Annotated in this window: 98 protein-coding genes, 1 tRNA gene and 4 pseudogenes (1 of these 103 only partly in view); 62 read left to right on the plus strand and 41 right to left on the minus strand. The window is 53.3% G+C overall.

What is annotated here, in order from left to right; all coding sequences use genetic code 11:
- Nucleotides 1-1,707: 1,707 nt before the first annotated feature.
- Both ltrA and TLL_RS05875 read left to right on the plus strand, forming a co-directional pair.
- Nucleotides 1,708-3,402: a group II intron reverse transcriptase/maturase gene (ltrA, locus tag TLL_RS05870; protein WP_011057003.1), complete on the plus strand. Its 1,695-nt coding sequence runs from the start codon at nucleotides 1,708-1,710 to the stop codon at nucleotides 3,400-3,402.
- Nucleotides 3,403-3,521: 119 nt separating this feature from the next.
- A complete protein-coding gene (locus TLL_RS05875) occupies nucleotides 3,522-3,659 on the plus strand; it encodes a hypothetical protein (RefSeq protein ID WP_164920825.1) in 138 nt (45 codons plus the stop codon).
- A gap of 90 nt (nucleotides 3,660-3,749) precedes the next feature.
- Here the strand turns inward: TLL_RS05875 and TLL_RS05880 are convergent, their stop codons facing one another.
- Nucleotides 3,750-4,922, minus strand: coding sequence for an RNA-guided endonuclease InsQ/TnpB family protein (locus tag TLL_RS05880; protein ID WP_164920826.1), 1,173 nt, complete (start codon nucleotides 4,920-4,922; stop codon nucleotides 3,750-3,752).
- Nucleotides 4,923-5,145: 223 nt separating this feature from the next.
- Here TLL_RS05880 and TLL_RS05885 point away from each other — a divergent pair, with 223 nt between their 5' ends.
- Entirely contained in the window at nucleotides 5,146-5,529 is a 384-nt protein-coding gene (locus TLL_RS05885; protein ID WP_011057005.1) for a hypothetical protein, read from the plus strand.
- Nucleotides 5,530-5,538: 9 nt separating this feature from the next.
- Here the strand turns inward: TLL_RS05885 and TLL_RS05890 are convergent, their stop codons facing one another.
- Entirely contained in the window at nucleotides 5,539-6,231 is a 693-nt protein-coding gene (locus TLL_RS05890; RefSeq protein WP_011057006.1) for a hypothetical protein, read from the minus strand.
- Between the two features lie 580 nt (nucleotides 6,232-6,811).
- Here TLL_RS05890 and coaD point away from each other — a divergent pair.
- Together coaD and TLL_RS05900 are read left to right on the plus strand one after the other, a co-directional pair.
- Nucleotides 6,812-7,318 carry a pantetheine-phosphate adenylyltransferase gene (gene coaD, locus TLL_RS05895; protein ID WP_011057007.1) on the plus strand — a complete coding sequence of 169 codons (507 nt, stop codon included), beginning with the start codon at nucleotides 6,812-6,814 and terminating at the stop codon, nucleotides 7,316-7,318.
- Nucleotides 7,273-7,911, plus strand: coding sequence for an ATP synthase F0 subunit B (locus tag TLL_RS05900; RefSeq protein ID WP_011057008.1), 639 nt, complete (start codon nucleotides 7,273-7,275; stop codon nucleotides 7,909-7,911). Before coaD ends, TLL_RS05900 begins: the two co-directional genes overlap by 46 nt.
- Before the next feature lie 93 nt (nucleotides 7,912-8,004).
- On the opposite strand, the gene TLL_RS05905 is transcribed toward TLL_RS05900, so the two are convergent.
- On the minus strand, nucleotides 8,005-8,964 hold the full coding sequence (locus TLL_RS05905) for an alpha-E domain-containing protein (RefSeq protein WP_164920827.1): 960 nt from the start codon (nucleotides 8,962-8,964) through the stop codon (nucleotides 8,005-8,007).
- A 57-nt stretch (nucleotides 8,965-9,021) separates the two neighbouring features.
- Between TLL_RS05905 and TLL_RS05910 the strand changes: the two genes are divergently transcribed.
- The 4 genes from TLL_RS05910 to murQ all read left to right on the plus strand — a co-directional run bounded on the left by TLL_RS05910 (nucleotide 9,022) and on the right by murQ (nucleotide 12,358).
- A complete protein-coding gene (locus tag TLL_RS05910) occupies nucleotides 9,022-9,354 on the plus strand; it encodes a DUF565 domain-containing protein (protein WP_011057010.1) in 333 nt (110 codons plus the stop codon).
- 421 nt (nucleotides 9,355-9,775) lie between these two features.
- Complete coding sequence (gene pdhA, locus TLL_RS05915) at nucleotides 9,776-10,804, plus strand: pyruvate dehydrogenase (acetyl-transferring) E1 component subunit alpha (protein WP_011057011.1); 1,029 nt, start codon at nucleotides 9,776-9,778, stop codon at nucleotides 10,802-10,804.
- Nucleotides 10,805-10,862: 58 nt separating this feature from the next.
- Nucleotides 10,863-11,435 carry a hypothetical protein gene (locus TLL_RS05920; protein ID WP_011057012.1) on the plus strand — a complete coding sequence of 191 codons (573 nt, stop codon included), beginning with the start codon at nucleotides 10,863-10,865 and terminating at the stop codon, nucleotides 11,433-11,435.
- Nucleotides 11,432-12,358 (plus strand): N-acetylmuramic acid 6-phosphate etherase, encoded by a 927-nt coding sequence (murQ, locus tag TLL_RS05925; protein ID WP_011057013.1) that lies wholly within the window; start codon nucleotides 11,432-11,434, stop codon nucleotides 12,356-12,358. Before TLL_RS05920 ends, murQ begins: the two co-directional genes overlap by 4 nt.
- Here the strand turns inward: murQ and TLL_RS05930 are convergent.
- On the minus strand, nucleotides 12,355-12,651 hold the full coding sequence (locus tag TLL_RS05930) for a hypothetical protein (protein WP_011057014.1): 297 nt from the start codon (nucleotides 12,649-12,651) through the stop codon (nucleotides 12,355-12,357). The genes murQ and TLL_RS05930 overlap by 4 nt on opposite strands.
- 67 nt (nucleotides 12,652-12,718) lie before the next feature.
- On the opposite strand from TLL_RS05930, the gene TLL_RS05935 reads away from it, so the two are divergent.
- The 3 genes from TLL_RS05935 to TLL_RS05945 all read left to right on the plus strand — a co-directional run bounded on the left by TLL_RS05935 (nucleotide 12,719) and on the right by TLL_RS05945 (nucleotide 14,607).
- Complete coding sequence (locus TLL_RS05935) at nucleotides 12,719-12,829, plus strand: YSIRK-type signal peptide-containing protein (protein ID WP_164920828.1); 111 nt, start codon at nucleotides 12,719-12,721, stop codon at nucleotides 12,827-12,829.
- 356 nt (nucleotides 12,830-13,185) lie between these two features.
- The gene (locus TLL_RS05940) at nucleotides 13,186-13,626 is read left to right on the plus strand and encodes a hypothetical protein (protein ID WP_231833842.1); all 441 of its coding nucleotides are present in this window, start codon (nucleotides 13,186-13,188) and stop codon (nucleotides 13,624-13,626) included.
- A 12-nt stretch (nucleotides 13,627-13,638) separates the two neighbouring features.
- Entirely contained in the window at nucleotides 13,639-14,607 is a 969-nt protein-coding gene (locus TLL_RS05945; protein WP_011057016.1) for an o-succinylbenzoate synthase, read from the plus strand.
- Between the two features lie 23 nt (nucleotides 14,608-14,630).
- Here the strand turns inward: TLL_RS05945 and tnpA are convergent, their stop codons facing one another.
- On the minus strand, nucleotides 14,631-15,023 hold the full coding sequence (gene tnpA, locus TLL_RS05950; protein WP_011057017.1) for an IS200/IS605-like element ISTel2 family transposase: 393 nt from the start codon (nucleotides 15,021-15,023) through the stop codon (nucleotides 14,631-14,633).
- Nucleotides 15,024-15,074: 51 nt separating this feature from the next.
- Here tnpA and TLL_RS05955 point away from each other — a divergent pair, with 51 nt between their 5' ends.
- From TLL_RS05955 to TLL_RS05975, 5 genes are all read left to right on the plus strand, one after another.
- The gene (locus TLL_RS05955) at nucleotides 15,075-16,253 is read left to right on the plus strand and encodes an RNA-guided endonuclease InsQ/TnpB family protein (RefSeq protein WP_011057018.1); all 1,179 of its coding nucleotides are present in this window, start codon (nucleotides 15,075-15,077) and stop codon (nucleotides 16,251-16,253) included.
- 67 nt (nucleotides 16,254-16,320) lie between these two features.
- Complete coding sequence (locus TLL_RS05960; RefSeq protein ID WP_011057019.1) at nucleotides 16,321-17,634, plus strand: nicotinate phosphoribosyltransferase; 1,314 nt, start codon at nucleotides 16,321-16,323, stop codon at nucleotides 17,632-17,634.
- Complete coding sequence (locus TLL_RS05965) at nucleotides 17,631-18,191, plus strand: nicotinate-nucleotide adenylyltransferase (RefSeq protein ID WP_011057020.1); 561 nt, start codon at nucleotides 17,631-17,633, stop codon at nucleotides 18,189-18,191. Before TLL_RS05960 ends, TLL_RS05965 begins: the two co-directional genes overlap by 4 nt.
- On the plus strand, nucleotides 18,188-18,889 hold the full coding sequence (locus TLL_RS05970; RefSeq protein WP_011057021.1) for an NUDIX hydrolase: 702 nt from the start codon (nucleotides 18,188-18,190) through the stop codon (nucleotides 18,887-18,889). Before TLL_RS05965 ends, TLL_RS05970 begins: the two co-directional genes overlap by 4 nt.
- 25 nt (nucleotides 18,890-18,914) lie before the next feature.
- Nucleotides 18,915-20,633 (plus strand): NAD+ synthase, encoded by a 1,719-nt coding sequence (locus tag TLL_RS05975; RefSeq protein ID WP_011057022.1) that lies wholly within the window; start codon nucleotides 18,915-18,917, stop codon nucleotides 20,631-20,633.
- A 328-nt stretch (nucleotides 20,634-20,961) separates the two neighbouring features.
- On the opposite strand, the gene TLL_RS05980 is transcribed toward TLL_RS05975, so the two are convergent.
- The 3 genes from TLL_RS05980 to mrdA all read right to left on the minus strand — a co-directional run bounded on the left by TLL_RS05980 (nucleotide 20,962) and on the right by mrdA (nucleotide 25,881).
- Nucleotides 20,962-23,070, minus strand: a complete 2,109-nt coding sequence (locus TLL_RS05980) for a M3 family metallopeptidase (protein WP_011057023.1) — start codon at nucleotides 23,068-23,070, stop codon at nucleotides 20,962-20,964.
- 10 nt (nucleotides 23,071-23,080) lie between these two features.
- Entirely contained in the window at nucleotides 23,081-24,040 is a 960-nt protein-coding gene (locus tag TLL_RS05985) for a M23 family metallopeptidase (protein WP_231833843.1), read from the minus strand.
- Between the two features lie 62 nt (nucleotides 24,041-24,102).
- On the minus strand, nucleotides 24,103-25,881 hold the full coding sequence (mrdA, locus tag TLL_RS05990) for a penicillin-binding protein 2 (RefSeq protein ID WP_011057025.1): 1,779 nt from the start codon (nucleotides 25,879-25,881) through the stop codon (nucleotides 24,103-24,105).
- 128 nt (nucleotides 25,882-26,009) lie between these two features.
- Between mrdA and TLL_RS05995 the strand changes: the two genes are divergently transcribed.
- A complete protein-coding gene (locus TLL_RS05995) occupies nucleotides 26,010-26,669 on the plus strand; it encodes a hypothetical protein (RefSeq protein ID WP_011057026.1) in 660 nt (219 codons plus the stop codon).
- A gap of 15 nt (nucleotides 26,670-26,684) precedes the next feature.
- Nucleotides 26,685-27,527, plus strand: coding sequence for an imidazole glycerol phosphate synthase subunit HisF (gene hisF, locus TLL_RS06000; RefSeq protein ID WP_231833864.1), 843 nt, complete (start codon nucleotides 26,685-26,687; stop codon nucleotides 27,525-27,527).
- Here hisF and TLL_RS06005 read toward each other — a convergent pair.
- The 8 genes from TLL_RS06005 to TLL_RS06040 form a co-directional block, all read right to left on the minus strand.
- Nucleotides 27,502-29,940 carry a phosphoketolase family protein gene (locus TLL_RS06005; protein ID WP_011057028.1) on the minus strand — a complete coding sequence of 813 codons (2,439 nt, stop codon included), beginning with the start codon at nucleotides 29,938-29,940 and terminating at the stop codon, nucleotides 27,502-27,504. The two genes, hisF and TLL_RS06005, sit on opposite strands and share 26 nt — an antisense overlap.
- 487 nt (nucleotides 29,941-30,427) lie before the next feature.
- Nucleotides 30,428-31,237, minus strand: coding sequence for a TatD family hydrolase (locus tag TLL_RS06010; RefSeq protein ID WP_011057029.1), 810 nt, complete (start codon nucleotides 31,235-31,237; stop codon nucleotides 30,428-30,430).
- Nucleotides 31,238-31,242: 5 nt separating this feature from the next.
- Nucleotides 31,243-31,539: a 30S ribosomal protein S20 gene (gene rpsT, locus TLL_RS06015; RefSeq protein ID WP_011057030.1), complete on the minus strand. Its 297-nt coding sequence runs from the start codon at nucleotides 31,537-31,539 to the stop codon at nucleotides 31,243-31,245.
- Nucleotides 31,540-31,581: 42 nt separating this feature from the next.
- On the minus strand, nucleotides 31,582-32,343 hold the full coding sequence (larB, locus tag TLL_RS06020; protein WP_011057031.1) for a nickel pincer cofactor biosynthesis protein LarB: 762 nt from the start codon (nucleotides 32,341-32,343) through the stop codon (nucleotides 31,582-31,584).
- A complete protein-coding gene (locus tag TLL_RS06025; protein WP_011057032.1) occupies nucleotides 32,344-33,804 on the minus strand; it encodes a site-2 protease family protein in 1,461 nt (486 codons plus the stop codon). It lies immediately after the preceding gene.
- 25 nt (nucleotides 33,805-33,829) lie between these two features.
- Complete coding sequence (gene htpG / locus TLL_RS06030) at nucleotides 33,830-35,758, minus strand: molecular chaperone HtpG (RefSeq protein ID WP_011057033.1); 1,929 nt, start codon at nucleotides 35,756-35,758, stop codon at nucleotides 33,830-33,832.
- A gap of 37 nt (nucleotides 35,759-35,795) precedes the next feature.
- Complete coding sequence (gene hemW, locus TLL_RS06035; protein WP_011057034.1) at nucleotides 35,796-36,995, minus strand: radical SAM family heme chaperone HemW; 1,200 nt, start codon at nucleotides 36,993-36,995, stop codon at nucleotides 35,796-35,798.
- Between the two features lie 359 nt (nucleotides 36,996-37,354).
- Nucleotides 37,355-40,222: a UPF0182 family protein gene (locus tag TLL_RS06040; RefSeq protein ID WP_011057035.1), complete on the minus strand. Its 2,868-nt coding sequence runs from the start codon at nucleotides 40,220-40,222 to the stop codon at nucleotides 37,355-37,357.
- An 84-nt stretch (nucleotides 40,223-40,306) separates the two neighbouring features.
- Between TLL_RS06040 and TLL_RS06045 the strand changes: the two genes are divergently transcribed.
- The gene (locus TLL_RS06045) at nucleotides 40,307-40,846 is read left to right on the plus strand and encodes a peroxiredoxin (RefSeq protein WP_011057036.1); all 540 of its coding nucleotides are present in this window, start codon (nucleotides 40,307-40,309) and stop codon (nucleotides 40,844-40,846) included.
- A gap of 2 nt (nucleotides 40,847-40,848) precedes the next feature.
- Here the strand turns inward: TLL_RS06045 and TLL_RS06050 are convergent, their stop codons facing one another.
- Nucleotides 40,849-41,694 (minus strand): tetratricopeptide repeat protein, encoded by an 846-nt coding sequence (locus TLL_RS06050; protein ID WP_011057037.1) that lies wholly within the window; start codon nucleotides 41,692-41,694, stop codon nucleotides 40,849-40,851.
- 120 nt (nucleotides 41,695-41,814) lie between these two features.
- Here TLL_RS06050 and TLL_RS06055 point away from each other — a divergent pair, with 120 nt between their 5' ends.
- The 3 genes from TLL_RS06055 (at nucleotide 41,815) to TLL_RS06065 (ending at nucleotide 43,590) form a co-directional block, all read left to right on the plus strand.
- Nucleotides 41,815-42,042, plus strand: coding sequence for a hypothetical protein (locus TLL_RS06055; protein WP_011057038.1), 228 nt, complete (start codon nucleotides 41,815-41,817; stop codon nucleotides 42,040-42,042).
- A gap of 12 nt (nucleotides 42,043-42,054) precedes the next feature.
- Nucleotides 42,055-43,080, plus strand: coding sequence for an ABC transporter permease (locus tag TLL_RS06060; protein ID WP_011057039.1), 1,026 nt, complete (start codon nucleotides 42,055-42,057; stop codon nucleotides 43,078-43,080).
- Nucleotides 43,081-43,152: 72 nt separating this feature from the next.
- On the plus strand, nucleotides 43,153-43,590 hold the full coding sequence (locus tag TLL_RS06065) for a peroxiredoxin (RefSeq protein ID WP_011057040.1): 438 nt from the start codon (nucleotides 43,153-43,155) through the stop codon (nucleotides 43,588-43,590).
- Between the two features lie 101 nt (nucleotides 43,591-43,691).
- On the opposite strand, the gene TLL_RS06070 is transcribed toward TLL_RS06065, so the two are convergent.
- The 8 genes from TLL_RS06070 to TLL_RS06105 all read right to left on the minus strand — a co-directional run bounded on the left by TLL_RS06070 (nucleotide 43,692) and on the right by TLL_RS06105 (nucleotide 53,568).
- A tRNA-Ser gene (locus TLL_RS06070) sits at nucleotides 43,692-43,778 on the minus strand.
- Between the two features lie 79 nt (nucleotides 43,779-43,857).
- Complete coding sequence (locus TLL_RS06075; RefSeq protein ID WP_011057041.1) at nucleotides 43,858-46,218, minus strand: GumC family protein; 2,361 nt, start codon at nucleotides 46,216-46,218, stop codon at nucleotides 43,858-43,860.
- Between the two features lie 19 nt (nucleotides 46,219-46,237).
- On the minus strand, nucleotides 46,238-47,254 hold the full coding sequence (locus TLL_RS06080) for an NAD-dependent epimerase (protein WP_011057042.1): 1,017 nt from the start codon (nucleotides 47,252-47,254) through the stop codon (nucleotides 46,238-46,240).
- 27 nt (nucleotides 47,255-47,281) lie between these two features.
- Nucleotides 47,282-48,565, minus strand: coding sequence for a nucleotide sugar dehydrogenase (locus TLL_RS06085; RefSeq protein WP_011057043.1), 1,284 nt, complete (start codon nucleotides 48,563-48,565; stop codon nucleotides 47,282-47,284).
- A gap of 1 nt (nucleotide 48,566) precedes the next feature.
- Nucleotides 48,567-49,730: a glycosyltransferase family 4 protein gene (locus tag TLL_RS06090; protein WP_164920829.1), complete on the minus strand. Its 1,164-nt coding sequence runs from the start codon at nucleotides 49,728-49,730 to the stop codon at nucleotides 48,567-48,569.
- A 19-nt stretch (nucleotides 49,731-49,749) separates the two neighbouring features.
- Nucleotides 49,750-50,811: an EpsG family protein gene (locus tag TLL_RS06095; RefSeq protein WP_011057045.1), complete on the minus strand. Its 1,062-nt coding sequence runs from the start codon at nucleotides 50,809-50,811 to the stop codon at nucleotides 49,750-49,752.
- 334 nt (nucleotides 50,812-51,145) lie between these two features.
- On the minus strand, nucleotides 51,146-51,394 hold the full coding sequence (locus TLL_RS06100; protein ID WP_011057046.1) for a FeoA family protein: 249 nt from the start codon (nucleotides 51,392-51,394) through the stop codon (nucleotides 51,146-51,148).
- On the minus strand, nucleotides 51,391-53,568 hold the full coding sequence (locus tag TLL_RS06105) for a CHASE2 domain-containing serine/threonine-protein kinase (RefSeq protein WP_231833845.1): 2,178 nt from the start codon (nucleotides 53,566-53,568) through the stop codon (nucleotides 51,391-51,393). The genes TLL_RS06100 and TLL_RS06105 overlap by 4 nt, the downstream gene beginning before the upstream one ends.
- A gap of 420 nt (nucleotides 53,569-53,988) precedes the next feature.
- On the opposite strand from TLL_RS06105, the gene TLL_RS06110 reads away from it, so the two are divergent.
- The 7 genes from TLL_RS06110 to TLL_RS06140 all read left to right on the plus strand — a co-directional run bounded on the left by TLL_RS06110 (nucleotide 53,989) and on the right by TLL_RS06140 (nucleotide 59,507).
- On the plus strand, nucleotides 53,989-55,029 hold the full coding sequence (locus TLL_RS06110) for a LysR family transcriptional regulator (protein WP_011057048.1): 1,041 nt from the start codon (nucleotides 53,989-53,991) through the stop codon (nucleotides 55,027-55,029).
- A gap of 105 nt (nucleotides 55,030-55,134) precedes the next feature.
- Nucleotides 55,135-55,404: a 30S ribosomal protein S15 gene (gene rpsO, locus TLL_RS06115; protein ID WP_011057049.1), complete on the plus strand. Its 270-nt coding sequence runs from the start codon at nucleotides 55,135-55,137 to the stop codon at nucleotides 55,402-55,404.
- Between the two features lie 5 nt (nucleotides 55,405-55,409).
- Nucleotides 55,410-55,874: a PAM68 family protein gene (locus tag TLL_RS06120; RefSeq protein WP_126986363.1), complete on the plus strand. Its 465-nt coding sequence runs from the start codon at nucleotides 55,410-55,412 to the stop codon at nucleotides 55,872-55,874.
- A gap of 226 nt (nucleotides 55,875-56,100) precedes the next feature.
- Nucleotides 56,101-56,664: a methanogen output domain 1-containing protein gene (locus tag TLL_RS06125; RefSeq protein WP_011057051.1), complete on the plus strand. Its 564-nt coding sequence runs from the start codon at nucleotides 56,101-56,103 to the stop codon at nucleotides 56,662-56,664.
- Between the two features lie 50 nt (nucleotides 56,665-56,714).
- Entirely contained in the window at nucleotides 56,715-57,746 is a 1,032-nt protein-coding gene (locus TLL_RS06130; protein ID WP_164920830.1) for a GGDEF domain-containing protein, read from the plus strand.
- A 132-nt stretch (nucleotides 57,747-57,878) separates the two neighbouring features.
- The gene (gene petH, locus TLL_RS06135) at nucleotides 57,879-59,039 is read left to right on the plus strand and encodes a ferredoxin--NADP reductase (protein ID WP_011057053.1); all 1,161 of its coding nucleotides are present in this window, start codon (nucleotides 57,879-57,881) and stop codon (nucleotides 59,037-59,039) included.
- Between the two features lie 183 nt (nucleotides 59,040-59,222).
- Nucleotides 59,223-59,507, plus strand: a complete 285-nt coding sequence (locus TLL_RS06140) for a hypothetical protein (protein ID WP_011057054.1) — start codon at nucleotides 59,223-59,225, stop codon at nucleotides 59,505-59,507.
- Here the strand turns inward: TLL_RS06140 and TLL_RS06145 are convergent.
- A complete protein-coding gene (locus tag TLL_RS06145) occupies nucleotides 59,504-60,880 on the minus strand; it encodes an isochorismate synthase (RefSeq protein ID WP_011057055.1) in 1,377 nt (458 codons plus the stop codon). The two genes, TLL_RS06140 and TLL_RS06145, sit on opposite strands and share 4 nt — an antisense overlap.
- Before the next feature lie 128 nt (nucleotides 60,881-61,008).
- Between TLL_RS06145 and msrB the strand changes: the two genes are divergently transcribed.
- From msrB to TLL_RS06180, 7 genes are all read left to right on the plus strand, one after another.
- Nucleotides 61,009-61,416 (plus strand): peptide-methionine (R)-S-oxide reductase MsrB, encoded by a 408-nt coding sequence (gene msrB / locus TLL_RS06150; RefSeq protein ID WP_011057056.1) that lies wholly within the window; start codon nucleotides 61,009-61,011, stop codon nucleotides 61,414-61,416.
- Entirely contained in the window at nucleotides 61,413-63,593 is a 2,181-nt protein-coding gene (locus TLL_RS06155) for a GAF domain-containing protein (protein WP_011057057.1), read from the plus strand. The genes msrB and TLL_RS06155 overlap by 4 nt, the downstream gene beginning before the upstream one ends.
- Nucleotides 63,594-63,943: 350 nt before the next feature.
- A complete protein-coding gene (locus TLL_RS06160) occupies nucleotides 63,944-64,516 on the plus strand; it encodes a cell division protein SepF (RefSeq protein WP_011057058.1) in 573 nt (190 codons plus the stop codon).
- A gap of 1 nt (nucleotide 64,517) precedes the next feature.
- On the plus strand, nucleotides 64,518-65,312 hold the full coding sequence (gene proC, locus TLL_RS06165; RefSeq protein ID WP_231833846.1) for a pyrroline-5-carboxylate reductase: 795 nt from the start codon (nucleotides 64,518-64,520) through the stop codon (nucleotides 65,310-65,312).
- A 6-nt stretch (nucleotides 65,313-65,318) separates the two neighbouring features.
- Nucleotides 65,319-65,753, plus strand: a complete 435-nt coding sequence (locus TLL_RS06170) for a hypothetical protein (protein ID WP_164920831.1) — start codon at nucleotides 65,319-65,321, stop codon at nucleotides 65,751-65,753.
- 2 nt (nucleotides 65,754-65,755) lie between these two features.
- Complete coding sequence (dapA, locus tag TLL_RS06175; protein WP_011057061.1) at nucleotides 65,756-66,646, plus strand: 4-hydroxy-tetrahydrodipicolinate synthase; 891 nt, start codon at nucleotides 65,756-65,758, stop codon at nucleotides 66,644-66,646.
- A 65-nt stretch (nucleotides 66,647-66,711) separates the two neighbouring features.
- A complete protein-coding gene (locus TLL_RS06180) occupies nucleotides 66,712-68,457 on the plus strand; it encodes a ribonuclease J (RefSeq protein ID WP_011057062.1) in 1,746 nt (581 codons plus the stop codon).
- A 410-nt stretch (nucleotides 68,458-68,867) separates the two neighbouring features.
- Here the strand turns inward: TLL_RS06180 and TLL_RS06185 are convergent, their stop codons facing one another.
- Entirely contained in the window at nucleotides 68,868-70,172 is a 1,305-nt protein-coding gene (locus tag TLL_RS06185; RefSeq protein ID WP_164920832.1) for a 2-succinylbenzoate--CoA ligase, read from the minus strand.
- Between the two features lie 50 nt (nucleotides 70,173-70,222).
- Between TLL_RS06185 and rsfS the strand changes: the two genes are divergently transcribed.
- From rsfS to TLL_RS06200, 3 genes and pseudogenes are all read left to right on the plus strand, one after another.
- Entirely contained in the window at nucleotides 70,223-70,642 is a 420-nt protein-coding gene (gene rsfS / locus TLL_RS06190) for a ribosome silencing factor (protein WP_011057064.1), read from the plus strand.
- Nucleotides 70,643-70,668: 26 nt separating this feature from the next.
- Nucleotides 70,669-70,938, plus strand: a pseudogene (locus tag TLL_RS13515) (hypothetical protein); the annotation flags it as partial.
- Nucleotides 70,939-71,695: 757 nt separating this feature from the next.
- Nucleotides 71,696-74,521: a cation-translocating P-type ATPase gene (locus TLL_RS06200; RefSeq protein ID WP_011057066.1), complete on the plus strand. Its 2,826-nt coding sequence runs from the start codon at nucleotides 71,696-71,698 to the stop codon at nucleotides 74,519-74,521.
- Nucleotides 74,522-74,565: 44 nt separating this feature from the next.
- On the opposite strand, the pseudogene TLL_RS06205 reads toward TLL_RS06200, so the two are convergent.
- Nucleotides 74,566-75,030 (minus strand): annotated as a pseudogene (locus TLL_RS06205) (pyridoxal-phosphate dependent enzyme); the annotation flags it as partial.
- Nucleotides 75,031-75,492: 462 nt separating this feature from the next.
- On the opposite strand from TLL_RS06205, the gene TLL_RS06210 reads away from it, so the two are divergent.
- The gene (locus TLL_RS06210) at nucleotides 75,493-75,930 is read left to right on the plus strand and encodes a hypothetical protein (protein ID WP_164920834.1); all 438 of its coding nucleotides are present in this window, start codon (nucleotides 75,493-75,495) and stop codon (nucleotides 75,928-75,930) included.
- Here the strand turns inward: TLL_RS06210 and thrC are convergent.
- A complete protein-coding gene (thrC, locus tag TLL_RS06215) occupies nucleotides 75,927-77,015 on the minus strand; it encodes a threonine synthase (protein ID WP_164920835.1) in 1,089 nt (362 codons plus the stop codon). The two genes, TLL_RS06210 and thrC, sit on opposite strands and share 4 nt — an antisense overlap.
- Before the next feature lie 123 nt (nucleotides 77,016-77,138).
- Between thrC and TLL_RS06220 the strand changes: the two genes are divergently transcribed.
- Nucleotides 77,139-77,753 carry a histidine phosphatase family protein gene (locus tag TLL_RS06220; RefSeq protein ID WP_011057070.1) on the plus strand — a complete coding sequence of 205 codons (615 nt, stop codon included), beginning with the start codon at nucleotides 77,139-77,141 and terminating at the stop codon, nucleotides 77,751-77,753.
- 87 nt (nucleotides 77,754-77,840) lie between these two features.
- Here TLL_RS06220 and TLL_RS12915 read toward each other — a convergent pair whose 3' ends face one another.
- The 4 genes from TLL_RS12915 to TLL_RS06240 form a co-directional block, all read right to left on the minus strand.
- Nucleotides 77,841-78,017, minus strand: coding sequence for a hypothetical protein (locus TLL_RS12915; RefSeq protein ID WP_011057071.1), 177 nt, complete (start codon nucleotides 78,015-78,017; stop codon nucleotides 77,841-77,843).
- Between the two features lie 177 nt (nucleotides 78,018-78,194).
- Nucleotides 78,195-78,548: a CRISPR-associated endonuclease Cas2 gene (gene cas2, locus TLL_RS12920; RefSeq protein WP_269441376.1), complete on the minus strand. Its 354-nt coding sequence runs from the start codon at nucleotides 78,546-78,548 to the stop codon at nucleotides 78,195-78,197.
- Nucleotides 78,549-78,647: 99 nt separating this feature from the next.
- Nucleotides 78,648-79,259 carry a hypothetical protein gene (locus TLL_RS06235; RefSeq protein WP_011057072.1) on the minus strand — a complete coding sequence of 204 codons (612 nt, stop codon included), beginning with the start codon at nucleotides 79,257-79,259 and terminating at the stop codon, nucleotides 78,648-78,650.
- A gap of 11 nt (nucleotides 79,260-79,270) precedes the next feature.
- The gene (locus TLL_RS06240) at nucleotides 79,271-81,025 is read right to left on the minus strand and encodes an RDD family protein (protein ID WP_164920836.1); all 1,755 of its coding nucleotides are present in this window, start codon (nucleotides 81,023-81,025) and stop codon (nucleotides 79,271-79,273) included.
- 217 nt (nucleotides 81,026-81,242) lie between these two features.
- On the opposite strand from TLL_RS06240, the gene TLL_RS06245 reads away from it, so the two are divergent.
- From TLL_RS06245 to TLL_RS06260, 4 genes are all read left to right on the plus strand, one after another.
- Nucleotides 81,243-82,295: an adenosine deaminase gene (locus tag TLL_RS06245; protein ID WP_164920837.1), complete on the plus strand. Its 1,053-nt coding sequence runs from the start codon at nucleotides 81,243-81,245 to the stop codon at nucleotides 82,293-82,295.
- A gap of 9 nt (nucleotides 82,296-82,304) precedes the next feature.
- The gene (gene leuD, locus TLL_RS06250; protein WP_011057076.1) at nucleotides 82,305-82,895 is read left to right on the plus strand and encodes a 3-isopropylmalate dehydratase small subunit; all 591 of its coding nucleotides are present in this window, start codon (nucleotides 82,305-82,307) and stop codon (nucleotides 82,893-82,895) included.
- A gap of 376 nt (nucleotides 82,896-83,271) precedes the next feature.
- The gene (locus TLL_RS06255) at nucleotides 83,272-84,012 is read left to right on the plus strand and encodes an FHA domain-containing protein (RefSeq protein WP_011057077.1); all 741 of its coding nucleotides are present in this window, start codon (nucleotides 83,272-83,274) and stop codon (nucleotides 84,010-84,012) included.
- Nucleotides 84,013-84,225: 213 nt separating this feature from the next.
- On the plus strand, nucleotides 84,226-84,552 hold the full coding sequence (locus TLL_RS06260) for a 2Fe-2S iron-sulfur cluster-binding protein (protein WP_011057078.1): 327 nt from the start codon (nucleotides 84,226-84,228) through the stop codon (nucleotides 84,550-84,552).
- Between the two features lie 100 nt (nucleotides 84,553-84,652).
- Here the strand turns inward: TLL_RS06260 and glmS are convergent, their stop codons facing one another.
- Together glmS and TLL_RS06270 are read right to left on the minus strand one after the other, a co-directional pair.
- Nucleotides 84,653-86,533 carry a glutamine--fructose-6-phosphate transaminase (isomerizing) gene (gene glmS, locus TLL_RS06265; protein WP_164921151.1) on the minus strand — a complete coding sequence of 627 codons (1,881 nt, stop codon included), beginning with the start codon at nucleotides 86,531-86,533 and terminating at the stop codon, nucleotides 84,653-84,655.
- Between the two features lie 52 nt (nucleotides 86,534-86,585).
- Complete coding sequence (locus TLL_RS06270; protein WP_164920838.1) at nucleotides 86,586-86,891, minus strand: hypothetical protein; 306 nt, start codon at nucleotides 86,889-86,891, stop codon at nucleotides 86,586-86,588.
- A 353-nt stretch (nucleotides 86,892-87,244) separates the two neighbouring features.
- Here TLL_RS06270 and TLL_RS06275 point away from each other — a divergent pair, with 353 nt between their 5' ends.
- On the plus strand, nucleotides 87,245-88,738 hold the full coding sequence (locus TLL_RS06275; RefSeq protein ID WP_011057081.1) for a UDP-N-acetylmuramoyl-L-alanyl-D-glutamate--2,6-diaminopimelate ligase: 1,494 nt from the start codon (nucleotides 87,245-87,247) through the stop codon (nucleotides 88,736-88,738).
- Between the two features lie 20 nt (nucleotides 88,739-88,758).
- Entirely contained in the window at nucleotides 88,759-90,252 is a 1,494-nt protein-coding gene (locus TLL_RS06280) for a helicase C-terminal domain-containing protein (RefSeq protein ID WP_164920839.1), read from the plus strand.
- Here TLL_RS06280 and larE read toward each other — a convergent pair.
- Nucleotides 90,206-91,036: an ATP-dependent sacrificial sulfur transferase LarE gene (gene larE, locus TLL_RS06285; protein WP_164920840.1), complete on the minus strand. Its 831-nt coding sequence runs from the start codon at nucleotides 91,034-91,036 to the stop codon at nucleotides 90,206-90,208. The two genes, TLL_RS06280 and larE, sit on opposite strands and share 47 nt — an antisense overlap.
- Nucleotides 91,037-91,185: 149 nt before the next feature.
- Here larE and psb30 point away from each other — a divergent pair, with 149 nt between their 5' ends.
- Nucleotides 91,186-91,326: a photosystem II reaction center protein Ycf12/Psb30 gene (psb30, locus tag TLL_RS06290; protein WP_011057084.1), complete on the plus strand. Its 141-nt coding sequence runs from the start codon at nucleotides 91,186-91,188 to the stop codon at nucleotides 91,324-91,326.
- A 19-nt stretch (nucleotides 91,327-91,345) separates the two neighbouring features.
- Here the strand turns inward: psb30 and recJ are convergent, their stop codons facing one another.
- Both recJ and TLL_RS13520 read right to left on the minus strand, forming a co-directional pair.
- On the minus strand, nucleotides 91,346-93,616 hold the full coding sequence (gene recJ, locus TLL_RS06295; protein ID WP_164921152.1) for a single-stranded-DNA-specific exonuclease RecJ: 2,271 nt from the start codon (nucleotides 93,614-93,616) through the stop codon (nucleotides 91,346-91,348).
- 53 nt (nucleotides 93,617-93,669) lie between these two features.
- Nucleotides 93,670-94,436 (minus strand): IS5-like element ISTel4 family transposase gene (locus TLL_RS13520; protein ID WP_164920657.1). Its coding sequence is split into 2 segments (ribosomal slippage): nucleotides 93,670-94,061 and nucleotides 94,061-94,436, totalling 768 coding nucleotides; the frame shifts between segments, so codons are not numbered across the junction.
- Nucleotides 94,437-94,621: 185 nt separating this feature from the next.
- On the opposite strand from TLL_RS13520, the gene TLL_RS06305 reads away from it, so the two are divergent.
- Nucleotides 94,622-96,205 carry an iron uptake porin gene (locus TLL_RS06305; protein ID WP_011057086.1) on the plus strand — a complete coding sequence of 528 codons (1,584 nt, stop codon included), beginning with the start codon at nucleotides 94,622-94,624 and terminating at the stop codon, nucleotides 96,203-96,205.
- Here the strand turns inward: TLL_RS06305 and TLL_RS13525 are convergent.
- A pseudogene (locus TLL_RS13525) lies at nucleotides 96,202-97,047 on the minus strand (CobW family GTP-binding protein). The gene TLL_RS06305 and the pseudogene TLL_RS13525 sit on opposite strands and share 4 nt — an antisense overlap.
- A 109-nt stretch (nucleotides 97,048-97,156) precedes the next feature.
- Here TLL_RS13525 and TLL_RS06315 point away from each other — a divergent pair.
- Both TLL_RS06315 and TLL_RS06320 read left to right on the plus strand, forming a co-directional pair.
- A complete protein-coding gene (locus TLL_RS06315; protein WP_011057089.1) occupies nucleotides 97,157-97,897 on the plus strand; it encodes a DUF561 domain-containing protein in 741 nt (246 codons plus the stop codon).
- Between the two features lie 91 nt (nucleotides 97,898-97,988).
- Nucleotides 97,989-98,879, plus strand: coding sequence for an RsmB/NOP family class I SAM-dependent RNA methyltransferase (locus TLL_RS06320; RefSeq protein WP_164920841.1), 891 nt, complete (start codon nucleotides 97,989-97,991; stop codon nucleotides 98,877-98,879).
- Here TLL_RS06320 and TLL_RS06325 read toward each other — a convergent pair.
- Nucleotides 98,783-99,910, minus strand: a complete 1,128-nt coding sequence (locus TLL_RS06325) for a hypothetical protein (protein ID WP_011057091.1) — start codon at nucleotides 99,908-99,910, stop codon at nucleotides 98,783-98,785. The two genes, TLL_RS06320 and TLL_RS06325, sit on opposite strands and share 97 nt — an antisense overlap.
- Nucleotides 99,911-99,948: 38 nt before the next feature.
- On the opposite strand from TLL_RS06325, the gene glgP reads away from it, so the two are divergent.
- From glgP to TLL_RS06370, 9 genes are all read left to right on the plus strand, one after another.
- On the plus strand, nucleotides 99,949-100,902 hold the full coding sequence (gene glgP / locus TLL_RS06330) for an alpha-glucan family phosphorylase (RefSeq protein ID WP_011057092.1): 954 nt from the start codon (nucleotides 99,949-99,951) through the stop codon (nucleotides 100,900-100,902).
- A gap of 95 nt (nucleotides 100,903-100,997) precedes the next feature.
- A complete protein-coding gene (locus TLL_RS06335; protein ID WP_011057093.1) occupies nucleotides 100,998-103,463 on the plus strand; it encodes an ATP-binding cassette domain-containing protein in 2,466 nt (821 codons plus the stop codon).
- Between the two features lie 231 nt (nucleotides 103,464-103,694).
- Nucleotides 103,695-104,615 carry a fatty acid desaturase family protein gene (locus tag TLL_RS06340; RefSeq protein WP_011057094.1) on the plus strand — a complete coding sequence of 307 codons (921 nt, stop codon included), beginning with the start codon at nucleotides 103,695-103,697 and terminating at the stop codon, nucleotides 104,613-104,615.
- Between the two features lie 502 nt (nucleotides 104,616-105,117).
- On the plus strand, nucleotides 105,118-107,304 hold the full coding sequence (locus tag TLL_RS06345) for an amylo-alpha-1,6-glucosidase (RefSeq protein WP_011057096.1): 2,187 nt from the start codon (nucleotides 105,118-105,120) through the stop codon (nucleotides 107,302-107,304).
- A gap of 78 nt (nucleotides 107,305-107,382) precedes the next feature.
- Nucleotides 107,383-110,100: a bifunctional acetate--CoA ligase family protein/GNAT family N-acetyltransferase gene (locus TLL_RS06350; protein WP_011057097.1), complete on the plus strand. Its 2,718-nt coding sequence runs from the start codon at nucleotides 107,383-107,385 to the stop codon at nucleotides 110,098-110,100.
- A gap of 72 nt (nucleotides 110,101-110,172) precedes the next feature.
- Nucleotides 110,173-111,309, plus strand: coding sequence for a 5-(carboxyamino)imidazole ribonucleotide synthase (locus TLL_RS06355; protein WP_011057098.1), 1,137 nt, complete (start codon nucleotides 110,173-110,175; stop codon nucleotides 111,307-111,309).
- A 12-nt stretch (nucleotides 111,310-111,321) separates the two neighbouring features.
- Nucleotides 111,322-112,857: a hypothetical protein gene (locus TLL_RS06360; RefSeq protein ID WP_011057099.1), complete on the plus strand. Its 1,536-nt coding sequence runs from the start codon at nucleotides 111,322-111,324 to the stop codon at nucleotides 112,855-112,857.
- Nucleotides 112,858-112,859: 2 nt separating this feature from the next.
- Nucleotides 112,860-113,153, plus strand: a complete 294-nt coding sequence (locus TLL_RS06365; RefSeq protein ID WP_164920842.1) for a DUF2103 domain-containing protein — start codon at nucleotides 112,860-112,862, stop codon at nucleotides 113,151-113,153.
- A 3-nt stretch (nucleotides 113,154-113,156) separates the two neighbouring features.
- Complete coding sequence (locus tag TLL_RS06370) at nucleotides 113,157-114,155, plus strand: ABC transporter permease (protein WP_011057101.1); 999 nt, start codon at nucleotides 113,157-113,159, stop codon at nucleotides 114,153-114,155.
- Between the two features lie 397 nt (nucleotides 114,156-114,552).
- Here TLL_RS06370 and TLL_RS06375 read toward each other — a convergent pair.
- A pseudogene (locus TLL_RS06375) lies at nucleotides 114,553-114,810 on the minus strand (hypothetical protein); the annotation flags it as partial.
- A gap of 73 nt (nucleotides 114,811-114,883) precedes the next feature.
- Here TLL_RS06375 and TLL_RS06380 point away from each other — a divergent pair.
- Nucleotides 114,884-115,343, plus strand: partial view of a response regulator transcription factor gene (locus TLL_RS06380; protein ID WP_011057103.1) — the 5' portion only. 221 nt of this gene lie beyond the right edge of the window; the window shows 460 of its 681 coding nt (coding positions 1-460); its start codon is at nucleotides 114,884-114,886; the stop codon falls past the right edge of the window.

Below are 115,343 nucleotides of genomic sequence, written 5' to 3' on the forward strand. Positions count from 1 at the left end.
TGGGCATGGCTATAGGGGAATCTCGCTGCCCTTGTGCCATCTTCCTTCTTGGAACAGGTGAATCTGGGGCACACTCTGAAAAATCATTGACGTGAGCCGGCACTGCAGCTGCTCCTAGAGCAGCAACAACGTCTTTGCCTAGGGCGGGCGATCGCCCTGCCACCGGGGATTCTGCTACTGGATGCCTGGATACTGCTGCCACCCGCCCCATGGAGGCGTGTCTGTGTCACCGCAAACAAACCTACACTTTAGATCATGCCGTGCGACGCGAAAGCTAGCCAGATGATTGTCCCACTAGCCCAACAAGCTAGAACGGGACCGGTTGTTCCCCCAACCGTAGCCTAGGGAGGCATGCGCGACTGGTAACGGTCAGGTATGAAGCCCTCCCGACAACGGAGCCCGAACCGAAAGGTTGAAGCCGAATCCGTGAGGAGGAAGCAACTTTGCCAGCGTCAGGCGATAGGGAGCTAGGCTTGAGGGTATGGTGAACGCAAGTGAAGTGACGCCAGAAGCCTCGTTACTATAAACAGGCCAAAGACGCCGATAGGCCTGAGCCAAAATGGCAAACGGACTGGTTTCACTGCTGTCATCTCAGTGGACGGGGACAATAGTTCCGTCGGGGTAAAGTCACCACCTAACCCCTCGCGTCATCTGGTTGGAACGCGGTAAGCCCGTATCTTCGCCTTGAACATTCAAGGCAGGCAAACCGTAAGGAATGCTGATGAGGGTGCGGGTATGGGATGCAGGAGAAAGCGAATGCTGGTCTGTAACGGACCGGATAGGGGTTGAGGAAACAATCCAACATCACCCCGCCCGAAAGGGAGCAGACTTCCTGCTGGTCTCCCTTTGCGAGATAACCTGTAGAACCTCTTGAATGGAGACAAGGCAGTGCGACGCGAAAGCTAGCCAGATGATTGTCCCACTAGCCCAACAAGCTAGAACGGGACCGGTTGTTCCCCCAACCGTAGCCTAAGGAGGCATGCGTGACTGGTAACGGTCAGGTATGAAGCCCTCCCGACAATGAAGCCCGAACCGGAAGGTTGGAGCCGAATCCGTGAGGAGGAAGCAACTTCACCAGCGTCAGGTGATAGGGAGCTAGGCTTGAGGGTATGGTGAACGCAAGTGAAGTGACGCTAGAAGCCTCGTTACTCCAAGCAGGCCAAAGATGCTGATAGGCCTGAGCCAAAATGGCAAAGCGGATTGGATTCACTGCTTGCTTTTCAGTGAACGGGGACAGCAACTCCGCCGGGGTATAGTCACCACCTAACCCCTCGTGTCATCTGGTTGGAACGCGGTAAGCCCGTATCTTCGCCTTGAACATTCAAGGCAGGCAAACCGTAAGGAATGCTGATGGGGGTGCGGGTAGAGGAGGTGGGAAAAAGCGAATGCTAGCCTGTAATGGGCTAGATAGGGATTGAGAATGCTGGCAGGACATTCAACATCATCCCACTCGAAAGAGGGCAGACTTCCCGCCGGTCCCCCCTTACGAGAAAGTCTATAGAACCTTCCTAATGGTGACAATGCAAATGGCGGTGATCTTGAGTCACTGGTGCGGTCACCAACCTGCTCAAAAGGTAGAGAGGCTGTAGATGAGTATCGTAAAGGTTGCATGCACAACCGGTTCCTCTTAAATGAGGGGTCCTGGGGGGCTCGAGCCGGATGCGGGGAAACTTGCACGTCCGGTTCCTAGGGGGCTAGGGGGCAGCGATGCCCCCCTGCTACCCGACAATGACGGTGGACCAAACCACTGGTGCGGTCACCAACCAAACGGAAACAAGCTGGCACAGCATAAACTGGACCAAAGCCAACCGTGAGGTAAAGAGGCTGCAAGTGCGTATCGCAAAGGCTGTGAAGGAAGGACGCTGGGGCAAAGTGAAAGCTTTGCAATGGCTCCTGACCCACTCGTTCTACGGCAAAGCCCTCGCCGTGAAACGGGTAACTGACAACTCAGGCAGTAGAACACCTGGTGTGGACGGGATAACCTGGTCCACACAAGAGCAGAAAACCCAAGCCATAAAGTCCCTCAGGAGAAGAGGCTATAAACCCCAACCCCTGAGGCGGGTATACATCCCGAAAGCAAACGGCAAACAGCGCCCGCTAGGAATCCCGACAATGAAGGACAGGGCAATGCAGGCACTATATGCACTAGCCCTAGAACCAGTCGCGGAAACCACAGCAGACCGGAACTCCTATGGGTTCCGCCGAGGGCGATGTACGGCAGATGCGGCAGGACAATGCTTCCTTGCTCTGGCAAGAGCCAAGTCGGCTGAACACGTCCTTGACGCTGACATATCCGGATGCTTTGATAACATCAGCCATGAGTGGCTACTAGCCAACACTCCACTGGACAAAGGGATCTTACGGAAATGGCTTAAATCTGGGTTCGTCTGGAAACAGCAACTCTTCCCCACCCATGCTGGGACACCTCAGGGAGGGGTAATCTCCCCAGTTCTTGCCAATATAACCCTAGATGGGATGGAAGAACTGTTGGCCAAACACCTCAGAGGTCAAAAAGTCAACCTCATCCGATATGCTGACGATTTTGTCGTGACGGGAAAAGATGAGGAAACCCTGGAGAAAGCCAGAAACCTAATCCAGGAGTTCCTAAAAGAACGGGGCTTGACCCTGTCCCCCGAGAAGACAAAAATCGTCCATATTGAGGAAGGCTTCGACTTTCTCGGATGGAACATTCGCAAGTACAACGGGGTTCTTCTCATCAAACCCGCGAAGAAGAACGTGAAAGCGTTCCTCAAGAAAATCCGAGACACTCTAAGGGAACTTAGGACAGCAACCCAGGAAATCGTGATAGACACACTCAACCCAATCATTAGAGGTTGGGCCAACTATCACAAAGGACAAGTCTCTAAGGAAACCTTCAACCGAGTGGACTTCGCCACCTGGCACAAATTGTGGCGATGGGCAAGGCGCCGGCACCCAAACAAACCTGCCCAATGGGTGAAGGACAAATACTTCATCAAAAACGGAAGCAGAGACTGGGTGTTCGGTATGGTGATGAAAGACAAGAACGGGGAACTGAGGACCAAACGCCTAATCAAAACCTCTGACACCCGAATCCAACGCCACGTCAAAATCAAGGCAGACGCCAATCCGTTTCTCCCAGAGTGGGCAGAATACTTTGAGAAACGCAAGAAACTCAAAAAAGCCCCTGCTCAATATCGGCGCATCCGCCGAGAACTATGGAAGAAACAGGGTGGTATCTGTCCAGTATGCGGGGGTGAAATTGAGCAAGACATGCTCACTGACATCCACCACATATTGCCCAAACACAAGGGTGGTTCTGACGACCTGGATAATCTTGTCTTAATCCACGCCAACTGCCACAAACAGGTGCACAGCCGAGATGGTCAGCACAGCCGGTCCCTCTTGAAAGAGGGGCTTTGAGAGGCCTGAGCCGGATGCTGGGAAACTAGCACGTCCGGTTCTTAGGGGGCTAGGGGGCAGTAATGCCCCCCGCTACCCGACTACACTTTTAGATCCTGTTAGATAGATCATGTGAGATCATGGCAACCCATCACCTGCGACAGGCAGCGCCAATTGCTGACTGGACGGCCTTTTTAGCCCTGCAAACCAATAGTCAGGGACAGACAGTGGGGAACGGATTGAGTACGCGCCCACCTGCTTACTTTTTCAAAGGCTAGCCCATCCCTTAAGCCGCAATTCTTTCAGTGGTCGGTTCTAGATGTTCCCATTGACATCCTCCCCCCGCTAAAGCAGGGAGATTCCCAAAATCACTTTTGGGACTTTCTGCTTCTTCGCAGTTGCCCTCCAGACGTATGTCTATCAGGTCTTACACCCGCTCCACAGACTGTAACCGTGTGTCCCACGGCCAAAATATTCCCAGCGGCATTTATATCCCGGTCATGGTGCGCCCCACACTTAGGACAGTCCCATTCTCGGACACTCAATGGCAACCACTCAACAATGTGACCACACTGTCCACAGCGTTTAGAACTGGGAAACCATCGGTCAATCTTCACCAGTGTCCGACCATACCACTGGGCTTTGTATTCCAATTGCCGTACCAGTTCGCCCCATCCAGCATCACTGATGGATCGGGCAAGCTGACGGTTCTTGACCATGTTTTTCACAGCCAACGACTCGATTACGATCGTTTGGTTTTCACGTATCAATCGAGTCGTCAACTGGTGCAAATGGTCTTTTCTGGCATCAGAGATTTTCTGGTGAATCTTGGCAACTTTCAACCGCGCCTTATCCCAATTGCGAGAGCCTTTTTGTTTGCGACTCAAAGACCGCTGCGCCTTACGGAGTCGTTTGTAGTAGCGGTTAAAGTGCTTGGGGTTGGCAATCTTTTCCCCTGTACTCAGGGTAATGAGGCTGCTAATCCCTACGTCCAAACCAACCGACGGGTCGACGGGCTGCAGTGTCAACTCTCTGGGGTCATCAAACCTCAGACTGATGTACCACTGTCCAGCAGGGTTAAGCCTGATGGTCACCGTGGATGGTTCAACACCATCTGGAAGCCGTCTCGACCAGGGAATATTCAGCGGTTCGTTGCACTTTGCCAAGAATACTTTTCCGTCTTTCCACCTAAAAGCAGACTTGGTGAATTCTGCGCTACCGCCATTGCGTTTCTTTTTGAAGTTGGGATATTTTGCCCGACCTGCAAAGAAGTTACTGAAAGCAGATTGCAGATGTCTCAATGCCTGCTGCAAGGGAACACAGCTAACCTCATTCAAAAACTGAAGGTCATCTTGCTTCTTCCACTGAGTAAGCAAGGCAGAGGTTTGAATGTAGTCAAGTCTCTCTTTTCGTTCATACCAGGCTTCTGTTCTCGCTGCCAGTGCTCGATTATAAACCAACCGAACACAGCCCAATGTTCTCCGAAGCAGGGATTCCTGCTCGGTCGTTGGGTAGAAGCGGTAACTGAAAGCCTTTTCCACGCCTGACATTATAGCGATTATTCTGTGAGTAACACAACTATACTTGGCAGTCACAGACTATCGCTCCTATCCCTCCCCTCCCTAAAGGAAGGGGTCTCTCGGAGGTAAAGATGAAATCTACTTCATTAAGAGCGATCGCCAGAATTACTTAGAACCGATTCTCTTTTTCAGTGCTGCGGCTAGCTCCAGTAGTGACGAGATTCGCACGGCCCTCAAAGCATTTGTGGCCAATACCCCTAGCCGCTTCCCCTTAACACTGGTTGAAAGTCCACGCTCAGCCACTGCTCCTGTGCATCTCGATAGTCCTGTGATGACCCAATTGCGTCGCTCGCTCCTGTTTATTGCCGATGGCACAGCAGTGGAGAATGGCCAGTTGCACACCATGATTGCGCTGGAATTAGGCTACGCCCTTGCCAGCAAACGCCGCAATCAAATCCTTGTTATTCAGCAGGAGCACCCAAGCCAGCGGGCACCTCTACCGATTGAAGTTCCCAGTCGTCAGCGTTTTGTCTATGACACTCCCCAAACCCTAAATGCAAACTTAGCAACTGTGCTGCAAAGGCTTTTAGAACCCTTTGAACTCTTTCGAGGGGAATCCCTCAGATAATTGCTGCTATCAATCAACCAGATCGTAGAGCAAGTAGGAAGGAATCCCCGCTTCTAAAAGAAGGCGAGGCAGAATGGGCAGCACCCGACAGCAATGCCGAATGAAATTATGGATCCACTGTTGCAGGGTTTCTGCCTCATGGTTAGTGAGCAGTTGCTCACAGGGTCTAAAGTCGCGGTTGTGGAACTGCGCCACTTGAATTTTTGCCAGCCAGCTTTCACGGGGACGGGTCAACAACCAATAGTTGGTGACAATCATCTTCCCTAGGTAGCGCACGGCCACCTCTGTAATGCGTCGAAAGAGTTCGTAGTATTCGGGGAGTGTGGTGGCTTCTTGGTTTGCGGGAGGAGCAGCAGGTTTGTTGTCTGGGTTAGCTAGCTCGCTAAAGAAGGATAACAGCTCTGTAATTGTATTGGGGGACACTGGCAAGTCAAGACCAATGAGATCAAAAATTCTTCCCTCGATGTGTTGTAGCTGAAGGGTTTGATGGGGTTCATTGGCTTTTATTTTTTGATGCAAATTAATCAGAAATTCTAATTGATTAAGCTGTGGATATGTTAGGTGCTGGAAGTTGATGTAACGGTCTAGATCCTCCTCATTGATCTTGTGTGGAGAGCGATCGCAACCCAAACAGGACTGGATCGCAGGATGCTCCGCTAGCAAGCGTCGCACATAGTGACGAGTCAGTGGAGAAATGTTCATGTTCTAGCTCCTTATAAGTAAAGAGAACACAGGGAAAATAAGAACTCCCTTTCAATAAAGTAGCCAAGTAAGAGTGAGACAATTGTTAGAATTATTAGAATAAATAATCATTAAATAAGCTATTCTTTTAGTTAGATTTACTTCCTTGCGCTTAAAGTGAGGTTAAAGATAGTTCTAGTTTTTTACATCAAATATCTTCCCTTATAAACCCTGAGTTCGAAGATCGTCAAGTATTCATCGATACAAACAGGCTGCTTGTTGCGATCCTGTAACAGGATCACGACATGATCGGCTTGTATTCTATAAATTCACTAACATTTATTTGCATTTAGGCTGGTTCTTAGTATCTAAGACTACATTAACTTTTGCTATAGCATAGAATAACAAACTTTTCTTCACATTCAAGGGAAAGTTCTTAATACTCGTTTGTCCTTTGAGCAACTGCTTCACTCCTCCCTAGAGACAAGGAGCTTCCCGGCTCTCTGCCCATGTTGGGGTGTAACATGCACCGCCTCTAGAAATCAGGGATGATTGTTTGGCATCTTCCCCCTATGCTGTTAGAGGTTGGGTTGGACTGTTTATGCTGGCTGTTTATCCTGGAAGTTTTGATCCCATTACCTTGGGACACTTGGACATTATTGAGCGGGGAGCACGCCTATTTAGCGAAGTCATTGTGGCGATCGCCCACAACCCTCAGAAAAAAGCTCTCTTTAGTGTTGGCCAACGCATTAAGCAAGTGCAGGCGGCCACCAGCCACTTAAAAAATGTGCGAGTGGATACGTTTGATGGTCTGACCGTTGAGTACGCGCGATCGCAGCGGGCAAGGGTTCTTCTGCGGGGGTTGCGGGTGTTGTCAGACTTTGAATACGAGCTTCAGATGTCCCACACCAATAAAAGCCTCTGGCCAGAGATTGAGACAGTGTTCCTCACCACGTCCAATGAGTATAGTTTCTTAAGTAGTAGCTTAGTAAAAGAAATTGCCCGATTTGGCGGTAATGTTCGTCATCTTGTACCAGCCAATGTTGCCAAGGATTTAGAAGCATGCTTTACTCAAACACCGATCCCATCTCAACGACCGCTGGAGTAAACGAGGCCCTTGATGCCCCTTCCGCTGTGCTGCAACTCTTGCAACAACTACAAAAGCTGGAAGAACTCCTGATTCTTGAAGGAACAAAGATTCCGCTGACGGGACGCAAACTCATTGATGAAGAGCAGATCCTTAACCAGCTTACCCAGATTGAAGAGGCGATCCCCGAATCAGTGGAGGCCGCGCAACAGATTCTCAAGCAGCGCGATGAGATTATCAAAAAAGCCCAGTACCGCGCCCAAGAAATTCTTCGTGCTGCAGAGCAACGTGCTGCCCAAATCACTGATGAACTGCGGATTCGCCAGCAGGCAGAACTAGAAGCTCAGAAAATTCGCCAGCAGGTGCAACAAGAGGTGGAGCTTATGCGCCAACGGGCGATCGCGGAAATCAATCTGCTACGGCAAAACACGGAAAAAGAACTAGCCCACCTACGTCAAGTGACTCACCGTGAATGTCAGGAGCGGCAACAGGAAGCGGATGCCTATGCCGATCGCACCCTTGCGGAAATGGAACGGCAACTCAAGGAAATGCTAGCGGTGATTCAAAACGGGCGTCAATACCTCAAGCAGCACCCAGCCCACCGTCAACCTTAGGAAAGTCTCCCACTGCTGTTTGTCAGTGCTTCGATCCGGGGGGCGATCGCCCAGGAGCTCCTACGGCCACCTCGCCCCAACGGAATTGTCACACTAGCGGGTTTTCACAGGCTCTAAGGTAAAGAACGTTTGAAAAATTTGCGTATCCACCTCATTCATTTGCTGCTGCAAGTAATCGAGGAACTCGTGCATGCCTTGACTAATAATTTCATCAATCGTCAAATAGTCCAGTTGCGATCGCAGGCGTCCCAGTTGGCGTTCCACAGGCTGGTGCCAACTCCCCAAGGGAGTCCCTGTAATCCTGTAGAGGGATTTTTCCACCTGCAACAGACAAAAGCGAATTGCGCGCGGAAACTCGCCATCAAGAATCAAAAACTCTGCTACCCCTGCGGGAGTAATCCGATGGGAACCCCGTTTACGGTACATCTCATAGGCACTAGCAGATTTCAGGAGCGCAATCCAGCCCAACTCATCAATGGGCGTACCCACATCTTCCACCGAGGGCAACAGCAGATAGTATTTCACATCGAGAATCCGCGAGGTTTTATCGGCTCGCTCCAGTAACCGTCCCATTTGGCCAAAGTGCCACGCTTCATTGTGGCTCATGGTGCTGTCCATCACGCCAGCAAAAAGATGACTGGCCTGTTTCACTTGTTCCAAAAAGCTGGCAATCTCTAAGCCCTCAGGGGCTTTGGCCGCCTCGCGCACCATTGTGTAGAAGGCATTCACCTGCTGCCACATTTCTGAGGAAATCACCTCGCGAATGGATGTGGCATTCTCCCGTGCCGCCCGCAGACACGAGATGATGGAGTTGGGATAGGTGGTGTCAAAGATGAGGAACTGAATCACATTTTCAGCCGTAGCAGTGCCGTAGTGCTCCTGAAAAAAGGATAAATCCCCCGTTGTTAACACGAGGGGATCCCATTGACTAGAAAGACTCGTGGGCAGATCCAGCAGCATATTCAAGTTGACATCAACAAAACGAGCAATATTCTCTGCCCGCTCAATGTAGCGATTTAACCAATAGACCGCATCGGCAACACGACTTAACATATACTGGCAAGCATTCACTCTCTGCCCACTCTAGCAACCTTTTCCGGTCTTGAGTATATGCAGCGAACCCGTCTTAATACCCTGCTTGATCGTCTAGGCGCTGGCATTCAGGAGCAGTTAAAAAATCCATGGCGACGGCTAGCAACCCTGAGTATTGCCTTTCTCTTTGGGGTGTTCTTGGGCTTGGCAATTTCTTCTAGTGCGGGTCAACTGGGCTATTTAGATATTATCGCCTCAAGCATGGTGGCGATCGCTGCCGAAGTGATTAGTGCGCTATTTTATAGCGATCGCTGGAAACTGCGGCAAACCCTCTTTGGCGAAATGCTCAATGCTCTGAAGTTTGGTCTGCTCTATGGCTTGTTCCTCGTTGCCTTCCTTCTAGGCAGTTAGTTGCTGATACAATTGGGCACACCTGAAGGAGCATCGCTGCAATTTTGACCGCGATTCCCGACAAGGAACCGCCAGAAGACCTGGAAGCGCTCCTTGCAGCCGCAGCACCGGCAGACTGGCCAGTTGCATCCTAGAAACCCCAGGGCACGGTTTGGACGAGTGGCTGCTGCCCGTCTCTCACCTCTCTTTAGAGCCGCAGCAACCAGGAGCCTTGGCCATTTCTCTGGCACTGCGATCTACGGGACTTTTGAGCCAACCAGCAAGGGGCAGGAATACCCATTGACTTCCATGAAGAGAGGCTGGGATTCCCTTGGCACTCCCATATTTAAGAAAAAGGCTGTAATTTGAGTACAATAGTGGGATGCCAACGGCAGCTTGCCCTGTTGGTACGGCGTTTACCCCAAGTTAATCATTGCCTGCTATGGTTCAAGAGCGTAGTCTGCCCTCTTTGTCCATTCCCCAAACGGCCATTACCCGTGAGCAAGGGTTAATGCTCTATGAGGATATGGTCCTGGGGCGCACCTTTGAAGATAAGTGTGCCGAAATGTATTATCGGGGGCGGATGTTTGGCTTTGTGCACCTCTACAACGGTCAAGAGGCTGTCTCTACGGGCGTGATCAAGGCGATGCGTCCCGATGACTACGTCTGCAGTACCTATCGCGATCACGTCCATGCCCTGAGTGCCGGTATACCTGCCCGTGAGGTGATGGCTGAACTCTTTGGCAAGGCGACAGGCTGCAGCAAAGGCCGGGGCGGCTCAATGCACCTGTTTTCCGCCAAGCATAATTTCTTGGGGGGCTTTGCCTTTGTGGCTGAGGGGATTCCTGTGGCTACGGGGGCGGCCTTTCAGACACTGTATCGCCGTCAAGTGATGGGGGATGCCAAAGCCGATCAGGTCACCGCTTGCTTCTTTGGCGATGGTGCCAGCAATAATGGCCAGTTCTTTGAGTGCTTGAATATGGCCGCCCTCTGGAAGTTGCCTATTCTGTTTGTTGTAGAAAATAACAAGTGGGCGATCGGCATGGCCCATGAGCGTGCCAGTTCCGAAACAGAAATCTACAAGAAGGCCAAGGTCTTTGGCATGGTGGGTGAAGAAGTGGATGGTATGGATGTGCTGGCGGTGCGTACAGTGGCTGAGGCGGCAATCGCCCGTGCCCGTGCCGGTGAAGGCCCAACCCTCATTGAAGCTTTGACATATCGTTTCCGGGGTCACTCCCTTGCAGATCCCGATGAACTGCGCTCCAAGGAAGAGAAAGAATTTTGGCTAAAGCGGGATCCCATCAAGAAGCTGGGTGCCTACCTCGTGGAGCAAGAACTCGCCACTGGCGAAGACCTGCGTGCCATTGAGCAAAAAGTACAGGCGATTGTGGAGGATGCTGTGACCTTTGCCGAGCAAAGTCCGGAGCCTAAGCCTGAAGAACTCTATGACTATATCTTTGCGGATGAGTAATGGCGGCTCAATTCGGTTGACCACATTACAATAGAAAAAACTCTCCTAGAGCATTGGCATGCTGTTGACGCCTCACCTTCTATTTGCTTGGCTCGATGGTCTTTGGGATGGGATATTTTCCACCCAAGGGATTATGATCCTGCTGCTGATGGGCTACGCAGGGGCAATGTGGCTCTTTTTGTCCAGTGCTCCCAAGGTTTACACCGTCATGGTCTCGGATCTAGAGCACGCACGGCAGTTCTATGAGCAGGAGTTGGGTTTAGCCATTGCCGATGTGCCCCTGCACTACTACTACAACTATGAGCAAACCCTGGGTGTGGCCTCGATGGATCCCCTCTATGTCCCCTCGGCCCTGAGCTACAGCAGTCCCAAGCGCCCCAGTCCCAGTGATGGTTTGTGGTACCAACTCAAGAAAAATACCCAACTCCATGTCATTAGTGGTGCTAGCAAGGGGGAACGCAATCGCCAGCGCCATGTCTGCTTTGACCGTGAGTGCCTCGAACTCCTATTGTTGCGAATTCAGCGGCGGCAACTGCGCTACAAAATGCGGAGCGATCGCCCCCTGAATTTCCTTGTTAAGGACTACGACGGCACTGTGATTGAAATGGCAGAAATTTCGGCGCGGCCATGACCAATCTCCAAGAGCTCCCTAGTCGTGGCCATCTCTTGACAGAGCAGATCAATCCCGCCAGTCAAAACCTCGATCAGCTCACCCCCTTGGAACTGGTTGATCTTTTTAATCAGGAAGATGCCCATACCCTGCGGGCGATCGCCCAAGCCCGCGAGGCTTTAGCCCAAACCATTAGTGCCACAGCAGCCCGCCTCCGCCAAGGGGGACGGCTTTTTTACATTGGTGCCGGCACTAGTGGTCGTTTGGGGGTTTTGGATGCTGCGGAATGTCCACCCACGTTTTGTACACCGCCCCATTTGGTTCAGGGTATTCTCGCTGGCGGTGACGCAGCCCTGGTGCGCAGTTCCGAAGGGCTAGAGGATCGCTACGAAGACGGCGCAGCGGTGGTGGGCGATCGCCAGATCACGGCCCAAGATGTGGTCATTGGCATTAGTGCTGGCGGCACGACTCCCTATGTCCATGGGGCACTGGATGCTGCCCAAGGGGTGGGGGCCCTGACTGTGTTTATGGCCTGCGTTCCCGTGGAGCAAGTGCAGCGCAGTGCTGACATTGATATTCGCCTGTTAGTGGGGCCTGAACTTCTTGCTGGATCCACCCGCTTGAAGGCGGGTACCGCAACAAAAATGGCACTGAATATTATTTCCACAGGGGTGATGGTGCAGTTGGGCAAAGTCTATGGCAACCGTATGGTGGATGTGGCCGTCAGCAATCGTAAACTCCTGGATCGTGCCCTGCGGATTCTCACGGATGTCACAGGAATGGATCGCGCAGCGGCCGCGGCGCTTCTCGAGCGCAGTGGCTACCAAGTGAAGCGTGCCCTGCTCATGCACTGGACAGGCCTGGATGCCCCTGCTGCTCAAGCCCTACTGGATCAACAGAATGGCCAACTGCACGCGGCCAGAAGTGCTGCCCTTGACCCCTAGAGGTCCACTTTGAAGCGGAAACCACGGCCACTGCGGGGTTCCTCAAACTGCCTGTAGACTCTTGGTTCTGGGCGGGCAGGCACAGGGGAAATCTCCAGGCGGTTTTCAATCTCCGCCATACTACTTACAGGCTGGTCAGCATTGGGACTTGCCCCAGGATTGGGGGCGGATTGCAGTGCTGATCGCAACTCGGGACTCACTTGAATCGGGCCAATGGCAGCAGAATCTGCAAAGGCAGGTAAAGCAGTCAGTGTGCTGGCAAAAATCGCCAAGGTGAGGGTGGAAAGACGCATAGGGAGAGACCTCAAAGGGGGTAAAACTAGGTATTTATAACCCCTAACTGCGTTGGGAGTATTCTCTATGGGCTCTATTTTAGCTGTTAGGTGGGCAGCCCTGCGCTTTACCGTTGGCGCAGCCTCGGTGAGTGTTGGGATGCAAGCCCTGCTTGCTGCCTGGGGTACCGCTCGCTAGAGGTGCGCAGCAGTAACCAATCTCTGCTGCTGGGGCTGTTTGAGTTTTCGATGTATTTTCCTAGGGTTAATACCGTGACACCTGCCGATGATGCAGTGAAATCCAACTCATGCCAAAGCACATTTTTCCCCCAAACCTGATTCATGAATGCGGTAGCCAATATCCAACAGAGGGCGGTGGGGGATCCCCCCTTAACGCTCAGAAAAGGCCCGATGGAGTAGCAGAGGCCATGGAGAAGCCTGCGCGCTACCCGTCAGCATCAGTATTGAAAGTGTGTCACAAAAATTTCTGCTGATCTCTACCCCTACCCATAGGGTAACGATACAATCAGGACAGCCATTGGGGATGTGAGACACGTGAATCATACATTTTTAGTTGATGGGGGACGGTGGCTGCTCAAGGGCACGTGGCTAGAGGCCAATCAAGAACCCATTCCAGTGACGGGCAGGATTCTTGTCTCCTACGGCCAAGATGACTGGTTTTCAATGGCGGCCAAGATCACATTTGCCGATCAAGTGAAGCCAGAATTACTGTTGCAGTCGCGGGGAAAGGTGGAACTGGATGAGCAGGTGTTTACCTATGTGCTCCAACACAGCCTCTTGGGTCGGCTAGAAGGGGAGGGCTGGATTACCCCCCATGCGATCGTGCAGCAGTTTATTTTGCTGGGGGATGTCAACCGCTGTACCGGTTTTGAGCACTACTGGCAGTTGGATGCCAATCACTACACCCTGCTTAGCGGCATTCACAACAACCATAGGCTCAAACATTTGCTTGAGGCCACCCTTGAGCGGGTTTAGTGGGGGTGAGGGGTGCGCTGGCAATGGCGTATCTATGAGGAACCTCTTCAGGAACCCTTGACAACGGCACAGGGGGTCTGGCGATCGCGCTCAGGGATTTATCTGCGTCTCGAAGATGAACAGGGTCAAGTGGGCTACGGTGAAATTGCCCCCCTCCCCGGCTGGGGCAGCGAAACCCTCAATGCTGATATTGCCCTGTGTCAGCAACTCCCTGGCCACCTGACCCCAGAGATCATGGCCACAATTCCAGAGGCGTTACCTGCTGCCCAGTTTGGTTTTGCCACCGCCTGGCAGAGTGTGGGGCGATTGCCCTATAGGGTGCGTCCTTGGCCAATCTGCGCACTTTTAGGGAGTGGTCAGGCTGCCCTTGAGCAGTGGCAGCAGTCTTGGCAACGGGGACAAACGACCTTCAAGTGGAAAGTGGGTGTGATGTCTCCAGAGGAGGAACAGGCAATCCTCAAGGCGCTACTGGCTGCGCTGCCCCCAGGGGCCAAATTACGCCTTGATGCCAATGGCAGCTGGGATAGGGCAACGGCAAACCGCTGGTTCGCTTGGCTCGATCGCCATGGGAACGGCAAAATTGAGTATGTGGAGCAACCGCTACCCCCTGACCAATGGCAGGCTCTATTGAGCCTTGCCCAAACGGTGACAACAGCGATCGCCCTCGATGAAAGTGTGGTCAGTGCTGCGGAAGTGCAGCGTTGGGTCGATCGCGGCTGGCCAGGATTCTTTGTGATTAAGACGGCTCTCTTTGGTGATCCAGACAGCCTGAGTCTCTTGTTGCGGCGGGGTTTAGAACCGCAGCGGCTCGTCTTTTCCTCTGCCCTCGAAGGGGCGATCGCCCGCACGGCGATTTTTCATCTTTTGGAAACATGGCAACCCTGTCATGCCCTCGGCTTTGGCGTTGACCGCTGGCGATCGGCACCCCTACTGACTACCCTTACCGCCTACGAACGCCTCTGGGAACGCCTTGACCAATGAAATGGGATACAAGCCCCGTCCTTTTAGGACTTTTGATTTCTCATGTATTCCTTAAGCACCTCTAACGGCGCTCCTCCAACAGATGCCGCAAAATAACTAGGGCTCCAAAGTGATTCTTCATGTGGTTTTGGTAGTGCAGCTTTTCCATATCGACGACTAGATACACCTTTAAGCGCATTTACAATCTGGGAAAGAGAAAGTTTGGGAGGATACTCGATTAGCGCATGGACATGGTCTTCTTCGCCGTTAAATTCAAGAATCTGAAAATCCATCTTCTTGGCGACTTCTCGAAACGATTTCTCGATTAGCTCTAATCCCTCAGCGCTAAGGACTGGCCGGCAATACTTAGTCACGCATACCAAATGAATCTTTAGGTCCGTAACACTGTGCCTTCGTTTACGAAGATGACTTGACATTGCCTGTAGACCAACCTATAATCTATCCACAGACCAATTATAGCACAACCAATGAAAGCTATATATAGGTATCGTTTCTATCCCACAGACCAACAAAGACAACGCCTAGCTCAGTTGTTTGGGTGTGTCCGTGTGGTATGGAACGATGCACTGGAAATCTGCAAGAAATCTGATAAATTGCCAAAAACTAGTGAATTGCAAAAGCTAGTAATTACCCAAGCAAAGAAAACACCAGAGCGGCAATGGTTGTCTGATGTTTCTAATGTCCCGTTACAGCAGTCTGTTGCCGATTTAGGAGTTGCCTATAAAAACTTCTTCGATTCAATTAAAGGTCGGCGAAAAGGCAAAAAGGTCAACCCTCCTAGATTTAAAAAGAAGACAGAAAGACAATCCGCCAGATTTACTACCTGTGGATTTTCAATTAAAGGCGAAGAAGTTTATCTGGCGAAGATTGGTAACATCAGACCAATTTGGTCAAGAAAGCTTCCTTCTAAACCAAGCTCAGTTACGGTGATTAAAGATGCTGCAAATCGATATTTTCTCAGTTTTGTGGTCGAGATCGATCCAGTTGATCAACCTGCAACTAACCCTTCTATCGGCATTGATTTGGGAATTAAAGCGTTTGCTACTTTAAGTACAGGCGAAAAGATTGATGGCCCTGATTATTCGAAGCTAGACAAAAAGATCAGGCGAAAACAACGCAAACTTGCCCGTCAAGTTAAAGGAAGCAAACGACGCGAGAAAACAAGACTGCAAATCGCTAAGCTTCATAGTCGGATTTCAGATATTCGCAGGGATTTCTTGCATAAATTGTCTACCCGCGTGGTTATCGAGAGCCAAGTGATCACGCTGGAAGACTTGAATGTCTCTGGAATGGTGAAGAACCGCAAACTCGCTAGAGCAATTAGCTTGCAAGGTTGGCGAGAATTCAGGGTTTTAGTTGAGGCTAAGTGCAAAAAACTAAACCGTGAGTTTATTGTTATCGACCGATGGGAGCCAACCAGTCGGACTTGCTCAACATGCGGTTTTAAATGGGGCAAAGTCGATCTATCTGTCCGCTCTGTTGTATGCATAAACTGCGGCGCAGAGCACGATAGAGACGAAAATGCCGCAAGAAACATAGAGAAAGTCGGGATAGGGCATTGCCACGACTATAAATGGACGCAGAGGGAGAGTAAGACTCCTTCGGTAGCATCACCCAGTGAAGCGTCAAGAATCATCGCACTTTAGGCCGGTGAGTATGTCAAAATTATGGTGAAACTCACTATAAGTAAAACAGCCTTTACATGCCAGAGCCATGAGCGGTTTGACCTTGGCTGCCACCGATTACAGCTTGCTGACGGATCTCTACGAACTGACGATGGTGTCCACCTACGCCGGCGAAGATTTGGCTTGGACACCGGCCAGTTTTGAACTCAGTGTGCGGCGTCTGCCCCGAGGCTATACGTATCTGGTGGCAATGGGGTTGGCTCAGGTGCTGGAGTATTTGCAACAGCTACGGTTGACACCTCAGCAAATTGATTACCTCAGAGGTCTGGCGGTTTTTGAACGGGCACCGGCAGCATTTTGGGAGCTATTGAGCCAGGGTGAGTTCCGCGGCGATGTCTGGGCGGTTCCGGAAGGAACAGTGGTCTTTGCCCAGGAACCCCTGCTGCGCATTGATGCCCCCCTTTGGCAAGGCCAGTGGATAGAAACTTGTCTGCTCAATATCGTCAACTACCAAACCCTTGTGGCCACCCGTGCTTCCCGGCTGCGACAGTTGGTGGGGGAAGAGGTGGATCTCCTGGAATTTGGCACGCGGCGCGCCTTCAGTCCCCAAGCCTCCCTGTGGGCAGCCCGCTCCGCCCTAGCGGCAGGATTTACAGCCACTTCCAATGTCCTCGCTGCACAGCAGTTGGGGGTGGTTCCCGTAGGCACCATGGCCCATTCCCTAGTCATGGCGATCGCGACCCTCAAGGGAACCGAACAGGACGCCTTTACGGTTTTCTTGCGCTCCTATCCCGAAGGGGCACTCTTGGTGGATACCTATGACAGCCTTGCCGCCATTGCCACCCTCGCCGATCGCCAAGCCGCTGGGGAGATTTTGGTCAAGGCAGTGCGCATTGATTCAGGGGATCTCTTGAGCCTCTCCCAGAAAATCCGTCAACTGTTGCCCCAAGCAAAAATCATTGCCAGTGGCGATCTCGATGAGGGGGAAATTCGCCGCCTGCAGGCAGCGGGTGCCGCAATTGATGCCTATGGCATCGGTACGAAGCTGGTTACGGGAGAACCGGTCAACGGTGTCTATAAACTGGTGGAGATCAATGGTCAGGGGGTGATGAAGATCGCCAGTGGCAAAATGACCCTACCCGGACGCAAGCAAATTTACCGCCGCCCCAGTGGGGATTGCCTTGCCCTTGCCAGCGAGGAACAGGTTTGGGGCAAACCGCTCCTTGAACTGGTTATGAAGGAAGGGTGCCCCCTTTATCCGCCGGAGTCATTGACAACCATTCGCGATCGCCACCGCGCCAGCCTTGCGGAATTGCCAGAGACTCTCTTGGATGTGACCCAGCCCGTGGTTTATTCCCCTGCCCTTGACGCCTTGATCCAACAGTTACGACAGCACCCATGACCATTGCCCTCTTTGGTACCAGTGCCGATCCACCAACCGCCGCCCACGGAGACATTCTCCAGTGGCTGAGCGATCGCTACGATCGCGTTTTCGTGTGGGCAGCCGATAACCCCTTCAAAGGGCAGCAAACCCCCTTGCCCTATCGCCAAGCAATGGTCAATCTATTGGTGCGCAGCCTCAACCGCCCCAATGTCGAGCATCACCCCGAACTCAGCCACCCCTACACCCTTTATTCCGTTGAACAGGTGAAGCAGCGGTGGCCAGGGGAACTCTTCACCCTTGTGGTGGGCAGTGATGTCCTTAGGAAGCTACCCCAGTGGTATCAGGCGGAAAAACTCCTTGGCCAGGTGCAGCTATTGGTCCTGCAGCGTCCTGGCGTTGTCATTGACCCTCAGGATTGGCAAGTGGTGCAGCGGCTGTGTCCCCACGTAGAACTGGCAAACTACCGCGGGCCAGCGGTTTCCTCGACAACCTATCGGCAACAGCGGGATGCCCAACAACTCCCGCCAGCGATCGCCCAGTATATTCAGGAGCAAGGACTTTACTCGCAGCCATGACGGTCTCCCCTTTGCCCCTGGCAGAATTTGTCGTTCGTGTGGACAACGTCATTTTCTCCGTGGATACGGATCAAAATCGCCTCCTGGTGCTACTGGTGCAGCGACAACAGCCTCCCTTTATCGGTTATTGGAGCCTTCCCGGCACCCTCGTGCGGCAGGGGGAATCCCTTGAAGCCGCTGCTTACCGCACCCTAGCGGAAAAAATTCGCGTCAGTAACCTGTATTTGGAGCAACTGTACACCTTTGGCGAATCGGACCGGAATCCCACCTATGGCAAACGCTATCTGTCTGTGAGTTACTTTGCCTTGGTGCGCTTTGCTGATGCCGAACTCATTGTTCCTGGGGAGTTGCCAGTGCAGTGGTTTGCCCTGAGTGCCTGTCCTGATCTGGCCTTTGATCACAGCAAAATTTTGGCCTATGGTCACCGCCGCCTCTGCAATAAGCTGGAGTATAGCCCTGTGGCCTTTGATGTGCTGCCGGAGTATTTCACCCTCAACGATCTCTATCAGTTCTACAGTACCGTCCTAGGGGCTAACTTTTCCGACTATTCTAACTTCCGCTCCCGGCTTCTGAAATTGGGCATCTTGCAAGATACGCACCAGAAAGTCATCCGCGGGGCGGGGCGACCGGCAACCCTCTACCGCTTCGATCGCGAGGCCTTTGCGGCCCTGAAGGATAAGCCCCTTGTTTTTGTTTAACTTTTGAGGAATTGAGGAATTGTCTATGGCTGTGCATCTGTGGATTGCCCAACTGAACTCCACCGTCGGTAGTCTCAGAACCAATGCTGAAGCGATCGCCAGCGCAGTCCAGGAGATCTGCAGCCAGCACCCTGTGGATTTGGTCATTACCCCTGAGCTGGCCCTCTGTGGCTATCCCCCCAAGGATTTGCTACTCAACCGCCATTTTGTTGAGGCGATGCAGCAGGAACTGCACCACCTGGCCAGTGCCTTGCCCCCAGCGGTGGCTGTACTGGTGGGAACAGTTTTGCCCAACCCTGATGCTGACGTCAAAGGTCAAAAGCCACTCTACAATGGCGCTGCTCTCCTGCGCGAAGGTGAGGTGCAACAGGTCTTTGCCAAGCAGTTGTTGCCCACCTACGACGTCTTTGATGAGTGCCGTTACTTTGCCCCTGGCAGTACGGAGAATCTCTTGACACTGACGACGGCCACCGATCAGCTCAAAATTGGCGTCACGATTTGTGAAGACCTGTGGAACAATGAGCAGTTTTGGGGGCAGCGGTACTACGAGCGCAATCCCGTTGCTGAATTGGTGGCTGAGGGAGCGGATCTGATTGTGAATCTCTCGGCCTCCCCCTACTGTGTCGGCAAACCCAAGTTGCGGCAGGCGCTGATTGAGCACACAGCGCGGCAATATCACTGTCCCTTGATCTATGCCAATCAGGTGGGGGGCAATGATGATTTGGTTTTTGATGGCACCAGTTTAGCGGTGAATCGGCAGGGGGAAGTGGTGAGCCGTGCCAAGGGGTTTCGTGAGGATTACCTAGCCGTGCGCTGGCAAGACGGAGATTTGCAACCCACCGCCATGATTGCTCCCTTGGCCAAAGGTGAAGCGGCGGAAATTTGGCAAGCCTTGGTTTTGGGGGTGCGGGATTATGCCCGTAAATGTGGCTTTCGGCAGGTGGTGATTGGTCTCAGTGGCGGTATTGATTCAGCCTTGGTGGCGGCGATCGCAACCGCTGCGGTTGGCAAAGAACAGGTGCTGGGGGTGCTGATGCCCTCCCCCTACAGTTCCGAGCACTCGATTACCGATGCCAAGGACTTGGCAGCAAACTTGGGCATTGCCACACAGGTTTTACCCATTGCTCCCCTAATGCAGACCTACAGCGAGGTGCTGGCTCCCCTTTTTGCTGGCACTCCCAGTGGCGTCGCCGAGGAAAATATCCAAGCCCGCATTCGCGGTACCCTGCTGATGGCGATCGCCAACAAGTTTGGCCACTTGCTCCTTTCCACCGGCAATAAATCAGAACTAGCGGTGGGCTACTGCACCCTCTATGGCGACATGAATGGCGGGCTTGCAGCCATTGCCGATGTCCCCAAAACTCGTGTTTATGAGCTGTGCCATTGGCTCAATGGCCAGGCAGCGCAGGGTCGTCCTATTCCCGATCTGCCAATCGCTGGCCCTGTGGTGATTCCTCCCCACATTCTCAGCAAAGCCCCCAGTGCTGAGCTTAAACCCGGGCAACGGGATCAAGATAGCCTACCACCCTACGACATTCTTGATGGCATTTTGGCACGGATGATCGATCGCCACCAGTCGGATCAAGAAATTGCCGCTGCAGGATATGACCTCGACCTTGTGCAGCACGTGCGGCGCATGGTTCAACGGGCAGAATTCAAGCGCCAGCAGGCAGCGCCAGGCTTAAAAATTACCGATCGCGCCTTCGGTTCCGGTTGGCGGATGCCGATCGCAGCCCAGTGGTAGACTGGGGATAGTACTCCCAGCAGCGGGACACATCATGGTGGTGGCTCTGATGGGCATCGCTGTTGCAGTGGGCATTTTCGTCTTTGTCCTTTTGTAGATAAAATAAGGCTCTCATGCGGGTTAACCCTTGGCCGAGAATGTAGGTCAACCAGATTTTTGATGAGGAGAACATTGCCAAGACCTTGACCCCCCTGCCACTGAAGGAGCGAGGAAGGTGGCAGCTTTATTCTCACTTGGCCATTCAACATCGAGCTCAAATTTGATGTAGAAGGTGGTGTGATCCACAGCCTACATGTTTTAGAATAAGGTACAGCATTTTTTGTCTAATTTAATTTTTTGATACTAAACCGCGGTGGCGGAGTAGGGCCTCGGTGCTTGGTTCGCGGCCTCGGAAGGCTTTGAAAATTTCCATAGGGGCTTGGCTGCCGCCAAGGGCAAGCACGGTTTCGCGGTAGCGTCGTCCCATTTCAGCGATCGCTTGCTCATTGTCTAGGCCGACGTCCTCAAAGGCAGCAAAAGCGTCAGCACTGAGAACTTCTGCCCAAAGATAGCTGTAGTAACCCGCAGCATACCCCCCAGCAAAAATGTGGCTAAAGCTACAGAGAAACGCATCCTCTGGCAGGGGAGGCAAAATAGTTGTTGTCTGGGCAACGCGATCGCGCACCTGTTGCGGGGTTTCCCCCTCCCCTGGTCGATAGCGATGGTGCAGCTCCAAATCCAACAAACTAAAGTGCAACTGTCTTAATAGGGCACTGCCGGCGCGGTAGGTACGGGCGGCAACCAGTTTTTCGTAGTAGTGTTCTGGCAGGGGTTCCCCGGTTTCATAGTGGCGTGCCATGCCAAAAAGGGTTGGGCGATGGTAGCACCAATTCTCCATAAATTGACTGGGGAGTTCGACGGCATCCCACTCCACATTGTTAATGCCGGCGGCACCCGCTTCGTCCACCCGTGTCAGCAGGTGGTGCAAACCATGTCCAAATTCGTGGAAGAGGGTTTCCACTTCACTAAAGGTCATCAGGCTGGGCTTGCCATCCACAGGGGGCGTTTGATTGCAGATTAAGTAGGCAACGGGTAAACGGGTACGCCATTCCCCCTGAAGGCGATATTTAGCGCGACCAAGGCAGTCATCCATCCAGGCGCCGCCGCGTTTCTCGCCAGGACGGCTATAGGGATCAAGGTAAAAGTGGGCGATCGTTACGTTGTTTTCGTCTAGAATCGCAAAAAAGCGCACATCGGGATGCCAAACGGGGACTTGGCCATCGGCTGGCACAACCGTCACCCCAAAGAGCCGCTTCACTAAGCCAAATAGACCCTCAAGCACTTGAGGTAAAGGAAAGTAGGGGCGTAGTTCCTCATCCTTGAAGTCAAAGAGGGCTTCCCGTTGACGTTCTGCCCAATAGGGAATATCCCAGTGCTGCAGATCATTGGCTTCGGGTGCCCCTTGGGCAGCAGCAAAGGCTTTGAGTTCTTCCAGTTCCCGCGCCGCAGCACTATAGCTGACTTGACGCAGTTCCTCAAGGAGTTTTTCCACACTGGCGACACTGTCCGCCATTTTGCTGGCAAGGCTGAGTTCAGCATAGGTGTTGAATCCTAAAAGCTGGGCCTCTTCAACCCGCAGGGCAAGGATGCGCTCAAGAATTGGCTGATTATCCCACTCACCCCTGCTGGCACGGGAGATGTAGGCACGATAGAGCTGTTCCCGTAGGTCCCGCCGCTGGCTGTGCTGCATAAAGGGGCCAAAGCTGGGGAAGTCGAGGGTGATGTGCCATGGCCCTGTTTCTGGAGTTGCGGTCTCAATGCCATCTTGGCGAGCGGTTTGGGCAGCCAGCGCCAGTAGGCTGGGGGGCAGTCCAGCCACTTCATCAGGTTGGGTGAGCTTGAGGCGAAAGGCCTTGGTGGCATCTAAAAGGTTGTTGGAGAATTGGGTGGAAAGCTCCGCCAATTCCAGTTGAATGGCATTGAAGCGCTCCTTGGCGGCACCCGTGAGGCCAACCCCACTGTGTTCAGCATTGCGAATGGCTGCTTCAACAATGCGTTTGCGCGCCGGGGGATAGCTGTGAAATTCTGGACTGGCCGCCAGTGCCTTAAAGCCTTCATAGAGGGGGCGCGATTGCCCCAGACGGGTGTAGAACTCCACCACTTGGGGTTGAACCGCTTCGTAGGCTTGACGGAGCTCAGGACTGTTTTTGACCCCTGTAAGATGGCTCACAATACCCCAGGTCCAATCCAAGCGATCGCTGAGGCGTTCTAGGGGCTCCACTAACCCTTCCCATGTGGGGGTAAAGGATTGCTCAAGGGCTTCTAATTCTTGGGTGAGTTCCTGCAACAGTTGGCGCACCGCTGGCTCAACATGGCTCACCTGAATCTGATCAAAGGGGGGAAAACCATCGCCCCGCAATAGGGGATTATCGGTGTGAGGGGAAGTCGCAACAACCATCGTGTCCTACCTAAGTGCGATTTGACTGCTGACGGGCTCGGGCGATCGCCTGCTTTAATTGGGCTAAGGCCAATTCTAACCGCACTTCGGGAGCCACGGGAATCAACCCTTGGGCGGTCATTTCCTGAATTTCAAAGTGAAGGTGCGGTCCTGTGGAGTAGCCTGTACTTCCCACAAGGCCAATGACTTCCCCCTGGTTCACCCATTGACCCGGATTGACAAAAATCTGTGAGAGATGGGCATAGAGGGTTTGGTGCTCCTCTGGTGGGTGTTGCAAAATGACGGTGAGGCCATAGCCCCCTAGCCAGTTGGACTCAACCACGCGGCCATCAAAAACTGCTAGCACTGGTGTCCCTTGGGGAGCGCCCAAATCTGTTCCCGAATGGAAGCGGCGATCGCCAAAAATGGGATGGATGCGCCAGCCGAAGGTTGAGGTAATGGGCACCGGGAACGGCAAGGGAAAGAGCATTTGGCGGCGGTTGACGGTCAGCCAACGCAAGGGATTCGCTCCTGGAAAGGGCTGACGGACATAGGCGGGTGCAGTCGTTTGGGCAGATGGCAAAACATTTTTTGGCTGGGCGGCAACCACAGGGCGACGGAAGGCTGGAGCAGAGGGTTGGCGGGGGGCAGTGGGGGTGGGGAGGTGTGGAGTACCTTGGGCTTGGCAAATGTTGTTGGGAATGCTCTCCCTAACGATCGCTTGACAGCCTGTGGAGCGTTCTTGGATGACAACGGGAATAGAGCGGGCGGGCCTCAGGTGTTCGAGGGGTTCACTACCAGGGGGTGGATCCACGGGTTCTGTGGAGAATACAAGAGGCGCACTATCCACTGGTTGAACAGGATTCACAGGGATCGGTGCAGCCACTTCTGGCTCGACTGGAACAGTTTCGGCAAGACTCTGGCGAGTTCCCCAACTCACTGTCAATAGACTCAGTGTCAGCCCAAGGGTAATGACGCGCTGCTCGATCATGACTTCCCCCATCACACGCATTCCTTCAAATTCTAGGCGCAAGCTTGGGGAATGACAATCTTCTAGCGATCGCGAATTTTCATGTAGGTTTGAATCACTTTGAGCACCATCGGCCCAGCCACAGACCCCCCACCCCCACCGGAGTTTTCAGCAAAGGCGACAACGACAATTTCAGGGTTGTCTGCAGGGGCGTAGGCACCAAACCAGGTGTGGTGAGGACGGGGGGGATCTTCACCCGTGCCACTTTTGCCAGCGATCGCCACCTCAGAAATATTCAGAGCCGCTCCTGTACCATTGGTCACCACCTGTCGTAAGCCTTGGCGGAGCACCTGTATGGTAGAGGGCTTTAAATTCAACGACTGTCGCCAGCGATCAGAATTTTCAGAAGCAATTAGGTGCGGACGCACTTTATAGCCCCCATTCGCAGGCACGGCAAACATGACCGCCGCTTGAACCGGACTCACTTGCAATGCCCCTTGGCCAATGGCTGTGATTAATGTGTCGCCGTCGTACCACCCTTCGCCAAAGGTTTTCCGCTTCCACTGGGGATCTGGGACAAAGCCTGCTGTTTCCCCCGGTAAGTCAATGCCCGTTTTTGTGCCCATGCCAAAGCGCCGTGCCCACTCAATCAGCGTTTCAGGACCAATGGCACGTGCGACTTGACCAAAAAAGGTGTTACTGCTCCAAGCTAAGGCGCCCGCAAAGCCCAAAGGCCCGAAGCCTGCCCGATTCCAATCGTGGAAGGCAAAGCCCCCTGTATACAGAGCAGGATAGGTCATGAGAATCGTATCAGGGCTGAACTTCCCAGACTCTAGGGCCGCCACCGTTGTTACAATCTTGAAGGTACTCGCGGGGGGGAATCCTTGGAGGGCACGGTTGACAAAGGGAAATTGCCGCCGCTGTAGCTCATCCCATTGACCTTGGGTCATACGGCGAGCAAACCAATTGGGGTCAAAGGCAGGGTAACTGGCCAGGGCAAGAATCGAACCATCGCGAGGATCCATCGCCACGATCGCCCCCGGTCGACTGCCCAGGGCTGCTTCTGCCGCTTTTTGCACGTCTAAATCCACCGAAAGGGTAATGTCATTCCCCGGTCGCGCCACCTTTTGCCCAAGAATGCGAATGACTCTGCCTTGGCCATCCACCTCCACCTGCTGACCGCCCCAAGTTCCCCGCAGTACTTTTTCATAGGTGGCTTCCACGCCCATTTTGCCTATCACATCCCCAAGGCGATAGCCCTGATCTCGCCGCGCTGCCAGTTCCTCTTCATTCAGTTCGCCAATGTAGCCAATGATGTGGGCGGCAGTTTCGCCGTGGGGATAAAAGCGCAGGGCTTCACGGTCAATTTCAACCCCCGTCAGGAAATTGCGGTGTTCTTCGAGGGCAACAATTTGCCCTTGGTTAATCCCTTGGGCAATGCGAATCAACGAAGGGGAATTCACCCCCGCTTGTTTGACCCGCGCTTCGATCTCACTGGCGGGGATATTGAGCACCCGCGAGAGAATTCTCACCGTCTGGGGCCATTCAGGCTTTTTAGCAGCCAGGGGCCAGAGAAAGACGGAGTAGGAGAACTGATTTCCCGCCAAGATCCGCCCTTTGCGATCCAGAATCTTCCCCCGCTCTGGCGGTTTGGGAATCAAGCGAATGCGGTTTTCATCGGCCATCTGGCGGTTGCGATCGCCCTCAACAATTTGTAGGTAAGCCAGGCGAGTGCCAATGCCCCCCAGCAAAAATACCGTCATAATTGAGAGCAACACCAAGGCCCGACCCTGTTTGCCAACCCTGCGATCGTAGGCTGGGTAGGTGAGGGAGCGAGGGGGGGGCGTTTTTAGCATTGCCATAGGCAGGAGAAGTTGATCTCTGGGTCTATTCAATTGCCACTCTATCAGATGGGCGAAGACCAGCGATGGAGAATTCCGATAACCTATAACCTAGAAGAAGCCTCTGTGTTGCAGGATATTGCGGCTCCATGAAGCGATCGCGCCCCCGCCCCCAGGTCCAAGCCCCCAGTCAAAATCTGGACTCGTTCCTCGATGTCCTCACCAATACTGTAGGGGTAATGATCTTTGTTTGCCTCTTTGCGAGCTTGACGGCGGCAGTGTCTCCCGCCCTTGTGCGCACCCCCATTGCCCGCGAAACCCGCAAACAGGTGTATTTCTTTGAGTGCCGCGAAAATCGTGCCCTGCCCCTTGAGGTGGATCAAGCCAGTGAGGCCATCGACCGCCATCTGCGACGGGTGACAGACAATCCCTTTGCGCATCCTCGCCAAATTCAAGAACAACTAGAGTCCTTTCGCTACCGTACCCGCCACTACGATGTACGCTTGAGTCTGGTTCCCCAAGGAGAGAAACCCATTTTGCAAACCCACTTTGAACTCCGCGATCGCCTTGGTGGCGAGTTCTTTAATACCCTAGAAAAACCCACCTCCCAGTTTCGCCGCACCCTTGATCACCTGTCGCCAGCACAGCATTCCTTGGTCTTTTTTGTGCGTCCCGATAGCTTTGATTGTTTTCGAGCCGCCCGTGCCATTGCTTGGCGCAGTGGTTTTGATGTGGGTTGGGAACCGATGGGGGAGGGGCGTCCGATTGTCTTTGTCAGTGGCGGTGGTCGTCGGGTCACTGTGCAGTAGCCACAAGGAGGGATGATGCTTGCAAAACGAATTTTGCCCTGTCTGGATGTGAAGGCGGGTCGAGTTGTGAAGGGGGTGAACTTTGTCAACCTACGGGATGCCGGAGATCCCGTAGAGCTGGCTCAGGCCTACAATGCAGCGGGTGCCGATGAGCTTGTATTTTTGGATATTACGGCCACCCATGAAGAGCGCAACATCCTCATTGATGTGGTCTATCGCACCGCGGATCAGGTGTTTATTCCCCTCACGGTGGGGGGTGGCATTCAGTCCCTGACGATGATCAAGGATCTATTGCGGGCCGGGGCAGATAAAGTCAGCCTGAATTCGGCAGCCGTGCGGCAACCCGATCTCGTCAATCAGGCCAGCGATCGCTTTGGTGCCCAATGTATTGTTGTTGCCATTGATGCTCGACGCGAACCCGATTGTGCTCCTGACCAACCCCGTTGGCAAGTCTATGTGCGCGGCGGCCGGGAAGCCACCGGTCTCGATGCCGTGGCCTGGGCAGTGGAAATGGCTAAACGGGGTGCGGGCGAACTGCTGGTGACCAGTATGGATGCCGATGGAACCCAGGCAGGCTACGACCTTGAATTGACGCGGGCGATCGCCGAGCGAGTGGAGATTCCTGTGATTGCCTCTGGGGGAGCAGGCACCTGTGAGCATATTCGCGCTGCCCTTGTGGAAGGGAAAGCAGAGGCGGCACTTTTAGCCTCGCTGCTGCACTACGGCCAACTGACGATCGCCCAGATCAAGGGCTATCTACATCAGCACCAAGTGCCCGTGCGCCAAGCAGAACCCCTCCCTCAACCCGCCAGGGAGGGGCTAGGGGATTCAGCTAGAAGGGCCATGTCCAGTGGCTAAACTCCGGCTTGTCTACACCGTACTCGTAGGCATAGTTGCGGGCTGCAATTTGCATGTTGCGGAATTTTTCCTTGGCATGGGCACCCGCCACCTGAAGTTCAGGGAGGCGATCGATGGCATCAATGGCCAGACTAAAGCGATCAATCTCATTATTGATGGCCAATTCTAAGGGGGTGTTGATGTTGCCCTTTTCCTTGTAGCCCCGCACGTGCAAATTACGGTGATTGTGGCGGCGGTAGGCAAGGCGGTGAATTAACCACGGGTAGCCATGGAAGTTAAAGATAATCGGGCGATCGAGGGTAAATAGGCTATCAAAGTCGCGATCGCTGAGGCCATGGGGGTGTTCGGTTTCCGGTTGCAGCTTAAAGAGATCCACCACGTTAATGTAGCGAATCTTGAGCTCTGGAAATTCCTGCCGCAGGAGGGCGATCGCCGCCAACGCCTCTTGGGTGGGAATATCCCCAGCACTGGCCATGACCAGATCCGGTTCGTAGCCTTGATCATTGCTGGCCCAATCCCAAATACCTACGCCCTTTGTGCAGTGGATAATGGCCTGATCCATCGTCAGGTACTGTAAGTGCAACTGCTTATCAGAAACAATCACATTCACATAATTTTTGCTCCGCAGGCAGTGATCCGCCACCGACAGCAGCGAATTCACATCGGGAGGTAGATAAATGCGCGTCACCTTGGCACTCTTGTTGCAGACAATATCCAGAAATCCGGGATCCTGGTGAGTGAAGCCATTGTGATCCTGCCGCCACACCGTTGAGGTAATCAGCAGGTTCAAAGAGGAAACATCTGCCCGCCACGACAGTTCATTGCAAATGCTCAACCACTTGGCATGCTGGTTGAACATCGAATCAATCACATGGACAAACGCCTCATAGGTGGAGAAAAAGCCATGGCGACCTGTGAGCAGATAGCCCTCCAGCATCCCCTCCAGCGTGTGCTCGCTGAGCATTTCAATGACGCGCCCCTCCGGGGACAGCTCACCGCCATCGGCATCCTCATCAAAGGACTCGGCAATCCAAAACTTCTTGCTGGCCTCATAAACCGCATTGAGCTTGTTTGAGGTGGTTTCATCGGGACCAAAGATGCGAAAATTCCTGGGGTTGTTGCGCATGACATCCCGCAGAAAGACCCCCAAGGGACGGGTATTTTCCACCTCGATTTGTCCCGGTTTGTCAAATGTAATGCCGTACTCCCGGAAATTCGGCATTTTCAAATCTTTGCGCAGTAGGCCGCCATTGGCGTGGGGATTCATGCCCATGCGGTAGTTGCCTGTGGGTGCTAGGGCCTTGAGGTCAGGGCGGAAGGTGCCATTGTGATCAAAGAGCTCCTCAGGCCGGTAGCTGCGCAGCCAATTTTCCAGCAGCTGGAGATTTTCGGGGTTGGTGTGAACATCCGCCAAGGGAACTTGGTGTGCTCGCCAGGAGCCTTCCACTTTGTGGCCATTCACTTCCGCTGGGCCCGTCCAGCCTTTGGGGGTACGCAGCACAATCATCGGCCAACGGGGTAAGGTGGTGAGGCCCTCTTCACGGGCTGTCCGCTGAATTTCTTTGATTCTGGTGACACAGTAGTCCAAGGTTGCCGCCATTGCTTGGTGCATGGAGGGGCGATCGGACCCTTCCACAAAGCAGGGGTCATAGCCCAACCCTCGGAAGTAGTTCTCCAAATCCTGATGGGGAATGCGAGCCAGAATTGTCGGGTTGTTAATCTTGTAGCCGTTCAAGTTGAGAATCGGCAAGACTGCCCCATCCCGCGCTGGGTTCAAGAACTTGTTGATGTGCCACGAGGTAGCCAGAGGTGCTGTTTCTGCTTCGCCATCGCCGACAACCGCTGCCACAATCAAATCCGGGTTATCGAAGGCGGCGCCACAGGCATGGGAGAGGACATAGCCCAGTTCTCCCCCTTCGTGAATTGAGCCGGGGGTTTCGGGGGTACAGTGGCTGCCAATGCCACCGGGGAAGGAAAACTGCTTAAAGAATTTTTTTAAGCCTGCTGCATCTTCACTGATGTTGGGGTAAATCTCGCTGTAGCTACCCTCAAGGTAAACCGGTGCTAATACTCCTGGGGCACCATGGCCGGGCCCCGCTAAAAAAATAACTTCCTGTTGATATTTTTTGATAATGCGGTTGAGGTGCAAATAGCAAAAGGCCAAGCCGGGACTCGATCCCCAGTGACCCAGAAGGCGCTTTTTAATGTGTTCGGGCTTCAGGGGTTCTTTGAGCAGGGGGTTATCAAGTAAATAGATCATGCCCACTGCCAAATAATTACAGGCACGGAAGAAGGCATCCATGGCCTCAACTTCGCTATCGCTCAGGGGCTGTCCTTGAATCGTGGCGCGAGCAGGACCAAAAGCATGAATATCGTCGGTGAGTGCGGTGGGACGGGGAGGAGAGCTTACCATACAAAAATCCTCATCAAGTCAGCAGCGGTCTTTGGAACATTCACTTCAACCCTATGGATCAAGGTTCAGCCGCATTCAGGAGAGGCCGCGGGTCCCCGAAAGCATTTAGTAAACTGTCACCTCTACCCTATGGACCTATCTTAGGTGGTCAAAAGGGGAGGGTCGGTAAATGGGCTAAATTTTTTAATGATCAATTGAGCGATCGCCCTTTCTGGGTTCGCTGCAACAGTATGGAAGCCCTGAGTAGCCCGCTAACCCTATTAAATTAAAAAAGAGGATATTTAAGACCTTGAGCCTGGGGGTATTCAACAGCGCGCTCATGAACGACGCGGTGTATAAGTTTAAACGCTACGAAGACCCCAGCCGGGTTAACGCTGCCCTCAACCGCCATGGAGAGGAAAAAGAGATAGGTCTCTACGATACGGTGTTACGCCGCTCCGAAGTGTAACCCTGTGGGCAAATCAATCTTCAGCCCAGGAAACAAGAGCTAAGAAAAGGGAGCAGTAGACTGTTCCGTAGGCAGCGGTAGCCGAAAGAGGTGACAGGCATTGAGGGTTGTCTGCTGTTCTAGTTCCCCAAGGTCACACTGCCGCAAACGGGCAACCGCTTCAGCCACAAAGCGCACATAGCTCGGTTCGTTGCGTTTTTCACCCCGCTTGGGCACAGGAGCCAGAAAAGGACAATCGGTTTCAATGAGCAGGCGATCGCTGGGAACCATCTGTGCTGAAGCGTGAATTTGTTTGGCGTTCTTAAACGTGACGGTGCCGCTAAAGCTAATGTAAAAGCCCAATTCCAGGAACCATGCCGTTTCTTCGGGGGTGCCACCCCAGCAGTGCATGACCCCTCGAACCGGACCGCGATCGCGCACAAATTGCTGCAATAAATCCCTAGCCGCCGCCGCTGCTTCGCGACAGTGGAGGATCACTGGTAAGTCCAAGGCCTGGGCGACCTCCAACTGTGCCCAAAAGGCGGCTTCCTGTTGCTCGCGGTTGGTGGCTTTGTAAAAGTCTAAACCCGTTTCACCAATGGCCACCACCTTGGGTTCACTGGTGGCAAGGCTGGCAATTTTCTCCTTGAGTTGGGGCTGCCACTGCTGGGTATCCAAAGGATGGAGACCCACTGCCATAAACAGTTCCGGAAACTGGGCACTCAGCCGCTGAATCACTGGAAATTCCCTTGGCTCAACGCAGGAGTGCACTAGGCGCACCACCCCCGCCGATCGCCAGCGCTCAGCCACTGCCTCCAGATCGGGGGCGTACTCTGGAAAATTGAGATGGACGTGGGTATCCACCAACATGGGGATTAGGCAGCGGGTTGCAGTGTTTTGTTGAGGATACGGGTCAGCCGCGCTTTGCGACGGGCACCCGTGTTGCGATGGAGAACGCCCCGCTTAACAGCTTTGTCAATTTTGCTAAAGGCTAAGTTCAGGCGGTGGTGGACTTCCGCCAGCTTTTCTGGCGTGGGGTCGGTGCTGTACTGACTAATGGCATTCAAGTAATTTTTAATTAAGGTACGCACTGCCGAGCGATAGGCTTTGTTGCGCAGACGATTACGCTCAGCAATTTGGGCACGTTTAGCGGCAGATTTAATGTTAGCCACAGCTCACCTGATGATCAATGACACGTTAAGAACAAATAATCATTATAGCCTTTGACTGAGCGATCGCAAGATCTTGGCCGCCAGCATCGCTGCTCCAAAGCCATTGTCAATATTGACGACACCGATGCCGGGGGCACAGGAGTTGAGCATTGTCAGCAGTGCTGCCAAACCAGCAAAGTTCGCGCCATAGCCGATACTGGTGGGCACCGCAATCACTGGCACGGAGACGAGCCCTGCCACCACACTGGGAAGTGCCCCCTCCATACCCGCAACAACAATCAGCACCGCCATCTCCTCAAGGCGATCGCGCACACTCAGGAGGCGATGAAGTCCCGCCACCCCTACATCCCAAAACCGCTCAACGCTAAATCCTGAGAGCTGCAACGTCACTGCTGCCTCTTCGGCCACGGGCAGATCCGCTGTACCGGCACAGACTAAACCCACCTGCCGCGGAAACTGCGGCGGCAAAATGGGGGCTGTACTGCAAATCTGTGCCTTTTCAAAATAGTGCAGTCCCCCGAGGCGCGATCGCACTGCCTCAAAGACCTCTGGGGAAATGCGCGTGGCCATGACACAGGGATAGTGGGGACGCATCCGCTCCAGAATTTCAGCAAGTTGCTGGGGGGTTTTGCCAGGCCCCCAAATGACCTCTGGAAAGCCTGTGCGGTGCTGCCGTTGGTGATCAATGCGCGCAAAATCGCCAATGGGTTCGTAGGAAAGGTATTGCAGTTGGCGATAGGCCGTCTCTACACTCAGTTCCCCTTGGGCGATCGCCGTCAAAATTTGCCGCAATGAATCGGGCATTTAGCCTCCAATCCCCAACCGACCTGCCAGCCCCGGTGCCATTGGAATGAGGGTCGCCGCCATCAAGAACAACAACAGCAGCCCTAAACCGGCGCGGATATCATCCGGTTCTGTTATTTCATCGAGACTAGGTTGATCCACATCCCGCTGCAACAGCAGGATCACCAACGCCCAATAGAGGGCCAAGGGGTTGACAATTGCCACCAAGCCCAAGACGACAAGGGTAATAATCGTCAGTCGTTTGGCGGTTTTCGTACCGTAAATGGCTTGAATCATCCGCCCGCCATCCAGTTGCCCTGCAGGCATCAAGTTCAAAGCAGTCATGATCAGCCCCAGCCAGCCCAGAATCACTAAAGGATGTACCCTCACCACTTCGCTTTGCAACTGCTGGCCCAAAAAGAGCTTGGCGATTGTCCCCACTAAAATCGAGCCCTGGAAAAAGATCGTTGGCACCTCTAGGCCCTGAGGGGTTGGCGAGAGGATAAACCCAGTGCCCAACAGCAGCAGCGCAACACTGCCGGCGGCGATCGCCCCCGCGGCACCAATATCAAACAATTGACTGCGATTGGCCAGGAAGGATTCAAGGCGGGTCATGGCACCAAAAGTCCCCAACTGCCACGCCGGCAAAAAGATCGGCGGCCCCAAGCGTGCCTGATAGCGTTTGGCCATTAGCCAGTGGCCAACTTCCCGCACCGCCGCAATGCCAAAGAGGCCAAGGGCAAAGGGGAGCGATCGCTGGAACAGGCCAGCGGTGGGATTCCCCACTAGGCTAAAGCCCTGCAAAATGGCACTGGTCTCGAGACAGGTGCCAAGGGTGGCCACCGCCAAGAACACCGCCGCTAGCTTTTGCAGCTTGCCGGAGCGGATTGGCTCAGTGGTCATCGGCAAAATCACCACCATGGGCTTGCCCTCACTATTGGGCACCATAAAGAGGCGATAGCGATCGGGCAAGGCGGCCTGGAGGCGCTCAGTGAGTTGCTGATGCACCGCTTTAGCCTCACCCCGCAGATTCCCCGGACAGATCACACCTCCCTTGTAGGGAAGGTAATCGGTGGCAAAGTAGGTATCAACACTAAAGATGCTTTGAATGGCTTGCAAATCCTCAGGGGGAAGGCTAGGTTTCTCGGTAGGCGGCGCAGCGGTTGTCTGTTCTGGGGTGGCTTGCTCCAGTTCAGAACGCCCAGAAGTAGCCAAGGGGAGTTCTGCGGTGACGGCCAGCGATCGCAACCACCGCCCCAGGGCAATATAGGCCACAATCGAAAACACCAGCCCAAAGAGGACGGCGGCAAAGTTAATCGCAATCCCAAAGCTGAGGCTGCCAAAAACCACCAGCCAAGGGAGCATGAGGACAAGGGTTTGCAACCAAGCCACTATCCCCAGCTTGCCATAGGGCAGGTTGCGGTAGAGTCCCCACGCCAATAGGGCGATCGCTCCCGCCAATAGGCCTACCGTAACTATCATGGGTTACCTCCCGTATCTGTAAAGGTTAGCGCGTGGCCATCGTTGTCAGTTGGGTTAGAACTTGGCTGGCGCGCTCCGTAAACTGCTGCATACCATTGGCATCAAAGGCCCGCTGTGACATCAAGGCCAAATCGTAGATATACTGACACAGCTTTTCAACCAATGTACCCGTTTCTGAGGTACCGCTGGTTTGAATAATCGTTCCTTGGTTGAGGCTGAGGAGATTTTGCACCAAGGGATGGGCGGTGTTGACAACCAAGATATGCTCCTCCGGCAACTGTACATTGGCTTGCTGCTGCATCATTGCCATCATCTCCTGCATCCGCCGACTGGCTTCAGGGAGGAGGATCATCGCCGGCGGCGCATCGGCCTTGAGGGCTTCGGTGCGGATCGTCAGCTTTGGCTTTTTCAGCACCGATTCAAAGAGGGCTTTGATCTGCTCACTGCGGGTTTTGTTGGTGGTGGGGTCAATGAGTTCACTCTCTTTGCTCTTGTCAATCAGGGTTTCATCCAGTTCCGCATCCACCCGCAGGAACTTGACATCGCGATAGTTCTGCTCCAGCCACGGTACAAAGTGAGTATCAATGAAACTGTCCATAAAGAGGACTTCAATTCCTTGGCTCTTGAGCAGTTGCACATAGGTGGCTTGGTTCACCTCATCGGTGCAGTAATAGACGCGATTGCCTTGGCGCTCCTTGTTGCGCTCTAGGTATTCCTTGAGGGTGGTGTAGGTTTTGCCATCCACTTGAATGCCCCCCTCCGCTGCCCAAACGTCGTCCCTTTCTTTGGAGGTCAATGCGGCAGTGGTGCGGTAGATGAGAATGTCCTCCACCTGCTTTTTGAACTTCTCATCGTTGATGGAGCCAAATTTAACGAAGGTGCCCAGGTCTTGCCATAGGCGCACGTAGGCAGCGGGGTCTTCGCGATAGAGCTCCTTCAGGCGATCGCCCACCTTCTTGGCAATGTAGTCCGCAATTTTACGAACGGTGCGATCGTTTTGTAGGAAACTGCGGGACACATTTAGGGGAATATCGCTACTGTCAATCACCCCCCGCAGGGGCAGCAAAAAGCGGGGAATGACCTCTTCGCAATTGTCGCTGACAAAGACCTGATTGCAGTAGAGCTTAATTTGCCCCTTGGTGACATCAATGTCGGGGCGCAGCTTGGGAAAGTAGAGAATCCCATTCACCACAAAGGGGTAGTCGGTATTGAGGTGAACCCAGAGCAGGGGGTCTTCTTGGAAGGGATAGAGGTAGCGATAAAACTCCAGATAGTCCTCTTTGCTCAGGCTATTGGGAGCACTCTTCCAAGGGGCAATTTGCCTATTGATTTGCTCCCCTTCCAGTTTGATGGGAACGGGTAAAAAGTCACAGTACTTGCGCACCAGCTGCCGGATACGGGCTGGCTCTAGATACTCCAGTTCACTGTCTTGAAGGGTTAAGGTGACCGTTGTGCCCACAGTGGTACGCTGGCCATCGGCAAGGGTAAATTCTGTGGAACCATCGCAGGTCCAATGGACGGGAACGGCGCCTTCACGGTAGGACAGGGTATCAATTTCCACGCGCTCAGCAACCATAAAGGCGGAGTAAAACCCCAGGCCAAAGTGGCCGATGATGGCGTTTTCCCCTTCCCCTTTGTACTTTTGCACAAATTCCTCGGCACTGGAAAAGGCCACTTGGGTAATGTATTTTTTGACTTCCTCGGCCGTCATGCCAATGCCATTGTCGGCGATCGCTAACTTTTTATTTTCTTTGTCAATCGTGATCGTCACTTCGGGGTGATCCACATCGCCGCTATATTCCCCAGAGCGTGCCACCATCCGCAGTTTTTGAATGGCATCGACGGCGTTAGAGACCAGTTCCCGCAGGAAAATCTCATGATCGGAGTAGAGCCACTTTTTAATGATTGGAAAAATGTTCTCAGTGTGGATTGAAATGGTTCCCTGTTCCAACATGATCCTTCCCGTGAGTGTATTCTTGGTCAGATAACCTCTAGTGTATCGGTAGGGGCTGCCCTTCCTGTTGGCGGAAAACCGATCCCTCCAATGCTTGCCAAAGGCTGACAATGACGTGATTAGCCACGAGAAATCCCTCTGGCTGTGTTAAGTGCAGGCGATCGCCCGCCAAAGAAAGCAACGCTGGCGATATTTTTGCCGCTGCTGCCTGTAGGGCCTCAACCCAGGACGCCGGAAATTCATCCGCCAAAGCCGGCAAAGAGAGGCCATCCCTGAGGCGCAAGCCCAACATCAGTGTTTCCAACCAGCGATCCCACAGGGAGTCTGGACTTCCTTGGTGGAGGCTCTCTGGTAAGGCTTGCAGCCATTGATAGTATTCACGGCGGGTCCGCGGACGGCTGAGACGACGATGCTGGAGATAACTGGTGGCGCCCATGCCAAAGCCATAGTAGGATTGATTGCGCCAATAGACTTGATTATGACGACAGGCAAACCCCCCTTGGGCATAGTTAGAAATTTCGTAGTGATCGTAGCCCGCTGCTGTTAACATCTCATGGGCAAGGTGATAGGCGGCGGCAGCCTGCTCCTGGCTAGGTAGGGGGGCTGCTTCGGGTTGATAGCGTTTGCTGAAGACGGTCTTTGGCTCAATGATTAGGTCATAGATAGACAGATGCGTTGGCTTGAAGGCGATCGCTTGCTCTAGGGAACATTGCCAGTCCGCCAAGGATTGTTGGGGCAGGCCCGAAATCAGATCCATGCTCCAGTTTGCTACCCCCGCCCTCTGAATTATCTCAACTGCCCGCTCAACATCGGCCACATCGTGACTGCGGCCACACAGCCGCAATAGCTCATCGTCAAAGGCCTGTACGCCCAAACTGACACGATTTACCCCTAGCCTGAGATAGTCCTGCAATTGTTCTAAGTCAAATGTCCCCGGATCCATTTCCATGGAAATTTCGGCTTCGAGGGCAATACCCAGCTGGCGATCGAGGGCCTCCAGCAGCTGGCCAAGGTATGGAGGCGGGACTAGAGAAGGCGTTCCGCCACCAAAGAAGATAGTTTGCAGCGGTTGCCCCTCCGTGGGGGTGTGGGCAATTTCTTGACACAGTGCAGCCACATACTCTTGAATCAGGGACTGTGCCAGCGTTGGCGACTCTCCCACCACCGTAATTGGAAAGTCACAGTAGAAGCAGCGGCGCCGACAAAAGGGCAAATGGATGTATGCAGCGATAGTCATCGTTTTCTTAACTGGTTGGTGCAGCAACAGGGGAGTCTTGAGTGCCAAGCATTGCTGGAGTTCCCCTTGGGGATAGGCGTGCAGCCAGGCACGGGTGGTGAACTCGTTGCGATGACACAATCGGGAAGCGGCGGTGGACCCGTCCTTGCCTGAGCCAGTAGAGCATTGGCAAGGGCTCCTTAAGACCTATTGATTCAGCTTAACGTTACCAAGAGCGGGTATAGGGGGGGTTTTCTTCCTACTTCTTAGGAGCACTCCTGCACTTTAACTCATCTCCTGTGGGATCACGGCTAGCCTATTGAGATTGTTTCAATACTTCAGAACATCAGCTCAATGATTGACCGCAGTCGCCTAGAACCCTATTGGGGAAAGAGTTGTTTCAGAGCCTCCTCTAGGGTGGGTGCCATTACAATCCGCTGATTATCCATGACGATGACCCGTGCCAAGGTGGGCAGTCGGTTTTGATCCGCTTCGAGGTAAATCGGTTCAACATACAGCAGCGATCGCTGGATAGGGATAATGAGGAGATTGCCCTGCACCGATCTTGACCCTTGGCGATTCCAGAGGGAAATCTGTTGCGAAATAACGGGGTCTTGATTGATCCGCGCCTCCATTTGTTCAGGACCAAAGACCAGTTCTTGCTTAGGAAAGACGTAGAGCAGAAGCTTGCCATAGTTCTCGCCATCGGAACGCGCCGCTAGCCAACCAATGAGGTTGGGACGATTCACGGGTGTAAAGGGGACAAGGAGAATAAACTCCTCCGTGGCGCCAATGGGTAGCTTGGTAATGAGATAGTAGGGGGCAACGGCTTGGGGTTTTTCGCGGTAGATCTCCTTGGGAATCTGCCAGAGGTCTTCGCGGTTGTAAAACACCACAGGATCACTCATGTGGTACTTCAGGAGCTGCTCGGACTGCACTTGCAGCAGATCAATGGGATAGCGAATGTGGCGATAGAGCTGGTGGGGCATCGCACTCAAAGGATGAAAAAGGGTCGGGAAGATCCGCTGCCACGTGCGAATCATGACATCCTCGGGTTCCACCACATAAAAGGTGACATCGCCGTTATAGGCGTCCACCACGACTTTCACAGAATTGCGAATGTAGTTAAACGAGTGCTCCCCCGGATCGCTGTAGGGATAGTAGCGGCTGACGGTGTAGGCATCAATCATCCAGTAGAGATAGTTGACCCCCGCAGTGCTCGGGCGAGGAGCAATCTCCTGTTCAGAGCGTGGATCAGCCACGACAAGGTAGGGTTCACTGTCAAAGCGCAGGAAGGGGGCGATCGCCCGCACGCGATCCTGAATCAATCGCCGAAAGAGAACCCGTGAGTCTGGCCGCAAGTTGGGGGTCAACAGGAGTTGCCAATCGCGAAAATAGACACTGTAGACCAAGCGTCGCCACCAACTGGCAATGGGCACACCCCCCGTGCCGTCGTAGTGGTTATAGACATTTTCAGTCCCCCGCGGAAAGTCCAGTTCCGGGACCTCAGAGGGGACAAAGATATAGGTATTGGTGAGTTCACCGTAATAAATCCGTGGGTAGAAAAAGGAAATACTCTCCCGAATCTGGGGGGGATTGACCAGTAGCTGACCCGTATCGCCAATATCGCGAACAAAGTACTTGGGCAGACCATTGGCTTCCGCCGTATTCACAGGACTCATCGTGAAGCCATAGCCGTGGGTAAACACGAGGTGCTCATTAATCCAACTGCGGGCAAACTGCTGAACGGCACTGTAGTCCACTTCACGAGCAGCAATGAGGACTTGGCGAATCTCTGATTGGTCTTGATCAGGAGCCAGTTTCAGAGAGTAGCGATCCAAAAAGGCCGCTGGAAATCGATAGTAGGAACGCAGTTGTTGCAGTTGGCGGTTGGTTTCGAGCAGGGGGCGGGTATCCCAAAGGCGAATATTGCGGGTGGTGGCCGCGTTGGCGGCAAGGATTTCGGCATTAAGGTTATTTTCCGGCTGGAAAGGTTCCACCCGCATTTTTTCGAGGTTAAAACCTTCGCGGGTGTGGGTAATGGTGCGTTGAATGTAGGGGAGTTCCCGTTGCAGTTGGTTGGGTTGAACAATGGCCGCTTCAATGGCGGTGGGCAGGAGCCAATCTACAATCAGGATGACCCCCAGGTAGCCTAAGGTAAAGCCAAAGAGGCCGGGGGCAATGGGGCCCAACCGCCGCTGCTCTCCGCCTCGTCGAATCGCTGACCAAGCCAACAAACAGGCAACGCCAAAGGCTGAGGCCGAGAGCCAACCATAGAGGGGTAGGCGTACGGTGACATCGGTATAGCCTGCGCCAAAGGCCGCCCCCTTAGTCGAATAGAGAAGTTTATAGCGCTCTAGCCAGAAGCTGAGGGCTACTGTGGCAAAGACAAAGGCACTTAAGCCCTGTAAATGCCGCCGTTGCGATCGCACGAAACCGAGGAATTTACCATGACTGAGACTTTCATTGGCCAGCAGATAGCCCAAGGTCGTTCCCCCTAAGCCGACAACACTGAGGTTCACCAGCCATAGGCGCAACAGTTCCCACAGGGGGATTTGAAACAGGTAAAAGCTAATGGAATGGCGAAAGAGCGGCTCCGTATGGGGATCACTGGCGGCAAAAAGTCCCTTGAGGACAACTGGCCAACTGAGACTGGCGATCGCCCCCATCGCGAGGCTTAAGAGAATGCCCAATCCCTGAAAGAGGCCTACCGGCAACCACAGCCCCAGTATCACTGCCACCAAACTCAGCCCCAGTAGCCAAGGCGTCTGCACCATTTGCAGCGATAGCTCCGCCACCCGCCAAACACTCAGTTGCGGCAGCAGAGGGCTATTAAATGTCATTTCTGAGCGCTGTTGCCACAGTTGCAGGGCGATCGCCCCAATGTGGTAGGTTGCAACGATGAGCAGCCAATTTAAACTACCAGCACACAACAAAAGCTGCCATAGCCCCAGCCCCCGATAGGTACTCTGTGCCCTCAGGGCTGGATCAAGGGTCACCGTACGTTGCCGCAGAAGCCACTGTTGCTGACAGCCATAGAACAGCTGCGATACCCCCGCAACCGCCAGAAACAGTAGGGCTTGGACACTCCAGCGCTGCCAAACCACCTCCAAATAGCCCAGTTGATGAAACCAAAGGCTTTCGGCAATCAGGCGGCACAGCCCCACCCCAAGGGCGATCGCCAGCACCAACCCACAGAGCCAGCGCAACCAAGGGGGCATGAGCGGTACAACGGAGAGCGACGGCATCAACCTTGAAAATCTCGAAAAATTGTTAAAAGTAGGGTACAGTGCAGCTAGATGCGTTCCTAAGGCCAGTTTAGCGATTTAACTATGTTCTTGCGCTCAGTATTGGTTGCCCTTTTGAGCTTGATCCTGTTTCTTAGCCCATCAGCCCCCAGTTGGGCCCTCGGGGGTGAATTACCGCCCCTCAATGCCCCAGCACCCGACTTTTCTCTTCCCAGCAGTGTCAACGGTCAGCTCATTTCCCTCAAGGATTATCGCGGTAAGTGGGTGGTGCTGTACTTTTATCCCAAGGACTTTACCTCTGGCTGTACTCTTGAAGCCCAACGCTTTCAGCGGGATATTGAGCAATTTCATGCCCATAATGCTGAAGTCATTGGCGTCAGTGCCGACTCCGTGGACTCCCACCAAGATTTCTGTGACAGTGAAGGCTTGACCTTTCCCCTCCTCTCTGACCCCGATGGCCAAGTCAGCAAAGCCTATGGTTCATGGTTGGGGTTTGTCTCCCTACGCCACAGTTTCATCATTGATCCTGAGGGCATCCTGCGGGAGCGCTATCGGAAAGTGAATCCTGCAATTCACAGTCAGGAGGTCCTGGCTCGCCTCGAGGAACTGCAACAGCAAGGGTAACGCTATTGCTGTGGTGAGGGTTCAGGGGTCCCTGGAGATTCCTGTTGCATCTGCTGTGCCGCCCGCTGAATGGCATCTTTATACTTGGCAGGCGCTAATTCCACCGCTTTAGCATAGAGGGCAGCCGCCTGAGTCTTTTTCCCCTGTTCTGTCAGTGCCATCGCTTGGGCAAGCACTGGCCGAAAATCGTTGGGATTTTCTTTGCCTAGATTTTGGAAAAGGGTTAGCGCCTCATCATAGCGTTTTTGAGTCATATAAACATCGCCAAGGAGGAGTTGGACAGCCGTGACGTCCACGCTCCCCGGTTGGACTTTATTGGCTTGCTCTGCTCCTTGGAGGGTGTCTTGAATCAAACCAATGGCAGCTTGAGGACGATTTTCCTTGAGGTAAAGATCCACCAGAGCCCGCAGGGCATTGAGGTTCCCCGGAGATTTCGCCAGAACCCCTTGAAAGGTTTGGGCAGCCCCCTCGCGATCGCCCGTTTGTTGTTGCGCTTGCCCTAGAAGAATGGCATAGTCTGTTTGTTCGGGTCGCTGAGCTGACAACCGCCGCAGGGGGTCAATGACGCTGGCAATCTCTCCTTTGCCCAGTTGAATCAGTTGCAACCGCGCCAGCACTAAGCCTTCCAATGCGGTGGCATTGTTGGGTTCCCGCTCCAGGACCAGTTGATAGCCCTTTTCTTGGGCCTGCAGCTCTGCAATTTTGTCCCCAGCGGCAGGCCTAGCCATCGGGCTTGGGGTAGCTTGGGGTGGCGTAAAGGCACTAGTGAGCAGAGGCATCACAGAAATGGCAATGAAGGGAATCATCCCCAACAGCAACACGAACAGGGTGATCCATTTCTTGCGCATTTTGCCTCCTAACCAATGCTTCCCTTGCCAGTATGATTCTAGCCTAGGGGCATGGTGTCATTGCCAATTTTCATTTGGCTTCCCCTTGCTAAAATTTGAAAAATTCCTCGGAGAGCCGCCATGAGTGAACTAACGCCAGAAACTATTAATTGTGCAGAGGCCTGTGTCAATGGCTGTGTCTTGGGCGATCGCTGTCCCAACCGCGAGTACATTGCCGCCGCCAGCAAGTTTATGCATGAGACCCCCCTCGATCAGATTTTGCAAATTGCAGCAGATAGCTATCCGAAACGACTCTTGGCCTCAATTGAGCGCGATCGCCAGCGCGCAGCAAACCCACCCCAAGAATAACTCGAGCTAGTCATGTCTCGTCTGCGTGCATTGCAGGGGTACTTGCTTCTGCGGCTTTTACTGGCGCCACTGATGCTGTGGACAATTGTCACCGTCGTCTTTTTACTGCTGCGAGCCACGCCGGGGGATCCCGTGGATGCCATTTTGGGCCCCCGTGCGCCGGCGGCTGTGAAGGAGGCCCTGCGAGAACAATTGGGCTTGGCGCAACCCCTGTGGCAGCAATACTTGAATTATTTAGGGCAACTTCTGCGATTTGATCTGGGAACCTCCCTCACCAGTCAAGGGGAAGCAGTCACTAGGATCATTGCCAAGCACTTTCCTGCAACGGCAGAATTAGGCCTCGTCAGTCTGGCGATCGCCCTTGGCTTAGGAGTGCTCATTGGCAGTCTCGCCGCGGTGAAATCCGGAACCGCTTGGGATATAGCTGGGCGTCTCTTTGGCATCATCACCTACGCCTTGCCCCTCTTTTGGTTTGGGATGCTCCTGCAACTGCTGTTTGCGGTGAATCTGCGTTGGCTTCCCTTGGGCAGCCGCTACCCCATTACCGAAACACCCCCCCAAGGCCCCACTGGGCTGTATATGCTTGATGCCCTCCTGAATGGCAATCTTCACCAACTGGGAACTGCCTTTACCTACTTGCTTCTGCCTGCGATCACGCTGGCGATCGTCCTCAGTGGCATCTTTGAGCGTATTGTGCGCGTGAATCTCAAGCAAACCTTAGTGGCAGATTATGTAGAAGCCGCCCGTGCCCGTGGCATTCCTGAACATCGAATTCTCATTCACCATGCCCTCAAGAACGCCTTGATTCCCGTGATCACCGTTTTGGGCTTCACCCTTGCGAGCCTCTTGGGGGGAGCAGTATTAACAGAGGTAACCTTTTCTTGGCCGGGGCTGGGGCAACGACTCTACGAAGCCATTACTCTGCGGGATTATCCGACGGTGCAAGGGATTGTGGTTTTCTTTGCTGTGATTGTGGTTGCTGCCAGCATTCTCATTGATGTGCTCAATGCTTGGATTGACCCCCGCATCCACTACTAACTTTTTGGCACCTGCCGATAAAATAAAGAACAAAACAACGTAATAAATCTTAAAGTTAGGAGGTTATGCACCATGGCTCTAGCCGTTGGCACACCCGCACCCCCCTTTACTGCCAAAGACACCCAGGGCAATACCATCTCCCTCAGTGACTTTGCAGGCAAAACTGTGGTGCTGTACTTTTACCCCAAGGATGACACCCCCGGCTGCACTAAGGAGGCCTGTAGCTTTCGCGACAACTATGCCGCCTATCAAGGCAAAAATATCGTCGTTTTGGGCGTGAGTGCAGATGACGAAACCTCACACCAAAAGTTTACTGCGAAATTTAACCTTCCCTTCCCGCTGCTGGCGGATGTTGATAGGTCGATTATCAAAGCCTACGACGTGGATGGGGGCGGCTACGCCAAGCGAGTTACCTATGTGATTGACGGCAATGGCATCATTTCCCATGTTTATACCAGCGTGAAAACCGACACCCACGCCACCGACATTTTGGCGGATCTTGGCCTGTAGGTCACCCCAATAAAGTCATCATTAATATCATCAATGAAAGTAATAGGGAGGCGGCTAGAGCAGCTCTGGCTGCCTTTTTGTTAATTGAATTGTTAATTGAACGGAGAGAGAGGGATTCGAACCCTCGGTGGCATCACTGCCACACTCGATTTCAAGTCGAGCGCATTCGACCACTCTGCCATCTCTCCGAACATTCTTTATTTTAGCCTTAGTTCGAATGCCAAAGGCCAAGGAGTAGAGGGCGGCAGGTGAAGGATTAGGTGTTCTTCAGGCAGAAGTCGCAGAAATTGAAGCCATCTCTAAGTCAGTAGCCCTAGTTTGGAAGTTACCAAACCGTTGGTTGGCTTTGACCACACCATTGACCACAATCCCAAGCATCTTTTGCCGTAAACCCAGATCGCAGGCTTTCAGCGCTTCGGCCAAGGCCGCCTCTCGTGTTTTCCTTAAGCGTACCACCAACAGTGCCCGGTCTAGTGCTGTCAACACTCGATATGTATCCGCAGCAGCCAGGATCGCAGGAACATCAACAATCACGACGTCAAAAGTTTCTTTAGTGCTGTCTAGGAAATCAAACCAGCGATAAGAACTAAACAGCGCCATGGGTTCCTGCTGCGCCTGACCTCCCGTCAATACCCAGAGTCCCTCAGTAAGATTGGCCAAAAGACTAGGCCAGTGGGGCAGAGGCATCGTTCCCTGTAACAGTTCCCCTAAACCATTGACGTTGGGAATGCCAAGAACTTGATGAAGGCTTGGTTGGTGCAAATTGGCATCCACCAGCAAGACCCGCTTTCCTATCGCCGCTGCCGCCAAAGCAAGATAAAGGGCAATGGTAGTTTGTCCTTCTTGACCACTGGTGCCCATGACTGCTAAGGCGTGGGGTGACCCCAACACCTCTAATTGCGTCAGTAGGAAGTAAAAACTTTCTTTAAAAGCAGGACTGACCCCCGGCAAACGGTGTTGCAGCCCCCACAGCGTCAATGGTGCTTCTAAACGACTAAAGGCCAGTTGATCAAAAGTCTTGGTCACAGGAATCTGACCCAAAATAGGTAAGGGGGTCTGTTGGCGAATCTGCTCCACCTCCAGAAAGCGATCATCCAACCAATCCATGATCAAGGCAATTAGCACGCCAGAAATTCCCCCAAGTGCCAAAGCCATCAACAATGCCGTTGATAAGCGTGTGCTCACCTGATACCGCTCCGTATCGTCGATATCAGAAAGAACCTTCCATGTAAAGTCGCGCTGGGCAATTTGGAGTTGCAGCGACTGCCGTGTTTGCAATAGCAGTCCTAGGGATTGTAGTGCAGTTGCAAAACGTTGCTCAATTTTACGGTAGGGGTTGGCAAGGCCTAACAGTCGGGATACTTCTGCTTTGGTTGCCTGAATTTGATTACTCAATTCCGCATCTGCTCTCTTGAGAGCTTCAAGCTCAGTTTTTACCTGTAGATATTTCCCAATCAGCGAATCAGAGACAGCACTGCCATAACCAATTAAGGTTTCAGGGCGAGGAACTTGGTTCTGATATCGAATTGTGATTTGCCGAGCTTGGCGCTTAGACTGATCCAGCAGTTGCCGCTTTTGTTCCTCCAGCGCTTGGACTGTGGGAGATTGATCCGTTAAGTTGCTCCGCTCTCCTGCTAGCTGTGTTTCCGTTGTGGCTAAAGCGCCTAGCAATTGTTGATAATCTCTCGAAGCAGCTAAGTTAGAAGCAGCCAGTGCTTCATCAGGAGAAAGCTTTAACTGTGCCTTTAAGGAATTAAATGTTTCCTGGGTAGATTCCAGTTTCACTCTATTTTCATTTCTTTTGTATTCTAACTCAATTAGAAGATTGGTATAAGTCTGAAGATCACTCATGCCAGAAGCTGAGTTTCCAGAATTTGGAGAATTTGTAGAAGTTGTAACATCAGGGCGTACAACTCGATTTTGATATCGGAATTCATTGAGTTGACTGTCAAGATCGTCAATTTGACTAAGGGTCTTTTGAATTTCTTGATTGAGGTAGCGAAGATTGTCTGATATTTGCTCTTGTTTTTGCGCCTCATTAAACTTTTTTAATTCTTCAACAATAATTTTTAATGCTGATTCTAGCTTTGTTTTATCTTTTGCAATAAAAGTAATTCTTACTATCTTTGAGCTGCCTTTGCTAAGTAATTTTTTTTCTGCTTGGTCCTCGATTTTTATAGACTTAAGAAATGTTTCATAGGAATATTGCTCTCGATCTAAATCAGGATTGTCTTTAAGGAATTTTTCATAAATGGGCTTTAGGACGATATCACTATTGAGTATTTGTAGTAGTGTTGTTGCATCACCTTCTATTGATGCTGATAGTAGAGGAAGAGGCAAAGACGCGAGATTACGGATTGCCTCTGAGGTCGCTCCTGGTCGAGCACCTGGAGGCTGGATTGGCTCAACCTGAAGCAAAATGGAGTATTGATAGTTCCTTAGAAACAAGTAATAGCATCCTAAGTAGCCGATCGCAACGAATGCACCAACTAATGCAGCAACCGCTGAACGCCGCTTCAAACCTCGCAACAGTTCGTCAACAGTTACTTTGTCAATGGGTCGTGGCTGCCACAAACTCAGCTGTGAAGCTTCAGGGGGAAGGGACAGATGGTTATTTTCACTGGACATGGCGGCTTCTCAAGACATCTTAAACACGATAGTAGTCACGATACCATTCCACAAACCGTTGTACACCAATCTCAACAGGGGTGATGGGTTCATAACCTGTATCTTCTTTGAGGGCGGTTACATCGGCATAGGTATCAGGCACATCTCCCGGCTGCAAGGGTAAAAAAGTGATGAGAGCCTTTTTGCCAAGGTACTCCTCCAAAAGCTCAATGTAGCGGAGAAGCTCAATGGGACGATGAGCGCCAATGTTGTACACTCGCCAGGGTGCTAAACTGGTGGCGGGATCTGGTGTTTCGCCACACCAAGCAGGGTTGGGAGCTGCCGGCCGATCTAAGACGCGCAGAATACCTTCGACAATGTCATCAATGTAGGTAAAGTCACGGCGATGTTTCCCATAGTTAAAGACGGGTAGGGGTTCATTATTCAGAATTGCCCTAGTAAACTTAAACAGTGCCATGTCAGGGCGACCCCAAGGGCCATAGACGGTAAAAAAGCGCAGTCCCGTTGTCGGAATATTATAGAGGTGGCTGTAGGTGTGTGCCATGAGTTCGTTGGCCTTCTTGGTTGCCGCATACAGGCTCAGTGGATGATCAACGTTATCGTGAACGGAAAAAGGCAGCTTTTTATTCGCGCCATAAACACTGGAACTACTGGCGTAGACCAAATGCTCTACGCGGTGGTGGCGACAGGCCTCTAAAATGTGGAGAAAACCAACGATATTACTATCAATGTAGGCAAAAGGATTTTCTAGGGAATAACGCACGCCTGCTTGGGCTGCCAGGTGAATTACCTTTTGCGGAGAAAAGTCTGCAAAGAGTTGGTTCACCCCCAGGCGATCAACTAAATCAATTTTTCGAAAAATAAACTGACCCGGTTGGCTAGAAATGTTCAGGTGTTCTAGGCGAGATTTCTTAAGGTTAACATCATAGTAGTCATTCAAATTATCCAAGCCAATCACGCGATCGCCCCGCCGTAGGAGTGCCAGAGCCGCCCCATGACCAATGAATCCAGCTACGCCCGTTACTAAAACATCCATCGCCCCCTCCTTGAAAACTTAAAGGTGTTAAAGGCGCCCATCTGCATCTTCCTTGGACAATACCCACTTGACATCATACAGAGCACTTGGAGTTTTCAAGCAACGGCGAATGCCAGCGGCACCCAATTCAAAAAATTGACGATGAGCAACTGCAATCACTGCACCATCCCAGTACTCTGGGTACAACTCCTCAATCAGTGAAATGCCATACTCCTTTTTAGCCAAGTCGGGATCAGCCCATGGATCATAAACATCTACCTGAATACCATAATCTTGCAGCTCAGAAATAATATCGACAACACGTGTATTACGAAGGTCAGGGCAATTTTCCTTAAATGTTAGACCCATGACCAGGACTCTTGCTTGTTGTGGATAGATTCCTTTTTGGATTAGAAGCTTAATAAACTGTTGAGCGACATAAGTGCCCATGTAGTCGTTAATTCGTCGGCCAGCTAAAATCAATTCAGGGTGATAACCATAGGCAGATGCCTGGTAAGTAAGATAGTAGGGATCTACACCAATGCAGTGACCACCGACTAATCCCGGACGGAAAGGCAAAAAATTCCACTTTGTTCCTGCGGCTGTTAGTACCTCTTGAGTGTCAATTCCTAAGCGATTAAAGAGAATAGAAAGTTCATTGACTAAAGCAATATTGACATCCCGCTGAATATTCTCAATCACCTTAGCAGCTTCTGCTACCCTAATTGAGCTACATCTATGGGTTCCTGCGGGTACAATTGAGGCATAGACCCGATCTACAATCTCTGCCACCTCAGGAGTTGATCCAGAGGTAACTTTAACAATCGTAGTCAAACGATGCTCTTTATCTCCCGGATTCACACGTTCTGGACTATACCCTACAAAGAAATCTTGGTTGAAAACAAGGCCAGAAGCTTGCTCAAGAATGGGTACACAGATTTCTTCAGTAACACCCGGATAGACAGTGGATTCATAGACAACAATACTGTTGCGGGGGAGAACATTACCGAGATGTTGAGAAGCAGTTTTAAGAGATCCTAAATCAGGTACTTTATGATCGTCCACAGGAGTTGGAACTGCGACTACGAAAAAGGAGCATTTTTTCAAGTCTTGGATATTGGTTGTGTAAGTTAAATATGAAGCACCTTTTAGCTCTTCAGAACTGATTTCGCCTGTGTGATCATACCCTTCGATGAGTTGGGATACTCGCAGAGAATTTAAGTCATAGCCTAAAGTGGGATATTTTTTGCCGAACTCCACTGCTAAAGGTAAGCCAACATACCCAAGGCCAATCACGGCAATTGAAAGGTTGCTATATTCCATTTGTTGCATCCTACTCTCCTAGTTCTTCCGCAAATAATTGAAGGTATTGAGCATTGATTTTTTTAACATCAAAATCTTCAACGGCCTTTAGGTAGCTATGATATCCCATTGCGTGAACTAACTCTGGTTGATGAACAAATGCTTCCATAGCTTTTGTTAGAGCATTGACATCACGCGCTGGAACTAGAAAACCATTATAGCCGTCAATAACGGTTTCGCGACAGCCTGGTGTATCTGTGGTGATAATGGCTCGGCCAACAGCCATAGCCTCTTGAATGCTTCGAGGAATACCCTCTCGGTAAGAAGGAAGGACAAAAACACTGGTTTTGCAGAAATAGGTTTTACAATCCACAAAGCCAAACCATTGAATAATACCATCATCAATAAAGTTCTGAAGGTCCTCTTTAACTAAGGATCCAGGATTGGCATCGAAGTCTCCCAATAGCCAAAACTCAACTTTTGGATGGTTTGCTTTTATTTGGGATGCTGCTTGTACAAACTCCAGAATGCCTTTCTCTCGGAGAAGTCGGGCAGCTAGGGTAAAAACTAAAGGAGAGGTAGGCACGGGAGAAAACCGCCACTCATTTAAGTTAACACCAGTACCTTTAATCACGGCTACTTTATCGGCTGGTAGTTCGCATAGCTTCTTAATTTCAGCACAGTCATCTGGGTTTTGGAAAATCACTTTTGTTGCTGATGGTAGAGTCATCTTATAAAGCAAAGCTAGTATATTTCCCACACATTTATCTCTCATTGACCGATCATTCATAGAAAAGAAATATCCCAAGCCTGTAAACAGTACAAATCTTTTTTCAATTCCCAGGAGTTTGGCAGCAGTTAATCCCCAAATAATTGGCTTGGCAGTAAATGCAAGAATACAGGATGGATTAATTCTCTTAATGAGAGTCACTAAAGATAGTAAAGTGTGAATATCATGAAATGGATTAACACTGTTCCGCTCAAGGTAGACCTCATCAAAAGATGCTCCTAATTCTAGGATTGCTCTTTTTTCCTTATCTAAGGATGCAGGAACAATACAGTGAACACTATAACCAGATGCGATTAGGTCAATAATTAAATCCTTACGAAAGTTAATTAACATAGAAGCGTTATTACCAATGATAGCAAGTCTGTAGCTTTCTGTATTAGATCTATTAAGTGTTGATTCAGACATAGAATACCTTATAACTGTGCTATACAAACGGATACATACGATAGGGTAACCAAGCAAAAGCATGATCTGCAAAATTGAGCCAAACCCATAGTACCACAAAGCTATAAGCAATAATAAGTATTAGCCATTTGATAAACAGTTTCCAGCTCTTACTTATAAATAGGTAGGGGAATTGACCAAGGACATAGACTTGAATAGGAATAAGATAAAGAGCTAGACGATCAGCTGCTGTAGTGGAACCAGTCAAAAGTAGCAGTGGTGATAAAATGGCTAACCAAGAAATTGATAAATAAACTATACTTGATAGCTTAAATAGATTCCTAGCAGTATAATGCTCCATTAGGAATATAAATGCTGGCAGGAAGTTCATCAGCAGTCTGATAAGGGTACCAGAAGATTCCATTTGACCCTCAATATAAGCAGTTAAAAACCTAGACGTTGAGTTTATGATTAAAACGGAACCAAAAATAAATAGAATTAATAAAAAAAGCAAAACTATACTATTCAATAGTTTTCTGTGCTGAATGGCACTAATAAGTTGTGACACTAAAGGGATTAAAAGAATAAATATTGCAGTCTTGTGGAGCAAAATAGCTAGGAATAAGTACGATAAAAATGTAATAAATTTACCTTGAGCTAGATAAATTAAAGCAATCATTTCAAAGCCGATCGCTCCCGATTGACGGGTATACCCCATTGCAACAACAGTAGTCAGGTATGGAAAGGCAACTACTAAACCTGCATAAGAATTTTTAAGGTGGCGACAGAAATAAAATAGGCCAGATGTGAATATCAAAGCAACTACTGAGTTGACAAAATAAATACCTTGGTTTAAAGTTCCCGCTAGCTTGTTGATTAAATGATAGCCAAAGTCATTCACGGTAATTCCTTCTAAAGCAAACCAAGATTGGGATTTTGCTGCCTCAAGTATGTATATGTACGATTCCCAATCAGCGCCAACTTCAAATCTTAGGCCAATAAACAAGACATAAGTAAAAAACAGAAAAAAGCCATACCATCTCGGTACTTGGACAATGACTGGTATAGCTGTTAAGGCAAAAACAATAAAGTACGGCAGCATGAAGGGTTGTGCGTTACTTTTGCTACCTATAGTACCTTAGCTTAGCTTGAAACATGACTACCATCCACAACTTTCCCACTCTAAGCTCGCCCCCATTGTAGTACCTGTCCTTGTACTATTCATGATGCCTCAAGTCTAATTTATCTCTCTTTTGTAACATGTCACTCCCTTGCGAAATAACTATAGCTGTTGGCTAGGGAGCCGCTGCTTTGGCAGGAACATACAGACGGCTGACCAAAGCATGATCGCCAGGAATCCACAGAATGACTGCTTCTAGCCAATGATGAGTGGAACCCACTGTCGTCAACACCAAGCATGGGCATCTTGGCCCTGTCTAAGGCTTGTTCAGCAGTTCTACGAGAATGGTGCTGGCATCGGTTGCTCGTATGGCCACATCGGTCAGGGCACCCACCCGGATGGCCAAGGTTTGACTAGAGGGGGCACGACGTAGGAGGGTGACGGTTTGACCCACGCTAAATCCCACAGCTGCCAGGCGGCGCTGCCAAGCGGCTGTGCCCTCAATGGCAGTGATACGCGCTGGCGTACCAAGGGGAAGGTCAGAGAGCAACACAGGATCATTCACGAGACGGATGCAGCAGGCGTCCCTAAACGCCGTGCGTCTTGAAGGGCTTCTTTTGCCGAGGGGTAGCGATCGCTAAAATTAAATTTCACCATTTTATTAAGCACTACTGCTAAACCTTCGCTTACTGTGACACACTGTTGCCAATCCACTTCACCGGTGCGCGGATCTCGCGGTAGATCACGGGGTTTAATGCCTGTTAAAGCCTGAAGGACAATCATGCCGACGGCGTAAATATCACTGCTGAGGGTGGGTTGACCAGAGAGCTGCTCAGGGGGAGCATAGCCCATCGTGCCAATGACGACGGTGCTCCCTTGGGTTCTCTCTGCTTCTTGGGGTTGAATTTGTTTCACCGCTCCAAAGTCAATGAGTACCAGCTTGCGATCGCTGGCACGGCGAATAATATTATCGGGCTTAATATCACGGTGAATCACATAGTGACTGTGGACAAAATTCAAGACTTCCAAGATTTCCCGTAGGAGTTGGATGGCCTCGGCTTCCGTGTGTTTACGTTTCAGTTCCTCGCTCAGGGAGACACCATCAATAAATTCCTGCACTAGATAGAATTCCCGATTTTCCTCCACATAGGCAAGCAAGAGGGGAATTTGATCGTGGCGTCCTAGCTTTTCAAGGATTTCTGCTTCGGTATTAAAGAGTCGCCGCGCCACCTGCATAAAGCGCTCGTCGGTGCGTCCCGGTCGCAGATGCTTGACAACACAGAGGGGGTTCCCCGGTCGCTGGGTATCCTGCGCCAAATAGGTGCGGCCAAAACCGCCTGACCCCAAAACTTTTTGGATTTTGTAGCGACCACTGAGGAGGGAACGGGGTTTACCAGTAATTTCTGTGGGTTCTCGCAGTGCTGCATTGAGGGCTGCTGTATCCTCTGCCATTAGCGATCGCAACAGTGCCAAGGCTTTTTCTTGTTCCTGCACTTTTTCTCGGAAAGATTTTTGCTCCTGCTGCGCCTGATAGCTGACGTAGCCTACCATACCCACACTGCTGAGCACTAGAGCGATCGCCGGCGGCACTACAGGAATCCAGCCACTCGCCATGACAAAAATGCCAAAGCCACCACCAAAGAGAACAATGATCCCCCCCACTACCGCGCCCCCCAACCACAGGGGTTGCCGCAGCCACCAGCCAAGGATACTGCCCACCCCAGCCCACAGGAGAATCCAGCCTAGCACCAGCGGCACCGGCCAATACCAAATGGGACCTTCCCCTTCAAGGGCAGCACTCAGGAATTGACTCACCATTTGCCCATGGACCACCACCCCCGGCATTTGCTGCGTCACTGCATCACTACCGCTATAGGGGGTGAGGAAAGTATCTTTGATACTCGGCGCAGACACACCAATCAAAACCACGCGATCGCGAATGAGGTCTTCGCTCACCCGTCCAGTCAGTACATCCGTTAGGGAAACCGTTGGCCCCACTGCGGTCCGTGAGCGGTACTTAAGGAGGGTTTGCATGCCGCGATCGTCTACCGCCACATAGCCACCAGCATCACTGGTGAGAAGAGGAAAATGGACATCATTTAGCGTCAAACCCTTGTCATCGAGTTTGATAGTTTGAGAAGGGTCTTGTTCTAGGTAGCGCAGTGCTAGCATCAGAGCAAAGGAAAAAGGCGTTGTACACCGCTGCGCCTTGGGATTGTTGATTACAAACAGGTTGCGGCGAATGACCCCATCGCTATCGAGGGGAATATCGGCAAAACCCACACGCTCTGGCACCTGTGCTGTGGGAATACTGGGTGGTGGGGGCACCTCGGGTTGTTCCACTGTTTCGCCCGGTGATTTGCACACTGGAATAATGCGCGGGTTGATACGAATCATGTTTTGCAGCTCATCGTGGCCGGGGGGCTGGGGCAAATCGCGGAAAATATCCAAGCCAATGGCACGTGGGCTAGCTGCATTGAGGCGGGTGAGAAGTTCTGCAACAGTGGCATCCGGCAATGGCCACGTTTTTTGGGCCTGAATGTCCTGCTCCGTGACCAGCACTGTCAGGATGCGGGAATCAGGGTCACGGGGGGGTTGCGATCGCACGTAAAAGTCATACAAACTCAGTTCCGACGGCTGAAGCAGTCCCAGTTGGCGCACACCGATCACAACGGCAGCCACCCCTACGGTTGTGGCAAGAACTGGTATCGGCAGCCATTTTGGCCATGGGTAGGGCACGGTTTCAACTCCTCGCGCAATTCTCCAGCAGCTCCCCAAGAGCATCGCTAGACCGATTTTAGCTTTATCCGCAGGAAGCCCGGCGCCGTATTGGTGAATGCTGCTCGAGTAATGAGCAACAGGGTATAGCTTTAAGAAGTGGCCAGTGGAAGCACATGTTCGAGTGGTGCTAGATGGGCGATCGCTCGCTCCACAGTCCAACAATGTAACCAATGTAACAAAATAATGTAACAATATGTAACAAAGGTCAGCAATCGCGCGGAGAAAACCCAACCCTTACAATAGGTTTCAGACGTGCTATTTTGCGTTACTGGCACGCCAAGTTCAGCTTTCTTGTGCGGGGATACATATCAATTGGGCATGATTCCTGATAAGTTCAGAAAAACGCCTCTTGGTGGCACGCCTATGGCCTCAATGCCTATGTCCGAACTGCCCTTTTCCCTCGATCAATTGCGAATCCTGAAGGCGATCGCCCTCGAAGGAAGTTTTAAGCGAGCCGCTGACAGCCTCTATGTCTCCCAACCCGCAGTGAGTTTACAGGTGCAAAACCTTGAGCGCCAACTGGATGTTCCCCTATTTGACCGGGGAGGGCGCCGTGCCCAACTCACCGAAGCTGGACAACTCCTACTGGCCTACGGCGATCAAATTCTCTCTCTGTGCCATGAAGCCTGCCGGGCCATCGAAGATCTGCAAAAATTACAAGGGGGTACCCTGATCATTGGGGCAAGCCAGACCACTGGCACCTATCTCATGCCCCGCATGATTGGGCTATTTCGCAGCAAATATCCCGAAGTTGCTGTTCAGCTCCATGTGCATTCCACCCGCCGCACCTGCTGGAGCTTGGTCAATGGTCAAATTGATCTAGCGATTATCGGCGGTGAAGTTCCCTCAGAACTGAGTGAGCAAATCACCGTTACCCCCTACGCAGAGGACGAACTGGCACTGATCTTACCTGTGGATCATCCCTTGGCTAGTGCCGAAACCTTGACCAAAGAAGACTTGTATAAGCTGAGCTTTATTGCTCTCGATGCCCAATCCACCATTCGCAAGGTGATTGATCAGGTGCTGCAGCGCGCCAACATTGACCCTCGCCGCCTCAAGGTAGAGATGGAGCTCAATTCCATCGAGGCGATTAAAAATGCCGTACAGTCGGGCTTGGGGGCTGCCTTCGTCTCCATTTCCGCCATTGAGAAGGAGTTACAACTGGGGAGCCTACGGCGGATGGGTATCGAAAATGTCGTGGTCAAACGTACCCTGTCGCTGATTACGAATCCTAATCGCTACCGATCGCGGGCAGCGGAGGTCTTCTGCCGTGAAATTCTCACCCAATTTGCCACCTTCGCCATCGATACAGAACTGACAACGCCCAAGCCACCCATCTCCGATAGTGAAAAGCCCCTTAAGGAACTCTTGACGATCGCTCCCCTTGAGGAAAACAGCACCAATGCCAGTAATTCTTAGGGCAGAGCACGACCAGCCAAAGGCCAGAAGGGTCCCCCGTAGGGAGTTTATTATTTCAAACGATCGGAGTATGATAGTAGATCGCGCTGTTCATAACTGATGACCATGGCCCTGCAACACGACGTTAAACAAGAAATTATCAACACCTACCAGATCCACGGTACGGATACTGGCTCCACGGATGTCCAAGTTGCCATCCTCACGGAGCGGATCAAGCAGCTTTCTGAGCATCTCAAGGTGAATAAAAAAGATCACGCCTCTCGCCGAGGACTGCTGAAAATCATTGGCCGTCGCAAGCGGCTATTGGCCTATCTCTATCGCCACGATCCCCAGCGCTATCAGCAACTCATTGAACGTTTAGGAATCCGGGGTTAAAGACAATGGCAAAACGGTCGGATCTGCCCTTTGAGCCTAAAAAGAAAAAAGGAGCAACCCATTCTGCTAAAGCTCCTGCTGCTGCAGCCGTCCGTTCTAAAGCGCCAACATCCCCAGCTAAGCAAGCCAAAACAGGTGCCGGCATTCCCGAAATTGTCAGCCAACGAATGGTGGCTCGGATGGCAATCTTCTGCGGTACCCCCACCCTCTTGGGACTGATGACATTTCCCCTCAGCTATTTCATTGTCCATGAGGGCTGGTTTAAGTTGCCGAATGTGGTCGTTGTCATCGTTAGTCTTGGTCTTTTTGGCCTTGGGGCGCTGGGGCTTAGCTATGGTATTCTTTCTGCCTCTTGGGATGAGCACGAGCAGGGAAGTTGGCTCGGCTGGCGAGAATTCCGCACCAATTTTGGTCGTGTGGTCGAGAGTTGGCAAGCCTATCAGGCCCAGCGATCGCAAAACGCCGAATAAGCGCGATCGCTGACTCAAGTGTGCGCCTTTAATCAAGCAAATGTTAGGAATTTTTTACGGGTTTTTTATCATTTCCCGTAGAGTATTTACTATGGATTCAGAGAGTTAGACCCTGACCCGAATAACCAAGCACGGTCAGCTGCATAGCAATATCAAGTGTTCCAGGCATCACCAGCGGCAAAGGGTCCTAAAGTGACTCAAACTCCGTTTCCTGAGGACAACCCCGATGACAGCAGTGGAAATGCTCCCAGTTGAGGCGCACACAAATCTAGGAAACCTGCCCATTAGCCTACAGTCCTCTAGCTTTCTGCGAAATTTGCTGGGATTCCTGGCAGAAACCCTTGAAGATGTTGTCGGGCTGGAGGATGCCTCTGGCTTTATTGCCCTCGTGGGACAGCAAATGGGCAATTACATCAATGAACTTTACACCCAAGCCCTCGGCGATCGCCCCCTTGATGCCAAGACCGTGGCTCAAATTCTTGTGGATCTCAAAAATCGCATTGAAGGCGGATTTTTCCTAATTGAGCAGGACGAAGAACGCATTATTTTAGGGAATCACCGTTGCCCCCTTGGCAGTGGTGTGGTGGGTCATCCCTCGTTGTGCATGATGACCTCAAATGTGTTTGGGGTGATTGTGGCGCACCACTTGGGCTATGCCAAGGTTTGTATTGAAGAGGCGATCGCCAATGGGGATCAAGGGTGCCGCATGGTGGTCTATACCCAACCCACCGCTGCTGCTTTAGCTGCTAAAGGGCGAGAACACTATCGTAGCGATCGCCTTGAGTCCTGAGTCAGTCTCAGCCGGTGAAGTCCTTCATTGCAGTGGGGTCAGGGAGCAAGATGAGCGACTTTACACTCGATATTAACACATGGATTGATCTGTTCCCAGAACCAATGCTGGCCATGAATGCCCAGGGCAACATTGTAGCCATTAACCCCAGTGGTCGTGAATTTTTTGGCGGCAGTGTGCTCAATCGCAACCTTAGGGAACTCGTCGCCACTCCCCCAGAGAAACTCAATAAATGGCTGCCCCTTTGGCAACAGGCCACCCAAATGGTGCCCGGTACTCTCCAAGGCCACCAAGGGCAAAAAATTGAAGTGCAAGCGGTGGGCATCCACCGTTGCCAGCCCCCCTTGATTCTGCTGCGACTCTTTCGCCAACCGCGGCTTCTAGGGCAGTTTATTATCCAACGGCAACAATTTGAGCAGTTGCAACAGCAGATGGCACGGCAAACGGCTTTGATTGTGGAGCTACAGCAGCAGCAAAAACAACTGGAGGCAGAAAATCACTATCTACAGCAAATCTCGCAGCAAGATAGCCTGACCAAACTGGCAAATCGGCGTACCTTTGAATCCCGTCTGCGGTTGGTCTGGCAGGAAGCGGCAGCAACCCATACTCCCTTAGCCATTGTCCTGCTGGATATTGACCACTTCAAGGACTACAATGACACCTATGGCCACTTGGCGGGCGATCGCGCCCTGCAACGGGTCGCCTATGCCATTAAATCTCAGGTGCGGGCAACAGATCTGGTGGCTCGCTATGGTGGTGAAGAGTTTGTTCTCCTGTTGTCCCAGGCCCACCACGACGCTGCCATTTGTATCTTAGAGCGGATTTTTAACCACATCCGCAGTTTAGAAATTCCCCATGCTAGTTCGCCGGTCAAACCCTATCTCACTCTAAGCGCTGGCATTTGCATTGCAACTGCAACCCCTAGGGATTGTCCAATTTCTGAGCTGATCGCCACCGCCGATGCCGCTTTGTACGAGGCCAAACGCTCAGGGCGCGATCGCTATGTGTTGCAAACCTATGCTTGGATAAGTGGGCCTATCAGCCAAGAAATCTCGCCCTGCCCTTCGGAAAAGGCCCCGTAGCTGCCGCTGCTAGATATAATGTGGGTGGCCAAAGCACGGCAATCCCCTAGCCAAAACGTGATAGTTGATCGCGGTTGGGACGTTGTATTGCAGAATGTAAAGCTGAGTTAATTTTTGGAGATCGTGTAGCCCATGTACAATGCGACGAATTCTCGCAGTCGGATGTTTCGCTATGAAGTGGTGGGACTGCGACAAACTGCCGAAACTGAGAAAACCAACTATGCCATCCGCAACAGTGGCAGTCAATTTTTCAACGTTCCCTATGACCGCATGAATCAGTTTATGCAGCAGATTACCCGTTGGGGGGGCAAAATTGTTAGCATCCAACCCCTCAATGGTACGGTTGCGCCCCTGGCTGCCACCACGGAACCTGCCGCCAATAATGGTGCTGCCCCTGTTAAAGAAAAGAAAGTTGATATTCCCGTCAATATCTATCGTCCCAACAATCCCTGCATTGGTAAGGTCATCTCCAATGAAGAGCTGGTGCGTGAAGGAGGTGAGGGAACGGTCAAGCACATTATCTTTGACATTTCTGGTACCGAGTTGCGCTATCTCGAAGGTCAAAGTATTGGCATTATTCCTGCGGGTACCGATGCCAACGGCAAACCCCACAAGCTGCGCCTCTACTCCATTGCCTCGACCCGCCACGGTGACTTTCAAGATGATAAAACGGTCTCCCTGTGTGTGCGGCGCCTAGAGTACAAGGATAAAGAGACGGGGGAAACCATCTATGGCGTTTGCTCCTCCTACCTCAACCAACTGCAGCCCGGCGATGAAGTGAAAATCACAGGGCCAGTGGGTAAAGAAATGCTTCTGAGCGATGACCCTGAGGCCACAATCATTATGCTGGCAACGGGAACTGGAATTGCCCCCTTCCGGGCCTTCCTGTGGCGCATGTTCAAAGAAAATAACCCCGATTATCAATTCAAGGGGCTGGCATGGCTCTTCTTTGGTGTCGCCTACACTGCAAATATCCTCTACAAGGATGAGTTAGAGGCAATACAGGCCCAGTATCCCGATCACTTCCGCCTCACCTATGCCATCAGCCGTGAGCAAAAAACCCCTGACGGCGGCAAGATGTACATCCAAGGTCGCATTGCTGAGCATGCGGATGAAATCTGGCAACTCCTCCAGAAGAAAAATACCCATGTCTATATGTGTGGTTTGAGGGGGATGGAGCCGGGTATTGATGAGGCAATGACCGCAGCAGCCGCCAAAAATGGTGCCGATTGGCAAGAGTTCCTCAAGGGCACGCTCAAAAAAGAAGGCCGCTGGCACGTGGAAACCTACTAGAGAGCTCATGGGGGGCGATCGCCCCCTTTCATGCCAATTGCCGCTCAGATCTGTCAGGATAGAAGTAAAGGGAACGGTTACCGAGCAATCAATGTCGGGTGTAGGGTCGCTAAAAGGTAACCCACTTGCCGCCAAGTTGTCAGGATTCCCGTATTCTAATGGTGAGTCATCCAGCGATCGCCTATGATTTATCCTCGCTTTCTGCGCAAAGCCTACCGTAGAGAACCCATCTCTGCCTTCCTTCTGTTAATGGGAGGGGTGGATTCCACCATTGGGGGCGTGGGGGGCTACAACGGTCTGCTGCTTTTGGGTCTAGGTGTGATGGGAAGTGCACTCCTCTATCGTCTGCTCCAGCGATCGCCCGAACGTCCTCTTCCTGAGAAGGTACCCCAGTATGCGCTGCCGCCCCAGTCTTCCCAGCCCTTGCCAATGCTGACGATGAGCAAAAAGCACCCCCCCCTGCGCTAGGCCAAAGCTGAGATCATCGTCTGAAATTTCCACAGGATTTCCTGCCATTCCCGTTCAGGGTGAGAGCCTTTGACAATACCTGCCCCAGCCAAGAGATGGGCATAATTGCCCTGGAGGTGGGCAGAGCGAATTCCAACAATGAATTCCCCTTCTCCAGTGGGTGTCACCCAACCAAGGGGTGCAGCATAGCCATTGCGATTAAAGGGTTCCAGTTGCCGCAGCCAATGTTGTGCCCGAGCAGCGGGATAGCCTGCCACTGCTGGCGTAGGATGCAAGGCCGCCACCACTTGGAGAATATGAATCGGTTCAGGCAGAGGTGCCTGAATCAAGGTTTGCAGATGTTGAATATGACTCAATTCAAGGATGCGGGGTTTGGCGGGTACCTCACAGGTCATGCCCAACCGTTGGAGGGTTTGGCGGAGAAATTCAACAATGACTTGATGCTCATAGCGTTCCTTGGGGCTGTGGTAAAGGCCATTGCGCAGGCTTTGATCCTCCTGTTGGGTTTGCCCCCGGGGCCGGGAACCTGCCAAGGCATCGGCACAGAGGACGCCATCGGCAATCTTGACCAAGCGTTCGGGACTGGCTCCCAAAAAGACCTGCTGCCGCTTTTGGCCAACACTGAAGATGTAGGCATTGGTGTACTGCTGGCGCAGGTTTTGCAACGTTCCCAGCCAGCTAAACCCCTGAGGCTGCTCTAGGGTGAGGGCAGCGGCTAAAACCAATTTTTCGATGTCTCCCTCCTCAAGGAGCCGCAGGGCATGCTTGACCCGGCGAATAAATTGTCCATACTGCTCAGTCAGGGGCGGTAGAGCGATCGCCAGGGGTGGTGGACAGGGGGGCGGCTCAGCGAGAATCTGTGCCAGTGCCCGCTGCACCAATTGCCAGTCTTGCCAGAGGCGATGTGGAGTATTGGTCTCTAAAGCACAATTGAGGGTGAGCCAAACCTGCTCCAGACGCTGAATCACTTGCCAGCGGGGTAAGACTCCCCAGTTCGGATGGGTGTCATCCCAAAAACTGAATTGACAAAACAGGCGCGGTTCGGCTGGAGCGATCGCCCACAGGCGGCTGAGGGTTTGTTCACTAAAACGCTGCAGTTCTCCAAACCGTTGATGTCCCTGAACACTGCTCGTCGCCACTGCACCACAGGCAGCAACAATCTCCCCCGCTTGCTCAAGGTAAAAATGCTCACTTTCGCCACTGACGTGCATTAGACCTGCCAAGAGCATCAGGGGATCAACTGTTGGTAAGGCGATGCCTAAACTAAGGAACTGACAATTGGCCTGCTGTGCTGCCTGAATGCCAGCGCTGACCTGAGTATAAAACTCGGACTCAGAGGACAAATCAAAAGTAAGGGGCAGCGAAACCGGCATAACCAAACAAGGTCAAGATTGCCCTTACATTTTCCCCTTGGTAGGGAACCTTTGGCAAAAAGACTGGAACTTGCCGAGGTCACTGATTATGCTGAGGAGTAGGATCACGGTCTATTTCTGAGGCAAGTATGACTAAGGTTGTGAAAACAGATGCAGAATGGCAAGCGCAACTGACCCCTGAGCAGTACTATGTCACCCGCAAAAAGGGAACGGAGCGCGCCTTCACAGGCTGCTACTGGAATAACAAAAAGCCCGGTCTCTATTCCTGTGTCTGCTGCGGCACACCGCTCTTTCGCTCTGAGACAAAGTATGATTCTGGCACGGGTTGGCCCAGTTTTTGGCAGCCCCTTGATCCCAACAATATCCGCATGGAGCGGGATCTTTCCCATGGCATGGTGCGCACGGAAGTCTTGTGTGCTGTCTGCGATGCCCACCTGGGCCATGTCTTTGAGGATGGCCCGCCCCCCACAGGACTGCGCTACTGCATTAACTCAGCGGCACTGGCATTTGTCCCTGAATCTGCCGCCTCTTCATGAGCCCCGTGATTGAACAACTGCAAAGCCTCAACCGCATTTTGGTCAAACTGGCGCGGCGGCAGCCCTTCCATGGGGCCAACTGTGAGGAGATTTTGCAGGATATTCTCTCTACGAGTGCCCGGAGTCTCAAGGTGGCCCGGGTAAGTCTTTGGTTTTATGCGGACGATCGCCAGCAGATTGAATGTGTGCACTTGTTTCAAGAGTCGGGGCAAGGGTTGACGGCGGGGATGAAGCTGACCGCCAGTGACTATCCTCGCTACTTTGCAGCCCTACAGGAGGAGCGCACGATTACCGCCCATGAGGCTGGGGTTGATCCGCGCACCCAAGAGTTTCGCCAAAGTTACCTCGAACCCCTTGGCATTACCTCGCTGCTGGATGTGCCCATTTGGGTTGAAGGGGTGATGATTGGCATTCTCTGCTATGAGCACATGGGACCGCCCCGCCAGTGGACGGTGGCGGAGGAGCAGTTTGCCGCTTCCCTTGCCGATCTGGTGTCCCTAGTTGTGGAAAGTCGCGATCGCCACCGCGCCCTTAAAGCCCTAGAGGAGAGTGAAGCCCGCTTGGCCACCTTCTTTCAAGCCACCTCTGAGGCGGTCGTCATCCATGAGCAGGGCACAATTCTCGATGTCAATGCCGCAACCGAACGGCTGTTTGGCTATAGGGCTGCAGAACTAGTGGGTCAGTCGGTGTTATTGCTGACACATCCAGAATCGCGATCGCTGATTTTAGAGCGAATTCAGCAGCCAATGGATGTCCCCTTTGAAGCCCTTGCTCGCACCAAAAGTGGTGAAGTCCTGATTGTTGAGGTTCAGGGAAAATCCATTCTCTATCAGGGGCGCTGGGCACGGGTGGTGGGGATCCGGGATATTACGCAACGCAAAACTGCTCAACAGAAGGTGCAATTGGCTGCCCAACAGCAGCAACTACTGGCGGAAGTTGCCCTGCGCATTCGCCAAACCCTGGAACTGCCAGAGGTGCTCAATACGACGGTGGTGGAAGTGCGCCGCTATCTCCTCAGCGATCGCGTGTTTATTGTCGCTTTTGATCCGATCACCGAAGAGATTCAAGTGGTGGCCGCAGCCATGGCTCCCCAGTGGCATACGAACCTTGAGGCGCTCCTGGAAAACGTGCCTTATCGTTCACAGCTGCTGACGACAGCGGCTACCCTCTCCTGCGGTCAGGAAGGTCTTGATTCCCAGCTGCGACAGGTGTATGAAGCACACCACATCCAGTCTTGTCTACTGATTCCGATCCAACATCGTCCCCAGGGCCGGTGCTTTTTGCTGGGTGTCCACCAATGTGACCACCGGCGAGAGTGGCAGCCCCACGAACGAGCGTTTTTAGAGCAATTGGCGACTCAGGTGGCGATCGCCCTGCAGCAAGCAGAACTTTATCAACAATTGGCGGCCTTGAATGCCAATTTAGAACAGCAGATCGCCGAGCGCACTGGGCAATTGCAGCAGAAAATGAGTGAACTGGAGGAACTCAACCGCCTCAAGGATCTCTTCTTGCATGCGGTGTCCCATGATTTACGCACCCCGGTCCTCGGTACCCTGATGCTGATTAACCATCTCTTGCAGAGCGACACCAGCGACACGATTGCTGTACCCCGCAGCACCTTAACCTGTATTCAGCACAGCCAGCAGCGTCAACTGCATCTCATTGAAACACTGCTGCATATCCAGGGGGACCGGCAACCTTCCCTCTCTTTGGCGATCGCCCCCACCTCCTTAGCCACACTTGTCAACGACATCTTGGCTGATTTACAACCCCTGCTCGAGAAAAATAAGGCGACGGTGAAACTGCAAATCCCTCCCACCTTGCCCCTGGTGCCCGTTGATCCTATCCAACTGCGACGAGTCTATGAGAATTTGATCACGAATACCCTAAAACACAATTGTCCTGGCATCATCATCACACTGGCGGCAGAAGAACGGGGAGATAGTGTTTACTGCACCGTCAAGGATAATGGCGTCGGCATCCCCCCTGACCAGCAATCTCACCTCTTTGAGCTCTATTATCGTGGCGGTGCAAGCCACCATCGCACGGGCATCGGTTTGGGTTTATATCTCTGCCGACAAATTATAACCGCCCATGGGGGCGAGATTGGGGTCACAGAGGGGGATTCCCAGGGAGCAACTTTTTGGTTTCGGATTTCCTTAGCCGACCAAATTTAGCAACTAGGCAGGAAGCGGCGCGCTCCAGGTCTCAGTATGAAAGTCGGGAGTCTGTCACGGCATTGTTACCCTTGACAAACCCAAGGCAAAAGCGAGACACTTAAGGCCAATGTCATCCTTATTATCTCGGTTTTGTGTAAAATGGCCAGTTGAAGTTTCCTGTTTTAACTCCACTCCCGTGGACATTTGTGCATAGGTTCCCTTTTAGTCACGAAACTAAGATTGTTAAAACACGAGGAATACTATCTGGCATTTACGTTTCTGACCTGTCGCGGCGACAATACCACGGCACTTCAGAAGGGTTTTGCAACTCATACATTGACATTTACTAGGAGCAATAGTGAGTCGTTATGTTGGGCAAACTCCGTGACCTGATGGGTCTAACCCCAGAAACTGACATCTACGATGAGGAATACCCTCAAGGAACGGCACGAACACTAACCACGGAACCTGGCGTGGAACCGCTGCCCGCATCCCCGCCAACCCCGACTCATGACTTTGACACCCGTCCATCCCCCTCGGTTGCCACTGGTTCAGTGCCGACGGGATCAACCGCCTCCAATGTAATTGGTATGCCTAATGCCGGCCGTTGGTGGGGGGCAGTGGCCGAAGTTTTGGTGATGCAGCCCCGCAGTTTTAGTGAAATGCCTGAGGTGATCAAAGCCCTTAAGGAGCGCAAGTCTGTGGTGCTCAATCTAACCTTGATGGAGCCAGAGCAAGCCCAACGCTCAGTGGATTTTGTTGCCGGTGCCACATTCACAATTGATGGCCATCAAGAGCGTATTGGCGAGAGTATTTTCCTCTTTACGCCCAGCTGTGTCCAAGTGAGTACTCAAGTCGGCGGCGTTCGTCCCAGTGCAACACCAACCCCCACCCCCCCGTCCGCCTGGGGTATGGATGCCCAACAACACCATAGTGCCTAGGGTGCCTGCTCTTGGGATCATTGGCTGTGGCCGCATGGCGGAGGCAATGCTTGCGCGGCTGCTTGCAAAGGGTCTATTGCCAGACCATGTGTGGGTATCGGCGCGATCGCCCCAGCGGCAACAGTACTTAGCCCACACCTACGGGGTTAGAGTCACAACTAACCTTGAAGTAGCCACCGCCGAAACGCTCCTACTGGCGGTCAAGCCCCAGGTCTTGGCCGATATTGAGTCGGAACTCGCGGATACGCCGGTAGCTCAGGAGATGGGGGTTGTCCTTTCTATCATGGCCGGGATCCACAGTGGGCGGCTGCGGCGGCTTTTTCCCCAGCGGTTGATCTTTCGGGCGATGCCGAATACACCAGCACAGGTGGGTGCTGGCGTCATTGCCCTTGCCAGTGACAGTGCAGCCAGTGAACTGGAGATTCAAAAGATTAAGAATTTGTTGGGGGTGCTGGGGCAGGTGGTGGCTGTCAGTGAAGGGCAAATGGATGCGGTCACGGCGCTGTCTGGCTCTGGCCCTGCCTTTGTTGCTCTCATTGTCGAGGCTCTCTGTGATGCGGGGGTGGCAGTGGGCCTATCGCGATCGCTGACACAGGAACTCGTTTATGGCACAATAGCAGGCACAGTACAATTACTGAAGGAGCGTGGGCTGCATCCGGCGCAACTCAAGGATGCGGTTGCCAGTCCTGCAGGGACAACCATTGCGGGTCTCGAAGTCCTGGAAGCTGCCGGTATGCGTGGAACCCTCATGCAAACAGTAAAAGCGGCCTACGAGCGTTCCCAAGCCCTCAACTAAGTGCCTATGCCCAACTCTCCCACAACCGCTGATCCCCCCGCCATTGAAGGCTTAGATGTGAAGGTGGTCTTCATTTACTACTTTGCCTGTGTAACTGCCATCACCGCCCTGAGTTTGAGCCAAATTTGCCACTGGAGTCTATTGTCTCCTCTGCCCTACCGTTGGGGATTAGCCGTGGGAGTTGTCGTGGGAGCGATCGCCGCCTATCGGAATCATACGAAAATTCTGGTGCTGACCCTGTCGCAACTGTTGCAGCTGGAGGCATGGCTCAAGGACAATGGCTACGAAGTGAGTGAGACCGCAGAGAATTTAACCATTTATCGCTCCCCCCAAAGCTGGCGACGCGGGGCAATCATCCTGGAAAATTTGGGCGATCGCCGGCGCGTGTATAGCCGTGCGGTCACGATTCGGCAACTGCAACGGAACTTGGCTGAGGGTTGACTGTGACTGACTTCGGACGTGTCATTACCGCCATGATTACGCCATTTACAGCGGATGGCGCGATCGCCTACGATGTGGCGGCAAAACTGGCACAGCACCTTGTGGCCAATGGCTCCGATGGCATTGTTGTTTGCGGCACCACCGGCGAATCTCCCACCCTCACTTGGGAAGAGGAATTTCAACTCTTTCAAACGGTGCAGCAGGCGGTGGCGGGCAAAGCTAAAATTATTGCCGGTACGGGTTCCAACTCCACCCGGGAAGCCATTGATGCCACGGCAAAGGCCGCAGAACTGGGCCTCGATGGTGCGCTCTTGGTTGTCCCCTACTACAATAAACCGCCCCAAGAAGGACTCTACGCCCATTTTCAAGCGATCGCCAAGGCGGTGCCGGACTTTCCCCTCATGCTCTACAACATCCCCGGCCGCACAGGGCAAAACCTGCTACCAGAAACAGTGATCCGCCTTGCTGAGTACCCGAACATTGTTGCCATCAAAGAAGCCAGCGGCAGCCTTGATCAAGCCAGTACCCTGCGTGCTGCTCTACCGCCGACCTTTCGCATTTACGCCGGCGATGATTCCCTGACGTTGCCATTACTGGCTGTTGGTGGTTATGGTGTAGTCAGCGTTGCCAGTCACCTTGTGGGCTTACGCATTCAAGAGATGATCCAAGCCTTTGTCCAGGGAGACACGGCCAAAGCCACTGCTATTCACTGTCAACTCTTGCCACTGTTTAAGGCTTTATTTGTGACGACAAACCCGATTCCGATCAAAGCTGCCCTTAGCCTCCAAGGTTGGTCAGTGGGTGAACCCCGACTACCCCTCACGTCTGCAAGTGACGCCGTGATTAGCCAATTGAAGGCTGTTTTAGATGACCTTGGCCTACTGAAGTCTTAAGACAACGCTGGGCATTTCCCAAGCTGCACCACACCTTTTTTGTTCGTTTCATTGTAAGGAGACCTATGAGTCAATCCGCTACAACTGCTGCCCTAAAAATTATTCCCCTCGGTGGGCTGCATGAAATTGGCAAGAACACCTGCGTTTTTGAATTCCAAGATGAAATTATTTTGCTGGATGCAGGACTGGCCTTTCCCACCGATGGGATGCATGGGGTCACTATCGTCCTACCTGACATGACCTATCTGCGGCAAAATCGCCACAAAATCAAGGGGATGATTGTCACCCATGGCCACGAAGATCACATTGGTGGCATTGCCTTTCACCTCAAGCAGTTTGATATTCCCGTCATCTATGGCCCTCGCCTTGCCATGGCGTTGCTGCAAGGGAAACTAGAAGAGGCGGGGGTTGCCGATCGCACCGAACTTCGCACTGTACAGCCTCGGGAGATGGTGCGTTTGGGCAAAAATTTCCTTGTGGAGTATATCCGCAATACCCACTCCATTGCCGATAGCTTCTCGGTGGCGATTCATACCCCCATTGGCGTGATTATCCACACAGGGGATTTCAAGTTTGATTTTACCCCCGTTGATGGTGAGTGCTTTGATCTGCAGCGGCTGGCGGAGCATGGGGAGAAGGGGGTTCTCTGCCTCATTAGTGACTCCACCAACTCCGAAGTCCCCGGCCACACGCCCTCGGAGCGATCCGTCTTTCCCAACTTGGATCGTGCCTTTAGCCAAGCGGAGGGGCGGATTATTTTTACCACCTTTGCCTCTTCGGTGCATCGTCTCAGTATGGCCTTGGAATTAGCTCAAAAGCATGGCCGAGTAGTCTCGGTCTTGGGTCGCTCGATGCTCAATGTGATTGCCCATGCCCGGCAGTTGGGCTATATTCGCTGCCCCGATGATCTCTTTGTGCCGCTGCACATGATGCACAAGTACCCAGATCATCAGGTGATGTACCTCACCACTGGCTCCCAAGGGGAACCCCTCTCTGCCCTGACGCGGATTTCCAAGGGGGAACACAACAAAATTAAAATTCGCCCAGGGGATACGGTCATTCTCTCGGCTCACCCGATTCCAGGGAACACGATTGCCGTGGTGAACATGATCGATCGCCTAATGATGCAAGGTGCCAAAGTCATCTATGGTCGCGAACAGGGCATTCACGTCTCTGGCCATGCCTGTCAAGAGGATCAAAAGCTGATGCTGGCCTTGACGAAGCCCAAGTTCTTTTTACCCGTCCATGGCGAACACCGCATGTTGGTGAAACACGCCCAAACGGCTCAGAGCATGGGGATTCCCCCTGAGAATATGGTGATTATTGACAACGGCGATGTGGTGGAACTGACCCGTGACTCGATTCGTGTCATAGATAAAGTCCCCGCTGGCATTGAGCTCCTGGATCGCGGTGGCATTGTCAAAGCCCATGTGCTGCAAGAACGGCAACAACTGGCTGAGGAAGGCATTATCACCGTGGCAGTGGCGGTGGGTACTGATGGCAGTCTGAAAGCGACTCCCGAAGTCCACCTGCGGGGCGTGGTCACAGCCATTGAGCCACAGGCTTGGCAGGCTTGGGTACATGCTACGGTTGAGACCGCCTTGAGCGATCGCTGGAGTGAATATACCCGCAATGGCGAGGTGGACTGGGCTGGGGTCAAAGCCCACATTGAACGGGAACTGGTGCGACTGGTGCGCCGTGAACTTCAGGGGAATGCCTCAGTCCTATTGCTCCTGCAACCCATCGAAGTCACCCCGACTGTGACAACAGGAATCCGCCGGCGTCGCAGCACGACTTCTGTGGTTGGCTAGCATCAAGATTCTTGGGCAGGAGATTGTGCCTATTTGTGGGGTATCCCTGCCCGTTGATTTTTGTCTGTGCTGTGCTAGCCAGCATCACAGCAAGAGGGGGTTTTCAGTTGACTTTTTTGGTGGAGCAACAACCCCTCAAGAATATCTTCATTGAGATCTAGCCAATCAATGCATCACCTGCACCCCTAATTTGAAAGTGACTGCGCTCTTCTGTGGTGGCATAGGTCAAACGTGGATACCCTGCGATCGCCCCCGCACTCCTTCGCCCATCCTCATAGATCGACCCCAGGCGTATTATCTGTTACCAAGACTCGATCCTTCTAGGTAAATTCAGAGGACCCGTTGCAGAACCTGTCCCACGCGTGTTTTCACTTCTCGAGATTGCTTGCCATCAAACGCTCAATGCCCCCTCATTCCCTTTGACCATAGCCATCGGCCAGGGTTACCAAGGATACTTTCCCTTGGGGTGTGCGGGGAATTTGCGGCACACGAATCCATTGCTTGGGGCATTTGTAGGCGCTGCATTGCTGTTTGAGCCATGTGTTGAGTTCCTCAGGGGAGGCGTCTCCCACATAAAGGGCAATGACTTGTTCGCCCCAAAGGGGGTCGGCTGCGCCGTAGATGTAGATGTCTTGGATGAGGCCACTGTCAAGGAGTAAAGCCTCTAACTCTTCGGGGTAGATATTCTCGCCGCCACTGATGATTTTGCGGCTGCTGCGTCCCAAAATGTAGAGGCGATCGCCTCGCCATTGAGCGCGATCGTCGGTTGGGAAGATGGCTGAGTCAAAGAACTCAGGGTAATAGCCAAGGGCAAGGGAAGCCGCCTGAATCTGAATCTCACCCGTAGGGGTCAAATCAATCTGGGCATGGGGTAAGACTTGACCACAGGAGCGATCGCCCGCCAAAAATTCCCCCTGTCGCTGGGCACAGATCATACCTGCGGTTTCTGTCATTCCATAGGTGAGACATAAAGGCAATCGCTGCGTTGCCGCCTCCTCTAGCAGTTGTGACCAAGTGGGGCCACCGCCAATAAAAATCCCCCTTAACTTCCCTAACCACGGTAGCGGTTCCGTCAGCACCTGTTGTAGTTGCCGAGGCACGAGAGAAAGCCACAGATCAAGATTGGCAGGTGGTGTGGTTTGCCGTAAGTCCCGTAGATGGCGCGCTAGATAGAGTTCTCCCCCACTCCATAGCGATCGCAGCACAGGCATCAGGCCACTGACATGGTACAAAGGCAAAATACTCAGACAATGAATTGTTAATTGCTGTAAATGACTTTGCAACCCCATCCTCGCCGCCTGCAGGGTGGCCACGGTGTGAATCGCCCAACGCAACCGCCCCTGAGTGCCGCCAGTGGGAATCAGAATCCAGCCCTGGGGCAATCGTTCTCCAGATCCTTGGGGGTCTAGGGGGGGCACCGTTCCCCAAGCCATAAAATTCTGCGGCAAGATCGCTGCCAATTGCTGCCACTCTTGGGACTGCCATTGGGGATTGGCCAGTAACAGGGGCGTGCCTGTGGAGAGTGCTGCTAGAAACCCCCTGAGAAAAGAGAGGGGGTCGGATTCAGCTAGGACAAGCACCGTTGGCTGCCGCTGTTGGAGTTGCTCCTGATCATTAGCTAATTGCTCGAGGAGAATGGCAGTCGCACTGTGCCATTGTCCGTTGTGGGGGCACCACAGCCAGTGAGGGGCAATCCTCGTAAGGTTTTGTAACAAATTTGTCCTGCACCTCCCGAAACCAATGGCTAAAATCAAAGGATAAAGGAGTGCGTTTAGGAGAGAGCAGCCTGACTATTCAACAGATGCAACGGGTAGCCGCAATTACTGACCCTAGCCTTAAACTAGCATGGACCGCAGCCTATGCCGCCGACGATCGCAAGGGAGTGGATATCTGCCTTTTGGATGTGAGTGGCGTATCCTACCTCAGTGACTACTTTGTCATCATTACCGGTCTTTCCAAAACCCAAGTGCGCGCCATTTACCAAGGGATTGAGGAAGCGGCTCTTGAACATTGCCAACGCCAACCCCAACATATTGAAGGCCAAGCAGAATGTTCATGGGTGCTGATGGACTACGGCGATGTCATTGTCCATGTGCAGTTGCCCAAGGAGCGCCAATACTACAACCTGGAGGCCTTTTGGGGACACGCCCAGCGCATTCCCTTTGAGCCAGCAGTTACCCTCTAGGTCATCCCACCCGGCTCCTAGAAGACTCCGATGCCGCTGCCCTTAAACAAGTAGATATTGGCATGGGGCAGCGATGGTACCAAAGCAGCCAGTAATAGGGTGCTTTTGGCTGACAACTTCACCACCATTATTGCTGCCACCGAGAAGGGGTGAGCGGTACATAGCAGCATTCGCCACTTCATCAAATATATCCTTGGCTCCAACATTGGCGAAGTGATCACAATTGCCTATTCACCCTTGTGGAGACTGGGGGAGTGCTCCTAACACCCTTGCAAATTCTCTGGATAAACCTCGTCTGGTATTAATGCCTCTAATCTGCCCAGTGGGGGTAATCAGCCTCCTAGCAGCGGCGCAGTTATTTCTGAAACAGCATCAGAAACAAACGGTAGCGCTATAGTAACGCAAGCAGCAGGCCGTACTACTTGTTCGCGTAATGGGGAGGAATTCACAGAAGAGAATCGAGAAGGTAAGTCACGGCGGCGTGTAGTGCTTATTAATGGCCGACAAACAGCTGTTGACCCACTCAGTCATTTAACGGAATATGAATCTGAAGATGAGCAGTGGAAGGAAGATGCGGGCTGCATAAACCTTGAGTTAAATGGTAACAATGTGCAGTAATTTATAATTACTCACTTATTACTGCTCTTGTTTGCATCTTGCAAAACTGAAGACCGCTTTAGTGCCAGTTTGGCCATGCTAAAGTGAGCCTAGGCAGCAACTAGAGTCGTAGTTAACGGCTCTTTTCGTTTGGATCATCTAAACTGTGTTCACCCCTGCTCGCTTAGGCTCTGTGGCTTCATGTTTAACCCTTGGTTGCCGCAATTACAGTTCTTGTAGCCGCTCCCGCTCATTGCAAATGTGCCCCTTTGATCTGAAAACCTTGGACCCCTTGGCGCCTACAATATTCTAGCCCCGCGATCAAGACACTTGGGCAACGGAATGGTTTTGGACCCAGTCTGAGCGACCCCTAACGCTGATGGCGCGCTACGAGGACTATTGGCAGCGGTTTGGTATGGTGAAGATAAAGAAAGGATAATCATCTCCCCATCCACCATGACCTCCTCCAACGCCTCCTCCAACATTGATCGTGACTCCGTTTGGCATGCTCTGAGTGCCGATGAAGCCATTAGCCACCTTGGGAGCGATCGCCAACAGGGGTTGAGTTTTGCAGAAGTGCAACGGCGACAGACCCAATATGGCCGCAATGAACTTGTTGACAATGGCCGCCGCCCCCGCTGGCAGATCTTCACGGATCAGTTTCGCAATGTGATGCTGATCATGCTGCTGGTGGTGGCGTTCATCTCTGGCACATTGGAGATTCTCGAATCCCTCCAAGAAAACAGGATTCCCTTGCCCAAGGATGCAACCGCAATCCTGGTGGTGGTGATTCTCAATGCCATTTTGGGGTACGTCCAAGAAGCCCGTGCTGAGGAAGCTCTAGCAGCCCTGAAAAATATGGCGGCACCCAAGGTGCGTGTCCTGCGCGAAGGCAAAGTCATGGACATTGACTCCCCTGAACTGGTTGTCGGGGATATTTTCTTTTTGGAAACTGGGGTAAAAGTGGCTGCCGATGGTCGCCTTCTAGAAACCGTCAACCTGCAAATCCGCGAGGCTGCCCTTACAGGTGAAGCAGAAGCTGTCAGTAAAGATGCTGCGAAAATTTTACCCATTGATACTGAAGTGGGCGATCGCGCCAATCTAGTGTTTGCAGGCACAGAGGTTAGCCAAGGGCGAGGGGTCGCCGTCGTCACCGCGATCGGCATGGATACCGAACTGGGGAAAATTGCTGCTGCCCTCCAAGGGGTCGAGCAGGAACCCACACCACTGCAAAAACGGATGACCGAGCTGGGAAATCGCTTAGTGGGGTTTTCCTTGGTGCTGGTGAGCATTGTTGTGATTGCGGGGGGGCTGTACGATCCTTCACTGCTGCGGCATCTCATTGAAGTTTCCCTGAGTATGGCAGTGGCAGTGGTACCCGAAGGCTTGCCTGCTGTGATTACCGTCACCCTTGCCTTGGGAACGCAACGGATGGTGAAACGCCATGCCCTGATTCGTCGGCTGCCGGCAGTGGAGACGTTGGGAAGTGTGACAGTCATTTGCTCCGACAAAACCGGTACCCTCACCCAAAACAAAATGGTCGTGCAGGCGATCGCCACAACGTCCTATCGCGCCAAGGTGAGTGGCAATGGCTATGAACCTAAGGGGGACTTTTACGACGCCAATACCGATGACCCCTTAGCCCTGTACGAACGGCACCTACTGCTGCTCGCCGGGGCACTGTGTAATGATGCCCTGCTTAAACAACACGCAGCCGAATGGGTGATCCTCGGTGACCCCACAGAAGGCTCCCTGCTCCCCTTGGCCGCTAAGGGGGGCATTGATCTGAAAGTGCTACGGGAAACAGCGGAGCGGGTTGCCGAGTTTCCCTTTGATGCCAATCGCAAGCGCATGAGTACGTTCTATCGCCGTGAGTCTGTTCCTGATCTTCCCGCCAAGGAACCCTACTGGATGATCACCAAAGGGTCGCCCGAATTGATCCTAGAACGCTGCCAATGGCGGCAGGTGGGACAGGACATTCAACCCCTAACACTGGCGGAGCGCCAAGAGATTCTCGCTGAAAACGATCGCTTTGCCGCTCAGGGTCTACGGGTCTTGGGGATCGCCCATCGCTACTGGTCAGAGTTACCGCCGCCAGAGAGCGTCGAGACCAGTGAGCAGGGGTTAACTTGGTTGGGGCTGGTGGGCATTCTTGATCCTCCTCGCCCGGAGGTGCTGGAGGCCGTCGCCACCTGTCGCACTGCCGGCATTCGCCCGATTATGATTACGGGCGATCATCAACTGACTGCCCAGGCGATCGCCAGTCAAATTGGCATCTGTGAGTGGGGCGATCCTACCCTCACCGGTCGGACCATTGAAAAAATGAGTAGCGAGGAATTGGATGCTGTCACTCCCACCGTCAGCGTCTATGCCCGGGTCTCCCCAGAACATAAACTGCGAATTGTCAAATCGCTGCAACGTCACGGTGAGATTGTGGCCATGACTGGCGATGGTGTCAATGATGCCCCTGCCCTTAAACAAGCGGATATCGGGGTAGCCATGGGGATTACGGGTACTGACGTCACCAAGGAAGCCAGTGACATGGTGCTCTTGGATGATAACTTTGCCACCATTGTGGCTGCTACCGAGGAAGGGCGAGTCATTTACAGCAATATCCGTCGCTTTATTAGATACATTCTCGGCTCCAACATTGGTGAAGTAATTACAATCGCCTGCTCACCCCTCCTGGGACTAGGAGGTGTTCCTCTAACGCCCTTACAGATTCTCTGGATGAACTTGGTTACCGATGGCCTGCCTGCCCTTGCCCTTGCCGTTGAACCGGGAGATCCCGATGTCATGAAGCGCCCTCCCGTTAAGCCGAACGAGAGCATTTTTGGCCGGGGCTTGGGTTCCTATATGATTCGCATCGGTTTGATCTTGGCGCTCGTTGGCATTTCCCTAATGGTATGGGCCTACAGCTACGCCAGTGAACATTTAGAGGGGGGACTGGATCCCAGACGTTGGACAACCATGGTCTTTACCACCCTCTGCCTGGCCCAAATGGGTCACGCCCTCGCCGCTCGTTCAAGTACACGACTGACCATTGAAATGAACCCCACCTCCAACCCCTTTGTTTGGGCATCGGTCATTTTGACAACGATTCTACAACTCCTGTTGATCTATGCACCACCCCTGCGGCAGTTTTTTGGCACCTACCTGCTCTCGGGAACTGAGCTAGCTGTGTGTATTGGCTTTAGCATGCTTGTCTTTGTGTGGGTAGAGCTCGAGAAACTGGTGTTGCGGCTATTCAATAAAGGCCAAGAACTCAAGCTATTGGAATAAGCTCCCTAAAAACCCATGACCTTGGCGACGGTTTGTTCTGTGGGTTCAATAGCCAGCAGACAATAGGCCTTCAGAATTTCCTCATCTGTAACGGCATTAAAAGCCCCTTGGCTGGCTTCCTTGACCGCGATCGCCCGCTGCCAGTTGGCAGGATTGCCAATACGAATCGCCGTCGCAATGGTTTCAGGATGCGTTACAATCTCACCCTTGACTAGGGGGGCGGACCCCGCCGCTTGAAAGCCCATCATCCGCGGCAGGCGATCGCAACGGTTTTGCTCACGATACTGGCAAAAGCCCATCCAGTAGGCCGTAATGTTACCGGCATTGCCCAAGCTATCCACTACCTCAAAGGCCGCTGTTTTCTGTCCTTCCAGCCGATAGGGATTGACGGAATTGACCAGGGTCACGGGGTAGGTTTCCGCCATGAGCCGGACAATTTCCAAGGCCTTATCAAAGTTGCCCTCAATGGTTTTGCTGCGGGCGCCTCGTACCTTGTGCTTGGCCAACCTATTTTGCAAGCAACGGTCCTGCCCCAGCTTGCGATGCGACTTACCACAGTATCATTCAAGAATATGATTGAGAAAGATTAGTGGTTCTAGGCTCAATCGTCTATGTCCTTGAAAAGATGATCGGCATTTATTGTCATATTTCCTTTTGCCCTCCGGGATTAACTTTTATTTGACTTTTTTGTCATTTTCGCTTAAAATTCGCTAAACTCAAACAGAGTCTAGCACAGCTGCCTATCCTGAGGCTCAGTTGGGCAAACTCAAGTGTACTCGGAGAATAACATGAACAGTCATGGGATGAACCTGCGCTGGCAATTCCTTTTAGCAACTACTGTTGCGGTAACAATTTTACCATTTTCCATCGTCCCAGCAGCAACGGCTCGTCCTGGATCTCCTTTCCCTCAGGGAATTGAGCGGGACGCAAGCAAAGTTTTTCGAGATATAGCCAAAGCGCAGTACGAAGGTATGCGAGCAAAAGCCGTTAGTAGTGCAGATGCCAGCCTTTTGACCTTGGGCGATCGCCTACTGACCTCGGCCCAGCAACTCCAGCAAAGCGGCAACTACTTCCAAGCCCGACAAACTGCCAAGGCCGCGACCCGTGTTTATGAAGCTGCTCGGAATCTTGGTGAAGCGCGCACAGGCCAAGCACTGCTTTCCAGAAGTTACTATGAAGCTCCTTTTGAGGTAATTCGTGAGCTAAAACGCACTGAGGCAGAAATGGCTTATTTCCGAGGTAACAACGCCACTGCACGCAGTCTATTCAACCAAGCTCAACAGCTGGCTCAGCCTGCTAGCTCAACGACTCCTGCTACCGCCGATATTCGCTACTTAGCCACCAATCGGGCTGCAGTTCAATTGCTGAAAGCTAGTCGCCACCTGATGCGAGCAGAGCTAGGCTTCTAAAAGCCCATCACCTTGGCCACGGTTTGTTCTGTGGGTTCAATGTGGCGGTGGAAGCGATCGCTCTCCTGCTTGAGCGCGGTTTCTGGATCCTTGAGGCCATTGCCCGTGAGCACACAAACGACCGTAGCACCACTGGGCACCTGATCGGCCAACTTCAAGAGGCCAGCCACAGAAGCGGCACTCGCCGGTTCACAGAAAATCCCTTCCTCGGAGGCCAGCAGACAATAGGCCTTCAGGATTTCCTCATCTGTAACGGCATTAAAAGCCCCTTGGCTGGCTTCCTTGACCGCGATCGCCCGCTGCCAGTTGGCAGGATTGCCAATACGAATCGCCGTCGCAATGGTTTCGGGATGCGTCACAATCTCACCCTTGACTAGGGGAGCGGACCCCGCCGCTTGAAAGCCCATCATCCGCGGCAGGCGATCGCAACGGTTTTGCTCACGATACTGGCAAAAGCCCATCCAGTAGGCCGTAATGTTACCGGCATTGCCCATAGGAATGCAGAGCCAGTCGGGGGCATTGCCCAAGCTATCCACCACCTCAAAAGCCGCTGTTTTCTGTCCCTCCAGCCGATAGGGATTGACGGAATTAACTAGGGTCACGGGGTAGGTTTCCGCCATGAGGCGGACAATTTCCAAGGCTTTATCAAAGTTGCCCTCAATGGCAATAACTTCAGCGCCATACAGAAGCGCTTGGGCGAGTTTCCCTTGGGCAACATAGCCCTCTGGCACTAGGACATAGGCGCGTAGTCCAGCTCGTCGGGCATAGGCCGCCGCAGCGGCTGAGGTATTCCCTGTGCTGGCACAAATCACCGCCTCAGCACCTGCTTCCTTGGCCTTGGAAATAGCCATGGTCATGCCCCGATCCTTGAAGCTCCCTGTGGGGTTGAGGCCGTCGTACTTGACATAAACTGAGACGTTGCGGCCAATCCGCGCTGCAATTTGAGGCACCGGAATCAATGGCGTATTCCCCTCATAGAGGGTGACCACTGGGGTGCGATCGCTCACGGGCAAAAAGTCACCGTAGGCGTGAATTAAGCCATGCCAAGCAGGACGGATAGGGGGAGCAGAGAGTGTTACAGGCACAGGTACGCAGTCAAGAAATATGAATAAATTTGAGGCTGAGGATAGAGTGCAGCCGCACAGTACAATAATTTTAGCCATCAAGGGTTACACTTGCCAATTGCCGCCCTGGGGGAAAGCAACACAATGCGTTTAATTTTGATTCGTCATGGAGAAGCTGTTGGCAATGATTCGGGCGTTATGCTTGGACGGCAAGATGTGCCCCTCACAGAACGGGGACGGCAGCAAGCCCTTGCCCTGCGGGAAAAACTCCCCCGGCCGAATGCCATTTACACCAGTCCGCTGCAACGCTGCCACGATACGGCTACGCTGATGAATCCCTGTCCCGACTTAAAAATTCAAGAGCTAGCGGAGTTGATTGAAATTGATCAGGGAATTTTTACAGGACTGACATGGGCACAGGCCCAGTCACAACATCCTGACCTCTGTGAAGAACTGGAAGAGAGCGATTACCTGATTCCAGTCCCCGAAGCCGAGTCAATGGCCATGGCTTGGCAGCGGGCAAAACAGGCTTGGAAACAACTCCGACGTCACAGTGATGAGGACTGCGTTTGGTGTATTAGTCATGGCGGTTTTTTGCAGTGCCTTATTAGTGTTGTGCTGGGGAGCGATCGCCTCTGGGGGATGGAGATTCCCCCCGCTGCTTGGTTCGACTTCTCAGTACGGGTGGATTTAGATGGACGCTTCGAAGCAGAAAATACCCGCTGGTGGCGTATTCATGCCTTCAATCAGTTCCCCTAGCCATCCAGCGGCATTGGGTTGTCAACAAACTGCCCTTGGCGCAACTAGGGTAAGAATCCGCAAGCAACGGCACACTGAGACCCTCCGCTAAGGAATCGTTACCCAGCATGCTGCTTCAAATTCATCAACTAAACGAAAGCGTTCAAATGTTCCTTGGCTACTTTGGCGATCAATCCAGATGGGGAGGCTAATCAGACCGCGATTGTCCTTAATGAGCCGGCGGATCGAGCCGTCGCTGTCACGATAGAGGCGTATGCCATTCACCAGTGCCCAGGATTCTCCTAGACTGAGCCCCCCAAGCGAGTGATTTGAGCGGGGGTGGAAAGGGCGATCGCCACCCGGTCAGCAAGCTTCACTCTCCCCAGTGCCTCACTGGAATCAATCCGAACAACTGCTTTCAAATCTGTGAGCCGTTCGTAGGAATTGGGTTTTGAGAACTTGCTAGTCGAAGCAGTTTTCAAGTGCTCTTTGCTGAACTATGATGCCAAGGGCTAACTTTACTCCCCGATGTTTGTCCATCTTAACTTCCCCTACAAGGGATAGGAGAAGTCCATAAACTGTGGATGGCGGTGGGTAGCGATAGGTTTCTTTATAATTCTGCTGCGACACTGGCCATGCTCCTGAACGGTTGCAAACACGGACACGCTCTATGCATTGGTTGCACAGTCCTATGATGAGGAGATCATCTTCCTCAGTTAGGACTTTTTCGAGCTGCCAGTGTAGCTTTTGCCGCTCCCGAGGTGTAAGACGACAGCCAAAAATTGAGAACTTCAATCGTTCACCGTAACCCTCTATAGAGGCAGAGCGTCATTCGTTGAAGATGCAAGTTCAATAACACAGGCAAAGAGACACAATCCCTTGGCGTTCTTCTAGGGTTAGGGGCTGCAACACTCTCTAACGATTGTTCCGCCACTGAAAGCTGCGTTTCCATGCGGGCGATCGCGGGGGCAATTCCTGCAACGAGGCTGTTACATGGTTAAACACCTCCTCCATTACCGGCAGGGGCACTTGATCCTCGGCCTCCAAAAGAAGCGCCAGCCGCCGTCCCCCCTGTAGCTGTATGAAGTACACCTCCTGGTGAATCGGTCGTGGCACTGGCAAATAGCGCACTTCACCGCGCAGGCGCCGTCCCAAAATGCGTCGCTCAACGGGTGCGGATGGGGTGGTGGGGGAGCCCCCCAGTTGGGTAAAGCGTAGCCAATTGCGCAACTCCTGATCCGAGAGACCCCCCAGTACGTCATCTATTTTGGGTAGGCCAATGAGGCTCACCATTAACTCGTGCTCCCCGGGTACAGCATTGGCGGGATAAACCACAGTAACGCCATTCTCACCAAAAGCGGTGGGTGGCGAAAATGGAAGGGGTGTTTCAAAGGATAGCCCCAGCAGTTGATAGCGTTGGGACCCAGGGGCAACTGCCTCAATTGTCGGTTCACTTGCCTGCCCCATGAGCAGGGGAAACGCCCCCAAAAGGGTCAGACTACAACCAAGGATCAGCAGCAAACGCATAGACTCTCACACTAGGGAGATGATTGATGTCGTTGACGATAGGCAATGTATAGACCCTCTAGGAAGTCTTCGGCGCTCAGGGAGGGCCAGTGGGCGGGACAGGTGGGCAGCAACAGGGGTTCTAATTGTTGGCGCAGCTCTTGAGCCGCTTGATAACGACCCACAGGACTCAGGCGATCGCGACTGTTGAGGTAGTTCCGGACGAGAAGATAGTGTTCTGGGGTCATCTGTTCCCAATGAGCGAGCGATCGCAACTCCTGCACCCAAGCCGCCTCTGGTTGCCGAAGGGTTGTCCCTGGGGGTGCCAACCGCGTCGCCTGTTCATCTTGAATCACCAAGGTACCCGCTACCCTATCTCCTAGGCGTTTTTCTGATTGAGATAACGTCACCAGGAATGCCCCTATACCCAAAAAAGCAAAATCAATGGATTGCAGCAAACTGCGCAGCGTTGCCTCCCGCAAACCAATGGGGCGGCCATTATCCTGAACAACGCGAATTTCTGCGTATCGCTTGCCGGGGGTTTGTCCCTGCCAATAGGTTTCAAAGAAAATGTAATAGCCGTTGTAGAGAGCAAAGATCACCAATAGGTAAATGCCCAAACTCCAAGCTTGAATACTCTGACCACTGGCGGGTAGCACCTCAATCAGCCACGGGTAAAGCCCATAAAAATAGATATACCCTGCTGCCAGGGAAAAGAGGACAAGGGCAGTGTAGAGAATCACCTGATCAATGAGCCAAGCGAGAACACGGCTGCCGATTCCCCCGAGGGCAAAGTCCAATTCAATACTTTCGGGTGTGCGTAATGTAACCCGCCGCAACCAACGCAAGGGGTTGACCACTTCGGGCCGCACTTGAAACGCTGCTCCTTCATTGCGTACCCGCAGATCCCAGTAGAGAACTGCCTTGATCCCTTGCCACAGGGGCAGGAGCAAAACCCCTACGAAGAGGCCAGCAACGGGAATAATCACCACACTATTGATCACACTGCCCAGGAGATTGGCGGGAATGGTTGCGAGGGAAGCAACAAAAAACACCGTTAGAGTATGCCATACCTGTCCCTGCGTCAGTTGCCAACTGCGCCGAATGGATTTGAGGGGCGTACAGGCCGGTTCAAGAGCCAAGACCACATCAACGAGGGAAAGCCGCGCCATAACGTAGCTAATCACCAACAGCGCAAGGAGCACGAGCAACAGGATGCCGAGGAGAAAACTTAAAAAGAAGAGACCTCTTGCGGGTTCAGTTTGGATATTCTGCTCCAGCAATTGCACTAAAGGTGCTCCCAGCAAATAAAGTAGGTAGCCGATCGCCCCCAAGACCCCATAAACGAAAAGCAAAATAAAGCTGACCATCAGAGTGGCCAGCAGATAATTCCACATCTTGGGAAAAATGCAGCGGCGGGCTTCCGATTCCGATTCCTCAAGGGCAGTGAGAGCAGCATAGATACGGCGAGAAAGCAGGGCACCACTGGCCATCAGCCGTGTCCAACCAAAGAGATAAAAAGGCAAAGCGACAAGGATACCAATCCCTGCAAGCAAGAAAAACAGGGCAACATTATTGACTCCTCCAGCGAGAATCCCGCCAACAATCAGGGCCACAGCGACAATCAACATGGCCGCAATGGTGAGCAGCAAAAACCACCCATGGGCAAAAAGGCTCAAAAGAAAATAGCGGTTGCCCTGATGACGGTACAGTTCCAAAGCAATCGTGACCACATTGCCACTAGAGAGAGAATGGGGAAGCCGTCCTCGCTGCTGAAAAGGCCACATTCGCGATACCCAACCCATTGGAGATCGAGATGATCCTAACGTTTGTGCCTATCGGTCCCCGCGCCACCTTTGTAAAATTTGTTAACATTAGAACAATTTAATCCTTTTTTTTGGTTCATCGCCGTTTTTCTTCTGTTTTTGATGGCTGAGGTGTGGGCATTGACCCCTCTGGCCAGCTGAGATATGGGTTGCGTTTTGGCCAGTTCAAGGAGCACGTATGGCACTGTACGCAGAACTACATCGACATTTGGGTGGGTCAGTGGTACCGCGGATCCTTTGGCGGTATTTTCAGCGGAACGATCGCTCCCTAGCGGAGCGCTTTCCCGACTATGAGGAATTTGAAGCCTTTTATACTCGCCCCCGCCAATCCCTTGAAGAATACCTCGAACTCCACACCCTAGTGGAGAGTGTGCAAACGCCGCAAACCTTACCCTATTTCATTTTCCGTTTGATTCGCGGCGCCTATATTTTTGAAAATTTGGCCTACTTGGAGTTGCGCTATACCCCCTACCTGCGCACGGATCCGCAGCGATCCCAGAGCGATCGCATTGAGCAGATGGCAGACATTGTCAAAACCGTGGGTCTAGCTTGCCAAGTGCCCGAGTACCCGATTGTCACGAGCCAAATTCTCTGCATGCACACACGGCTACCCTACACTGTCAACCGTGCCATCGTTGATCTGGCGGCAAGTTTTCCTGAGTTTGTCTGTGGCATTGACTTGGCTGGGGGCGATAGTGTCTATGGCGATCGCCTGAGGGAATTTATTGACCTCTATGCCTATGCCCGCGATCGCGGCCTGAAAACCACGGGTCACCTCTACGAAACAGTGAATGGCTGCTATCCCGAATTGCTGCCCTACCTGCAACGCATTGGCCATGGCATTCAAATTCCGCTGCGCTACCCAGAGCTGCTCAAAGACGTCGCTGCAGCGGGTCAATGCCTTGAAGTGTGCCCCACCACCTATTTTCAAACGGGTACCCTTGAGAGCTACGAACAGTTGCGGCTGATTTTTGAACGCTGCTTTGAGGCAGGGGTGGATGTGGCCATTTGTACCGATAATGCCGGTCTGCATAATGTGCGGCTGCCCTTTGAGTACGAAAACTTGCTGACCTATGACATCCTGAACTTCAAGGAATTGCAAGCCTGTCAGGAAGCGGCTTTTCGCCATGCCTTTGCTTGGCCCCATCCTCAACCGCCGACCCTGCTCCTGAGTAACCTGCTTCAGAGCAATTCAGCTCAAACTGCCCTTGCCGGCTGCGGTATCCAGTAAGATAGGCTTATGAGCAAGATTGAACGCATTACAGGTCGCGGCCTGCCCCTGCGGGGCAACGATATTGATACTGATCGCATTATTCCAGCGCGGTTTCTCCGCTGCGTGACCTTTGATGGCCTCGGAGAGCACGTTTTTGCTGACGATCGCCAGTCGGGGCAGCACCCCTTTGACCTGCCTCAATACCAAGGGGCAAAGATTTTGGTGGTGAATGCCAACTTTGGTTGTGGCTCAAGTCGTGAGCACGCCCCCCAAGCGATCGCCCGTTGGGGCATTCAAGCAATTGTTGGCGAAAGCTTTGCTGAAATTTTTGCGGGGAACTGCTTAGCGATGGGGGTTCCCTGTCTGACAGCAGCCCCAGAACAGGTACAGGCGCTGCAAAGGCTCTTAGAGAACCAGCCCAGTACAGAACTGACCCTAGACCTGCAGACCCTGACCCTGAGGGCGGGGGATCAAGTGATTCCCCTAACCATGGCGGAAAGTAGCCGGCAAATGCTCATTTCTGGTCAATGGGATGCCTGTGGTCAGCTGTTGGCCCATCGTGACAAAATTCACGAAGTAGCAGCGCGACTACCCTATGTGCAGTGGGCTATTCGGTGATATACCCCCGACCACGCTTATGCTGACAGGCTAATCCATTGATACATTTCCATTGATACATTTGATACATTAGAGTCCGGCCTTCTCATTGACTCCTCATCAGGCGTTTCCTCAGCTTTGAGGGGGGATGCCCCACTGCTGATATTGACTGCCCCATGGGAAATTTAGCTAAAAACCCTCTTAAATGTGATCAATGTCACAGCAACCCCAGGCGAAACCGGCAAAGGTAGAAGTAAGCACACAATCTAGACCACCTGTAGAAGTGTCACGTTTTGTAAGGGTGTTTCTGCCCTAACTGAAGCTGAAGGCGGAAAATATTGAGATTTGCAGAGGGGATGATTTCTTGAGGGCTATTGAGACACAGGGGAAAGATAAAATGAGCGGCGGGCAACAGGAACGTCATGTCTTGATTTTGAATACGGTCGGTGGACGGCGGGCGATCGCCCTTGAGGCAGCGGCCTACTCCCTTGGGCGGGATGAGAGTAATGCCATTGTTATTGATTTTGAAACGGTTTCCCGCCAGCACGCTATTCTCCTGCGGGTACCTGTCCCCGGCACCACCAGCTATCGCTATCGCTTGGTGGATGGCAATGCCAATGGTAAACCCAGTACCAACGGCACTTTTGTCAATGGCAAGCGCATTAGCAGCCATGAATTGCAACATGGCGATGTCATTCTCTTTGGCCGTAAAGCCAAGGCCTCCTATCTCCTGCTCTCCATGGCGGATACGGAGTTTAGCCAATATCTGCAATCCATTGCTTTCCAAAGCATTAAATCCGATCTGCGGGGTGCCAAGGAAACCCTGGTGGGCATGGAGCTCAGTGGCGAACTGCGGCGAACCCCCAACCGTGAATTAGTGGCAGCCGGAGCCACTCAGTTACACCCTGAACTTGAACCAGCAAAAGATACGTTGTCTAGTGAGAGCGACAGCGAGCCAAAGGGGAACAACAAAGAAACTCTCCATGAAAAAGAAAGCCAGGGCTCAAAAACCAACCTCGTGGCTTTAGGGGCGATCGCCCTTGTGGTTGTTGCCATTATCGCAGGGGCCGTCTGGAGAGCGGGCTTCTCCGCCAACCCACCCCAGGGATCACCACCTGCCACCCCCACCCGCAACTAGCTTAACCCAGATCCTATATCGGTTTGATAAATAGTTTCAAAGTATAAACAATCCCCTATAACAGTCGCTCCCCTGAGTCCCTTTGCTAAAATAAAACCAATTATGGAATGCGTTCTACAACTACCGGTGGAGTTGCACTTGAGCTAAAATCATGAGTGAAGCAAAGAAACATAAAAGCATTTCAAAAGCAAGCAACTTTATAGGAGAACCTAAATGACAAAGCGAGATCACAACAAGGTCTATAATGTCACTTTGGTCAATGAAGAAAGAGGCCTAAATAAAACTATTCGTGTTCATGCCGACGAGTACATTCTCGATGCTGCTGAAGCCCAGGGTATTCCTCTGCCCTACTCCTGCCGTGCTGGCGCCTGCGTCAACTGCGCTGGCCGCATCATCAAAGGTACTGTGGACCAGTCAGATCACTCCTTTTTGAAACCTAAGGAGCTGGATGCTGGCTTTGTGCTGCTGTGTGCAGCCTATCCCACATCGGATTGCGTCATCTCAACCCACGAAGAAGACAATTTGCTGAACTTAGCTTAGCATTTGTGTCAACGTCGTTGTTGAGGAGTGTCCGCAATTCAGTTTTATAGCCTCCCTTCCCTCCTAGGGAAGCTGATATGATTAATAATTCCTGAAAAAGTTACTCAACAGTTACTGACTTAGCAAGGTTGCGGGGTTGATCAACATCTAGACCACGGCGGGCAGCAATGTGATAGGCCAACAGTTGCAGAGGGATCACCGTCAAGATCGGGGAGAGAAGCTCATCAACCTCAGGCACGGGTAAGAGATTGTCAAAGGTGTGCTGGGCTTCGGCCTCGTCAAGGGGGGTTACACCAATGAGGCGGGCATCACGGGCTCGGGCTTCTTGGGCATTGGAGAGGACTTTTTCAAAGACACTGCCGGGCATGGCGATCGTGACCACTGGGACTTTGGCATCCAGGAGAGCGATCGGGCCATGTTTCATCTCGCCCGCAGGATACCCCTCGGCATGGATATAGCTAATTTCTTTGAGTTTAAGGGCGCCTTCAAGGGCAATGGGAAAATTGATCCCGCGTCCCAAAAAGATAAAGTCTTGGGTTTCCCAGAAGTCATGGGAGAGAGCTTCAATATAGCGCTCTTGGCTCTCTAAAATTTGCTCCATCTGGGCGGGCAATTGCCGCAACCCAGTCACCAGTTCCGCTAACCGGGAGCGATCGCAAGACTGCCGCTGCCATGACAATTCGAGGGTCAGCAGATAGAAGGCCATCAACTGGGCAACAAATGTCTTTGTGGCCGCTACACCAATTTCAATGCCGGCCCGGGTATCAATAATGTGGGGCACCAGATGCCCAAGACTACTTTCGGGTCGATTGGTAATCCCTAGCAAACGAGGTTGGAGAGCACCATCAAGTCCTTGGCGACGTTTGAGCTCCATCTCTAGGGCTGCAAGGGTGTCTGCTGTTTCCCCAGACTGGGTGACACCAATGGTGAGGGTATGGGGTAGCAGGGGCGGCGGCGCATAGCGAAACTCTGAGGCATATTGCACACTGGTGGGAATCTGAGCCACCTGCTCAAGCAGATATTTGCCTACAAGGCCGGCGTGCCAACTGGTTCCACAGGCAACAATTTGAATGTGCTGTAGATTATCCAGCAGACTGGGAGGGAGATTTAATTGCACAGGACTAAAGGGACTGGCCACCTCCCAATCAGCTCGTAAATAGTTCTCCAAACAGGCGCGTACCACCCCCGGTTGCTCATAGATTTCCTTGAGCATGTAGTGCTTAAAGCCCTGCTTTTCAACCATAACAGGGTTCCAGTTGAGGGTACGGGGGGTTTTGCGTAGGCGATGTCCCTCAAAGTCGTAGACCTCAACCCCTGTGGGCGTCAGCCGAGCTAGTTCACCATTTTCCAACGGCAACACAGCACGGGTATAGGGAATGATCGCTGGGGTATCCGAGGCACAGAAAAATTCCCCTTGGCCAAAACCAATCACCAGGGGGGCCTGTTGCCGTGCCACGATCAATTCATCGGGATAGTCTGCACAGATAACGGCGATCGCAAATGCGCCTTCCAATTGATGCACGGCTTGGCGCACCGCTTCTAGGAGGCCATTGGCGGTGGGGGTCTCAGGCAATAATTCAGCAATCAGGTGGGGGATGACTTCTGTATCTGTTTCCGAGCGGAAAATGTGCCCCCGCGCCTGTAGTTGGTCCCGCAGTTCCCGATAGTTTTCAATGATGCCATTTTGCACCACGGCTAGGCGATCGCGACTGTCGCGATGGGGGTGGGCATTGTACTCCTCTGGTTTACCGTGGGTTGCCCAACGGGTGTGGCCAATACCAACATGGGCAACAATGTCCAGCTGTTCAACCTTCTCCACTAAGTTCTGGAGTTTGCCCTTGGCGCGCACACAGAGGAGTTCGCCCTCATTGAGTGTGGCAATGCCAGCGGAATCATACCCTCGATATTCCAGTTTTTGCAGCCCCTGAAGTAGGATTTGCGCTGCTCCCTGGGGGCCAATATAACCAACAATGCCACACATAGCTTTGTAGACCTCGTCATCTAAGATAAACACTAAGATAAACAGGGGTACCCTAACGACGGCTGGCAAACTGGGGCAGTTCCACCTGTGGTTGTTTCAGGGGAGGTCGGGAACGGGTAGCAAAGCGTTCTTTGGTGAATTCGGCTTGCCAAGGTTGAATACCAATCGGTTGAATTGAACGCCGCTGGGAAACTGCTGACACAGTGATCCTCTCTAAGGGGTTTGAGGGGGTTCTGGAGGGAACCTCAACTGGCTGAATTGTCCTTTGCCAAGAGGTTTCAATCTGGCGGCGAGAATTGGCGATCGCTTGCCATTCTTGATCATTAATGTTCCACTCTACGTTCTGCCACTCACTCATCACCCAACACCCACACCTTGATGACATGTTGTTATTCGGATTTTTATGAACTAGATTATCGGAATTTTAACAAAAGGCAAGCTTTGGACAAAAATTGTCACAGGATGCCAGAGAGACAGCCTGTAACTCCCGTCAGCTGCTGTGTTGAGCAATTACGCCAATCTCTCAGCGTCCATGCGGTTTCAGGACAACTCAAGACACTTCACAAACTGGCCCGTGTCTTTCTAGGGGCTTGAACTCCTCTGCCAGGATTCCTCATCTGGGGAGCGGGGTCATTGGTTTTCGTATCTTTTACAGACGAGTGCCGTAGTGCCACAATACCCTAAACAGCCTATCACTGGAGATGCACAGCCATGAACCTGCGGGAACTCCTGACAGCGGCAGCAATTACACCGGGTTTTGAGCATCCTGCCCTCAATCAAGAGGTGAAGTCCCTGAGGATGAATTCTTGGGAGTGCGAGCCGGGCTCGTTGTTTATTGGTATGCCCGGCACACGGGTGGAGGGGGGCAATTTTTGGCCGAGTGCCTTGGCGGCAGGGGCGATCGCCGCGGTGGTGTCTCCCCAAGCTAAACCCCGTGAGGGAGAGGCCTGTGTAATTGTGGTGCCCGATATTGAGCGTGCCTGTGGCCGGCTGGCGGCGGCTTTTTATAATTACCCCAGCCAACATCTCAGCCTGCTAGGGGTTACGGGTACGAACGGCAAAACAACCACCACCCATTTGGTGGAACATCTCCTCAACCGTGTGGGCTATCCCACAGCACTCTTGGGGACCCTCTACAGTCGGTGGCCGGGACACTGTGAGGTGGCTAGCCATACGACACCCTTTGCGGTGACCCTTCAGGAGCAATTGGCCGCCGCAGTGGATGCAGGCTGTCGCTTTGGGGTGATGGAGGTCAGTTCCCATGCCTTAGCGCAGGATCGGGTGTGGGGCTGTCAGTTTGAGGTGGCGGCTTTTACCAACTTGACCCAAGATCATCTAGACTATCACCGCGATTTGGAGGACTATTTTGCCGCTAAGGCCAAGCTCTTTACCGCTGACTACCTGAAGGGGCGAGCAATTCTCAATGGGGATGATCCCTTTGGCCAGCGACTGGCTCAACAATTGCCCCGCGATCGCTACTGGACCTATGGCTTAAGCAAGGATGCGGATTTTCGGGCTGAGAATCTCAACTATCGCAGCAATGGCGTCACGGGTGCGGTTCATACCCCCCTCGGTAGCGGTACCCTAGACTCGCCCTTGGTGGGACAGTTTAATGTGGCCAATGTGCTGGCAGCGATCGCTATGGGGGCAGCGGTGGGGCTACCCCTTGAGGCCATGCTCAACGCCCTGCGTGATTTTCCGGGGGTGCCGGGGCGCATGGAACAGGTGCGCCTTGACCCAGAACAGGACATTACCGTTGTTGTGGACTATGCCCACACTCCCGATAGCCTTGAGAATCTGCTGAGGGCGGCGCGTCCCTTTATTCCTGGCAAACTGATCTGTGTCTTTGGCTGTGGGGGCGATCGCGATCGCAGCAAACGTCCCCAAATGGGAGCCATTGCCGCCCGCTTGGCGGATCAGGTAGTGGTCACCTCGGACAATCCCCGCACGGAGAATCCACAGCGCATTCTCGATGACATCCTTGCCGGTATCCCACCGGAAACAGCAATGATCGTTGAGGGCGATCGCCGCCAAGCCATTCTCCAAGCCATTCTGACCGCAGCCCCCGGCGATGGTGTGATTATTGCCGGTAAGGGCCATGAGGACTACCAAATTCTCGGTACCGAAAAAGTGCACTTTGACGATCGCGAGGAAGCCCGAAACGCCCTCAAGGAGCGACTCAAACAACCACTGCAGCGGGGCTAACATGCCACAATAGGGGATTGTTGTCCCAAAGCGAGCAGATTGTGATTGAGGCAGAGGTTCACCGCCAATTACGGGCATTTTTACGCAGCAGTGGCGATCGCCGGTGGCCTCACCATCTCACCTTGGCGCGGTTAGTGGCCCGTGCCCTGCGGCTGCGGCGGGGGTGTTTACTTCAGGTGAGCCAGCGGGCGGTGTTGCAACATCGCTACGGCTTGAGTTATCTGCTGCCGCTGCTGTTGTATCCTGAGCCTGCCCTGCTAGTCGTTCCCCAGGAGCGACTGACACGACTACTGCACCAAGAAATTCCTGAACTGCTCAGCTTCCTTGCCGTCACCAAACCAATTCAGCATAGCCACTGCCCGCAGCCAGTGTTTGAGGGGGTACTTGTGATGAACCTCGAAGACTGGTGTCGCCAAGCCACCCCCTACCCCAACGTGGTCACGATCATTGATGGCATTGAAGCCTTGCCCGCAATTGCCCAGCAGCAGATGACCTGCACAATTACCACCAGCGATTGGGAGCACTTGAAATTAGCAATTCCCAGTGCCATTGGTGCCATTCGCCAAGTTTATGCCCAATTGGTGCAACACCTCTTTCAGCGGCCTCAGAATCCCTATGGTGACTATCTGCTCACCCCCACAGAACAGCAACCCCTCCTGGAGCTGCTCCATCAATGGCCGCAGTCGCTGCCTCCCCAATGGTCGCAATTGCGGCACTACCTCAACCGCGATGACACAGTCATCTGGGGACGCCGCCATCCCACGGCAGGCTACTTTACCCTCCATAGCCACCCCCTGAATTTGCGTCCCTATTTTCAGGACCTTTGGTGCCAAGCCCCCTTTGTCCTCATTGGCAGCGGACCCGATACAGACCCCCCTCTGGCCTATGTGCAGCAGGAACTAGGGATTCCGGCCCAAACGACGATTAAATTTGCCAGCGATCGCCACAGTGAAGCCATTACCCTTGCGATCGCCGAAGACTTACCCCTACCGAATACCCCCGAATTTGCCCCGGCGGTTCTGCGGCGTCTCTACGATCTCCTTGGCACGATTGGCCATCAACGGGCGGTAATCCTTGTCAGCGATGTGCCCCTGCGGGAACAGTTGGCCACCCAATTGGCGGCCCTCTACGGTTCACGGGTACAGGTGGAGACGACAACCCTTGAGACAAACACGATTTTAGTAACGGGGGAAACCTTTTGGCTGCGTCATGGGGCGCAGTTACCCTGCCCGGCTCTATTGGTTTTGACGACGTTGCCCTTCCCTTCCCCGGAAAAAGCAGTGGTGAGTGCCCGTATTGAATGGCATAAGCGACAAAAACAGGACTGGTTTCGTCAGTATCTCTTGCCCGAGTGCTTGACGGTCCTAGATCGTGCCCTTGCCCCTGTGCGTCAGGATGATACCTTGGTGGCCATTTTGGATCGGCGGCTTACGGAGCGCAGCTATGGCCGCGAAATTCTCCAGAGTCTCAGTCCCTACAACCGCGTTCGGGATCGCGCCCAATCCCCGCGTTGAGTTTGCCACTGCGAAAGCCCTCCAGATCCAAGGTGACATAGGTAAAGCCAAGGGACTGAAAGTGATTCACCAGTTTCTCAAGATCCGTCATCGTGACAAAGTCGGCAATCTGCTCTTGGGGCACCTCAATGCGAGCAGTATCGCCATGGCTGCGGACACGACAGAGTTCCCAGCCCTGCTTGCGCAGGTAGTATTCGGCATGGCCCACCCGTTGCAGCTTGGCAAGGGTAATTTCTTCTCCGTAGGGAAAGCGCGAACTGAGACAGGGTTGGGCGGGTTTATTCCACCAGGGCAGCCCTAGGGATTTGGCAATTGCTCGCACTTCTAGCTTGCTAATGCCGACTTCGGCTAGGGGCGATCGCACCCCGCGTTCTTTGGCCGCCGCAATGCCCGGACGATAGTCTTGGAGATCATCGGCATTGACGCCATCAAGAACATAGTCATAGCCCCAAGCCTGCGCCAGTTCCCGCAGGCGATCGTGGAGTTCACTTTTGCAAAAGTAGCAGCGATTCACGGGGTTGGTGGCGTAGTTGGGGTTCTCCAGTTCATGGGTTTCAATCAGTTCATGGCGAATGCCAATGGCCGCCGCTTGAATGCGCGCATCCTCTAGATCCGCTGGAAATAGGGAAGGGGACACCGCCGTGACCGCCACAGCGCGATCGCCCAAGACATCCTGAGCAACTTTGGCCACAAGGGTACTATCAATACCACCAGAGTAGGCAATCAAGGCTCGATCCAGTTCAGCAATGAGATTGCGTAAGGCCGCTAGTTTCTCCACGCCCATCACCGACCCATCTTCGGAAATTCTGCTCCTACAGTGTAGCTTAGGGATAAAAGCAGAAGCCGCAGGCGCCTGTTGCCCAGTGCTGCGAGTGCCCCCCTGCTCTAAAATAAAATCACGAACTGATAACCGCTGATTGCTTGGGAGAACCTATGGGAATTTTCAATGGCATTATTGAGTTTCTTAGCAATATCAACTTTGAAGTCATTGCCCAACTGACCATGATTGCCATGATTGGCATTGCAGGGCCGATGATTATTTTCCTGTTGGCAGTGCGTCGCGGCAATTTGTAGGCCATTTCTTTTTCAAGACTTAGGCAGTCCCCCACAGTTGTGCTAACCGTGCCAAATCCTTGGCTTGCAGTTGATACCAGCGTTGCAGTCGTGCCAGTTCTTCGGTAATGCTCAGGGTGGGGGCAAATTCTTCACAGCTATAGCCCAGATGGCGCAGGATCGCCACCAGTGTACAGGGGGCAATCCAATAGGCTTGACTCAAGGCCAAAAGATTCACTTGAGTCTCTTCTTTGGCTTTGAGCTCATTCTGAATGGAGAGGATGAGGGTGGTCAGAGGGGCGATCGCCGGTCGTTGGTATCCCACATAGACGGTTTTTGGCTGGGCAATGGCCAATAGCCAACGCAAATGGGTAGAAGAGGGTGGCAGTGACCACAGGATGAGAGTGGGACAGCGATGGCGAGGGCGATCGTAGTGAATGGCTGCGGTGGTGAGGTTGGGCGGTACCTCAGGGCGGCCATAGCCATAGAGCAAGACAGGGTCGCGCAACTGTGGCAGGAGGGTTGTCAAAGGCGGTAGGGGTTGCCAACTGGGGATTGGGTGACTCGGTGGAGCAGGAACGTACCACGCCAGTGAGGGTTTGACTCCCTTAAGTTCGAGTTCCAGCTGGGTTTCGCCATGCCAAGTGTGGGCTGTGAGGTGATAGGCAATATCTACTCGGGTTGGCAACGGCAAAAATGGTCCCCAGCGCCAAGCCTTAGCGGTCATCTGCTGCCCATTCTGCTCTAGGGTGAGTTTCAGGTGCTCCCCCTGCTGACCCATGGGCGTTTGTTCGAGGATCTTGACCCCGCGACTACAGAACATAGGCTGGGGATTCTCACTGCCAAAGGGTTGCAATTGCTCCACTTGAGTGTAAAAGTCCCAGGTCAGTTGCTCAAAGGAGATTTCGGCATCAAGGGTGACCAGAGGACGCAGATCCTCGGGTTTGAGACAGGTTTGGGCAAAGGCCCGCAGGCGATCGCGCCAAGCCGCTAAATGCTCTGCCCGTAGGCTAAACCCCCCGGCCGCTTTATGACCGCCATATTTCAAGAGCAAGTCCTTGGTTGCCTCAAGAGCCTCAAAAACATGGAATTCTGGAATACTGCGAATTGAGCCACGAATTATCGTCTCATTTTCATAGGTGCCAATAAACACAGGGACGCCGTAGCGCTCCACAAGACGGGAGGCGACAATGCCAATGACCCCATGGTGCCAATTGGGCTGGACGATCACCAAAACCCACTCCTGTTGGGGATCAAAATCCGTCTCTTCCAAGTGGGCGATCGCCTCCGCTTCAATCGCAGCACAGAGATCCTGACGGCGACGGTTGGTTGCTTCACAGAGGGCTGCCAACTCCTGAGCACGGTCTGGATCGTCCGTTGTCAACAATTCAATGACCACTTGCGGGTCACCAATCCGGCCAATGGCATTGATCCGCGGTCCGAGACGAAATCCAACGGCCGTGGGTTTTAGGGAGGCGTCCTGCTCAGGTAAACAGCCTGCCACTTGCATCAGTGCCTGGACACCCACCAGAGAAGAGGTGGGAAGGGTTTGCAATCCCTGCTTGACCCAGCGGCGATTCACCCCCGTCAAGGGAGCCAGATCGGCAATGGTGCCAAGGGTACACAGCTCCCGCAAAGGCCGCACCAGTGGCCGCCAGTTTCCCAATCGCTGCGCCAGGGACACAGCAAGGATATAGGCCATCCCCACCCCCGCCAGGGTATGGTAAGGAGAGGTCGGGGGGACGAGTTTTGGATTGAGAATGGCATGGGCAGGGGGCAGTTGCGGCGGTACATCGTGGTGATCCGTCACAATGACCGTCAGTCCCAGTTCCCGCGCCTTGAGAATAGGGTGGAGGGCAGCAATGCCGTTGTCCACGGTGAGAATCAGTTTGACGCCCCGGTCGTAGCACTCCTGGACAATCCGCTCATTGATGCCATAGCCTTCGTGCATGCGCGAGGGAATTTCATAGTCAATGTCTGCTCCCAGATGGCGCAGGGCACGCAACAGAAGGGCGGTACTCGTCATGCCATCGGCATCGTAATCGCCACAAATGGTCATCTTGTCACCGCGGGCGATCGCCCGTTGCAGCAATTCCACTGCTAAATCAAGGTCAGGAAAGACGGCGTTGGGAGGCGGTAGCTCTAGGGTTTCCGGTTCGAGAAACGCCCGTACCGCTGTAGGGGTCGTGAGACCTCGCCGCAAATAAATTTCCGCTAGCGATGGGTGGCAACCCAGCGCCCGCCTTAAGGCGTCATGACACTCAGGATCAATCGGTGGCAAGAGCCAACGTTGCTGGGGAAGAACACCCATGATGCGGAGGGGGGAGATAGGCAAAGGGACAACCCCAATGCTAGATACTGTCGTCACGAGATTGATGCCCAAATGGCGATACAACGGATGTGCACAGCAGCAAGGAAAGAAGCCGTATTTTTGGCGTATCGCGTGGCAATACCTCGCCAACGCTTGAGATGCAAAAAAGCATTCTCAACCAGATGACGAAGCCGATACAACTGCTTGTCGCATTCACGTCGCTGTCTGCGATGTCTGCGCGAAGGGATGACAGGCTGCATCCCATGCTCTTTGGCTTGGGCGATGAGGGCATCACTGTCGTAGCCTTTGTCCGCCAACAGGTACTTTGCATCGATTCCTTCGATCAAGGTTGCAGCTTGGCGACAATCCGCAGTGGTACCTGCTGTGATAACCATTCGCAGCGGCATACCATGCGCATCCACGGCCAGATGTATCTTGGTATTGAGCCCCCTTTTGTACGGCCCATGTCTTGGTTGCCGCCTTTGGCCCCTGTGGCATGAGGGTGGACTTTGACATGAGTAGCATCGATGATCAACCATTCGTAATCGGGCTCGTCGATCAACTGCTCAAGGACCTTTTCCCACACGCCTTTGTCTCGCCAGCGGCAGAACCTTCGATGCACGTTCTTCCAATCTCCGTACTCCGGGGGTAAATCCCGCCAAGGGGCGCCGGTGCGCAGTATCCAGAACACCGCATTGATGAACTGCCGGTTGTCTTTCGCCACACCCCCCCAGCTCCCTCGGCGTCCAGGTAGATGCGGTTCCAACCGCTCCCAAACCCGGTCGGAAATATCGTGGCGACGGTAGTCAGGTGTCCTCATGGCACGGTCCTATAATACAGTCCAGACACACGCTCAGTATCTCATAAACTCGTGACGGCACTATCTAACGTGAGCATGGTTTTGGTTGACCCCCCTGAAAAAGTAGAATGATAATCATTACAATTCTTATCTAGCCTTGGTGGATTCCCCAGGCAGTCTTTTGGTGTGAGGCTAGGAGGGCAGTTATGGAACAATCTTTAAGAGCGGTCATTGTGGGAGCCCTTGGCATTAACGTTTTTCTCCTGAATTCAGCAGTTTTTGCTCAGACGCTGAATCCTGTGCGGGCAAGTGACAGTCTGGGACAGGTAACCTCTGTCTCGCAGCTTGCGGATGTGCGCCCCACCGATTGGGCCTACCAAGCCCTTGCTTCCTTAGTGGAAAAATATGGCTGCATTGCCGGCTATCCGGATGGCACGTTTCGGGGTCATCGTGCCCTGACACGGTTTGAAATGGCGGCGGCTTTGAATGCTTGCCTCGATGTGGTGAGCGATCGCTTTGCCACCAAGGAAGATTTAGCTACCTTGCAACGACTTTCTGAGGAATTTGCCGCTGAACTGGCCACCCTGCGCGGACGAGTGGATAATCTTGAAGCCCGCACTGCCGCCCTCGAAGCCACCCAATTTTCGACCACCACCCAGCTCTCGGTGGATGCCGTGATGGCCGTTCAAGCAGGGGGCAACACGGGCCAAGTCACTAGTTACGACCCTAATATCGGTGCTCCTGTGACGTTCCCAGGGGGTAATTTTAATCCCACAGTACTGAGTCGCGTTGAGATCAATCTCAACACCAGCTTTCGGGGCAGCGATCAACTGATCACCACCCTACAAATGGGCAACAATGGCCTCGACACCATTGGCGGTAGTTTGGTGAATGGAGGAATCTTTAATGCCGGTGCTGTGGACTATGGGGATGTGCCCATCGCCGTTAACCTGTACCGGCTCTACTACAGCTTTCAGCCTCTCAAGGACTTAACCCTAGGATTTGGCGCGCAGTTTTACCCCAGTGACCTAATTGACACCAACAGCTATGCCAATGACTCGTTTCAGGATTTTAGTTCTGGGTTCTTTATTAACAACCCTCTAATTGTGCCCCAAGCAGTGCATGGCCCTGGCGGCGCTGGGGTCACACTGGTGTGGAATCCGCAACAAGGTCCCTTTACTCTGCGGGCACTCTACGTTGCAGCCCAGGCGAATCAGCCGATCCCAGCTCTGGGCGGTGGCGCCTTTGGCGATCCTTTTCAGGCCAGTTTAGAACTGGAATACGCTCGCCCCTTCGGCAGCAATGAGCAAAATAACTTTGCAGTACGGCTGCAGTATACCCACTCCGGAACTCAACGCCTGGTTCAAAATGCCGGTGGCCTGAACACGGAGCTGACCTTGGGCAAATTCGGTCTCTTTGGTCGCTATGGCATTTCTGGGGCGGAGTTTCGCGCCGGCTTTAACCTCAATGATCTAGGAGCTTTCCAAGTGATCACAGGCCTGCCCCAACAAACAATCCTGCACACCTGGATGGCGGGGGTGGCCTATCGGGATTTGCTTGCGGAAGGGTCTCTGTTGGCAGCAGCAGTGGGTCAGCCTTTTCTCAATTCCCTCGGGTCTGCTGTGGGCATCAATGATGGCACCCAAACCAACTACGAACTCTTTTTCCGCATTCCCATCAGCGATAACATTGCGGTGACTCCTGTCCTGATGGCGATTACAGAGGCCAATAACGTGCGCGGCAATAGTCCCATCCTACAAGGTTTGATCCGCACGACGTTTAGCTTCTAAACAAAACATGCCCTAAAGGCTTGGCGCAGTTGGCTCTCATCAAGGTTGCGGCCAATGAAGATGAGTTCATTGCGCTGGTGGTCAAGGGGGCGATCGAGGGCACGACCCTCAAAGAGCATCTACACCCCCTGAAAGACAAAGGGCGGGGGCTGCTCCGCCAGATGTACCATCCCCTTCATAGGGAAATATCGGGGCCTTGGGTTTGCAGCAACTGGGTCAGCCACCTGTGCAGCTTGGCACCATCCAATTTGCCCGCAGCAACAATGGCCACAGAACCAACGGCTTTATCGTGTTATGGTGATTCTCCCCAGGAAGTCGGGCTCGAGTTGGAGGGCACGCTCAAGGTCAAAGCGCCCAAATCCAGGATGCGCTCCATAGGTACGGCAGCCGCCTGAGTACCATACCCCTTGGCCAAGGGGTTCATGGCATGGATGCGATCGCGCAACTGGCTGAGGTCTGCTCCCCTCCCCAAGTCCGTTTTATTGAGCAAAATCATATCGGTAAAATCCATGAAGAAGGTTTGAATCACGGGCGCAGGATCTGCCAGCCCCGTCGTTTCAATGACCAGGTGATCAAACTGGTGCTGCCGTTCATCAGGTTGCCAATCATGGGAATCAAGTCACTGCGCCCGGTACAGCAAATGCAGCCACTATTCATCTCGAAAATTTCTGGATCGGTATTGACCACCAATTGAGGATCAATTTGATGATCAATGCCCACTTCGCCAACCTCATTGACAATCACAGCAACCTTCTGACCGTATTCGTGGCTGAGCATGGGATTGAGGAGTGTGGTTTTACCGGCGCCAAGTAGCCAGTGAGCACTGCAACGGGAACGGTCATAGGAGCTAGGGAGAGTCAGAGACTCTTTGAGTCTATCAAATAGAGCTACAGTTGTTGTGAGATGGGCTGTAGGATAAAAAAATGCACAACTACGGAAAGTTTCAAGTCTATGTTGCATCCGCGCTTAACCGCTGCCTTTAAGCAGCGTTCTGTTCTGAAGATTATCAGTGGCCTCAACAATTTTGATCGCGATCGCGTGCGGGCGGTGGTGATGGCCGCCGATCAAGGGGGCGCCACCTTTGTGGATATTGCTGCCGATCCTCAACTCGTGCACCTTGCCAAGGAACTGACGACGCTGCCAGTCTGTGTATCGGCGGTGGAACCCTTGCAACTCCTAGGGGCAGTGGCCGCTGGTGCCGATCTGGTGGAAATTGGCAACTATGATAGCTTCTATGCCCAAGGGCGAGTATTTAGCGGCGAGGAAGTGCTGGCCTTGACGCGCCAAACCCGCGAGTTGCTGCCCCAGATCATGCTGTCGGTGACTGTGCCCCATACGCTGCCCTTGGATCAACAAGTTGCCCTCGCTGAAGCCTTAGTGGCCGCCGGTGCCGACGTCATTCAAACGGAGGGGGGGACGAGTAGCCAGCCCCACCACGGTGGCACATTGGGTCTCATTGAAAAAGCCGCTCCCACATTGGCGGCAGCCTATGAAATTTCCCGTGCCGTTTCGGTGCCGGTGCTGTGTGCTTCGGGGCTTTCGACGGTGACGATTCCGCTGGCGATCGCCGCTGGGGCTGCAGGTGTAGGGGTTGGTTCTGCCGTCAACCAACTCAATAGTGAAGTGGCCATGGTGGCCAGTGTGCGTGCCCTTGTCGAAGCGGTTAACACTGCCATTGCCGTCCACGGCTAACCCTGTGGTCCAACCCTCTCGATTGGCCCTGGCCTGCGCGAATCGCCTTTTTGAGGCGGCGGACAATCGGGAGCGATTCCTCCAGGCGCTAATGACCCCCCCAGCTTATCCTGCCACGGTGCTTTGGTGTGGGGAGCCGGCTGCTGCCCTACCTTTTGCGGCCTTACCACCGCTGCCGTGGCAACCCCCCTGGGTGAGCCGCTTTGTTGCCGGTAGTCCAACGGGTCAACACCCTCTCCATGCAGCCGGTGCCTATTATTGCTTGGATAGCTCATCGGTGTTTGCGGCGGTTCCCCTGCTCACCCTGCCCCAGGAGCCGTCCTTGGTGATCGATGTGTGTGCGGCACCTGGCGGGAAGAGCCTCTTTGCGTGGCGATCGCTCCACCCTCGCTACCTCATCTGCAATGAGACGATTGGCAAGCGAGTAGGGAAGCTCATTGGCAATCTCAAACGCTGTCGCGTCCATCCCGTAGGCGTCACCTCTTGGGATAGCGAAGTGCTGGCTGCTGAATTCCAAGGCACGGCCGATGTCGTCATTGTCGATGCCCCCTGCTCCGGTCAATCCCTGCTGGCCAAGGGACAAAAAGCCGAGGGCTGCTTCCATCCTCTGACCATTCGCCACAACCAACGGCGACAAAAACGAATTCTAGCGGCGGCAACCACCCTTGTGCGTCCGGGGGGATGGCTGCTCTATAGCACCTGCACCTTTAGCCAAGATGAAAACGAGGATGTGGCTGCTTGGCTCATGGCAAAGTTTCCCCACTTGCTTCCTCAACCCGTGCCGGCCCTGGCGGCCTATCAATCCCATTTAGCAGCATTTCCCTGCTATCGGCTATGGCCCCACCAAGGGGAAGGGGCGGGCGCCTTTACGATTCTCTGGCAACATCAGGGCAAGGGGGAATCCAATCCGCTACCTGATTTAGGCAACCGTCGCGCCTTTGGCGATCGCTGGCGCTGGCAATCCAGTTCCCAACCGGCATAGGTAATGGCCGCAAAGGCATTTTCATCTAAACACCGACCGAAAATGCGACTACTGGCAATCGCCGCGCGTCCGATCAATGTTGCTCCTAGAAGCCGCCCTTGGCGATTGATGACCACTTGTCCTAGGCTCTGCCCCTCGGGACTCCACTGCTGAATCTCCCAGAGTTGAATGGGTTCCCTAAGGGACTGCTGCGCTTGCCGCCCATTCCAACCCACCCGCGCCATAGGAATTGGTAAGGCAATCCACCAGGGCTGGGAACGGTAATCGAGGGGTATGGGTCGGCGCTGCAAAATCTGGCGGGCGATCGCAAAAGCTTCAAAGTAGGTCAGGGAGGGCAAATGGTATCCCCGCTGCCAACCGCCACAGGCATAGATTTGGGGGTGACTGGTACGTCCGTAGCGATTTAACCGCAGCCAACCCTGGGCATCCCGCTGTAGGGGGTGTAGATGCAAAGGACTGAAATCCGGGGCTTTGCGCTTTCCCGACCCGGGAATAGCTAGACCCAGAGCCTTTAGGGCAGCGTGCAGACGATCGTTGAACCACGCATCTTCTGTTGTCACCACCGGCAGACCTTGTGCATCAGCATTAGGGGCTTTGCCAGACCAGTAGTGCCAACAGGCCAGCTCAATTCTGCTGAGGGCATCCATATCCTGAAAATCCATTGCCGCTGGTGCATCAAGGAGCAAATAGCCTCGCGCGTAAAGGCGATCGCCCCCCACCTGAAAATGACAGCGTGGCCGCCAAACAAATTCCCCCACCCCTGTGATCACATCTACCCCCACGAGTTCCAAGACCGCAGGGGCATAGCGTCGCTGTCCGTGGCTGAGGTGGGCTTGAAAGTGCTGCCAATGCTGGGCATCTAGGGTGCGGGGCGGAAACTGGGATAACCACCAGCGTTGCCACTGCCATTGCCACTGTCCATCAGGGGGTGGGATCACCAAGCCAATCCGCCCCAAGGGGGCACACCGATAGGCAATATCTAGCGCCAAGGGACTAGCGGCAACAATCAGCAAATCATACTCAAAACGCATAGGAAATTAAGATAGAAACGACGACATTGGCAGCCCCTATGACGCCCATCCGCACGTTTAACGTTCGTCCCCACTTGCCGCAACGTTTGGAACCCCTGCGGGAACTGGCCTACAACCTCTACTGGACGTGGCACACCGAGGCGATCGCCCTGTTGCGCCGCCGCGATCCAGAACTGCGGGAGGAAACAAACCCCAACCCGTTCACCCCCTTGGGACCCATTGGCCAAGATCGCCTCTGGGATGCAGCTGCCGACAACGGCTTTTTGGCACAGACGGAGCGGGGAATGAGCCAGTTTCAAGAATATGCCCAGCCTGTCCAGACGTGGTACCAGCAAACGGGCCCCGATGCGCCCCCGGGGGAGTGTATTGCCTATTTTTCCCTTGAATTTGGCCCCACGGAGTGCCTGCCAATCTCTTCAGAGGGCTTGGGGGTCTTGGCTGGGGATCACCTTAAATCCGCCAGTGACCTAGGACTCCCCTTGGTGGGGGTGGGATTGCTCTATCAAAAGGGCTATTTTCCGCAGTACCTCGGTGGCGATCGCTGGCAGCAGGAGTGCTATCCCAGTAATGATTTTTATACCCTGCCCCTCAAGCTCATCCCTACCCCTGAAGGTCAAGAGCATCGAATTAGCGTCGATTACCCCAATCGGAAGGTGCAAGCACGGATTTGGCAAGTCCAAGTGGGTCGGGTTCCCCTCTCTCTGTTGGATACAAATTTGCCAGAAAACAGTGCCTCCGATCAGCCGATCACCGATGACCGCTATGGCGGTGATACCGATCTGCACGGCTTGGGGTTGCGGCCAACGGTCTATCCCATGAATGAAGGGCACTCGGCCTTTTTGTCCCTAGAGCGGATTCGTCAGCCGCTCACCGAAGACCATCCCACCTATGGTGGGTCCTTGGAGATGGTGCAGGCCAGCCAGCTCTTTACCACCCATACGCCCCTGCCTGCGGGAATTGATCGATTTCCTGCCGATAAGGCGATCTACTAGTTCGCCAGCCGTCCATGAGGTTGTTTCTGTCTTGATTGAAACTGTGACTCGGTTTTGCCAACCCATCAAACAGGCGTCCCCTTTCTAAACGGCCTATGCGATCGCCCCCGCCAAAAACGGTTGTTGATCTACCCACCGTCATCCTCACCCTCGAAAGTCAGGGGAAAACACTGACCTATTCCCTGACACAGCCAGAACATCGCCTGGGACGGGATCACCAGTGGGCGGATTTGGTGGTGCCCGATGATCCACTGTGGTCAGTGATTTCCAGCCGCCATGCCGTTTTTAAGCAACAGGGGGCAACCTACTACCTCTGGGATGGAGATGGCCATCAACGCCGCAGCACCAATGGCACCTTCTACAACCAACGCCGCATCGGCATTGAAGAGGGCTTTGCTCTCGGGGAAACCCTACGGCTAGAAATTGGCCAAGACCCGAAAAACAAAGTGCAATTGCTGGTCCAGATCCAGTTTTCGGCAACCGCCAGTCCACCCCCCTTACCACAGCAGCGCCGCCTTGTCCTGAAAACCCTCAAGGAATGGCCGCTGACTTTAGGGCGGCAAGCAAGCAACAGCTATCGGCATTGGCAACTGGATGCCCCCACGGTGTCCCTGCACCACGCCAGTATTGATCGCACCAGTGCGGGTCTCTACGTTCTGAGGGATTTGGGCAGCAGCAACGGCACCTACGTCAACGCCAAACTCCTCAAGGGACCCTACACACTGCGCAACGGTGATCAGATTCGCATTGGGCCTTTTGTCCTTCTCTACCACCATGAGACCTTAGAAATTAGGGACCAGGGCAGTCATCTTCGCATTGATGCTTGGGGATTGGAACGACGGGTAAAAACTCCAGCGGGCGATCGCGCCCTCTTGCAAGAGGTTGCCTTTGTGGCGGAGCCGAGACAACTTGTGGGGATTGTCGGTGGCAGTGGTACGGGGAAATCCACCCTCTTAAAAGTGTTGATGGGGCTCGATCCGCCTCAGGAAGGACAGGTGCTGCTCAATGGTTTGAATTTGCATCGCCATCTTGCCAGCTACCGCCACCAAATTGGTTATGTTCCCCAAGATGATATTGTCCATGCCCGCCTCACCGTGGCCGAAGTCCTGAATTATGCGGCGCAACTGCGCTTACCCGCGGATACCGATGCCCAAAACCGCAGGGCAGCAGTTGAGCGAGTTCTTGAACAGGTGCAGTTAAGGGGTACGGAACATCAACGGGTGGCCAGCCTCAGTGGCGGTCAGCGCAAGCGGGTGAGTATTGCCGTTGAGCTATTGGCCAATCCCAAGCTCTTTTTCCTTGATGAACCCACGTCGGGTCTAGATCCGGGGCTCGACTTTTTGCTGATGCAGTTGCTGCGGCAATTGGCCGATCAAGAACGCACAATTGTTTTGGTTACCCACGCCACGAGTCATGTGTATTTGTGCGATCGCCTACTTGTTCTTGGTCCTGGGGGGCGGCTTTGCTATTTTGGCCCAGCCGATGAGGCTCGTCAATTCTTTAGTCCAACGGGCGATCGCCCTCTCAATTCTGTGGCTGAAATTTATGCTCTCCTGACTCCCGAAAATAGTGCTGCCTGGAGTCAAAAATTTCGCCAATCTGCCCACTATCAACGCTACCTTGCCAGCCACCTCAGTATCGGGCCGCACTACGAGAGTACCAGTGTTCTGGGGGCAGAGAGTCGTCCCAATGCCGAAACACCACCGCAGCAGCCGGCACCGCCTCACCTCTACCAATGGCGGGTATTGTGCCACCGGCAGTGGCAACTCCTGTGGCGCGATCGCCTCAGCCTTGTCTTAAATTTGATCAGTGTCCCTATTGCCCTGCTGCTTACTCGCTTTGCCAGCGATCGCTCCCCCTTTGTCCCCCAAGATCCCCCCAGCCTGCTGCAAGCGGCTCAAACCCTGCGCATTCTCTTTGTCTTTACCTGTGCCTGTCTTTGGGTGGGACTCTCGGGCTGGGCGCAAGCCCTGATCACAGAGGCGGCCATCTACCGCCGCGAACGCCTTGCCAATCTCAGTCTCTGGGCCTACATGGCCGCCAAACTCACCCTTGGCAAGGGCATGGCTTTGGCACAAACGCTACTCATTACCCTTGTGGGACTGTTGGCCTTTGGTCTGCCAAAGGGTGCCCTCCTCCCTTGGCCACTGGGGTTTGGCATCACCACCTTCCTGACACTAGTGGCGAGTCTCTGTTTGGGGCTTTTGATCTCGGCTGCTGTCCACAATAGCGATCAAGCCAGCAAGATTTTACCGCCGTTGCTCCTGCCGCAAATTATCTTTGCCGGCGTCCTCTTCAAGCTCACGGGCATTGCAACGGCTCTCTCTTGGCTGACGATTGGCCGTTGGACAATGGGTGCCTATGGTGCCTTGATTGACGTGAATAGTATGGTACCGCCACCTCTTGATTTTGGTCTCTTTGAACCACCGCCCCAACCCTTTGATCCGACCCCTGTCTATGCCCCCACTTGGGGTAATCTGCTGCTGAATTGGGGAATGCTGATGCTCCACAGCCTGACTTACATGGGTGTGGCCACCTATCTACAACGGCGCAAAGGCTAGTACGGTGCTTTCATCACCACGCAGTAAGACTGCAAACCTCGTCCCGTTAGTCGGGTGATCAGCTGACAGAATGCTGAGGGATGTTGCTGTTCTTAAAACCGGTGTCCAAAAATACAACGACTCTCGCTCAAATCGGTTATGCTAGTATCCTAGGCTTTTTAATTCTAAACTACTCGCCCTAACCAATCAGTATTCCCTGACCTTCAGTTCAAAGAATTGAGGCGAGCATCTATGACCCTATCGGGGAGTTCCCCTAGCCTGCTCTCTGTTGCCGAGCTACAAGACCTCAATCAACGCAGCAATTGGGCTGGCCTGCGACAGTTAGCCCTCCATTTAGGCATTCTCCTTGTGAGTGGTGCAGTGGGGCTGACGCAATTTGGGAAGCACGGGTGGTTAGCAATGCCGGCTCTCTTCCTCTGTGGCACTAGTTTGGCGACGATGTTTGCCACGCTCCATGAGTGCTCCCACCGCACAGCCTTTGCCAGTCAATGGTTGAATGACGCGGTGGCGTGGTTGGCGGGGCTGCTGTGTTTTTACAACAGTGATTTTTACCGTCGCTATCACAGATGGCACCATCGCTACACGCAAATCCCCGGCAAAGACCCAGAACTGGCTGATGGCAAGCCCACGAACTGGCGAGAGTACCTCTGGGAACTGAGTGGCTTACCTTGGTGGTGGGGCAAACTAAAAACCTTCTGGCATCTGTTCCTGGGTCGCTTGGAGGGCTATCCCTACATCACCCCTGAGGCGCGTCCTGCGGTGATTCGCTCGGCACGACTGCAACTGTTGACCTATGGGGGGGCGATCGCTCTTGCAGTTGCCTTGGGTTATCCTTGGCTGGTCTTGGCTTGGATCGGACTCTTAGCGGTGGGTCAGCCAGTTCTGCGATTTATTTTGCTGGCGGAGCACACCCATTGCAGCCACGATGCTAATGGCTTGATGAATACCCGCACCACCCTAACTCTGTGGCCGATTCGTCTCTTCATGTGGAATATGCCCTACCACACGGAGCATCACCTCTATCCTTCAATTCCTTTCCATAGCCTTGGTAAGGCGCATACACTCCTGAAATCCCATCTAGGGCACTGTGTCTCGGGCTATTTCCAAGTGCATCGCCAAATTGTGGCACAGTTCAAGCAACCATCACGGTAGGAACAGGGCAAACCCGGTACTTTCCCCTTGTCTGTGGTGCGACCTTGCAGACCCAGAAGTGGGCCGCTGCCGCGGGAATATCTACCGCAGGGTTGGGAAGCTCATTATGGCCGCTGGGATCTCCAGGATAGTTATATTAACACTTGGCTATATTAACACTTAGCTGAAGGGTGATATCGGCTCCCTGGGCACCGAGGGCGATGATGCTGCTTGAGGGCCAAAATCCTAGGGATGGCGGCCAGTACCGACCCTTACTTTACAGTAGAAGACTGCCAGGCAGAGGCAAAAGGATTGCCAAGGCCCAGGGGATTGATTTGGGGACACCGTGGTGGCAATCCTCCCCTGCGGATGCTGTGGTGATGCCGTGGCGGAACTTTTGGCCAGTGCTTGACTTTCTGTATATCTACTTATTGCGATCGCCCGAGCACTGCGGGAAGATCGAACAAATAAGCCAAAAATAAGCCAAAATTGTTCCTGCTCAAGAGAGACCGCTACCACGCCCATGGAGACTGATGTTGTTTCCCTGTACGGGCGCAACTACATTCCCATTGTCGCCCCGCCCCTGCCTGCCACCAAAATTCAAACCCACCCCAAAACGGTTCCCGTCCTCAAGGACGATGATGTCTTGCTGATTTGTGATGAGTTGGGCAATATCTGCAATGACGAACAGCAAACGGCGATTACGGGGCTATTTTGCCAAGATACGCGCTTCCTGAGTCAAGCGGAGTTGCGGGTGGGGGGCGATCGCCCCGTGCTTCTGAGTTTTCATTGTACGGGTAGCCACGCCCTCAAGGTAGTGTGTACCAACCCCAAACAGCCCAATGTACCAGCGGAAGCGCTGGCCATCGAACGCTGCCTCGTTGTGCGCGGCGCCCTTTTTGAAACGATTCTGATTACCAACCACCAAGTACAGCCGGCAGTGGTGGATATTCAGCTGACCTTTGGGTCAGACTTTCAGGATTTATTTGAAATTCGCCAATACGGTGGTGGTCGCCCACAGCGGGGACAGACGTTGCAACCCGTCAGTTGTGAATTACGCCACACCAAGGGACGCGCCGATCTCTGCTTTGCCTATCAAGGCCTGGATGGTGCCCTGATGGAGACCCAAGTGCAGTTCTTGGGCACTCCCCCCGACCGTCTTGAGGACACCACGGCCACATGGCACCTGAAGCTGGAACCCCAAGGCTACCACAGTATTCACTATTGCGTCCGTCCCTTTACCAATGGCGCCCCCACGGCACAGGTGGCAGTTCCTTCCTCCCTAGCGGCTGCGGATCAAGCGGCTCAACAGGAACGGCAACAGTGGTGGTCAGACTGTACAGAAATCGTCACCTCGAATCCGCAGTGGAACCGCATCCTGCGGCGGGGGATGGCGGATCTCTATATGCTGTTGCAGTCCTTTGGCCATGGCAAGGTTTTGACTGCGGGTATTCCTTGGTTTGCGACGCTCTTTGGTCGCGACTCAATTATTTCAGCAATGCAAACGCTGATCCTCAATCCGGCGATCGCCCGCGATACCCTGCGCACCCTTGCCCACTACCAAGGCCGGGAAATCTGTCCTGAGCGCGATGAGCAACCGGGAAAAATTCTCCACGAGCTGCGCTTTGGCGAAATGGCACGCAACCGCGAAATCCCCCATACCCCCTACTACGGCACAGTGGATGCCACACCGCTGTGGCTCATGCTCTACAGCGACTACTATGCGTGGACAGGCGATCGCGCCACCATCGAGGTGCTCTGGCCCCATGCCCTTGCTGCCATGGCTTGGATTGATCAACAAATGGCCGCCACGGGCTACCTCAGCTATAATCGCCAAGCCGCCAAAGGGATTGACAACCAGGGTTGGAAGGACTCCGGTAACTGCATTGTTAACCGCCGCGGCGAACTGGCCCAGGGTCCCATTGCCCTCTGTGAGGTCCAAGGCTATGTTTATGCCGCCAAAACTCGCCTCAGTGTTATTGCTCACGCCCTAGGCTATGGCGAGTGGGGCGATCGCTGGCAGCGGCAGGCCACCGACCTCAAAGCGCGCTTTAACCGCGACTTTTGGCTGGAATCCGACGGATTCTATGCCCTTGCCCTCGACGGTGAGGGTCGGCCGGTGGATAGCCTCACCTCCAATGCTGGCCAATGTCTGATGACAGGGATTTGTGACCCCGAGAAAGCCCAAGGGGTGGGGCAACGGCTGCGGCTACCGGATCTGTTCAATGGTTGGGGGATTCGTACCCTGAGCAGCACCTCCCCAGCCTACAATCCCATTGGCTACCACTTGGGGTCAGTGTGGCCCCACGATACCAGCCTGATTGCCTTTGGTCTGCGGGCAATTGGCGATAGTGACTTTGCCCTGACTCTTGTGGATACCCTTTTTGAGATGACCTGTCGGCAGCCGGATTTGCGCCCCCCAGAACTGTTCTGTGGCTTCGATCGCCAGACCTATCCCCAGCCCGTACAGTACCCAGTGGCCTGCTCCCCCCAAGCCTGGGCAACCGCCAGCCTCTTCCAGTTCATCCAGATCATGGTTTGGCCACTTGTGGATGCTCCCCAAGGCAAATTCTTGCTCCACCAGCCCCTGTTGCCCGCCAGTATCGAGGAACTCCACATTCGGAATCTACGCCTTGGCGACAGTCGCTTTGAGCTGCGGCTCTGGCGCACGGGGGAGAACGGCTGTGACTGGGAACTCCACACCGCGTAATGAAGGGTCACTTGGCGCGATCGCCCTCGCTAAAGTAGAGGTGGCTCAGTTCCCATCTTCTGTAACGCGAGTAACAACATGACCCGAACCACGGCCTACGACATTTGGCGCGCCGGTCACCAGCCCCTGCGTCCCCTCTTTGCCCCCAAACGCGTTGCGGTCATCGGTGCCAGCGAAAAAGAAGGTAGTGTTGGCCGCACCCTGCTGTGGAATTTGATTCAAAGCCCCTTCGGCGGCACCGTCTTTCCCGTTAACCCACGCCGCAGTTCTGTGTTGGGCATCAAGGCCTATGCCAGTGTGACGGCTATCCCAGAAGCGGTTGATCTCGCAGTCATTGCCACCCCTGCGGCTACAGTGCCAGCGGTGGTTGCCGAGTGTGCCGCAGCAGGCGTCAAAGGAGCCATTATTGTTTCAGCCGGGTTTCGCGAAGTAGGGGCAGCGGGACTGGCTCTTGAAGAAGAGATTTTAACCATTGCCCGTCAGGCGCGGCTGCGCATTATTGGCCCCAATTGTCTAGGGGTGATGTGTCCGCCCACGGGTTTGAATGCCACCTTTGCCGCCACAATGGCGCGATCGGGACATGTTGGCTTTCTCAGTCAAAGTGGCGCCCTGTGTACCTCAATTTTGGACTGGAGTTTGCAGGAGAATGTCGGCTTTAGTGCCTTCGTCTCCATTGGCACGATGCTAGATGTGGGCTGGGGTGACCTCATCTATTACCTAGGCGATGATCCGCAAACCCGCTGCATTGTCATCTATATGGAATCTTTGGGGAACGCGCGATCCTTCCTCTCAGCGGCGCGGGAAGTGGCCTATATCAAGCCCATCATTGTCATCAAAGCCGGACGCACGGCTGCTGCTGCCCAGGCCGCCGCTTCCCATACAGGGGCATTGATGGGATCCGATGCAGTGGTGGATGCAGCCCTAGAACGCTGTGGGGTGCTGCGGGTGGAAACCATTGAAGATTTGTTTGACATGGCAGAGGTCTTGGACAAGCAAGCGCGTCCCAAAGGCCCCCATCTAACGATTCTCACCAATGCGGGCGGCCCAGGGGTCTTGGCTACTGATGCGCTGATTCGTGCCGGTGGCAAACTGAGTTCTCTTTCCGCAGAGACCCTACAGGCACTGAATCAAGTGCTTCCCCCCGCCTGGAGCCACGGCAATCCCGTGGATATTTTGGGGGATGCAACCGCCGATCGCTACCTCAAGGCACTGCAGCACTGTGAAAGGGATGCCAACAGTGATGGCCTCCTAGTGGTGCTGACGCCCCAAGCCATGACGGATCCCCTGGCGATCGCCCAAGATCTCGCCACCTATGCCCAAAACCGTCCCAGTGGTGCCAAGCCAATTCTGGCCAGTTGGATGGGGGGCAGCACAGTAAAACCAGGGGAAGCCCTTCTCAACCAAGCGGGCATTCCCACCTATGGCTATGCCGATACCGCCGCCCGCATCTTTAGCTATATGTGGCGCTATAGCGACCACTTGCAGGCACTGTACCAAACACCCACTTTGCCCTTAACCATTACCCCCCCGAATCGAGATTCTGTCAGTCAACTATTTGAGCAAGTGCGTAGCGAGGGACGTACCCTGTTAACGGAGTGGGAAGCCAAGACTGTTCTTGCTGCCTATGGCCTACCAGTAGTGGAAACCTGTATTGCCCGCAGTGAAGCAGAGGCAGTGGCTGCTGCCGATCGCCTCGGGTATCCCGTGGTTCTCAAGCTCTATTCACCAACCATTACCCACAAAACTGATGTTGGAGGTGTTGCCCTCAATCTTCCCGATGCCGCTGCGGTGATCACTGCCTACCAACAAATTGAGCAAAATGTCACCACTGCTGTGGGGGCGGGTCATTTTGCTGGCGTCACTGTGCAGCCGATGATTCCATGGAAAGGGTTTGAGCTCATTGTGGGCAGTTCCACCGATGCTCAATTTGGCCCAGTGATTCTCTTTGGCACAGGCGGACAGTTGGTGGAAGTCTTGGAGGATACCGCCATCGCCCTGCCCCCCTTGAACACCACCCTAGCGCGGCGCCTCATTCAGCAAACCAAAATCTCCCGTGCCTTTGCCGGCGTGCGGGGCTGGCCAGCCCTTAACCTTGCCCTGCTTGAGGATCTGCTCGTACGCTTTAGTCTGCTGGTGGTGGAGCAACCATGGATCAAAGAAATTGACATCAATCCCCTGCTGGTGGCACCCCCCGATCGCCTACTGGTCCTAGATGCCCGCATTGTGCTCCACCAAGACGAAAGCATGTTTGTTAAGCCTGCCATTCGTCCCTATCCCAGCCAATACGTCAGGCCGTGGCAGTTGCGCGATGGTACGCCAGTGCTGATTCGCCCCATTCGGCCAGAGGATGAACCCCTAATGCGCCAGTACCATGCCACCCTCTCGGAGCAGAGTGTCTATTTGCGCTATTTCCACCTGATGAAGTTGTCGCAGCGGGTTGCCCACGATCGCCTGGTGCGCATCTGTTTTGTGGACTACGATCGCGAGATGGCCCTTGTGGCAGAACACCAAGGGGCCGAGGGGACTGAAATTATTGGCGTTGGCCGCCTTAGCAAGGAGCACTTTAGTCCCACGGCGGAGTTTTCGCTGTTGATTAGCGATCGCTGGCAGCGGCAAGGCCTTGGCACTGAATTACTGCAGCGGTTGATTCAAATTGGCCGCGATGAAGAGCTGAGGGCAATCCACGCCTATGTTCTCAAGGACAACGAGGGGATGATCCGTATTTGCCGCAAACTGAACTTTGAGTTGACTGCCGGCGATGATCCCAGTGTTTGGTTTGTGCAGCTCACTCTCTAGGAGTGGCCTTGAGGGAACATTGACGTAGGACAATAGTTTCCGTTGAGTCTATTGCGGAAATCGTTGGACATAGTGGATAAAATAACGCGGATTGGTGTCATTGGTGGTGGCCAGTTGGCTTGGATGCTGGCCCTGGCGGCCAAGGAAATGGGACTTTCCCTGTGGGTACAAACCCCTGCAGCAACGGATCCCGCCGTCGCGGTTGCCGATGGCGTGTGCTATGGGGCGATCGCCGATGGGGCGACCACAGCCCAACTGGCTGAGCACGTTGATGTGATTACCTTTGAGAATGAGTTTGTTGATCTGGAGCGACTCCAGCACCTTGAGCAGCAGGGAGTTTGTTTTTATCCTCGCTTGGCTACTTTGGCTCCCCTCCTGAACAAATACCAGCAGCGGCGCTTCTTACAGGCCCTGGGGATTCCTGTACCAGCGTTCACCTATTTGGGGGATCGCCCCCCCAGCTTTCCCTGTGTGATTAAAGCCTGTCGCCATGGCTACGACGGCCAAGGGACGTTTGTCATTACCGATGAGCAGGCCTGGCAGCAGTTTCAGCAACGCTGGCCAGAAATTCCGCCCCAAGGGTTTTTGGTGGAAGCCTTTGTGCCCTATGTCAAAGAACTGGCAATCATGGCAGCGCGATCGCCCCAAGGGGAGATTGCCCTTTATCCGGTGGTGGAAACGCAGCAGGTGGCTGCCATCTGTCGCTGGGTGATGGCCCCTGCCCCTATTGCCCCCCAAGTCAGTGAGCAAATTCAGCAGATGGCCCGCCAAATCCTGACGGCCCTTGATGGCGTAGGTATCTTTGGCATTGAGTTTTTCCTCACGGCCACGGGGGAAGTACTGGTGAATGAAATTGCCCCCCGCACCCATAATTCCGGACACTACACCATTGATGCCTGTGTCACGAGTCAATTTCAGCAGCATTTGCGCGCCATTAGTGGCCAGCCCTTAGGCAGTCCTGACATGCGGGTAAGCGCAGCCGTCATGGTCAATCTCCTTGGCTTAGCCGAGCCGCAGGTTGACTATGGAGCAAAATGTCAGGCCTTGGCGGCTCTCCCCCACGCGAACCTGCACTGGTATGGTAAAAGTCAAACCTATGCCGGTCGCAAGTTGGGGCATATCACCGTTCTTTTGGAGGACCCAGCGGCAGCAATGGGAATCATCCAGGAAATTGAAGCCATCTGGTATAGTACGCCTGTTGCGGTGTGATTGTTCCTGCTGATGCGTTTTCACTTCTTTCCTCAGCCCCTTGATCGCGCTGCTTGGAGTGTGTTCCTTGTGGCGCTGGTGCTGACCCTTTTGCTGGTATGGGGGGGCGATCGCACCCAGGCCCAAGTGCGGGAGTTTTCATGGCAAAACCGCGATGTGGGCGCCAGCGATCGCGCCTTTATTCTTTCCTTTAATCGGCTGATGGATTGGTCCTCGGTGGCAACACATCTCAGGATTGAGCCAGCCCTTGAGGGCAAGGCCAGTTGGTCAGGGCGCCGTTTTGCCTACACGCTGACGCAGCCGATTCCCTACGGTCAAACCTTCAAAGTCTCCCTAGAGGATGCCGTTTCTGTGCCCCAAGGGAAACCGATCAAACCCTTTCAGGGGCAGTTTCGCAGTCGCGATCGCGTCCTGGTCTACCTTGGCTCTGGTGCCGAAGAGGGCCGCCTTATCCTCTATAACCTGACACTGCAACAAAAGATATTCCTCACTCCCCCCAATCTGCGGGTGTTTGATTTTCAGCCCTATCCTGCCGGCGATCGCATTCTCTTTAGTGCGGGGGAACGGGGCGAGCAAATGGGCTTTGACCCTCAACTGTACATCGTCACCACCGGCCTATACTTCAATGCCCCCGATACCCCCCGCCGTCAAGCCCACCCTGCGGGCGAAATTTCCCTGATTCTCGATAACAGCGAGTACCAAAATCTACGCTTTCAGTTGGCCAATGATGGCAGCAAAATCGTGGTGCAGCGGGTGAATCGTCTCCAACCTGCGGATAGCTCCCTGTGGCTCCTCGATGAAAATTTTCAGCCCCGCCGCCTCAACCAAGCTGCGGCCGGTGAGTTTCGCATTGCGCCGGACAACCAGCATTTAATCATTGCCCAAGGGCAGGGATTGGCCATTGTGCCCCTAGAAGCCACCAATGGTGAGAGTAACTTTGACTTTTTGCCCCAGTATGGCATGGTGCTGGATTTTAGCCGCGATGGGCGACAGGTGGCCGCAGTGAAGTTTAACCCCAACTTCTCGCGATCGCTCTATGTAGTAGACATTTTTGGCGAGCATAGGGAGGTGCTGACCATCAACGGGTCAATCATTGCCGGTCAATTTGACCCCAGCGGTCAATTTCTCTATGTCATTCTCACCCGCATCGAAGGGGAAGGCAATTACCGCGAAGTTCCCTATCTTGCGCTCCTTGATCTGAAAACTAAGGAACTGTTCAAGCTCAAGGATTTTGACCCGCAGCAGGAGCTATACCTGAGCTTGGCACCCGATGGCCGTACATTAGCCATTGACGCTGTTGAGGGCCGCGAAATTCCTGCTGAGGTCGATCATGGCGATCTGTATAGCGAAACTGCGCCAGTCACCCCCAGTCCCCGTGATCTGGTAGAACTCCCCCCTGCTCCCCCAGGATCACCCCTGCCACCGCGTCAACTGCCTGCCCAAGAGCATCAAATTTGGCTTCTCCCCCTAAAATTAGATCAAGATAAAATTGTCGTTGGGATGCCAGAACCTTTGGCACCCGGCTTGCAAGCACGGTGGTTACCTTAGCAATGGCAGCAACAACAGGTCGGGTTGTCCTGAATCACTCTACTCACATCGAAGGCCTGATTCCCGTCTTGGAAAAATTAGCCAAGGTGGCGGGAATTAGTACACTGACGCCCGGCGTCATTGCTCCTGTCAAAGGTAAATCCCCCCATCTGCATCTACGGGTTTCGGTGCCCATCAAAGGCGGGTTTAAGGTGATTGCCCGCCGCGGCAAAACCGTGCAGGAAGTTTTTGTTATCACCCAGCTGAGTGAAGCTGAATTGAAAGCGGCCATTGATGCCGTGCTGGCCTCCAAATAAGCCATGCTCAAATCCATTGGCCAAGGCCTTGGGAACGAAACGAGCCGCCTGATTTTGCGCCGCTTGGGGGAGGCCCTGATCACGCTGCTATTGGCCTCGGCGCTCAGTTTTGCCATTATGCAACTGGCACCGGGGAACTATCTCGACAATCTTAAGGCAGATCCGCAGATTTCTTTGGAACGTTTGCAGGAGCTGGAGCGGCAATTTGGCCTCGACAAGTCACCTGTAGAGCAATACTTTCGCTGGCTGTGGCAGATGATTCGCTACGGCAACTTTGGTACCAGTTTTGTTTATCAGCGATCGGTGGCCTCCCTATTGTGGGAGCGAGTACCTGCCACCCTTCTCCTCTCCTTGAGTTCGATTCTGCTGACCTGGGGCTTAGCCATTCCTTTAGGGATTTGGGCAGCGGTAACCCAGGATCGTTGGAGCGATCGCCTGCTGCGGGTCATCAGCTACATTGGCCAGGGGTTTCCTAGCTTCATTACCGCCCTTCTGCTGCTCTTTCTTGCCCAAAGTACCCCCTTGTTTCCAGTGGGGGGGATGACCAGCCTGTTTTACGATGATCTTCCCTGGTGGGGCAAAATCCTCGACATTGGCTGGCACCTGATTTTGCCGAGTGTGGCCCTCACCCTCACGAGCTTTGCCGGCCTCCAGCGACTCATGCGGGGAAATTTACTGGATGTGCTGCGCCAAAACTACATCCAAACCGCCCGCGCCAAGGGACTGCCAGAATCACGGGTCATTTATGTCCATGCCCTGCGCAATGCCGTGAACCCCCTGATCACGCTCTTGGGGTTTGAATTTGCCAACCTCCTCAGTGGTGCCTTTATTGCCGAGTTTTTCTTTAACTGGCCGGGTCTTGGTCGCCTGATTTTACAGGCAGTGACGGCTCAAGACATTTATGTGGTCATGGCCAGTCTGATGATGGGGGCAGTGATGCTGATTGTCGGCAACCTACTGGCAGATTTACTCCTTAAGTGGGCTGACCCGCGGATTAGGTAGTAGCCACCCTTGCCACAGGGATTGAAACCCTTAAAACAGGCAGCGTGGCCGAGGACGCCTGGCGAAATTTGAACGGCCACTGAAGGACGGCAAACCCCAGAGCACAAAAGAGCAAGGGGGCCAGGGACGGGTGCAATCGGAACGTTTCTCTGCCGGCAGATCTATTCAGGTGCCCCAACGGTTGATTCTGCAACAGAATCGCCTGGAATCCCTCTAGGAGAGGGTTTGAGAGTTTTCAGTAGCTTTGGAGCAAAGAACTTGACCTCCCTGTCAGGAAATCCCTCGGAATGGGGGGTGCCATCCGCTCAGGGAGAGGCCACGTTATAAAGTTCCCCTGCTTTTCTTCGGAGCCGGAGACTGAGGGAAAGCTGCTTCATCAAGGTTTTGATGTCCCCTGTTCATGACTGAGAACATCAATGTTGGCGATCGTATAGCTACCACTGCCCTCAATATAAAATTCCACCGTTTCGCCAAGGCGATAGCGCTGAAACCACTCCGAACGCTGCACTGTTTCTAAGTCATCGAGAAAGTCAGCCCGCAAGGCCGTTTTCAGTAGGCTGCTTTTGTTCAACCGCAGATCGTGGGGGCGTTGCTCGATCTGGTCGAGGGGTTCATATTGCGGTAGGTACCACGCCCGCAGCGCAATAATCGCCATTTCATCATTCCGCCTAGATACTGCCAATATGGTAAAGCATAGGTAAATTCAGTCCTGGTGCAGGAGACGGCAAATGACGGCAAAATTACTGCTGGTGGATGATGAACCGGGGGTGCGGGAAGCGGTGAGCGCCTACTTAGAGGACAGTGGCTTTGAGGTGACAGCGGTGGCCAATGCTCAAGCCGCCCTAGAGTATCTAGAAACCCATGTGCCGGACGTCATTATTACCGACATTATGATGCCGCAAATGGATGGCTATGCCTTTTTGGAAACAGTGCGCCAACAGCCCCATCTCAGTCATATTCCGGTGATTTTCCTGACCGCTCGAGGCATGACGCGCGATCGCATCCAAGGCTATGATGCTGGCTGTGATGCGTACCTCGCCAAACCCTTTGACCCCGACGAACTGGTGGCCATTATTAAAAATCTGCTGCGGCGCCAAGCGGCTGCTCGCGATGAAGCCGAGCCTAATCTGGCGGAACTAGCCCAACAAATTGCTGAGCTGCGGGCAATGCTCGTCCAACAGGGGAAAC

The organism is Thermosynechococcus vestitus BP-1 (genome assembly GCF_000011345.1).
Lineage (GTDB): Bacteria > Cyanobacteriota > Cyanobacteriia > Thermosynechococcales > Thermosynechococcaceae > Thermosynechococcus > Thermosynechococcus vestitus.

What these genes read in the sequence shown, in the direction of transcription:
- TLL_RS06040 (WP_011057035.1), bottom strand. Translation starts at nt 40,222, where the DNA reads ATGCCGTCGCTCTCCGTTGTACCGCTCATGCCCCCTTGGTTGCGCTGG.
- TLL_RS06005 (WP_011057028.1), bottom strand. Translation starts at nt 29,940, where the DNA reads ATGGTAAGCTCTCCTCCCCGTCCCACCGCACTCACCGACGATATTCAT.
- TLL_RS06090 (WP_164920829.1), bottom strand. Translation starts at nt 49,730, where the DNA reads ATGTCTGAATCAACACTTAATAGATCTAATACAGAAAGCTACAGACTT.
- leuD (WP_011057076.1), top strand. Translation starts at nt 82,305, where the DNA reads ATGAGCAAGATTGAACGCATTACAGGTCGCGGCCTGCCCCTGCGGGGC.
- TLL_RS06045 (WP_011057036.1), top strand. Translation starts at nt 40,307, where the DNA reads ATGTTCTTGCGCTCAGTATTGGTTGCCCTTTTGAGCTTGATCCTGTTT.
- mrdA (WP_011057025.1), bottom strand. Translation starts at nt 25,881, where the DNA reads ATGGCAATGCTAAAAACGCCCCCCCCTCGCTCCCTCACCTACCCAGCC.
- petH (WP_011057053.1), top strand. Translation starts at nt 57,879, where the DNA reads ATGTACAATGCGACGAATTCTCGCAGTCGGATGTTTCGCTATGAAGTG.
- TLL_RS05980 (WP_011057023.1), bottom strand. Translation starts at nt 23,070, where the DNA reads ATGGTTGTTGCGACTTCCCCTCACACCGATAATCCCCTATTGCGGGGC.
- TLL_RS05970 (WP_011057021.1), top strand. Translation starts at nt 18,188, where the DNA reads ATGACGGTCTCCCCTTTGCCCCTGGCAGAATTTGTCGTTCGTGTGGAC.
- TLL_RS05930 (WP_011057014.1), bottom strand. Translation starts at nt 12,651, where the DNA reads ATGCGTCTTTCCACCCTCACCTTGGCGATTTTTGCCAGCACACTGACT.
- TLL_RS05985 (WP_231833843.1), bottom strand. Translation starts at nt 24,040, where the DNA reads ATGATCGAGCAGCGCGTCATTACCCTTGGGCTGACACTGAGTCTATTG.
- TLL_RS06325 (WP_011057091.1), bottom strand. Translation starts at nt 99,910, where the DNA reads ATGCGTTTTGAGTATGATTTGCTGATTGTTGCCGCTAGTCCCTTGGCG.
- TLL_RS05910 (WP_011057010.1), top strand. Translation starts at nt 9,022, where the DNA reads ATGCAGCGAACCCGTCTTAATACCCTGCTTGATCGTCTAGGCGCTGGC.
- psb30 (WP_011057084.1), top strand. Translation starts at nt 91,186, where the DNA reads ATGGGAATTTTCAATGGCATTATTGAGTTTCTTAGCAATATCAACTTT.
- ltrA (WP_011057003.1), top strand. Translation starts at nt 1,708, where the DNA reads ATGCCCCCCTGCTACCCGACAATGACGGTGGACCAAACCACTGGTGCG.
- TLL_RS06060 (WP_011057039.1), top strand. Translation starts at nt 42,055, where the DNA reads ATGTCTCGTCTGCGTGCATTGCAGGGGTACTTGCTTCTGCGGCTTTTA.
- TLL_RS05905 (WP_164920827.1), bottom strand. Translation starts at nt 8,964, where the DNA reads ATGTTAAGTCGTGTTGCCGATGCGGTCTATTGGTTAAATCGCTACATT.
- TLL_RS06370 (WP_011057101.1), top strand. Translation starts at nt 113,157, where the DNA reads ATGCTCAAATCCATTGGCCAAGGCCTTGGGAACGAAACGAGCCGCCTG.
- coaD (WP_011057007.1), top strand. Translation starts at nt 6,812, where the DNA reads ATGCTGGCTGTTTATCCTGGAAGTTTTGATCCCATTACCTTGGGACAC.
- rpsO (WP_011057049.1), top strand. Translation starts at nt 55,135, where the DNA reads ATGGCCCTGCAACACGACGTTAAACAAGAAATTATCAACACCTACCAG.
- TLL_RS06170 (WP_164920831.1), top strand. Translation starts at nt 65,319, where the DNA reads ATGCCCAACTCTCCCACAACCGCTGATCCCCCCGCCATTGAAGGCTTA.
- glmS (WP_164921151.1), bottom strand. Translation starts at nt 86,533, where the DNA reads ATGTGTGGCATTGTTGGTTATATTGGCCCCCAGGGAGCAGCGCAAATC.
- TLL_RS05935 (WP_164920828.1), top strand. Translation starts at nt 12,719, where the DNA reads ATGGGCTCTATTTTAGCTGTTAGGTGGGCAGCCCTGCGCTTTACCGTT.
- TLL_RS05955 (WP_011057018.1), top strand. Translation starts at nt 15,075, where the DNA reads ATGAAAGCTATATATAGGTATCGTTTCTATCCCACAGACCAACAAAGA.
- TLL_RS06255 (WP_011057077.1), top strand. Translation starts at nt 83,272, where the DNA reads ATGAGCGGCGGGCAACAGGAACGTCATGTCTTGATTTTGAATACGGTC.
- TLL_RS06345 (WP_011057096.1), top strand. Translation starts at nt 105,118, where the DNA reads ATGGAGACTGATGTTGTTTCCCTGTACGGGCGCAACTACATTCCCATT.
- TLL_RS06315 (WP_011057089.1), top strand. Translation starts at nt 97,157, where the DNA reads ATGTTGCATCCGCGCTTAACCGCTGCCTTTAAGCAGCGTTCTGTTCTG.
- TLL_RS06055 (WP_011057038.1), top strand. Translation starts at nt 41,815, where the DNA reads ATGAGTGAACTAACGCCAGAAACTATTAATTGTGCAGAGGCCTGTGTC.
- TLL_RS06110 (WP_011057048.1), top strand. Translation starts at nt 53,989, where the DNA reads ATGTCCGAACTGCCCTTTTCCCTCGATCAATTGCGAATCCTGAAGGCG.
- TLL_RS06365 (WP_164920842.1), top strand. Translation starts at nt 112,860, where the DNA reads ATGGCAGCAACAACAGGTCGGGTTGTCCTGAATCACTCTACTCACATC.
- tnpA (WP_011057017.1), bottom strand. Translation starts at nt 15,023, where the DNA reads ATGTCAAGTCATCTTCGTAAACGAAGGCACAGTGTTACGGACCTAAAG.
- TLL_RS06200 (WP_011057066.1), top strand. Translation starts at nt 71,696, where the DNA reads ATGACCTCCTCCAACGCCTCCTCCAACATTGATCGTGACTCCGTTTGG.
- TLL_RS05890 (WP_011057006.1), bottom strand. Translation starts at nt 6,231, where the DNA reads ATGAACATTTCTCCACTGACTCGTCACTATGTGCGACGCTTGCTAGCG.
- TLL_RS06130 (WP_164920830.1), top strand. Translation starts at nt 56,715, where the DNA reads ATGAGCGACTTTACACTCGATATTAACACATGGATTGATCTGTTCCCA.
- TLL_RS06095 (WP_011057045.1), bottom strand. Translation starts at nt 50,811, where the DNA reads ATGCTGCCGTACTTTATTGTTTTTGCCTTAACAGCTATACCAGTCATT.
- TLL_RS06155 (WP_011057057.1), top strand. Translation starts at nt 61,413, where the DNA reads ATGAGCCCCGTGATTGAACAACTGCAAAGCCTCAACCGCATTTTGGTC.
- TLL_RS06220 (WP_011057070.1), top strand. Translation starts at nt 77,139, where the DNA reads ATGCGTTTAATTTTGATTCGTCATGGAGAAGCTGTTGGCAATGATTCG.
- TLL_RS06350 (WP_011057097.1), top strand. Translation starts at nt 107,383, where the DNA reads ATGACCCGAACCACGGCCTACGACATTTGGCGCGCCGGTCACCAGCCC.
- msrB (WP_011057056.1), top strand. Translation starts at nt 61,009, where the DNA reads ATGACTAAGGTTGTGAAAACAGATGCAGAATGGCAAGCGCAACTGACC.
- larB (WP_011057031.1), bottom strand. Translation starts at nt 32,343, where the DNA reads ATGCCCGATTCATTGCGGCAAATTTTGACGGCGATCGCCCAAGGGGAA.
- TLL_RS05920 (WP_011057012.1), top strand. Translation starts at nt 10,863, where the DNA reads ATGCTGTTGACGCCTCACCTTCTATTTGCTTGGCTCGATGGTCTTTGG.
- TLL_RS06340 (WP_011057094.1), top strand. Translation starts at nt 103,695, where the DNA reads ATGACCCTATCGGGGAGTTCCCCTAGCCTGCTCTCTGTTGCCGAGCTA.
- TLL_RS06085 (WP_011057043.1), bottom strand. Translation starts at nt 48,565, where the DNA reads ATGCAACAAATGGAATATAGCAACCTTTCAATTGCCGTGATTGGCCTT.
- TLL_RS06160 (WP_011057058.1), top strand. Translation starts at nt 63,944, where the DNA reads ATGTTGGGCAAACTCCGTGACCTGATGGGTCTAACCCCAGAAACTGAC.
- htpG (WP_011057033.1), bottom strand. Translation starts at nt 35,758, where the DNA reads ATGTTGGAACAGGGAACCATTTCAATCCACACTGAGAACATTTTTCCA.
- TLL_RS05995 (WP_011057026.1), top strand. Translation starts at nt 26,010, where the DNA reads ATGAAGCGATCGCGCCCCCGCCCCCAGGTCCAAGCCCCCAGTCAAAAT.
- TLL_RS05875 (WP_164920825.1), top strand. Translation starts at nt 3,522, where the DNA reads ATGGCAACCCATCACCTGCGACAGGCAGCGCCAATTGCTGACTGGACG.
- TLL_RS06240 (WP_164920836.1), bottom strand. Translation starts at nt 81,025, where the DNA reads ATGTGGCCTTTTCAGCAGCGAGGACGGCTTCCCCATTCTCTCTCTAGT.
- TLL_RS05965 (WP_011057020.1), top strand. Translation starts at nt 17,631, where the DNA reads ATGACCATTGCCCTCTTTGGTACCAGTGCCGATCCACCAACCGCCGCC.
- recJ (WP_164921152.1), bottom strand. Translation starts at nt 93,616, where the DNA reads ATGGGTGTTCTTCCCCAGCAACGTTGGCTCTTGCCACCGATTGATCCT.
- TLL_RS06335 (WP_011057093.1), top strand. Translation starts at nt 100,998, where the DNA reads ATGCGATCGCCCCCGCCAAAAACGGTTGTTGATCTACCCACCGTCATC.
- TLL_RS06075 (WP_011057041.1), bottom strand. Translation starts at nt 46,218, where the DNA reads ATGTCCAGTGAAAATAACCATCTGTCCCTTCCCCCTGAAGCTTCACAG.
- TLL_RS06025 (WP_011057032.1), bottom strand. Translation starts at nt 33,804, where the DNA reads ATGATAGTTACGGTAGGCCTATTGGCGGGAGCGATCGCCCTATTGGCG.
- TLL_RS06120 (WP_126986363.1), top strand. Translation starts at nt 55,410, where the DNA reads ATGGCAAAACGGTCGGATCTGCCCTTTGAGCCTAAAAAGAAAAAAGGA.
- TLL_RS06245 (WP_164920837.1), top strand. Translation starts at nt 81,243, where the DNA reads ATGGCACTGTACGCAGAACTACATCGACATTTGGGTGGGTCAGTGGTA.
- TLL_RS06065 (WP_011057040.1), top strand. Translation starts at nt 43,153, where the DNA reads ATGGCTCTAGCCGTTGGCACACCCGCACCCCCCTTTACTGCCAAAGAC.
- TLL_RS06145 (WP_011057055.1), bottom strand. Translation starts at nt 60,880, where the DNA reads ATGCCGGTTTCGCTGCCCCTTACTTTTGATTTGTCCTCTGAGTCCGAG.
- hemW (WP_011057034.1), bottom strand. Translation starts at nt 36,995, where the DNA reads ATGACTATCGCTGCATACATCCATTTGCCCTTTTGTCGGCGCCGCTGC.
- TLL_RS06140 (WP_011057054.1), top strand. Translation starts at nt 59,223, where the DNA reads ATGATTTATCCTCGCTTTCTGCGCAAAGCCTACCGTAGAGAACCCATC.
- TLL_RS06275 (WP_011057081.1), top strand. Translation starts at nt 87,245, where the DNA reads ATGAACCTGCGGGAACTCCTGACAGCGGCAGCAATTACACCGGGTTTT.
- larE (WP_164920840.1), bottom strand. Translation starts at nt 91,036, where the DNA reads ATGGGCGTGGAGAAACTAGCGGCCTTACGCAATCTCATTGCTGAACTG.
- TLL_RS06125 (WP_011057051.1), top strand. Translation starts at nt 56,101, where the DNA reads ATGACAGCAGTGGAAATGCTCCCAGTTGAGGCGCACACAAATCTAGGA.
- TLL_RS06080 (WP_011057042.1), bottom strand. Translation starts at nt 47,254, where the DNA reads ATGGATGTTTTAGTAACGGGCGTAGCTGGATTCATTGGTCATGGGGCG.
- TLL_RS06235 (WP_011057072.1), bottom strand. Translation starts at nt 79,259, where the DNA reads ATGCGTTTGCTGCTGATCCTTGGTTGTAGTCTGACCCTTTTGGGGGCG.
- TLL_RS06360 (WP_011057099.1), top strand. Translation starts at nt 111,322, where the DNA reads ATGCGTTTTCACTTCTTTCCTCAGCCCCTTGATCGCGCTGCTTGGAGT.
- glgP (WP_011057092.1), top strand. Translation starts at nt 99,949, where the DNA reads ATGACGCCCATCCGCACGTTTAACGTTCGTCCCCACTTGCCGCAACGT.
- TLL_RS06270 (WP_164920838.1), bottom strand. Translation starts at nt 86,891, where the DNA reads ATGAGTGAGTGGCAGAACGTAGAGTGGAACATTAATGATCAAGAATGG.
- TLL_RS06180 (WP_011057062.1), top strand. Translation starts at nt 66,712, where the DNA reads ATGAGTCAATCCGCTACAACTGCTGCCCTAAAAATTATTCCCCTCGGT.
- pdhA (WP_011057011.1), top strand. Translation starts at nt 9,776, where the DNA reads ATGGTTCAAGAGCGTAGTCTGCCCTCTTTGTCCATTCCCCAAACGGCC.
- TLL_RS05975 (WP_011057022.1), top strand. Translation starts at nt 18,915, where the DNA reads ATGGCTGTGCATCTGTGGATTGCCCAACTGAACTCCACCGTCGGTAGT.
- TLL_RS06305 (WP_011057086.1), top strand. Translation starts at nt 94,622, where the DNA reads ATGGAACAATCTTTAAGAGCGGTCATTGTGGGAGCCCTTGGCATTAAC.
- TLL_RS06260 (WP_011057078.1), top strand. Translation starts at nt 84,226, where the DNA reads ATGACAAAGCGAGATCACAACAAGGTCTATAATGTCACTTTGGTCAAT.
- murQ (WP_011057013.1), top strand. Translation starts at nt 11,432, where the DNA reads ATGACCAATCTCCAAGAGCTCCCTAGTCGTGGCCATCTCTTGACAGAG.
- TLL_RS05900 (WP_011057008.1), top strand. Translation starts at nt 7,273, where the DNA reads ATGCTTTACTCAAACACCGATCCCATCTCAACGACCGCTGGAGTAAAC.
- TLL_RS06050 (WP_011057037.1), bottom strand. Translation starts at nt 41,694, where the DNA reads ATGCGCAAGAAATGGATCACCCTGTTCGTGTTGCTGTTGGGGATGATT.
- TLL_RS06320 (WP_164920841.1), top strand. Translation starts at nt 97,989, where the DNA reads ATGACCCCCCCAGCTTATCCTGCCACGGTGCTTTGGTGTGGGGAGCCG.
- TLL_RS06010 (WP_011057029.1), bottom strand. Translation starts at nt 31,237, where the DNA reads ATGTTGGTGGATACCCACGTCCATCTCAATTTTCCAGAGTACGCCCCC.
- TLL_RS06210 (WP_164920834.1), top strand. Translation starts at nt 75,493, where the DNA reads ATGCGAGCAAAAGCCGTTAGTAGTGCAGATGCCAGCCTTTTGACCTTG.
- hisF (WP_231833864.1), top strand. Translation starts at nt 26,685, where the DNA reads ATGCTTGCAAAACGAATTTTGCCCTGTCTGGATGTGAAGGCGGGTCGA.
- TLL_RS05960 (WP_011057019.1), top strand. Translation starts at nt 16,321, where the DNA reads ATGAGCGGTTTGACCTTGGCTGCCACCGATTACAGCTTGCTGACGGAT.